The organism is Pseudooceanicola marinus (assembly GCF_020177265.1).
In the GTDB taxonomy this organism is placed as follows: Bacteria; Pseudomonadota; Alphaproteobacteria; order Rhodobacterales; family Rhodobacteraceae; genus Pseudooceanicola; species Pseudooceanicola marinus_A.
Window position 1 is genome coordinate 57,672 of the sequence record NZ_JAIVMC010000003.1, and the last position, 112,138, is coordinate 169,809.

Below are 112,138 nucleotides of genomic sequence, written 5' to 3' on the forward strand. Positions count from 1 at the left end.
ATACCGGCGCCGAGGTGATGACGCTGGAGGATGACGACGGCTATGAGGACCTGCGCCCCAATTCCGGCATCCGCGGCCTGATCGGGGCCGCGCTGGTGCGCTTCCAGCTGGAGGATCCCGATCCGGCCATCCGCGCCGAGGCGCTGGACAGCATCGACCGCAACGGCGAGGCCAGCCACCTCGACCCCCTGCGCGCCTCCATCGACAGTGAGACGGACCCGGGCCTGCGCGCCCGCAAGGAACAGCTGCTGACCCTGCTGACCATCAGCTATGCCGAGGACAAGGCCGACCGGATCGCGGCCATCGAAAGCGTCGCCGGCAACCTGGACGTGGCGGTGCGTGCGGCGCTGAACCCGCTGGTCGCCACGACCCGCAGCGCGGCGACGGATCTGCCCGAGGGCCGCAACATCGCCCGAGAGCTGCGCCCCGGCTCTGACGCCTTGCCCCGGACCGAGGCCTACCAGCTGCTGGTCGACGAGGGCCTGGCCCCGCCGCTGGTCTCCTCCGACGATCTGCGCAGCACCCTGGCGGAGCATATCGAGGATGGCGCCGTGGCGGGCGTTCCGCTCTCCGATCTCTCGGAACCCGCCGCCCGTGATCGCGCCTTCGACGCGCTGGTGGCCGAGGGGCTGGTGGAGCCGGCCGCGACCGAGGCCGACATCGACAGCGCACTGGCCGACCATGTCTTCTATGAAACCTATGCCGAAGCCGACGCTGACGTGACCGGTGCCGCCAATGCCGCGCTCGCCTCGATCTCGCGCATGGTGGCATTGAACCAGGTGCTGGACCTCGCACTTGATGCGCTGTCACTCGGTTCGATCTACTTCCTGGCGGCCATCGGCCTGGCCATCACCTTCGGCGTCATGGGGGTCATCAACATGGCCCATGGCGAGTTCATCATGATGGGCGCCTATACCGGCTACGTGCTGCAACAGGTGATCCCCGATTATACCGTCTCGATCCTTGTCGCGATCCCCACGGCCTTCGCGGTGACCTTCGCCGCCGGCGTCGCGATGGAACGGCTGGTGATCCGCTGGCTCTATTCCCGCCCGCTGGAAACCCTGCTGGCCACTTTCGGCGTCTCCATCGCGCTGCAACAACTGGCCAAGAACATCTTTGGCACCCAGGCCCGCCCGCTGACCTCGCCCGACTGGCTGAACGGGTCCTGGGTCATGAACGACATCGTCGGCATCAGCTACATCCGCATCGCCATCTTCGTTCTGGCGCTGATCTTCCTCGGTCTCTTCCTCTTCATGATGAAGAAGACGCGGCTCGGTCTGGAAACCCGCGCGGTGACCCAGAACCCGAAAATGGCCGCCTCCATGGGGATCAACCCCGACCGGGTGAACATGCTGACCTTCGGCCTGGGCTCCGGCATCGCGGGAATCGCGGGCGTGGCGATCGGGCTCTACGCCCAGGTGACCTCTGAAATCGGCCAGCAGTACATCGTGCAAAGCTTCATGACCGTGGTCGTGGGCGGGGTCGGCAACATCTGGGGCACCCTTCTGGGCGCCACGATGATCGGCTTCCTGCAGAAGGGGATCGAGTGGTTCAACCCGTCCAACACCCTGGCGGCGCAGACCTACATGATCGTCTTCATCATCATCTTCATCCAGTTCCGCCCCCGCGGCATCATCGCCCTCAAGGGCCGCGCCGCCGGAGATTGATCGCCCATGTTCTACCAGCATCCCCCCGCCAATCTCGACCGCCCGCCGCTGCCCGTCATCGACGGTGGCCGCCCGGATGCAGACGAGGAGGGCCCCAGATGATCCCGATGACCACCCCGCTCGCCGGCCTGATCTTCGCGCCATGGCCCTCTCATTTGCTGGCCGGAAATATTCTGGGGGGCGGGGCCCGCGGCCCCGGGGGAGAACGCCCCCCCGCCACCCCCGCCAAGGGAGACACGGCATGAGACAGAGCTTCATCGCCCGCAATCCCTCGGTGCTGATCTTCCTCGCACTGCTCGCGGTCTTCACCCTGGCGGTCACCCTTATGTCGCATGCCATGGGCGCCGAACTGCTCTCGACGTCCTTCATCAAGACGCTGGGACGCACTCTCTGCCTATGCCTCGTGGCCATCGCCATGGATCTGGTCTGGGGCTACTGCGGCATCCTCAGCCTCGGCCATTTCGCCTTCTTTGGTCTGGGGGGCTACATGATCGGCATGTGGCTGATGTATGCCCGGACCGAGATCATCGTGGCCGAAAGCCTGGCCAATGCCGCCATCCCGCCCACGCCGGACGAGGTGCGCGATGCCATCGGCAGCCAGATCTTCGGCGTTGTCGGCAGCTCGGACTTCCCCGCGATCTGGGCCTTCGCCCATTCCCTGCCGCTGCAACTGGCGCTGGTGGTGCTGGTGCCGGGGCTGCTGGCGCTGGTCTTCGGCTGGCTGGCCTTCCGCTCGCGCGTCACCGGCGTCTACCTGTCGATCCTGACCCAGGCGATGACGCTTGCCCTGTCGCTCTACCTCTTCCAGAACGAAAGCGGGCTGCGCGGCAACAACGGCCTGTCGGGTCTGCAGAACCTGCCGGGTGTCGAGGCGGGGCAGGACTGGATCTCCCTGTGGTTCCTCTGGGCCTCGGCCCTGGCGCTCGGCCTGGGCTATGTGCTCTGCGCCTGGGTGGTCTCGGGCAAGTTCGGATCCGTGGTGCGCGGCATCCGCGATGACGAGGCACGGGTGCGCTTCCTCGGCTACTCTGTCGAGGGCTACAAGCTCTTCATCTTTACCTTCACCGCGATCATCGCCGCCATTGCCGGCGCTCTTTACTACCCGCAGGCAGGCATCATCAACCCGGGCGAAGTGGCGCCCATTGCCTCGATCTACCTGGCGGTCTGGGTCGCCATCGGCGGGCGGGGGCGGCTCTACGGCGCGGTGATCGGTGCGGCGGTGGTCAGCCTCGTCTCCACCTGGTTCACCGGCGGCATGGTGCCCTCGATCCCGCTGGGGGTCTACACCGTCGACTGGGTGGACTGGTGGCTGGTCCTGCTGGGTCTAAGCTTCGTTCTGGTCACGCTCTTCGCGCCCAAGGGCATCGGCGGCCTGGTCGATCTGGTTTCGGCCCGCGTGGCCCCAGATCGCCACGGCGCCGACTACGGCCCCGACAAGGGCGCCCTGCGCGAAGAGGAGGGCCGGGAATGAGCGCGCTTCTGGAAGTCTCCGGCGTCTCCGTCAGCTTCGACGGGTTCAAGGCGATCAACAACCTCAGCTTCTCCATCGGAGAGGCGGAACTGCGCGCCATCATCGGCCCCAATGGCGCGGGCAAGACCACCTTCATGGATATCGTCACCGGCAAGACGAAGCCGGACGAGGGCAAGGTCCTGTGGGGGGAGCTGTCGCGCAACCTGCTGAAGATGCGGGAAGCGAAGATCGCCCAGGCCGGGCTGGGGCGAAAGTTCCAGCGTCCCACCGTCTTCGAGGACCAGTCGGTCTTCGACAACCTGCTGATGGCGCTGAAGAACCCGCGCGGCGCCTTCGCCTGTCTCTTCTATCGTCCGACCCGCGCCGACCGCGCCCGGGTGGGCGAACTGGCCGAGGAGGTAGGCTTGGCCGCCTTCCTGTCCCGCACCAGCGGAGAGCTGTCGCACGGCCAGAAGCAATGGCTGGAGATCGGCATGCTGCTGGCGCAGGAACCGCGCCTGATGCTGGTCGACGAACCCGCCGCAGGCATGACCCTGGCGGAACGTGAACACACGACCGACCTGCTGGTGTCGCTGGCCAAGACCCGCGCCGTGGTGGTGGTGGAACATGACATGGAATTCGTCCGGCGCCTGGGCTGCAAGGTGACGGTGTTGCACGAGGGATCGGTGCTGGCCGAAGGCTCTCTCGACCATGTGACCGCCGACCCGCGCGTCATCGAAGTTTACCTGGGGCGCTGAGATGCTGGATGTGAACGGACTGACCCTCCACTACGGTCAAAGCCAGATCCTGAACGGGATCGACCTCTCTGCCGCCCAGGGTCAGGTGACCTGCATCATGGGGACCAACGGCGTGGGCAAGACCTCTCTGCTGAAGGCCATTTCGGGGACGCACCCGCGCTCTGGCGGGACCATGGCGCTGGATGGCGAGGATCTGGGGAAACTGCCCGCGCATATGCTGGCGCAGAAGGGGATCGGTTACGTGCCTCAAGGGCGGATGATCTTCCCGCTGCTGACGGTGCAGGAGAACATGGAGACGGCCTATGCCTGCCTGCCGCGGTCCGAACACCACATCCCCGACGAGATCTACGAGCTGTTCCCGATCCTCAAGGATTTCCTGAACCGGCGCGGGGGCGACCTGTCGGGCGGGCAGCAGCAACAGCTGGCCATCGCGCGGGCGATGCTGACCAAGCCGAAGCTGTTGCTGCTGGACGAGCCGACCGAGGGCATTCAGCCCAACATCATCCAGCAGATCGGCCGGGTCATCGAATACCTGCGCGATCGCGGCGACATGGCGATCGTGCTGGTCGAGCAGTATTTCGAATTCGCCTATGGCCTGGCGGACAAGTTCTACGTGCTGCGCCGTGGATCGGTCACGGCGTCGGGCAGCAAGTCCGAGCTGACCAAGGACGAGCTGATGGCCGAGGTGTCGGTCTGACGTGACGCCCGGGCGCTCCGCCCTCGTCGCGCGTTGTGCGCCTTCCCCCCGGGGGGGTATGGGCCGCCAGGCCGATCCTAGACCTCCACCCAGATCGTCACCGGGCCGTCGTTGGTCAGGCTGACCTGCATGTCGGCGCCGAAACGCCCCGTTTCCACCGGGATGCTCTCCTGCTCTGCCAGGGCCGTGGCAAAATGCTCGTAAAGGGCGCGCCCCTCGTCCGGCGCGGCGGCCGCGGAGAAGCCGGGGCGGTTGCCGCGCGAGGTGTCGGCGGCCAGGGTGAACTGGCTGACCACCAGCGCGGACCCCTCGATGTCCCGGAGGGAGCGGTTCATCTTGCCCGCCTCATCCTCGAAGATGCGCAGCTTGGCGACCCGCGCCGCCAGCTTCTCCGCCTGGGCCGTCGTGTCGCCCTGCATGGCGCAGACCAGGATCATCAGGCCGCGCCCGCAGCGTCCCACCGTTTCGCCGTCGATCTCGACCTTCGCCTCGGTCACCCGTTGCAGCAACGCCCGCATCGCATCTCTCCTTCGTTTTCCAAGGCCTAGCCGATCCGCGCAGGCGGCGCGAGAGGGGGCGCCGCAGGCAAAGTGTCCGGCGTTCAAGATCGGGGAAAGGAAAGACGCCAAGGATGCTTGAATGTTGCCGTGATGAGGAGGTGTGGCATGCTCTATCGACCTGACCTGATCGACGAACTGGAAGCGGCGCGAGATGCGCTGGACCGCTGGCGCGACCTGCATCTGGAAATGGCCCTGCGCCTGCGGCGCGGACGCCGCTCCGGCCTGGCGCATCTGCGCGCACAGGATGAAAGCCAGTGCCGCCTGGGCCGATGTCTGGGGGAAATGCGGCGGCAGGCTCCGTCCGATCCCTATGTGGCCGAGCTTTGCCTGCTGCACGACGATTTCCACGCCTATGCCGGCGCGGTGCAGCACATGATCGAGCAGGGCCGGGCCGACGCGGCGATCGCGGCTCTGACGGGCATGGAATTCGAAGGGCGGCGTGGCGCGCTGACCGATCGGATCACCGAACTTCTGGCCGAAGCCGCGTGATCCTGCGCAGCCCGCAGGCCGCGGAGCCTGAGGTCAGAGCGGGCTGGCGTCCGCGGTGACCTCCGGCATCAGCTCGGCCGCGATCTGCTCGATGATCGGGTGGGCCTCGTCCAGCGACATGCCCGGGCGCAGGCGACTGTCGTAGAGGATCTGCAGCATCATCTCGTCCTGGGCCGTCAGCAAGGCGAACTCGCCATCGTCGTTGAAGATGGAGGGGCGCGCGGCGCGGCTGTCGTTGCGCAGGCCAAGGCCCTGGGCGATCTCCTCGTGGTAACAGGCGCGGCGCATCAGCTCCGGCAGCTCGGCCCGCACCAGGGCGACGGCCAGGTCATAGGTCGCCGGGTTGCCCGCCGCAGCAAAGCCCATCACCAGGCAGGGGATGTCGCGGGGCAGGGTGCGCAGGGTGTTCATCGTGCTGGCCGACAGGTTGGGCACGAGGCTGCGCAGCTCGGCGATGGCCTCTTCGCGGTCGTCTTCGCCCATCACCAGCACGTGGAAATTGCCGCCTGAACCAGTGCCCAGACCGATCGAATGGCCCGTGGCGCGGGCGAGGCGACGGGCGTAGCCGCGCAGGACCGCGCGGTCGTCGTCCCGGGTCGCTTCGTCGATGGAGGTGCCGAAGGTGACCCGCATCCGCACGGGTTGCTGCCAGCGCAGCAGCTGACCCGGCATGTCGTCCGCGGGCGCTAGCCCGGCCCCGGCCCGGTGTTCGCTGTAGAAGGCGATCCGTTCGAAGTTGCGCACCAGATCGTCGCGATCATGGGCCGCTTCAGCGCCGCCCCCGCCGTCCTGGCGCAACAGCCCGGCCGCCAGATCCCGGGTCTGGGCCTCGGCGTAGTAGGCAGCCAGCAGGCGGCTTTCGACCGAGGCGACCTCGGGTCGTGCGGCGGTTTCGCTGCGCGGAACAGGACGCAGGCTTTCCCGTGGCGGGCCCTTCGGGCCGAAGAGGTCGGCCATGTCGGCGCAGCCAGACAGCAGAAGCGGCAGGACCATGCCGAGGGCCAGCGGACGGATCCGCGTCGACCAGCGCACGGCGCCCCTCCGCCGCCCGGATGAGCGCGGATCTGCGGACCGCGAAAGACCGCCTGCGGGCGGCTCTGCCTTGTCTGTCATGACCGATCGGCCCCCACCGAGTACGATTTACACGCTTCCCCATACGACAGGACGGCCTTTGTGGAAAGGACCGCCCCCCTCGCACGGGGGGCCGCCGGCCCCTGTCTGGGCGGGGTTTCGCCGGTCCGGGAACGTATCGGGACAGGCGGGCGGGCCGGGCTCAGGATTTCGGCGGTTGGCCGCCGGCGGAGGGGTCGGCCAGCGCCTGCGCCATCTGATGCAGGGCGTCTCGCGCCATCTCCTGACGGGCCTGCCCCTGTTCGGCAAGGGCCTGTCCCTGCAGAAGGGCAGTCAGGCAATGGTCGTGCTGCGCGACCTCCTGGGGGCCGGGCGGGGTGGTTTCGGCGGCGCGGGCGCAGTCGGGCAGCGCGCGGCTCAGAAGGTCCGAGAGATGTCGCAGCAGACGTTTGTCCTCCTCCTGCGCCAGCCGCACCAGTGGCAGCGTCTGCGCCACCCGATGACGCGTGGCGGCCACAGCCTCCAGCCGCCGTTCCAGCACGTCGCAGCAGGGCGGGGGCACCGCAAGAGGGATCGGGTCCGGCCGGTGGGTCATGGCCAGCTCCAGCCGCGCCAGGCGCAGGCATTCTTGCCCGGCGGCCAGGTCCAGGGCCAGCGCGTCGTAATGGTCCAGCCCCTGTTCATAGAGCAGATCCAGACGCCGCAGGCGCGCCATCAGGTCACGGTGTCGCCGCAGCAGGTCTTCCGCCAGCCGCCCGACCTGGCGCCAGGCCTCTGCCGCCTGCCGGCCTGCACGGGGCGCGGGGCGACGGCGCAGCCTTTGCCACAGGGTGGGACGGGCTGACACGGCATCGGGCGCCGAGGCTGCCCCGGACTGGGTCGCGGCCAGGGCCCGGGCCAGGGCCGTCAGCTCCCGTGCGATATGGGTATTCTCCCCGGCGTCCAGGGCAAGCAGCATCTCGTGGCTGATCCGCCCCAGCCCGTCATCCCCGGCGCGCCCGAACCTGCGCAGGGCCCCGGCATCGGCCAGGTCCAGATCGGCCATCCGCGCACGGATCTGGTCGGCGAAGGCATCGCTGACCGCCTCCAGCGACAGGGCACTGTGCGCGGGGGAAGGTTCGGGCAATTCCAGCGCCGAGACGGTGTCGACCTCCGGTCGGGCCGCACTGGCGGCCTGGCGAAGGGCCTCCAACATCTGCTGCTCTCCTCCTGTTCATCGCGCCCGACGGGTCGCCGGACACCCGGGCCTCCGGGGCGCGCCGGATGGCCCGACACCTCTTGCGGGTGTCTCACAGCCAAAGCACCGGAATGTAACAAATCCTTGGTCGATATCCGGCGCGGCGGCATCGGAGCAGGCTAGTCCCGGACCACGGGCAGACGAAACCCCTGGCCCGCCGAAAAACGGGCCAGAGGGGGCTTACCTTGGGAATTGTCATCAAACTGTCAGAAGGGAGTCTCGGACGAGGCAGTCGTCAGCGCGATCCGCGCGGCGGCTTGCCGTTGCCGGGCCGTCCCTTGTGAGGGCCGCTGCGCGGGCCCGAAGGGCCGCCGGTGTCGCGGCGCGGGCCACCCTTGCCGCCCTGCGGTTTACTGGTGTCACCCTTGCCACCGAAGGGTCCGGCGCCACCGGGCTTGCGGCCAGAGCGTCCATCTTCCCGCGCGCTGTCCGCAGAGCGCCCATCACGAGGGCCGCCCTTGCCACCGCGCAGTTCGGCGCGACCGATCAGCCCGCCCTTGCCGCCGCGCGTTCCCTTGCCACTGCGGGCGTCCTTTCCGCCGGACCGGGGGCCCTGCCCGGCAAAGCCGCGCGTGCCGCTGTCGGCCTCCGCGCCCTTGCGGGGCAGGCGTTTCGGGCGGGGGGCAGCGTCGGGGTCGATCTCCAGCCCCAGCTGGTCACGCAGGACGCGCGGGCGCAGCTCCTCGACCTCACCGGCCTTCAGGGTGCCCAACTGGAAGGGGCCGTAGCTGACGCGGATCAGCCGGTTCACCGTCAGGCCGATGTTTTCCATGGCGCGGCGGATCTCGCGGTTGCGCCCCTCTCGCAGGCCGACGGTCAGCCAGGCATTGGCGCCCTGCTGCCGGTCCAGTGTGACCTGCATGGGCTGGAAATGCTCGCCGTCGACCACCACGCCGTCGCGCAGGGGCGCGAGGGTGGCATCGGTCGGCGCGCCCTTGACCCGGACGCGGTACTTGCGCACCCAGCCGGTCTCGGGCAGCTCCAGCCGCCGTTTCACCTCGCCGTCATTGGTCAGCAGCAGCAGCCCTTCGGAGTTGAGGTCGAGCCGGCCCACGCTCATCACCCGGGGCAGATCCTCGGGCAGGGCGTCGAAGACGGTCTCGCGGCCCTGTTCGTCCTTTGCGGTGGTCACCAGCCCCGTGGGCTTGTGGTAGAGCCAGACGCGCGGCGGGTCCGCCGGGCCGAGCGGCTTGCCGTCCACCACGATCTTGTCCTTGCCGGTGACATTCAGCGCCGGGCTGGTGATGACCTTGCCGTTCACGCTGACGCGGCCCGCTTCGATGATCTTCTCGGCATCGCGACGGCTGGCGACGCCCGCGCGTGCCATGACCTTGGCGATCCGGTCGGATCCGCTGCCTTGCGGGGCGGCGGAGACAGGCGCGCTGTCGGCGGCAGGCGCCCCTTTCGGGCCGGGGCGCCGGGGGCGGCCGGGTTTGGCAGGACGGTCAGGGCGGGGGCTGCCGGGGCGGGGGCCGCCGGGGCGCGTCGGTTTTTTCGGGCTCATGTCCCGGCTCTAGCGCAGCTTGGGCGCTTGCGAAAGCATTCATCGCGCGCCAGACAGGGGCATGAGTGTCACGCAGCCCCCCTTTACCTCTCACATGGACGCGGCCCTGGACGAGGCCCGCGCGGCTGCCGGCCGTGGCGAGGTCCCCGTAGGCGCGGTGCTGGTCGCCCCCGATGGCCGGGTCGTGGCCCGGGCCGGCAACCGCACGCGGGAGCTGTCGGATCCCACGGCCCATGCGGAGGTCCTGGCGATCCGCGCCGCCTGTGCCGCTGCCGGGTCGGAGCGTCTGCCGGGCCATGTCCTCTACGTCACGCTGGAGCCCTGTCCCTTCTGTGCTGCCATCATTTCCGCGGCCCGGATCGCGCGAGTGGTCTATGGGGCCGCGGATCCCAAGTCGGGTGGCGTGGCCCAGGGACCGCGCATCTTCGCCCACCCCCAGGCGCATCACGTGCCGGAGGTGATCGACGGGATCGCCGCCGCCGAGGCCGAAGCCCTGCTGAAGAATTTCTTCGCGGCAAAGCGGTGAGGGGAAGGGGGGCTCTGCCCCCGTCCGCTGACGCGGACCCCCCGGAGTATTTTTGACGACGTGAAGGATAAGGGGAGGTGTTTGACCGGTGCCTGTGGCGCGGGGGACGGAGGTTGCACGCTCTCCATTAAAAAAGGAGGGCGCCACTGCGGCGGCGCCCTCCTGTCTTCACCTTGTTTCAAATACTCACGGCGCGCCGGTGCGGCCTGGCTCAACGGATCTGTCCTTGGGGCAACCGTCGGGCCGGGCGATTGACGCCTCAGCCGCGGAAGAAGCCTTCGTAGATCGGCTCCAGCGTGCCCTGCTCGAAGAGCGAGGAGACGGAGGTGCCGTTCCAGATGTTCAGGATCGCCTGGGCGAACATCGGAGCCGTCGGCAGCACGCGGATCTTCTCGCAGGCGGCGACGGGTTCGGTGGCGGCGATGGAATCGGTGATCACCAGGTTCTCCATCACGGAGTTGGTGATCCGCTGCACCGCGGGGCCGGACAGGACACCGTGGGAGATATAGGCGTGCACTTCCTTCGCGCCGAAGTCGAGCAGCAGTTCCGCCGCCTTGCACAGCGTACCGGCAGTGTCGCACATGTCGTCGACGATGACGCAGATCTTGTCCTTCACGTCGCCGATGACGGTCATCTCGGCCACTTCGCCGGGCTTTTCGCGGCGCTTGTCGACGATGGACAGCGGCGCGTTGATCCGCTTCGCCAGTTCGCGGGCGCGGGCCACGCCGCCGACGTCGGGCGATACGACCATGATCTCGTCGATGCGGTCCTTGAACTTCTCCTTGATGTCCAGGGCGAAGATCGGGCTGGCGTAGAGGTTGTCGACCGGAATGTCGAAGAAGCCCTGGATCTGGGCCGCGTGCAGGTCCATCGTCAGGACCCGCTCGACGCCGGCCTCGACCAACATGTTGGCGACCAGCTTGGCCGAGATCGGCGTGCGGGCCTTGGTGCGGCGGTCCTGGCGGGCATAGCCGAAGTAGGGGATCACGGCGGTGATGCGGCTGGCCGAGGAGCGACGCAGCGCGTCGGTCATGATCAGCAGTTCCATCAGGTTGTCGTTGGCGGGGTTCGAGGTCGACTGGATCACGAACATGTCCTCGCCGCGGACGTTCTCGAAGACCTCGACGAAGATCTCGCCGTCGTTGAAGCGTTCGACCCGCGCGTCGACCAGGCCGACGTTCATGCCGCGGTGCATCGACATGCGGCGCGCGATCGAGGTCGCAAGCGGCATGTTCGAATTCCCCGCGATCAGCTTGGGTTCGATGATATTCGGCATGAGGATGTCTCCGGGAGGCAGCAGGCCCGACAGGGCAGGGGATGACAGATTCGTGACGTTGAACACGCCTTAGCACCCCGGTAACGTCTTGCCAAACCACGCTGCAGGGGAGGGGCCGCCAGGATGACGCGGATCATTGACTACTATTTCACGACGATCTCGCCCTGGGCCTATCTGGCTGGCGACGGTCTGGAACGGATCGCGGCTGAGCATGAGGCCCAGATCCGCTACAAACCCGTTGATCTGATGGCGGTTTTTGCCCGTAGCGGCGGGCAGCCCTTGGGCGAGCGGCCACCCGCGCGGCAGGCGTACCGGATGCAGGAGTTGCGCCGGGCCAAGGCGAAGACGGGGATGGACCTGGTGCTGGAGCCGGCGTTTTTCCCGACCAACCCCGCGCCGTCGTGCTACGCCATCATCGCCGCCGACCGGGCGGGCGGCGGTGACACCGGCCTGCTGGTGCGTCTTCTGATGCGCGCCTGCTGGGCGGAGGAGAAGAACATCGCCGAGGATGAAGTGATCCGTGCGGCCCTGGAGGCGGCGGGGTTCGATCCCGGCCTGGCTGACAGCGGGCTGCTGACCGGGGCCGAAACCTTCCTGCGCTACACCGAGGAGGCGGTGACGGCGGGGGTGTTCGGCTCTCCCTTCTACATCGTCGACGGGACCGAGCGGTTCTGGGGGCAGGACCGGCTGGCGGACCTGGACGCCTACCTTGCGGGGCGGCTGGGATGAGTGATGCCTTGGACGGGATCGGCCTGCGCACCTGGGGGGAGACGGGCCGCAAGCTGTTGATGATCCACTGTTCCCTGGCGCATTCGGGGGCCTGGGGCGGGGTCGCCAAGGCGATGGACGGGCTGGCGCAGATGCGCGCCTTCGATCTGCCGGGGCACGGGCGCAGTGTCGATTGGGATCCTGCGCAAAGCTTCCAGGAACAGGCCCGTGACATGGCGGTGCGGGTGATCGAGGACTGGGGCGGCGGTCCGGTGGATCTGGTCGGTCACAGTTTCGGGGCCACCGTGGCGCTTCGGCTGGCCGTGGACCGTCCGGACCTCGTTCGCTCTCTGGCGCTCTATGAACCCGTCTTCTTCACCGCGGCCTTCCGGGCCTTTCCGGGTATGGAGGCGCAGCATGACCGCGACCTGGCCGATTTCGACACCGCCTTTGCCGCCGGTGACCGGGACGGGGCCGCGCGGGCCTTCATGCGGGTCTGGGGCGATGGCCGCCCCTGGACGTCGCTGCCCGAGGCGCAGCGGGCGGGCTTCGTGTCGCGCATCCATCTGATCGACGCGATCAGGGATACGAATTACGGCGACCCGGCCGGCATGTTGTCGGAGGGCAAACTGGCTGCTTTGGATCTGCCGGTCTTGCTGATGGATGGCGCCGACAGCCCGGTCTTCGCGCCGAGGATCAACGAGGCGCTGCTGGCCGAGATCCCCGGTGCGCGGCGCCAGGTGGTGGCCGGAGCGGCGCACATGGGGGTGCTGACTGCGCCCGAGGCGGTGGCGTCGCTGCTCAAGGATTTCCTCGATCTCGAAGTCGCCGCGCCGCCGGCCCTGCCGGCGGGCGTCTGAACTGGGAAAGCAGGGCAGGACGCGCGTCTGGTGGCAGAAACCATTTCACTTTTCATACATTCCGAGCGAAAAGCGAAAACGCCTTCCTGTTGGGGCTTTGGATGAGCTCAAGGCGACAAGCGCTTTTGCTTTCAGGATGAATCTACGAAAAGGCGCGCGACCTGCTGTCGTGCGCCTTTTCAAATCTTGATCTGATGCGACGAAGCCGGTCCTCGGCAGCTCAGCCCGCGGCGATGTCGAGGAAACGGGTGATTTCCTCTTCCGTCAGGGACCAGTCGCAGACGAAACGCGCCTGCAGCATGGTGTCATCCGCGCCCTCGACCGAGCCGTCCAGATAGTAGACGGCCCCGGCTTTCTGCAGGCGGCGGTGCATCGCGCGGGGCAGGGAGGCGAAGAGGATGTTGGCCTGCGGTTCCTGCAGGAAGGAGGCGCCCAGGGCGCGCAGCCCCTCGGCCAGCAGTCCCATCCGCGCGTTGGACCGGCGGGCCAGGTCCAGCCAGAGGTCGTCAGCCAGGTAGGCCTCCATCTGCGCCGACAGGTAGCGGTGCTTGGAGAAGAGGTGGGCACCGCGCTTGCGCCGCAGTTCGAACTCCCAGGCCTTTTCGGGGTCGAAGAAGATCACCGCTTCGACGCCCACGCAGCCGTTCTTGGTGCCGCCAAAGCTGACGGCGTCGACACCGGCGCGCCAGGTCATTTCGGCCGGGGTGCAACCCAGGGCGACAAGCGCATTGGCGAACCGCGCCCCGTCGAGGTGCGTCGGCTGGCCGGCACGGGCGGCGACGCCCGCGAGCTCCGCGATCTCGGCGCAGGTGTAGATCCGCCCCTTCTCGGTCGCCTGGGTGATCGAAAGCGGCCCGGGCTGGGCGCTGTGCACGGTGATGTCCGGGGTGTCGCCCATGGCGGCAGCCAGAAGTGCCGGGTCGATCTTGTCGCTGTCACCGACGGGGCAGAGCTTGCCGGCGCCCATGTAGAACTCGGGCGCGTTGCACTCGTCCTCGTTGATATGGGCGACGGGAGAGCAGAAGACCTGCTGCCATGGCTGTGCCAGCGTGGCCAGCGCCAGGGAATTGGCAGCGGTGCCGGTGGCGACCAGGTGCACCACGGCGTCCGGCGCCTCGAAGATCTCGCGCAGACGGGTGCGCACTCGGGTCATGATCTCGTCGTTGCCGTAGGGCATGGCGAAGCCCTCGTTGGCGCGGATCATCGCCTCGGCGATCGAGGGATGGGCGGGCCCGGCGTTGTCGGATGCAAAGAACATCAGAGCGGCTCCTCTATGATGTGGTCCTCCCAGTCGTCGTCATCCACCTCGAACTCGGGCACGGTCATGTTGCGGACCGAGACCCCGGCGCGATGCACGCTTTCCGGATCGCCGGAAATCAGGGGATGCCAGTCGTATAGCGGCTGACCTTCATGTAGCAGCCGGTAGGCGCAGGTCTGCGGCATCCAGTAGAGATGGCTTTCCAGCGTCTTGGCCGTCAGGGTGATGCATTCGGGGACGAACTGGTGGCGGATCGGGTACTGCGAGCAGAGGCAGCTTTCCCCGTCCAGCAGGCGGCAGGCCACCCGGGTCAGGGCCACGTCGCCCGTTTCCTCGTCTTCCAGCTTGTTCAGGCAACACTTGCCGCAGCCGTCGCACAGCGCCTCCCATTCGCGCTGTGTCATCTTCTTCAGCGGCACGTGCTCCCAGAAGCGGTCGCGCAGGCCGGTGCGGTCGATGGCATCGCTCATAGCGCCGCCAGGATCTCGCGCGCCTGGGCGCAGTCACGGTCCATCTGTTCGATAAGCGACTGAATCCCATCGAATTTCATCTCGGGACGCAGGAACTCGACAAGGCCCACGGAAATCTCGCAGCCATAAAGATCGCCGCGGAAATCGAAGAGGTAGCTTTCCAGGTTCGGCTCTTCTCCGTCGAACATCGGGCGCATGCCAAGGTTGGCGGCGGAGAGGTAGCTGCCCTTGTGCGGGCCGGTCAGCACGTCGACCAGCGCGGCGTAGATGCCGAAGCGGGGACGGTGCAGGCCGCTGATCGCCATGTTGGCGGTCGGGAAGCCCAGGTCGCGCCCACGCTGGTCGCCGCGAATGACGGTGCCCTCGATCCGGTGCCAGTGGCCCAGCATGGCGGCGGCGTCGCGCGGGCGGCCCTCGGCCAGGGCCGTGCGGATCTCGGTGGAGGAGATCTCCCGTTCGCCGCTTTCCAAAAGCTGCGCAACGGAGACGCCGAAACCGTACTTCTTGCCGAATTCTTTCAGTATCTCCACATTCCCGGCGCGCTTGGCACCGAAGTGGAAATCAGCACCGACGACCACATGGCGCAGGCCCAAACCCTTCACGATCACCTTCTCGACGAAGTCCTGCGGGGACAATGCGGCGAGGGCGTGGGTGAAGCTGAGCTCGTAGAGCATGTCGACCCCCAGCTTTTCCAGCCGGTGCGCGCGGGACGCGGCGTTGGTCAGGCGGAAGGGGGGGCTGTTGGGGGCGAAGACCTGCCGCGGATGCGGCTCGAAGGTCATGATGCCGAGCGGCGCGCCCAGCTTGTCCGCCTCGGCCCGCGCGATGTCGATCACCGCCTGGTGGCCCAGGTGGACGCCATCGAAATTGCCGATCGCGGCAACGGCGCCCCGGTCGGCATCGGAAACGAAAATGTAATCCCGGACGGTCTTCATGCGCCTTCGCCTACCCCCGAAACCCGGACAAGGCAAGGGGCGGGCAAAGGCCCGCCCCCGTTATGCTTTGCGCAGAGGCGCACAGTGCCTCCGCAAGCCGCTCTTACATCTCGGGATAGAGCGGGAAGTTGGTGCAAAGGGCCTCGACCTCGGCCTTCACCTTGGCCTCGACCTCGGCGTTGCCGTCCTCACCGTTGGCGGCCAGCCCGTCGACCACTTCGACGATCCAGTCGGCGATCTGGCGGAACTCGGCTTCCTTGAAGCCGCGGGTGGTGCCGGCCGGGGCGCCCAGACGGATGCCGCTGGTGACAAAGGGCTTTTCCGGGTCAAACGGCACACCGTTCTTGTTGCAGGTGATGTTGGCACGGCCCAGAGCAGCCTCGGCGGCCTTGCCGGTGACGCCCTTGGGACGCAGGTCAGCCAGGCACAGGTGGTTGTCGGTGCCGCCGGAGACGATGTTGATCCCGCCTTTCATCAGCTGGTCGGCCATCGCCTGGGCGTTGGTCACGACCTGGGCCGCGTAGTCCTTGAACTCGGGGCGCAGCGCCTCGCCGAAGGCCACGGCCTTGCCGGCGATGACATGCATCAGCGGGCCACCCTGCAGGCCAGGGAAGACGGCGGAGTTGACCTTCTTGGCGATCGCCTCGTCGTTGGTCAGGATCATGCCGCCGCGCGGGCCGCGCAGGGATTTGTGGGTGGTGGTGGTGACCACATCCGCGATCCCGATGGGCGAGGGGTGCTGGCCGCCGGCCACGAGGCCCGCGATGTGGGCCATGTCGACCATCAGGTAGGCGCCGACCTCATCCGCGATTTCGCGGAAGGCCTGCCAGTCCCAGACGCGGGAATAGGCGGTGCCGCCGGCGACGATCAGCTTGGGCTTGTGTTCCCGCGCCTTGGCCCGGATGTCGTCCATGTCCAGCAGCTCGTCCTGCTGACGCACACCGTAGGAGACGACGTTGAACCACTTGCCCGACATGTTGACGGGGGAGCCGTGGGTCAGGTGACCGCCGGAGTTCAGGTCGAGACCCATGAAGGTGTCGCCCGGCTTCAGCAGCGCCAGGAAGACGGCCTGGTTCATCTGGCTCCCGGAGTTCGGCTGGACGTTGGCGAAGTTGCAGCCGAACAGCTCTTTCGCGCGCTCGATCGCCAGCTCTTCGGCGATGTCGACGAACTGGCAGCCGCCGTAGTAGCGCTTGCCCGGGTAGCCTTCGGCGTATTTGTTCGTCATCACCGAGCCCTGTGCCTGCAGCACGGCCAGGGAGACGATGTTCTCCGAGGCGATCAGCTCGATCTCATGGCGCTGGCGGCCCAGCTCCTTGGTGATGGCGCCGAAGATCTCGGGGTCGCGGGCTTCGAGGGCCTCGGTGAAAAAGCCGGTGTCCGACATGGGCGTTCTCCTTGGTCAGGTTCAGCGCTAGTTAGCGCGCAAGAGGCGCCGTCGGAAGGCCCCAAATCGTCATGATGATCATGAAAAGCGGCGTCCGGCGCAGGTTTCCCGGCGGGGCTGGTGCCTCCTGGACATTTATGCTTGTTTCGGAACCGGATGAGGGCTTTCGGAAACCGGCGTGCGCCGGGGCCCCCGGCCCGCGCTGGAGACGACGACGCATGCCCATCAAGATTGCCTTTACCGCCAGCCGGGGCCAGACCGCCCAGGCCGCGCGCAAGTTGCTGTCGGCGCGCTACGGGACGGTGCCGGAGGCCGAGGCGGACGTGATCGTGGCGCTTGGCGGCGATGGTTTCATGCTGGCCACCTTGCATCGCACCCAGGCGCTTTCGGCCCCGGTCTATGGGATGAACCGCGGCACCATCGGCTTCCTGATGAACGAGTTTTCCGAGGACGACCTGGTCGAACGCCTGTCGGGCGCTGAGGAAGAGGTGATTAACCCGCTGCTGATGCGGGCCACCCGGGCCGACGGCAAGGTGCAGGAGGCTCTGGCGATCAATGAGGTTTCGCTGCTGCGCGCCGGGCCCCAGGCGGCGAAACTGCGGATCTCGGTCGATGGCCGCGTCCGCATGGAGGAGCTGGTCTGCGACGGCGCGCTGGTGGCCACGCCCGCGGGCTCGACCGCCTACAACTATTCCGCCCACGGGCCGATCTTGCCCATCGGGTCCGACGTGCTGGCGCTGACGGCCATCGCCCCCTTCCGCCCCCGTCGCTGGCGCGGCGCCTTGCTGCCCAAGGAGGCGACGATCCGCTTCGACATCCTGGAGCCGGAAAAGCGCCCGATCATGGCGGATGCGGACAGCCGCCGCTCTGTCTCTAACGTGCTGTCGGTGGAGATCGGCTCGGAGCCGCGGGTGGAGCATCGCATTCTCTTCGACCCCGGCCACGGGTTGGAAGAACGGCTGATCCGCGAACAGTTTTCCTGACCGAGGGCTCATCGGAAGGCGGCCATTTCCGGCCGATTCCGGCGCCGCGTCATCGAACCGTCACGGAACCTGTCGGGCGGGTGTCGGGTTGATAGGGTGACGGAGGCCGGGACCTCCCGCCACAGATGACCCGAAAGGAGAATTCCGATGAATTGGGATCGTATCGAAGGCAACTGGAAACAGATCAAGGGCGAGGCCATCTCGCAGTGGGGCAAGCTGACCGACGACGACGTGGATGTCGCCAACGGCGATCGCCAGAAACTGGTGGGCCTGGTGCAGGAACGCTACGGCGTGGCCAAGGACGAGGCCGAGCGCCAGGTGGATGAATTCGCGGCCAAGCACGGCGCCTGACCGGCGCTTGAACGTAAGCTGGTGTGAGAACGGGCGGCCCCTGGGGGTCGCCCTTTTGCTGTTCGGCGTCCCGGGGCAGGGTCGTCCAGACTGGCAATGCTGCTGGTGGCCCGACCCTGACGGAAGAAGGAGGGCCCCGGTGGGCGCCCTCCTTCGCTGCCTTGGTCATGCAGGGGCGCCTCTCAGGCGTCCTGCGGTTCGGGGGCGAAGCCGATGGTCTTCAGTGCGGTGGCGATCTCATCCAGGATGGCGGGATCGTCGATGGTCGCCGGCATCTTGAAGCTTTCGCCGTCGGCGATTTTCATCATTGTGGCGCGCAGGATCTTGCCCGAGCGGGTCTTGGGCAACCTGTCGACCACGACCGCCTGCTTGAAGGCCGCGACCGGACCGATCTGATCGCGGACCATGGCCACGCATTCCTTCACGATTTCCGCGTGTTCGCGGGTCACGCCTGCGCTGAGGCAGAGGAAGCCGAGCGGCACCTGGCCCTTCAGCGCGTCCGCGGCACCGATCACTGCGCATTCGGCCACGTCGGGGTGGTTGGCCAGGACCTCTTCCATGGCGCCGGTCGACAGGCGGTGGCCTGCCACGTTGATCACGTCATCGGTGCGCGCCATGATGTAGAGATAGCCATCCTCGTCGATCATGCCCGCATCGCCGGTCTCATAATACCCGGGGAAGGTGGTCAGGTAGCTCTTCTTGAACCGGTCTTCGGCATTCCACAGCGTCGGCAAGGTGCCCGGCGGCAGCGGCAGCTTGATCGCGATGGCGCCCAGTTCGCCCGCGGGCAGGGGGCTGCCGCCCTCATCGAGGACCTGCACGTCGTAGCCCGGCATCGGCACCGAGGGGCTGCCCGGTTTCACCGGCAGCAGTTCGATCCCCAGCGGGTTGGCCGCGATGGCCCAGCCGGTTTCCGTCTGCCACCAGTGGTCGATCACCGGCACGCCGAAATGCTTCTCGGCCCATTCGATGGTGGCCGGATCGGCGCGTTCGCCCGCCAGGAAGATCGCCTGCAGATCATGTTTCGCATAGCGCCGGATCCATTCGCCGTCCGGGTCCTCGCGGCGGATGGCACGCAGCGCCGTTGGGGCGGTGAAGAAGCTCTTGATGCGGTTGTTCTGGATGATCCGCCAAAAGACACCGGGGTGGGGCGTGCCCACGGGCTTGCCCTCGAAGACCACGGTGGTGGCCCCCGCGATCAGCGGCCCGTAGCAGATGTAGCTGTGACCCACGACCCAGCCCACGTCCGAGGCAGCCCAGAAGCGGTCGCCGGCCTCGATGTTGTAGATGTTCTTCATCGACCAGTTCAGCGCGACCAGGTGGCCGGCGGTGTGGCGCACCACGCCCTTGGGCTGGCCGGTCGTACCGGAGGTATAGAGGATATAGGCCGGGTGGTTGCCCTCTACGGGCACGCACTCGGCCGGTTTCACCCCGTACTGGAAGCCGTGCCAGGAGAAGTCGCGCCCCTCGATCAGCTTGGCAACCTCCTGTTCGCGCTGGAAGATCACGCAGAACTCGGGCTTGTGCTCGGCCTGGTCTATGGCGTCGTCCAGCAGCGGCTTGTAATGCACCACCCGGTTGGGCTCCAGCCCGCAGGAGGCCGCGATGATCGCCTTGGGGGTGCAGTCGTTGATCCGCACCGCCAGTTCATGGGCGGCAAAGCCACCGAAGACCACGGAATGCACGGCGCCAAGGCGCGCGCATGCCAGCATGGCCTCCAGCGCCTCGGGGATCATCGGCATGTAGATGATGACCCGGTCGCCCTTTTCCACCCCGCGCATGCGCAGCGCGCCGGCGAGGCTCGCCACGCGTTTCTGCAGCTCGGCATAGGTGATGCCCTTGGTGGCGTGGGTGATCGGGCTTTCGTGCTGGATCGCGATCTGATCGCCGCGGCCTGCCTCGACATGGCGGTCCACCGCGTTCCAGCAGGTGTTCACCATGCCGTCGGCGAACCATTCGCCCGCCGGTCCGGCATCGGCAAAACAGGCCTTGCTGGGCGCCTGGGCCCAGTCGATGCTCTGTGCGGCGTCCATCCAGAATGCCTCGGGGTCCGCCTTCCAGGCGGCATAGACCTCGGAATAGGTCATTGGCCTCCTCCTCCTTAAACCCAATGTCCGGAAGGGTACGGGAGGAGTTCGGCGCGCGGCAAGCGTGCAGGCGCCCCCTGCGGCAACATGGTATGCAGAATTTGCAGGTCCGCCATGTTAGCGCCTGCAAATTTTTGCAAAGTCATTGGGTCTATGCAGAAATCGGCAAAGTCAGTGGGGTTTTGCAAAGTCTGCAAAGTCCCACCTGCAAATCCTGCGCGGCGAAAGGCATATCTGCCGCGCAGGGATTCGGGCCGGGACAGCCGCCGGGATCAGCCGTAGTGCGCCACCGGGGTGCCGGCGATGGCGGCCATGTTCAGCAGTCCGCGCGCGGTGATCGAGGGGCTGACGATATGGGCGCAGTTACCCATGCCCATCAGGATCGGCCCCACTTCCAGCGCGCCGCCCTTCATCTTCAGGATGTTGCGCACGCCCGAGGCCGCATCGGCCTGGCCGAAGACCAGCACGTTGGCGGGCCCCTGGATGCGCGCACCGGGCAGGACACGATCACGCAGCTCCGGATCCAGGGCCGTGTCCACGTTCATCTCGCCCTCGTAGGCGAAATCGCGGGGCTTGGCGTCCAGGATCTCCATCGCGCCGCGCAGGCGGCGTGCGGTTTCCGTGTCCTGGTTGCCGAACTGCGACCGGCCGCACAGGGCGATCTGGGGCACCAGGCCGAACCGTTTGACGTGCCGCGCGGCGCCGATGGCGGATTGCGCGATCTCTTCCGCCGTGGGGTCGGACCAGACATGGGTATCGGCCAGGAACAGCGGCCCGTCTTCCATGATCATCAGCGACAGGGCGCCGTGCGGCGTACGATCGGGCCGGCCCAGGATCTGTTCGATGTACTTCAGGTGCCAGCGGTATTCGCCGAAGGTGCCGCAGATCAGGCTGTCGGCCTCGCCGCGATGGACCATCACCGCGCCGATGGCGGTGGTGTTGGTGCGCATGATCGCTTTGGCCAGGTCCGGGGTCACGCCACGACGCGCCATGATCTTGTGATAGGTCTGCCAGTAGTCGCGATAGCGCGGGTCGTTTTCCGGGTTCACCACGTGGAAATCCTCGCCCGGGCGGACGGTCAGCCCGGCGCGTTCGCAGCGCGCGGCGATCACGTCCGGGCGGCCGATCAGGATCGGCTGCTCCGGGGTCTCTTCCAGGATGGCCTGCGCGGCGCGCAGCACGCGGTCATCTTCACCGTCGGCAAAGACGATGCGCCGCGCGGCGGTGCTGGCGGCCTCGAAGACCGGTCGCATCAGCAGGGCGGACTTGAAGACCGACGAGTTCAGCTTCGCCTTGTAGGCGCCCATGTCCTCGATCGGGCGCGTCGCCACGCCGGTTTCCATCGCGGCCTTCGCCACGGCCACCGAAACCACGCCCGAGAGGCGCGGATCAAAGGGTTTCGGGATCAGGTAGTCGGCGCCGAAGGTCAGCCGTTCCCCCTGGTAGGCGGCGGACACCTCGGCCGAGGTGGTGGCCCGGGCCAGCGCCGCGATCCCCTCGATGCAGGCGATCTGCATCTCGTCGTTGATCTCGGTCGCGCCCACGTCCAGCGCGCCCCTGAAGATGAAGGGGAAGCACAGGACGTTGTTGACCTGGTTGGGAAAATCGCTGCGGCCCGTGGCGATGATCGCATCGGGGGCGACGGCGCGGGCCTCGTCCGGCATGATCTCGGGGGTGGGGTTGGCCAGGGCGAAGATGATCGGACGCGCCGTCATCTTCTGCACCAGCTCGGGCTTCAGCACGCCGGGGCCGGAGAGGCCAAGGAACATGTCCGCGCCCTCGATCACCTCCTCCAGCGATCGCTTGTCGGAGGGCTGCGCGAAGGCGGCCTTCTGCGGGTTCATGTCCTCTTCGCGGCCCTCGTGGACCAGCCCGTGGATATCGCAGAGCCAGACGTTTTCGCGCTTCACCCCCAGCTTCAGCAGCATGTTCAGACAGGCGATGCCCGCCGCACCGCCACCCGTGGAGACGATCTTGATGTCCTCGAATTTCTTGCCGGCCACGCGCAGCGCGTTGGTGGCGGCGGCGCCGACGACGATGGCGGTGCCGTGCTGGTCGTCATGGAAGACGGGGATGTTCATCCGCTCGCGGCACAGCTTTTCCACGATGAAACAGTCGGGCGCCTTGATGTCTTCGAGGTTGATCGCGCCGAAGGTCGGCTCCAGCGCGCAGACGATTTCGGCCAGCTTCTCGGGGTCAGGCTCGTTCACTTCGATGTCGAAACAGTCGATGCCGGCGAACTTCTTGAAGAGGACGGCCTTGCCTTCCATCACCGGTTTCGACGCCAGCGCGCCGATGTTGCCCAGGCCCAGAACGGCAGAGCCGTTGGACACCACGGCCACCAGATTGCCGCGCGAGGTGTAGCGCGAGGCGGCCTGCACGTCCGCCTTGATCTCCAGGCAGGCCTCGGCCACGCCGGGGGAATAGGCCAGAGACAGGTCGCGGCCATTGGCCAGCGGCTTGGTCGCGCGCACTTCCAGTTTCCCGGGCTTGGGGTTCTCGTGGTAGCCTAGGGCGGCGGCGCGGAAGGTCGATTTGTCGGTGTTCGGGCCGGTGTCGGACATGTCGTGCCTCTCTCTCCGAAAAGTAGTTTGGCGTTAAACTATCTTGGCGCCGGGGGGAAGCCCCGCCTTTGGTCCTGCCCCTGACGCAGGGGCATTCCGCCGGTTTGTCCGGCCCGGACCTGCCCTGCCGAGGGGTCCCCCCTTGCAAACCCCGGCAGCCCCCGAAAGACTGCGCCGAACAATGCCGGCGCGCCGCTTGTCGCGTGCCGATGTTTCAGGACAGTGAAGATCACGGGAGACAGTGATGAAGGATCTGCTTACGGCGGCAACGGCCGTCTACGAAAAGGCCTATGCCCCCTATTCCCGGTTCAAGGTCGGTGCCGCCGTGCGCACGCCCTCGGGCGCGATCTATTCGGGCTGCAACGTGGAAAACGTGGCCTACCCGGAAGGCACCTGTGCGGAGGCCGGCGCCCTGGCCGCCATGGTCGCGGGCGGCGAGACGGAGATCGTCGAGGTCGCGGTCATCGCTGATGCCACCGCCCCCGTGCCCCCCTGCGGTGGCTGCCGGCAGAAGCTGGCGGAGTTCGGCAAGCCCGACATCAAGGTGACCATGTACACGCTGACCGGCGACCGGCTGGAGACGACGCTGGCCGACCTGCTGCCGGGCAAGTTCACCAAGGACCACATGAAAGACTGATCATGGACTCGCGCCACATCATCGCCACGCTGCGCGACGGCCATGTGCCGCGCGACGGCGAGATCCGCTGGTTCGCCCAAGGGCTGGCGGACGGCACCGTGACCGACGCCCAGGCGGGCGCCTTCGCCATGGCCGTGCTGCTGCGCGGGCTGGGCGAGGAGGGGCGGGTGGCCCTGACCCGGGCCATGCGCGATTCGGGCCGGGTGCTGAGCTGGGATCTGCCCGCGCCCGCGCTGGACAAGCATTCCACCGGCGGGGTGGGCGATTGCGTCTCCCTCGTTCTGGCACCGATGCTGGCGGCCTGCGGCGCCTACGTCCCGATGATCTCGGGCCGGGGGCTGGGGCATACGGGCGGCACGCTGGACAAGCTGGAGGCGATCCCGGGCCTGTCGACCGAGCTGACGGAAACAGCCTTTCGCGGCGTGACGGCGGAGGCAGGCTGCGCCATCGTTGCCGCCTCCACCGACATCGCGCCGGCTGACCGGCGGCTCTACTCGATCCGGGACGTGACCGGCACGGTCGAAAGCCTCGATCTGATCACCGCCTCGATCCTGTCGAAGAAGCTGGCGGCGGGGCTGGATGCGCTGGTGCTGGACGTGAAATGCGGCGCGGGCGCCTTCATGAAGACCGAGGAGGACGCGGCGCAGTTGGCCCGCGCCCTGGTCTCCACCGCCAATGCCGCCGGTTGCCCGACCGAGGCCCTGCTGACGGACATGAGCCAGCCCCTGGCGCCCGCCCTTGGCAATGCGCTGGAGGTGGCGGAAAGCATGGCGGTGCTCTCTGGCACGAAACGCGGGCGGCTGGCGGAGCTGTCCATCGCCCTGGGCGCGGGCCTTCTGGTGCAGGGCGGCCTGGCCGCCACGCCGGAAGAGGGTGCGGTGAAGCTGGAAGAGGCGCTGAGCAGCGGCGCGGCGATGGAGCGGTTCGGGCGCATGGTGGCCCTGATGGGCGGCCCTGTCCGCTTTGCCGAGGACTGGCAGCGCCTGCTGCCCGAAGCCAACGTGATCCTAGAGGTCACGGCTGGGGGTCCCGGTCATGTCACCGCCATGGATGGCGAGGCCCTGGGCCTGTCGGTCGTCGCCCTGGGTGGCGGGCGCCAGGTGGAAAGCGACCGGATCGAACCCTCGGTCGGGCTGTCGGACCTGGTGCGCATCGGCCAGCCGGTGGAGAAGGGACAGGTGCTGGCCCGCGTCCATGCCGCACGGATCGAGGCGGCAGAGGCCGCCGTGGCCGAGGTGCGCGCCGCCATCACCATTTCCGAGACCACCACAGCGCCCGCCCCGGCGCCGCTGGTTCTGCAAAGGATCACCGCATGACCCGCGCCTTTCTCGTCGTCATGGACAGCGTCGGCATCGGCGGTGCGCCAGATGCCGACCGCTTCTTCAACGGCTCCTCTCCCGACACCGGCGCCAACACCCTGGCCCATATCGCCGAGGCCTGTGCCTCCGGCCGCGCCGAGGAAGGGCGCAGTGGCACGCTGTCCCTGCCCAACCTGGCCGCGCTTGGCCTGGGCGAAGCCGTGAAGCTGGCCTCCGGCGCCGTGGCACCGGGTGTCGAGGCCGAGGTGACGGGGCACTACGCCGCCGCCGCCGAGGTGTCGCCCGGCAAGGATACGCCCTCGGGCCACTGGGAACTGGCGGGGGTGCCGGTGCCCTGGGACTGGCACTATTTCCCCGACACCCAGCCGGCCTTCCCGGAGGAGCTGGTGGCGAAGGTCTGCGCGTTGGCGGGCACCGACGGCATCCTGGGCAACTGCCATGCCTCGGGCACGCAGATCATCGCGGAACTGGGGGAGGAGCACATGCGGACGGGCAAACCGATTTGCTACACCTCCGCCGACAGCGTCTTCCAGATCGCCGCGCATGAGGAGAGCTTCGGCAACGACCGCCTGCAGAAGCTCTGCAAGGATCTGGCGCCGACCCTGCATGCGATGAAGGTGGGGCGCGTCATTTCCCGCCCCTTCGTCGGCACGCCCGGCCAGTTCACCCGCACCGGCAACCGCCGCGACTATGCGGTGGCCCTGCCAAGTCCGGGCCTGTGCGACTGGGCGCAGGCGGCGGGACGCAAGGTGCATGCCGTGGGCAAGATCGGCGACATCTTCTCGATGGCCGGCATCGATGACGTGGTGAAAGGCTCGGACGCCGAGCTGATGGACCACCTCGACCGGCTGCTGGGAGAGGCGCAGGACGGCTCCCTGACCTTTGCCAATTTCGTGGAATTCGACAGCCTCTATGGACATCGGCGCGATATTTCGGGATATGCCCGCGCGCTGGAATGGTTCGACGCCCGGATCGGCCAGGTGATCGCGGCGCTGCGCCCTGGCGACCTGCTGCTGGTGACCGCCGATCATGGCAACGACCCCAGCTGGACCGGATCGGACCACACCCGCGAACGCGTGCCGGTGCTGATCGCCGGTCTCGACGGGGCGGGGGAGCTTTCTCCGGGCCTGTGCCAGTTCACCGACGTGGCCGCGACCGTGGCCGCGCATCTGTCGATCCCGGCCGAGGGGCCGGGCAGGAGCCTGATATGAGCCTCGCCCAAGAGGGTGCCGATTTCGCCGCCATCCCCAAGCTGGAACTGCACCTGCACCATGAAGGCGCGGCGCCGCCTGCCTTCATCCGGGGCCTGGCCTCCGAGAAGAAGGTGAACATCGACAAGGTGTTCGACGAGAGGGGCCATTACGCCTACGACGACTTCTGGCACTTCCTTCAGGTCTACGAGGCCGCGACCTCGGTGCTGAAGACGCCGGAGGATTACGCGCGTCTGACCACTGCCGTGCTGGAGGAAAGCGCCGCCTCGGGTGTGATCTACACCGAGACCTTCCTGTCTCCCGATTTCTGCGGCGATCGGGACGTGGGGGCCTGGCGCGAATACCTGCATGCCATCCGCGAGGCCGCCGACGCAGCCGAACGCGACATGGGGATCGTCACCCGGGGCATCGTCACCTGCATCCGCCACTTCGGCCCCGACAAGGCCAAGGAAACCGCGCTCTGCGCCGCCGAGACCGCGGGCGACTGGATCGTCGGCTTCGGCATTGCCGGGGATGAGAAGGCGGGCAAGCCCCGTGACTTCGCCTACAGCTTCGACATGGCCCGCGAGGCAGAGCTGGCCCTGACTGCCCACGCGGGCGAATGGGGCGGACCGCAATCCGTGCGCGACGCGCTGGAGGCACTGCGGCCTGCGCGCATCGGCCACGGCGTGCGCGCCATCGAGGACCTGGAACTGGTCGACCGCCTGGCGGAAGAGGGCGTGGTGCTGGAGGTTTGCCCCGGTTCCAACGTCACCCTGGGGATCTACCCCGACGTTTCCCGCCACCCCATCGAGATGCTGCGCGAACGCGGCGTGAAGGTCACCGTGTCCACCGATGACCCGCCCTTCTTCCATACCACCATGGCGAAGGAATACGAAGCGTTGCATCATGCCTTCGGCTGGGAGGAGGAGGTCTTCGCCCAGATCACCCGGACCGCCCTGGATGCCGCCTTCTGCGACCAAGCCACCAAAGACACACTCGCCAAACGCCTGGAGATCTCCGCATGACCGATCATCTGACCGTCGTCACCCACCCGCTGGTGCAGCACAAGCTGACCCTGATGCGCGAGCAGGAGACCTCTACCGCGAAGTTCCGCCAGCTGCTGCGCGAGATTTCCCAGCTGCTGGCCTATGAAGTCACCCGCGAGCTGGAGATGACGACGAAGACCATCCAGACGCCGATGCAGGAAATGGATGCGCCGCTGCTGGACGGCAAGAAGCTGGCGCTGATCTCGATCCTGCGGGCTGGCAACGGTCTGCTGGACGGCATCCTGGAACTGGTGCCTGCGGCCCGCGTGGGCTTCGTCGGCCTCTACCGCGACGAGGAAACGCTGCAGCCGGTGCAATACTACTTCAAGGTGCCCGAGCACCTGGAAGACCGCCTCGTGATCGCCGTCGATCCGATGCTGGCGACCGGCAACAGCTCCGTCGCGGCGATCGACCTGCTGAAGAAGGCCGGTGCGACGAACATCCGCTTCCTCTGCCTGCTGGCGGCGCCCGAGGGCGTGGCCCGGATGAAGGAGGCGCACCCGGATGTGCCGATCGTCACCGCCGCGCTGGATGAGAAGCTGAATGAGCATGGCTATATCGTTCCGGGCCTAGGGGATGCGGGCGACCGCATGTTCGGCACAAAATAAGCCATCCCGGCTTTACTCGGGCCGTGACCTGCGGCAGAGTCGGGCGAGCATCTGTCGGGGGACACGATGAAGCTGCTGCACAAGACCTATCTGCCCTTTGCCTGCCTGGCCCTTGGCCTGCTGCTCGATCCCGTCGCGGGGTCGGCACAGAGCCTGCGTCGCGATGACGGCCCGGCGGAATATCCGCCGGCCTCCTTCCGGGGCAGTCAGTATGTGGACAGCGAGGGCTGCATCTACATCCGCGCGGGCGTCGACGGCTCGACCACCTGGGTGCCGCGCGTCAGTCGCGACCGCAAGGTGGTCTGCGGCTACCAGCCGACCCAGGTCGCCGGCACAAGCACCGCCGCGCCCGGCGGCGCCTCCGCCGATGCGGCCCCGGTGACGATCACCGCCGCCCGGCCCGAGAATACCGCGCCCGAACCGGCCCCTGCCGCCTCCGTGCAGGCGCGGGCGGAGACGGCTAAGACATCAGCGGCGCCCGCCGTGCGGACGCCGGCTGCGCAGCAGACCCGGGCCGCGACGCAAAGCGCGCAGGTGCCGCGGACGACGCGCCCGGCCAGCAGCGGCGGCGTCCGCTATGCCGCCCGTCCGGTGACCGAACGGCGCCCCGTGCTGCCCGCCGCGATCACCCCGGCACCGCGGCCCCAGGTGGTCCGCCCCGCGCCCAGCTCCGGCACGACGGCCTGCCCGAACCTGTCCGCCGTCGGACAGAAGTATGTCCGTCCCGGCCCCTACGAGATCAGCTGCGGCCCCTCGGGCTACACCCCGCCGCAGATGCAGACCACCAGCTACCGCCGCCCCTCGGGCGCTGTCGTCGTGACGCCGCCCGCGCAGGTGGTGAAACCGGGGCAGGTGCCGTCGGACACCCGGGTGGTGCCCAAGCATGTCTACGAGAACCGTTACGTGGCGCAGGGCGCCAACGCTCCGCAGGTACCCGAGGGCTACCAGCGCGTCTTCGACGACGGTCGCCTGAACCCGCATCGCGCGGAACAGACCTTTGACGGCAAGGCCCGGATGGAGCTGATCTGGACCAACACCGTGCCACGCCGCCTGGTCGAGGTCCGCACGGGGCGCGACGTGACCGCGCAGTTTCCGCACCTTCGCTCCGGGCAGACCGGGCGGGTGACGGGGCCGGTGATCTCGACCCAGACCCGTGCGCCGGCCGCGGCCCCGGCCAGGCCCGCGCAGGTACAGCGGGCGGCGGCCTATCGCTATGTTCAGGTGGGCAGCTTTGCCGAGGCCGGCAATGCCAGCAGCACGGCGCGCGCCTTCGGGGCCTATGGGGGCCGGGTCGTCAACAGCGGGCGCTACAACGTGGTGCTGCTCGGGCCCTTCGGCTCCGAGGCGGACATGGCCCATGCCCTGTCGGCGGCGCGGCGCGCGGGCTTCGACGACGCCTTCCCGCGGAACTGACGCCCGGGCTAGCAGGACGGGACCCCGACCGGAAAAACGACAAGAGGACCGCGCGCTGCACGGTCCTTTTTCTTTTGCCGAAGGGGAAGGTGCCCGTGCCTCAGCCGCCGCAGATCGCCTGCAGGCGCAGCCAGTCGCTGTCGCGCAGGACGGGTTCAGGCGCGCCGGAGGGGTAGGGGTCCGCCTCGATCAGGGGCAGGGTGCTTTCGCCGGTGATGTCCACCGCATAGCCATAGGGGCGGGTCTGGATGCCGGCAGCGGCAAAGCCTGCAATCAGGGCATCGGCGGGCAGGGCGCGTGGTTCGGCGCTGACCAGGGTGCGGGCGTGGTCGCCCAGGGTCTCCTGGGTCAGCTCGCCCGTGGTCAGCAGGCGCAGCACGGCGCCCGTACCGGCTTCGTCCAGCAGGCGGTCCACCGGATCCTGGGCGCGGGCGCGCAGGTACTCGGCCACGACGAAGCCCGCGGCGATCTCCGGATCCTCGTAATCCTCCACCACGCTGCGCGACAGCAGCAGCAGGTTGCCGGGCAGATGCAGGCTGTCCCGCAAGCCAGTGCGCATGACGTAGAGGTCGGGCGGCGTGCCGCCCTCGGGGGTGATCCGGCTGGCCAGCAGGGCCAGCGCCTCGGCGCCACCCGGGCCGGCGCAGGGCGGGCCGGTCAGGGTCTGCACCTCGTCGAAAAGCTTGCGCCCGATTTCGTCGCGCTTCACCTGCGGCAGTACTGACAGGGCATGCGATTGCAGCGCGCCGGGCAGCCAGAACAGGCCAAGCGCCAGGATGCCGGCGGCGAAGCCCCCCACGACGCCCAGGCGCACACGCCCCTTCTGGGGACGGCGGCGGGCGACGGCGCTGCGCAGCTGTTCCAGCGCGTCGATCATCTGCCCCTCGTCCTCGGCCAGCTCCAGCGTTTCGTCCGGGTCGCCGTCGGGGTGATAGATCGCGGGCAGGGCGCCAGGGTTGGCGCGGGTCAGGGCAGAGATCGACCAATGGGTCAGCGGCCGGTCCTGGCGATCGGAAATGGTGATCGTCGCCTCGCCGATCGACAGGATCACGTCGCGGCGCTGGCCGTCCGGACCTTCGCGCCACAGGGCGGCGGCCTCCAGCCGCTGATACTTCTCCAATGCCGTCATGGGCGTATTGCGTCCGGCCTGCTCATCGAGGGGGAGGGCGGTCGCGCCCCTCTGAAGGGAGCTTGCATCCAGCCTCTGGCCTCTGGTTTCGGCGGACAATAGCACGAGCCGGCGAAGACCCGCAATTGCGCAGCGTGATCGCCTTCCCCGGGGGCGCACCCTGCGCTAGCCTCCGGCCATGATCCTATCGCGCGGGCGCCGCTACATCTTCATTCACATTCCCAAGACCGGCGGCACCTCCATGGCGCTGGCACTGGAAAGCCGCGCGATGAAGGACGACGTGATGCTGGGCGATACGCCCAAGGCGCGCCGCAGACGTCACCGGGTGCGCGACGTGTCAGCGCGCGGGCGGCTGTGGAAGCACTCAACCCTGGCGGATATCGAGGGACTGGCGACGCCGGAGGAAATCGACGACTTCTTCGTCTTCACCCTGGTGCGCAACCCCTGGGACCGGGTCGCGAGTTACTACCTTTGGTTGCAGGGTAAGGGGTTTTCCCACCCCGCTGTGGAGCGCGCCAGGCGTCTGTCCTTCAGTGCCTTCATCCGCGATCCGCTGATCGCCCGAAGCTTCGAATCGTCGCCCTATGGCAGCTATGTGCGCGAATCATCGGGACGTGAGAAATGCAGTGTTTTCATTCGATTGGAACGGTTTTCCGAAGACGCTGATCCTCTTTGGCGTCATCTTGGGTTTCAATTGACGCTGCCGCGCGTCAATCAAGTTGACGTGCATGTCAAGTCGCAACTTGTATACCGCGACGAAGATCGTAAATTCATCGCCGATTTATGTGCGGAAGACATCCATCGCTTCGGATACGACCGTCTGGAAGGCGAAAAACGACCGCTTTGACCTCGCTTTGGATACAAATTTGCCAAAATTAAAGAATTGTCGCCTGAAATGGTGGATTGCCCCTTTCCTGCCTGATTTCGTCCCAAGACCCGTCTTAGTTGTATTGCGAAATGCACGTCATAAGCGAGCTGCAGAAGCGGCGAATGCGAAATCGGGAAACGACAGAATGTTTGACATAAAAACACGGCGCGACGCGTCGAGAAGATCCGAGGAGGCCGAGGTGGGATACGGCTCCGATGCGGATCTCGGGCCGGAAACGGCGTTGTCCGGGATCGTCGCGGGGACACGTGTGGCCACCGCCGTCGGCTGGCGCAATGTCGAGGAGCTGGAAGCCGGCGATGCCGTGCTGACCTTCGACAGCGGCCTGAAGACCGTTCAGAACATCAAGCGCAAGGCGCTGTGGGATGGCAACGGGGCGTGCCCGTCGCGCTTCCAGCCGCTGCACGTGCCGCGCGGGGCCATCGGCAACCGCGAAGAGATGCTGCTGTTGCCGCGCCAGGGTGTCCTGGTCGAAAGCGACATCGCCGAGGAAGAGCTGGGAGATCCCTTCGTCCTGATCCGCGCCGAGGCGCTGGACGGGGTCTGCGGCATCGCCCGCCGTCGTCCTATCTTCGCGCCCGAAGTCTTCGTGCTGGAGTTCGAGGAAGATCAGGTGATCTTCGCCAGTTCCGGCGCGCTCTGCGTTTGCCCGGCGGCCGGCGACATGCTCAGCCGCCTGTTCAGCCGCAGCCAGGAAGCCACCAGCGATTACACCATCCTCAGCCAGGAAACCTCCCGTGAGTTGATCGAGAAGATCACCTGGGAGCTGGAAGAGAAATGGGCCTTCGCCCTGGCGCGCAGTGGTCAGGCGGAAGGCGGCCGCAGCGCGGCACGTCAGCAGGAAATGCGCACGTCCCGGTAAGCCGGGACGCCATCACCGCTACGTCCGGGTCGCTGGGGCCGGGGCATACGCGACGACATCAGGCCGGGGGGCTGCCGAACGGGATCCGGAAGGGATCCAGCCGCCAGCTGCGGCGCCGGTCCCCTTGCGAATGGCGGGGCCCGGCATCTTCCCGTCAGACAAGCTCACTGTGGGCCGCATGGCCCGCATGAACCTCGCCCCGTCTGCTGACCGGGTGCCCTGCGTGACCGGATGTGTCCCCCGTCCGGTTCGTTTCCCCAACAGGGCCTCGGTTAGAACACGTGCAGTGAAAGGCCAGTGGCAGCGGAGGCGATGAGCGTGCCGGCGGTCAGTTCGACCAAGGCGAGAAGCGGAGCGGACCCTTTGTCCCAACTGTCCTGCTCCGTGGATCTGTCGAGCGCGCCGGTGCGCAGAAATACCGAGGCCAGCGCCACCGCCACGGTGACGCTGGCCACCCCCAGCCCCATGGCGAAGGCCCCGGCCACGCCGGAGGCAAAGATATCCATCCGCCAGGTCAGGATCAGCAGGAAGAGCGCGCCGGTGCAGGGCCGGATCGCCACCGCGCCGATCAGCAACAGCGCATCACGCACCGAGGTCAGCCGGGCGGCCTCTTCCACCGTTGGCCCGTGACGGTGCCCGCAGGCGCAGGTGCCGTCGGCGCCGTGGTCATGGACGTGATCGTGAGCTTGGTCCTGCCCGTGGCCCGCGGCCGCGAAGGGCGCGGTCCGATCTTGCCGCAGCCGCCGCACTGCCTGCCACAGGTGCCGCAGCCCGCGCAGCGCCAGCCACAGGCCGACCAGCCCGATCGCCGCGTAGGACAGCGGTGCCAGCCACTCCTCGGCGAGGCCTACCATATGGGCCCGGCTCCAGTCGAAGAGAAGCACGCCCGCACCCACCATGAGGACGGCGGTGGCCGATTGCGCCAGCGACGACGCCAGCGCCAGTCCCGACAGGCGCAACGCGGTGACACGCTGCGAGACGCCGTAGCCGCCGATCAGGATCTTCCCGTGGCCCGGCCCCGCCGCGTGGAAGACGCCATAGGTGAAACAGATCCCCATCAGCAGTAGCCAGGCGCCGGGCTCGCCGGCCCGCAGGGCGCGCAGGGTCCCGGCCATGGCGTTCTGCGCGTCACGCTGCCCCTCGGCGGCCCAGCCTTCCAGCGTGCGCATGCCGCCCCAGCCCCAGAGGTAGGCCGCCAGCGCGACCAACCCGGCCAGCAGCAGTGCCGGCACGGCGATCCGGGCCAGGCGCCAGAGGCGCAGCGCCAGCGGGCGGCGCGCGGAGAGGCCGGGAGAGGCGGTGTGATCGGTCATTCCGCACCTCCGCAGCGGATGCGGATCGTATCGGCAAAGGTCTCGCCCACCTCCGGGTAGCCTGTGGCATCGGGCGGCAGTTCGGCCAGCTCGGCGGCCAGCTGCTCGTAGGCGTCATCGACCTCGGGCGGGGTCACGTTCAACGCGCAGGCTGAGGCCCCCGGGCCGGTCAGCGACACGCCGCCCTGCAGGTCGTAGGCGGTGTAGAAGGTCGGGTCATAGGCCTTCACCACCAGCCCGTCCGCCTCGGGCGGGGCCTCGGGGCGGCGGCGGTGACGGCTGGCATAGACGCCCTCTTCGAAGGTGACGCCCAGCCCCTCGGGCGGCCCCAGGGCCAGATCCTGCCCGCCCGGCGCGGTCACGTAGAGATCGCCGGCGAAGCCCTCCATCCAGTTCAGGTCGTAGCCGTCCAGTTCCTCCAGTTCGGCGTCGGTCAGGATGCCATCGAAGTCGGGATCCAGCGACAGCTCGTCCAGCAGAAGCATGGAATACATCTCGTCATAGGCCCAGGTGACGTCAATTCCCGTCAACTGGCCTTCCTCGTCGATCTCCAGCACCAAGGTGGTGGAGATGAAGATATGCGGATGCGCCCGCGCCGCGGTGGCAGGCGCCAGCAGCGCCAGCGCGCCAAGCAGAAGGGCAGGGCGGGCGCCGCGCCGCCGGGGGATAAGATGCATCATGGCCGCAATCTAGACGTCTCGCCGCGGCTGGGAAAGTGGGCTCGCAAAGCTGTGTGGACCACGCGCGACGGGGTGCCGATGCCGCGCGTGGCAGAGGCGTCGCGCCCTGGTCTTCTCCGTGCCGGAAATATCCCGGCAGGGGTCTCCGCCACGGAGACGGGGGCAGAGAGAGTCGCCTTTCTAACGATCGCAAGAGAAAGGCCGCCCGGGATTTCTCCCGGACGGCCCTGTGACTTGCGCTGTGGCGCGGATCAAGCGGCCTTGGCCTCGGGGCCGAAGCGGCCGTAGAAGCTCTGGTTCTTCTCTGCCATCTCGCGCAGCAGGGCGGGGCAGGCGAAGCGCGGGCCATAGGTGGCTTCCAGGTGGTCGCACCGCTCGGCGGCATAGGCCGCGCCCAGCATGTCGAGCCAGCCGAAGGGGCCGCCGGACCAGGGGGCGAAGCCCCAGCCGAGTATCGCGCCGACGTCACCTTCGCGGATGTCCATCAGCACGTTCTCTTCCAGCGCGCGGACGGCTTCCAGAACCTGGGCGAACATCAGGCGATGCTGCACCTCGATCAGGTCGGGCTGGTCTTCGGCATGGGGGTATTGCTCCTCCAGACCTGGCCAGATGCCCGTGCGCTTGCCCTTCTCGTCGTAGTCGTAGAAGCCGGCGTTCGACTTGCGGCCCTTTCTGCCGAGATCGAACATCCAGAACATCAGGTCGTCGACGCCCTTGGCATCTGCCGGGTAGGCATCGCCCATGGCTTCCTTGGTGGCCTTGGCGATCTTGACGCCCAGATCGATCGAGGTCTCGTCGATCAGCTGCAGCGGGCCCACGGGCATCCCCAGCAGACGCGCCGCGTGATCGACCAGCACCGGGCTGACGCCCTCGCTGACCATCCGCGCGCCTTCGTTCAGGTAGGGGATGATGCAGCGGTTGGCGTAGAAGAACCGCTCGTCATTGACGACGATCGGCGTCTTGCGGATCTGGCGCACGTAATCCAGCGCCTTGGCCACCGCCCGGTCGCCCGTCTCGCGGCCCTTGATGATCTCCACCAGCAGCATCTTTTCCACCGGCGAGAAGAAGTGAATGCCGATGAACTGCTCGGGCCGCGCGCTGGCCTTGGCCAGGCCGGTGATCGGCAGGGTCGAGGTGTTCGAGGCGAAGATGCAATCCTCGGGGATCACCGCCTCGACGGCCTTGGTGATCTCGGCCTTGACCTTCGGATCCTCGAATACGGCCTCGATGATCAGGTCACAGCCCTCAAGCTGCGCGTAATCGGTCGTTGCCGTGATCTGGCCCAGCACCTTTTCCTTCTTCTCGGGCGTGGACTTGCCGCGCTTGATGCCCTTGTCCAGGTAGGCCTCGGTATAGGCCTTGCCCTTGTCCGCGGCCTCCTGGGTCTGGTCGATCAGCACGACGTCCATCCCCGCCTGGGCGGAGACCAGCGCGATGCCCGCACCCATCATGCCGGCGCCCAGCACGCCCAGCTTCTTCACCGTCTGATCCGGCGCTTCGGGGCGGTTCGCGCCCTTCTCCAGCGCTTCCTTGTTGAGGAAGAGCGAGCGGATCATGTTCCCCGAGGAGGGGTTCATGATGACATTGGTGAACCAGCGCGCCTCGATCTTCAGCGCGGTGTCGAAGGGCACCATCAGACCCTCATAGACGGCCGACAGCATCGCCTTCGGCGCGGGATAGGCGCCCCAGGTGTTGGCCATGATCATCGCGTTGGCGCCGACCATGGTCTGGAAGCCCGCCGGGTGATAGGGCGCGCCGCCCGGCACCTTGTAGCCCTTGGCGTCCCAGGGTTTAACGATGTCGGCGTCCTTGGCCGCCAGCACCCAGGCCTTGGCGGCGGCCATCGGATCCTCGGACACCTCGTCGATGATGCCGGCCTTCACGGCGCCCTTGGGGTCGCTCAGCTTGGCCTGCAGCAGGAAGGGCGAGGCGCCCATGACGCCCAGCTTGCGGACCAGCCGCGTGGTGCCGCCCGATCCGGGGAAAATGCCCACCTGAATCTCCGGCAGGCCGATCTTGGCCTTGGGGTTGTCGGCGGCGAAGACGCGGTGCGTCGACAGGGGCAGTTCAAGACCGATGCCAAGGGCGGTGCCCGGCAGAACGGTGGCAATCGGCTTGCCGCCCTTCAGGGTCTTGGGGTCCATGCCCGCCCGCTCGATCTTGCGCAGCAGGTGGTGCAGGGACATCACGCCCTCGAAGACGCCCTCGGCGCCCTGCTCCTTGAAGCCTGCCAGCACGTTCAGGTCCATACCGGCGGCGAAAGTGTCCTTGCCGGAGGTGATGACGATGCCCTTCACGGCCTCATCGGCCAGCGCATCGGTCACGGCGGCGTCCAGCTCGGCGGCGCCTGCCATGCTCAGCACGTTCATCGACTTGCCCGGCACGTCCCAGGTGATCACGGCGACGCCATCGGCGCCTTTTTCCATGGTGAATTCAGCCATTGTCCTGATCCTCCCTTACACCAGTTCGATGACGGTCGCGGCGCCCATGCCCGAGGCGACGCAAAGCGTGGCCAGGCCGGTGGACTTGCCGGTGCGTTCCAGCTCGTCCAGCAGGGTGCCGATGATGATGGCGCCCGATGCGCCCAGCGGGTGACCCATGGCGATGGCACCGCCGCAGGTGTTCAGCTTGGAATGATCCACGTCGAAGGCCTGCATGAAGCGCAGCACGACCGAGGAAAAGGCCTCGTTCACCTCGAAGAGGTCGATGTCGCCGATCTCCATCCCCGCGGCCTTCAGCACGCGTTCGGTGGCCGGCACGGGGCCGGTCAGCATGATGGTCGGATCGGTGCCGATCTTGGCTGTGGCGCGGATGCGGGCTCGGGGCTTCAGCCCGTATTTCTCGCCGAATTCCTTGGAGCCCACGAGGATGGCGGCCGAACCGTCCACGATGCCCGAGGAGTTGCCCGCGTGGTGCACGTGGTTGATCGCTTCCAGGTGCGGGTACTTCAGCATCGCCACCTTGTCGAAGCCGGGCATGGTCTCGCCCATGTCCTTGAAGGCGGGCTTCAGACCGCCGAGCGTCTGCATGTCGGTGCCCGGGCGCATGTATTCGTCATGGTCCAGGATGGGCAGGCCGTTCACGTCGCGGATGGTGATGATCGACTTGTCGAAACGCTTCTCCTCCCAGGCGACACCGGCGCGGCGCTGGCTTTCCATGGCGAAGCTGTCGACGTCATCGCGCGAGAACCCGTATTCGGTGGCGATGATGTCGGCGCTGATGCCCTGGGGAACGAAGTAGCTTTCCATCGCAACGGTCGGGTCGATGGCCACGGCGGCGCCGTCGCTGCCCATGGCCACGCGGGACATGCATTCGACGCCGCCGGCGATATAGGCCTCGCCCGCGCCGCCCTTCACCTGGTTGGCGGCCAGGTTCACGGCTTCCATGCCCGACGCGCAGAAGCGGTTGATCGACAGGCCCGGGATGCGTTCGTCCAGCTCCGAGGCCAGCACGGTGGTCCGCGCCAGGCAGCCGCCCTGCTCGAACGCCTGGGTGGCATTGCCCCAGATCACGTCCTCGACCGCGTGGCCGTCCAGGCCCGAACGATCCTTGATCGCGTTCAGCATCTGCTTGCCGAGCGCGACCGAGGTCACCTCGTGCAGGCTGCCGTCGTTGCGGCCCTTGCCGCGCGGGCTGCGCACGGCATCGTAGATATAGGCTTCGGTCATGGGATCCTCAGCTCCTTCCTTGAAATGCGGGCAGGCTCCTCCGCCTCCCGTTCGCGTGCAGTCTCGGGGCAGAGGCCGCGTATTTCCATCGCGACGTTGCGTGAGTTTGGCTGACGTGCCGCCACGTCCACGTCAACTGCGGGGCGGTGCCGGGGGGCGGTGCCGGGCAGGGGAGCCCCGCCCGGCAAAGCGCGGCTCAGCCCGCGCGGTCGGACGGGTGGCCGGGCATCAGGTCATAGGGATGCTTCCAGCCCGGCAGCGCCTCGATATTGCCCAGCCAACGGTCGATCTCCGGCCAGTCCTCGCGGACGAAGGTGAAGGGCTCGGGATAGAACAGATAGCCGCAGCAGGAGAAATCGGCATTGGTCGGCTCGTCGCCCACGAGCCAGTCGCGCCCCTCCAGCGCCTGGTTCAGCGTCCGGAAGACGGCCTTCAGCCGCGCGCCCATGAAGGCGATGACATCCGGGTTGCGCCTGTCCTCGGGCAGGAAGTTCATCTGGAAGCGCAGCATGCCGGCCTGGCTGGACAGCTTGTGATTGTCCCAGAAACACCAGCGCATCACCTCGCGCGCCTCCTCGGGTGTGCTGCCGCCGAACTTGCCGGTCTTCTCAGTGATGTACATCTGGATCACCCCCGATTGGGTCAGGGTCAGATCGCCGTCCTGCAGCACCGGCGCCTCGGCCATGATGTTCAGATCCGCATAGGTCGGGCTGCGGGTCTCTCCGCCGAAGAAATCGACCTTCACCGGCTCCCAGTCCAGGCCCGACAGCTCCAGCGGCAGGGCCGCCTTGTAGGCGTTGCCGCTTTCTCCGAAACAATGCAGCTTCATGGTCATCTGCGTCTCCTCCTTGCAGTCGTTTCGCCGCGGGGGGGTTCACACCCCCGCACCCCCGTGGAGTATTTCAGACGAGATGAAGACAGGGGGATCTCCTCCGTCTTCACTCTCTCTTAACGACGTTCGCCCAAGACTGGATCCCGCGCAACAGGCTGGAGAGCCGATGGGCGCACGAGGTGAAGCCCCGGTCCGACAGATCCGGTCACCAATCCGGTGGAGCGGGCCGGGGTGGATCACGCGCGGCGCCCGGGTGTGGTGTGGCGGACTTTGGACAGGGGGGGGGCCGGGCCGAGTTCGCGCCGCGGTGAGCCGCTTGCGCCTGCCGCCCCTGTCTTCACGTCGTCGAAAATACTCCCGCCGGAGGCGTCGATCCAGCGCCACAGGCGCGACCGTAGGGCAGTGCGGCGCCCTAGCGCTTGCGCGCCTCCAGCTCGGAGTTGAAGACCCGCAGCCGGTGGGTGAGGTTCTCCTCGTCGGTCACGCTGTCGAAATTCTCGAACAGGAACGACAGCGCCTCGCCCTCGTCCAGCCCGGCCTCGCGGGCGAAACGGCGCAGGCGGCGGTAGCCGTCCTCGGTCATGGCGGCGGGAAAGCGGCGGGTCAGGCGGAAACGCTTGGGCATGGGGCAGACCTAGCGCAGCGGGCGCGGCCTGTCTTCCCTTGATCGTCACGACCGGATCCGGGGCAGGGCTTTGTGTCGCGCGATCAATAAAATGAGGGCGCGCGGCCATCCCCGGTCGCGCGCCCTCGCCCGTGAGCGGGCTTGGTCGTGGTGGTGTGGCCCGCGCCCCCTGACGGAGGGCGCGGAGCCGGATCAGAAGGCCTCGGCGTCCAGCGACATCACCGTGTCGGCGCCAGACAGGATCCGGCTGAGGTGCATGGAGCAGGCCGGCAGGCGGCGCGCCATGTAGTAGCGGCCGGTGACCAGCTTGGTCTCGTAGAACTCGGCATTGCCTTCACCGGCGGCCAGCTTCGCCTTGGCGGCCAGCGCCATCTGGGTCCAGACGTAGCCCAGGCAGACATGGCCGAACATGTGCATGAAGTCATAGGACCCGGCCAGCGCGTTGTTCGGCGTCTTCATCGACTGCATGAAGTACATGGCCGCTTCCTGCAACTGCTTCGAGGCGGTCTTCAGGGGCTCGACGAACTCCTTGGCGATCTCCTCGTCCTGGGCTGCGGCCTCCTTGCAGAAGTCCTTGATCATCTGGAACAGCGCCATGGCGGGCTTGCCGCCGCCCGACGACAGCTTCCGGCCCACCAGATCCAGCGCCTGCACGCCGTTGGCGCCTTCGTAGATCTGGGTGATGCGCGCGTCGCGGGTGAACTGCGACATGCCCCATTCCTCGATGTAGCCATGGCCGCCGTAGACCTGCTGGGCCTGCACGGTCATGTCGAAGCCCTGGTCGGTCAGGAAGCCCTTCAGCACCGGCGTCAGCAGCGAGATCAGCCCCTCGGCCTCGTCGTCCTGGTTGCGATGCGCGCGGTCCAGCATGGTGCCGCCCCAGAGGCCGAAGGCGCGGGCGCCCTCGATGAAGCTCTTCTGGTCCATCAGCATGCGGCGCACATCGGGGTGCACGATGATCGGATCGGCGGGGCCGTCGGGGTTCTTCACCCCGGTCACATCGCGGCCCTGCAGGCGGTCCTTGGCGTAGATCACGGCGTTCTGGTAGGCGGCCACGGCCTGGCTGAGACCCTGCATGCCGACGCCCAGACGGGCCTCGTTCATCATGGTGAACATGGCGCGCATGCCCTTGTGCGCTTCGCCCAGCAGGTAGCCTTCGGCCCCGTCGTAGTTCATCACGCAGGTGGCGTTGCCGTGGATGCCCATCTTCTCCTCGACCTTGCCGACGGAGACGCCGTTGCGGGCGCCGATGGTGCCCTCGTCATCGACGAGGAACTTCGGCACGATGAAGAGCGAGACACCCTTGATGCCGTCGGGGCCGCCGGGGATCTTGGCCAGCACCAGGTGGACGATGTTGTCCGCCATGTCGTGATCGCCGGCGGAGATGAAGATCTTCTGCCCGGTTATCTTGTAGGTGCCGTTGTCCTGCGGTTCGGCCTTGGTGCGCATCAGGCCCAGATCCGTGCCGCAATGGGGCTCGGTCAGGTTCATGGTGCCGGTCCATTCGCAGCTGACCATCTTCGGCAGCCACTTCGCCTTCTGCTCATCCGTGCCATGGGCATGGATGGCGGAATAGGCGCCGTGGGTCAGGCCCGGGTACATCATGAAGGCCTGGTTGGCGGCGGAGAACATCTCGCCGGTGGCTACCTGCATCAGGTAGGGCATGCCCTGGCCGCCGTACTCGGGGTCGCAGTCGAGCCCGGTCCAGCCGCCCTCGCGCAGCTGGTCGAAGGCCTCCTTGAACCCGGTCGGCGTGCGGACCACGCCGTTCTCCATGGTCACGCCTTCCTGGTCGCCCACCGTGTTCAGCGGCGCGATCACCTCGGAGGAGATCTTGGCGGCCTCCCCGAGGATGGCGCCGGTGAACTCGGCATCAAGCTCGTCATAGCCCGGAACATCCTGTTCCGAGATCTTCAGGACCTCGTGCAGAACGAACTGCAGGTCCTCGACGGGGCCGGTATAGCTGGGCATGTTCTCTCTCCCTTCGCATTCCCACCCGGATGCAGGCGCAGTCCGGGCGTTTACTCTGCGGCGTCGCTTGCCTTCATCGAGGCAATCACGTTTGCCACCCAATCCATCTGCTCTTTCAGCTCGCCGATCGCCAGGTTCAGCTCATCCCGCTGCGCTTCCATGGAATGCAGCCGCTCGCGCGCCACTTCCAGGGTCTTGGTCAGCTGGGTCTGTTGCTGGTCGCCCATGTCGTACAGGTCGAGCAACTGCCGGATCTCCTCCAGGCTGAAGCCGAAGCGCTTGCCGCGCAGGATCAGTTTCAGCCGGGCCCGGTCACGCCGCGTGAAGAGCCGTTTCTGGCCCTCGCGGATCGGAAAGAGCAGCTCCTTCGCTTCATAGAACCGCAGCGTGCGCGGGGTTACCTCGAAGGCATCGCACATGGCGCGGATCGTCATCAGATCATCGGTGTCCGTCATCTCCACCCACTCAGAATTTTTTATCATTTGGTAGGAAATGCCGGGGCTTTCCTCTCGATACAACGCTGATCTAAGTTGACGTAAGTGATACGTCACGTCACTTGGCAAATGACGTAAGATAAGCCGCATCGGCGCTGTCGCCGCGCAATTTCCTTCCCCGGGCTATCAGCCCATGGGCGCCCAGGCACCTGTGACGTTGGCGCATCCAGCAGCCTCACGGGTGCAGTTCGATTCGAAGAAAGGGGGGCAGGGGCGGCTGGGCCGGCGGGGTCAGCCGGGGTCCAGTTCGGACTTGGTGGCGTCCCGCAGCTGGCGCAGCTCGTCCATTGCCTCGTCGATCTGGCGGCGCTGTTCGGCCAGTTCGGCCATCTGGCGGTCGGCCATCTCGATCCAGACACGCATCTGCGCCTCGGATCCCTGCTGTTCGCGCATCTCCAGCCACTGCCGGATTTCCTCCAGGCTGAACCCGAAGCGGCGACCGCGCATGATCAGGGTCATCCGCGCGATTTCCCGCGCGGTGTAGAACCGCGACCGGCCCTCGCGGTCGGGCTGCAACAACTCGATATACTCGTAGTAGCGCAGGGTACGCGGGGTCACCTCGAATTTCTCGCACATCTCCTTGAAGCTGAGACGGGCGTCGGCATCGGCGGCGGAGCTGTCGGAGGCGAACTGATGGGTCATCGGGGCCATGCGGTGTGGAATTGTCTGACTCCGAAACTATGCGTCGCCGCGGCGAAGGGCAACAGCGCGGTGCTTGCCCCCGGCGCGGATCGGAGGTTTGATGCCCGCCGTGGCCCCCGGGCGCCGTTTGCCGGCGCCATCCTTCCCCCGGGGCCAGAGGCACGAGAGGACCCCATGGACGAAACCCAGGCGCTTGAGATCGCGCGGCAATTCATTTCCAGCCTGCCCCATGCCCGGGCGCTCGGCATGTCGGTGGTGCAGATCGGGCCCGGACGGGCCAGCTTTTCCATGCCTTATGACGAGCGGCTGATCGGCGATCCGGAGACGGGGGTGATGTCGGGCGGGGCCGTTTCGGCCTTGCTGGACACGACCTGCGGCGCTGCCGTCATGAGCCATCCCGAAATGGCCGGGCTGACGGCGACCCTGGATTTGCGCATCGACTACATGCGCCCCGCGGTGCCGGGCCAGGCCCTGCGGGCCGAGGCGGAATGCACCCATGTCACACGCTCTGTGGCCTTCGTGCGCGCGCGCGCGCTGGACGACGACGACGAGAATCCGGTGGCCACCGCCGCCGGGGCCTTCACCTTCACCAAGCGGGAGGACATGGCATGAGCCCGCATCGTCCCCCCGAACCCGTCCAGGTCATCAAACAGCGGCGCGATGCCGCACTTCAGGCGTTGGTCTCCGCCGTGCCCTACATCGGCTTCCTCGGTCTGCATTTCGACCGGCGCGGGGATGAGCTGACGGCCGTCATGCCCTTCGACGAGAAGCTGATCGGCAACCCCGAGCTGCCGGCCCTGCACGGTGGCGCCACCGCCGCCTTCCTGGAGGTGACGGCGGTGATCGGCCTGGCCTGGGCGCATTACTGGCCGCAGTTCGAAAGCGGCGCGCTGGACCCCGAGGCGGTGGCCGGCGGGCAGTTGCCGCGCCTGCCGAAGACCATCGGCATCACCGTCGATTACCTGCGCTCCGGCCTGCCGCGCGATGCCTATGCCCGCGCCGAGGTGACCCGCTCGGGCCGCCGCTATGCCTCCGTCCGGGTCGAGGCCTGGCAGGACAACCGCACCCGTCCCATCGCCCAAGCCACGGCGCATTTCCGCATGCCCCTGCCGCCGCGGGATACGACCCAGGGTGAGGGCGCCGCGTGACGCCGCTGCCCGGCGTGGATGTGCTGCCGGAGGGCGAGAGCCCGCGTCGGCTGACCCATGCCCGGGTGCTGAAGATCGCCGTGCCGGTGGTGCTGTCCAATGCCACCGTGCCGATCCTGGGCGCGGTGGACACCGGCGTCATCGGCCAGATGGGGGAGGCCGCGCCCATCGGGGCCGTGGGCATCGGGGCCATCGTGCTGGCCGCGCTTTACTGGATCTTCGGCTTCCTGCGGATGGGCACCACCGGGCTGACGGCCAATGCCGCCGGAGCCGGGGACCGGGCGGAGGTCGCGGCCCTGCTGACCCGCGCCCTGATCATCGGGCTGGGCGCCGGGTTGGCGATCATCGCGCTGCAGCTGCCGTTGTTCTGGCTGGCCTTCCAGGCCTCGCCCGCCAGTGCCGAGGTCGAGGAGATGGCCCGCGCCTACATGGCGATCCGCGTGCTGTCAGCGCCTGCGGCCATCGGGATCTACGGTGTCACCGGCTGGCTGATCGCGCAGGAGCGCACTACGGGCGTCCTGGTCCTGCAGGTGGGGATGAACCTGATCAACATCACGCTCGATCTGATCTTCGTGCTGGGGCTGGACTGGGGCGTCGAAGGGGTGGCGGCGGCCACCTTCATCGCGGAATGGTCGGGGCTGGCCCTGGGGTTCTGGCTGTGCCGCGCGGCCTTCCGGGTGCCTGCCTGGCGCGACTGGGCGCGGGTCTTCGACCCGACGCGCCTGCGCCACATGGCCCTGGTCAATCGCGACATCCTGCTGCGGTCGCTGATGCTGCAGGGGATCTTTATCTCCTTCATGTTCCTGGGTGCGGATTTCGGCGACGTGCAGCTGGCGGCGAACCAGGTGCTGTTGCAGTTCCTGGAAATCACCGCCTATGCGCTGGACGGTTTCGCCTTCGCCGCCGAGGCGCTTGTGGGCCAGGCCATGGGACGGCGCGACCGCACGGGCCTGCGCCGGTCGGTCCTCCTGTCGGGCAGCTGGGGCGCGGCGATCGCGGTGCTGATGGCCCTGGCCTTCGCCCTGCTGGGCGGCGCGGTGATCGACCTGATGACCACGGCGCCGGAGGTCCGCGAGGCGGCGCGGCGTTTCCTGCCCTGGATGGTGGCCGTGCCCGTGCTGGGCTTCGCGTCCTGGATGCTCGACGGGGTCTTTATCGGGGCCACCCGCGCCCGCGATATGCGCAACATGATGGCGCTGAGCCTTCTGGTCTATATCGCCGCCGTGCTGGCGCTGGTGCCGGTGATGGGCAACCACGGTCTCTGGGCCGCCTTCCTCGTCAGCTTCGTCGCGCGGGGGATCACCTTGGGCCTGCGCTACCCGGCGCTGGAGGCGGAGGCGGCGCGGGGCTGAAACCCGGCAAGGGCCCTCGCGGTGCCCATTTGCACAGCCGCGGCAACAGGGCGCGATAGGGTGCGGCAGAGCGATGGATTGACCTCGCCCGGGGCGGCGCTAAAGCTGGGCGGGCCGCCGGCGCCGGGCCGCTTCAGCCCCGCGCCGGACGTGTATTCCAAAGCTCGAAAGGACAAGAGATGAGCCTTGCCCATGGCCGCCCCTATCTCGCCATTCCCGGCCCCTCGGTCATGCCCGATGCCGTGCTCCAGGCCATGCACCAGCCCGCGCCGAACATCTACGAGGGTGACATCGTCACCCTGGTCGAGGGCATCGTGCCCGACCTGAAGCGGGTGGCGAAAACCACAGGCGAGGCGGCGATCTACATCTGCAACGGCCATGGCGCCTGGGAAGCGGCACTGTCGAACCTGTTCCAGCCCGGCGACCGAGTGCTGATCCCGGCGACGGGGCGGTTTGCCCATGGCTGGGCCGACATGGCCGTGGGCCTGGGGATCGTGCCGCAGATCGTCGATTTCGGCACCAAGTCCACCATCGACGCCGACCGCATCGAGGAAGTGCTGCGCGCCGATACCGAACGCCAGATCAAGGCGGTGATGTTCAGCCACGTGGACACCGCCACCTCGATCCGCAACGATCCGCGCGCCCTGCGGGCCGCGCTGGATGCAGCCGATCACCCGGCGTTGCTGATGGCCGACTGCATCGCTTCCATGGCCTGTGACGAGTTTCACATGGATGCCTGGGGGGTCGATGTGTCGATCACCGGCAGCCAGAAAGGGCTGATGGTGCCGCCGGGCCTGTCCTTCGTCTTCTTCAATGACCGCGCGAAGGCGCTGCGCGCCGCCAACCCGCGTGTGTCGCGCTACTGGGACTGGGTGCCGCGCACCGAGCCGGAGGCGGTTTACCAGTATTTCGGAGGCACCTCTCCGACGCACCACCTCTTCGGTCTGCGGGCCGCGCTGGACATGCTGCACGAGGAAGGGATGGAGCGGGTCTGGGCACGCCACGCCACGTTGGCGCGGGCCATCTGGGCGGCCTGCGAACGCTGGGCCGAGGGTGGCGCGATGGTGATGAACGTCAGCGATCCGGCCCTGCGCAGCCATGCGGTGACGGCCCTGGGGCTGGGCATCGGCAATGGCCAGAAGTTGCGGATCTGGACGGCGGAGAACGCCGGGCTGACCCTGGGGATCGGCCTGGGCATGTCGACCGAGGACGATCCCGACGGCACCGGCTTCTTCCGCATCGGCCACATGGGGCACCTGAACGCCCACATGGTGCTGGGCGCCGTCGGCGTGATCGAGGCGGGGCTTCAGGCTCTGCAGATCCCGCATGGGCACGGCGCGCTGGAAAAGGCGGCCGAGGTGGTGGCCCAACCCGGTGCCGTGGCCTTCTGAGGTCAGGACGCCGTAGCGACATGAGAGGGGCGCTGCCGCGAGGTTAGCGCCCTTTTCAGGCGCGGCGGGCGCGGTGCCGCCGCAGTGCCTCGATCGCCACATGCAGGGCATAGCCGGCGGCCACCACGGCGCCGAAGCCCCAGGCGGCCCAGAGGGCGAAGAAGATCCACAGCAGGTTGACGCCCGCCATCACCAGGACGGCGGCGGTGTAGTCCGGCGCGGCCCGGCGGGCCGGCGCGGGGTGGGCGGAACCATGGACAGGGCGGGACATGGGAGAGCTCCGTTCAGACCAACCTCCCTGCCAAGGGTCTTAGGCCGCCCGTCCGGAATGTCCAGACCGGCGGGGCCATTTGTCGACTGACGGTTAACCGTGGCGGCGTCGCGAAGGGCGCGGCCGCGCGGCGCTCAGGCGGCGGCGTCGAGGCGGGCCAGCGCCCGGGGCAGGGCCGCTTCCAGCGCGTCCAACTCGGCCGAGGGGCCGCAGGAGATGCGGATGCAGCGGTCCTGGGGCGCGACGAAGGGCATGCGCACGAAGACGCCTTCCTCGGCCAGGGCCGCGACCAGGGCGCGCGCGCGTGCCCCGTCGCCGCCGCAGTCCAGCGCGACGAAATTGGTGGCCGAGGGCAGGGCGGTCAGCCCGTGGGCGGCGCCGATGCGGCCGATCTCGTCCCGGGCGCGGGCCACTTCGGCGCGCACATGCGCCAGCCAGTCCTGGTCCTGCAGCGCGGCCAGCGCCGCGGCCTGGGCGCCGCGGTTCATTCCGAAATGGTTGCGAACCTTGTCGAAGGCCGAGATCAGCTCGGGCGCGGCCAGGGCATAGCCCACGCGGGCACCGGCCAGCCCGTAGCCTTTGGAGAAGGTGCGCATGCGGATCACGCGCGGATCGTCGACGGCCAGAGGTACGCTGGCCTCCTCGGGGGCGAACTCGCCATAAGCCTCGTCGAGGATCAGCAGGCAGCCCTTGGGCAGGGCGTCCAGCGCGGCGGCCACGTCCGCGCCGCGCTGCCAACTGCCCATGGGATTGTCGGGGTTGGCGAAATAGACCAGCTTGGCGTCCACTTGGTCGGCGCGTGCCAGCAGGGCCGGCAGGTCCTCCGCGTCGTCGCGGTAGGGCACCGTCTCGATCCGGCCGCCGAAGCCTGCGACGTGGTAGTTGAAGGTCGGGTAGGCCCCCAGTGACGTGACGATCGCCTCGCCCGCCCCCACGGTCAGCCGCACCAGTTCCCCCAGCAGGCCGTCGATGCCGGTGCCGACGACGATATTCTCCGGCCCGCAGTCCCAGTGAGCCGCCAGCGCCTGGCGCAGGTCATGGCTGGCGGGATCGCCGTATTGCCACATCTCCGTCGCCGCCGCCTGCATCGCGGCGATGGCGCGGGGCGAGGGGCCGAAACCGTTTTCATTGGCGCCCAGGCGTGCCGCGAAGGGCGCGCCACGGCGGCGTTCCATCTCCTCCGGGCCGGTGAAGGGCACGGTCGAGGGCAGCGAGGCGGCAAGCGCCGTGAAGCGGGCATTCGTGGTCATGGCGCGGCTCATAATCCGCGGTTGCAGCGCGGCGCAAGAAGAATCGAACGCTGCGGAATGCGGCACCGGCGCGCGCCCTTTCAGGCCCGTGGGGAGCGGTTCGGGGCATGTCGCAATTGCGACTTTCCATGCTGTTTTTCCGACGTGGTGAGGCGGCTGCGAGGGGAGAGAGCTGAAGCCGTTGCCGCTGTCGACTTGACCGTCTCGTGATCCTCCGATCAGCGGCGGTGTAGGCGCATGGCACCCGTGACGTTGCGTAGGCAGGCGTCGCTGCCGCTGCGCCGCCCCTCGACAGGCGAAGGGCGGCACCGGATGATCCCGGCAACAGAGGAGGGAGCATCCATGAGCGCAAACCAGATGACATTCGGCGCCGAGGGCAGCCCGCGCGTCACGGTGGAGATCCGCGATCACGTGGCCCATGTGACCCTGGTGCGGTCGGACAAGATGAACGCGGTCGACACCCCCATGGCGGAGGCCCTGGTGGCGGCGGGCGAGGCCCTGATGGGGCGCGCCGAGGTGCGGGCCGTGGTGATGCGCGGCGAGGGGCGCGCCTTCTGCGCCGGGCTCGACGTGGCCAGCTTCGCCGAGTTTGCCGGCACCGACCCCGAGGCGCGGGTGATGCCGCGCACCCATGGGGACTGCAACCTCTACCAGCAGCTGTGCCTGGTCTGGCGCGCCCTGCCGGTGCCGGTGATCGCCGCGCTGCACGGGGTGGCCTTCGGCGCCGGGTTCCAGCTGGCCATCGCCGCCGATGTACGGATTGCGCATCCGGAGACGCAGCTGGCGATCATGGAGGCGAAATGGGGCCTGGTGCCCGACATGGGCGGCATGGTGATCCTGCCGCAGCTGATCCGGTCGGACGTGCTGCGCCTGATGACCTATACCGCCGAGCCGGTGGGGGCGGCGCAGGCGCTGGACTGGGGGCTGGTGACCGAGCTGGCCGAGGATCCCCTGGCGCGGGCCGAGGCGCTGGCGGCCACCATCGCCGGGCGCAGCCCTTCCGCCACCCGCGCGGCGAAGCGCCTGATCGGGCTGGCCGAAAGCGGCGCTTCGGCGGAAACGGTTCTCTATGAGGAAAGCCGGGAACAGACGGCATTGATCGGTGGCAAGGACCAGAGAGAGGTCATCGCGGCCAACATGCAGGGCCGCGCGCCGACCTTCGACTGAGGGCGGGCGCCGTCCTGCGGCAGTCGCAGTCTGCCCCATGGACGGGCGCCGCTGCCAGAGCAGGCCATCGCGCCGGGGCGATGACAATTGAAAGCCTCAGAGCAGGTCCTGCGCCTTTTCCGGCGGACGGGCGATGACGGCGCGGTCGGCGGTGATGACCACGGGGCGTTCGATCAGCTTCGGATGGGCGGCCATGGCGGCAATCAGTTGCTCCTCCGGCGTCTCCCGGGTCAGACCCAGCTCCTTGAAGAGGGTCTCCTTGGTCCGCATCATCTTGATCGCGGGCAGGCCCAGCTGGGACTGCAGGGCGCGCAACTCGGCTTCGCTGGGCGGTTCGTCCAGGTAGCGGCGGGTGGTGAAATCCGCCCCGGCCTCTTCCAGCAGGGCCAGCGCCTGGCGGGATTTCGAACAGCGGGGATTGTGCCATATGGTGATCACAGCCAGTCCTTTCGGCCCGTGCCCACGGCGTCTGCCACATTGGCGAACCCGTCCTGGGCGAGCAGTTGATGCAGGCCTTCGGCGATGCGCGGCACCAGCGACAGACCTTCGTAGACCAGCGCCGAGTAGAGCTGCACCGCCGAGGCGCCGGCGCGGATCTTCTGGTAGGCCTCTTCGGCCGAGGAGACACCGCCCACGCCGATCAGCGGCACGCGGCCTTCGGTCAGCTCCGACAGCCGCGCCAGGACGCGGGTGGATTTCTCGAACAGGGGCGCGCCGGACAGGCCGCCGGCCTCGCCCCCATGGGCGGAGCGCAGGCCCTCGCGCGCCAGCGTCGTGTTGGTGGCGATGACCCCATCGAGGGAGAGCGCGGTGGCAACCTCGGCGATGTCCGACAGGCCCTCGGCATCGAGATCCGGGGCGATCTTCAGGAATATCGGGATGCGCCGGTCGAGGCTGTCGCGGGTCGTCAGCACCCCTTCCAGCAGGGCGGTCAGCGCGGCCTTGCCCTGCAGGTCGCGCAGTTTCTCGGTGTTGGGGGAGGAGACGTTGACCGTGGCGAAATCCAAGCTGCTGCCGCAGCGCGCCAGTACGGCGGCGAAATCGCCCGCGCGGTCGGTGCTGTCCTTGTTGGCGCCCAGGTTCAGGCCGATCACCGCGTCGCGGGGGCGGGCCTCCAGCCGGGTGGCGATCGCCTCCATTCCTTCGTTGTTGAAGCCGAAGCGATTGATCACGCCGCGGTCCTCGGTCAGGCGGAAGAGGCGCGGTTTCGGGTTGCCCGGTTGAGGGCGGGGCGTGGCTGCGCCCACTTCGATGAAGCCGAAGCCCGCGCGCGACAGCGGCGCCAGCGCCTCGGCGTTCTTGTCGTAGCCGGCGGCGAGGCCCATCGGGTTGGCCAGGTTCAGCCCCGCGACCGAGGTGCGCAGCCGGTCGGAGGTGACCAGCCCGGGCAGGGGCGCCAGCCCGCTGCGCAGGGCGAAGATCGACAGCCCATGGGCGCGTTCCGGGTCCAGCCGGTGCAGGGCCATCAGGCCCAGCTTTTCCACGCCCCGTTCCCAGGCGCCGGGAATGTCGCTGCCGGTGGTGCCGGTCACGCCGCTGGATGTCATGCCATGTCCTCGGGGAATACGTGGGCGCCGTCCTGCAGGGGCAGCGGCCAGTGGGTCTGCACCTCCGACAGTTTCAGTCGCCGGTAGAGGTGCGGGAAGAGGGCGCCGCCGCGCGACACCTCCCAGGTCAGGGCCTCGCCCAGCTCGTCGGTGTCGCAGGCGGCCAGGATCAGGCCCTCGACCCCGGCGAAGTGCTTCGCCGCCGTCTCGGCGGCCTGCTCGGCGGTGGAGAAGTGGATGAACCCATCGGCCAGGTCGATGGGGGCACCGGCGGTTTCGCCCGCCGTCACCAGGTCCTGCCATTCGGCATCGCGGAAGATCTTGTAAATCAGCATGGGGTGGGGATGCCCCGAAACGCGGCGCCGGTCAACGGCGCCGCGCGATCCCGGGCAGTTCAGGCGCCCAGATCGGTCAGGATCTGCCGGATCATGGCGATGTCCTGCGGTCGCGACAGGGTGGGGGCATGGCCACAGCGGGCGATCTCGGTGGTGGCGGCACGCGGCCCTTCGGCGGCCATGCGGGCCGCGACCCCGGTCGGGAACAGGTCGCTGTCGGCGCCGCGGATGGCGTGCACCGGGATCGCGATGCGCGCCCAGCGGTCCCAGGTCGTCAGTTCGTCGGGCGAGGCGGAGAACTGAATCGTGATCCGTGGATCGTAGTGCAGGGTGAACATGCCGTTGCCCTTGCGCCGGACGGAGGTGCGGGCCATGCGCCGCCAGAAGGCATCCGAGGCCGGGCCGAAAGGCTGATAGGACTGGCGGAACCAGACCTCGGCCTCGGACATGCTGCGCCATTCGGGGGCGGAACCGGCATAGGCCAGGATGCGGTCGATGGCGGGTTGGGGGATCTCCGGTCCGATGTCGTTGACGATCAGGCACGACAGCCGCTCGGCCAGCGGCCCGGAGGCCATGCGCATGCCGATCAGCCCGCCCATCGAGGTGCCGATCCAGGCCGCCCGGGTGATGCCGTAGCGATCCAGCAGGTCGCCCGCGATCCCGGCGTAGTATTCCACCGAATATTCCGCCGCCGGGTTGGACGACCAGCTGGACAGGCCCCGCCCGATGGTGTCGGGGCAGAGGACGAAGTAGCGGTCCGACAGGGCGCGGGCCAGCTCGTCGAAGTCGCGGCCGGTGCGGGCCAGCCCGTGCCACATCACCAGCGCCGGGTTGGCCGGGTCGCCCCATTCGGTGACATGCAGCTCGTGATCCAGGACGGGGACGAAGCTGAAGCGGGGATCGGAACTCATGCGCCTTTCCCCCGGGCCGAAAGGGTGCCGGCGATCCCTTTCGGGAAGAAGTAGACCAGCAGGATGAAGACGATGCCCAGCCATAGCAGCCAGCGGTCGGGCGACAGGATGTCGGGCAGCACGGGCAGGCCCGACAACGCCTCGGAGGCGCTGCCCATCAGGTCGCGCAGGTAGTATTGCGCCAGGACCATCAGCGTGGCGCCGATCACCGCGCCCCACATGGTGCCCATTCCGCCGATCACCACCATCAGCAGGATGTCGATCATGATGTCGAAGGACAGCGCGGTTTCCGGCCCGGTGTATTTCAGCCAGACCGCATAGACCGTACCCGCAAGCGAGGCGATGACGGCCGCGATGCAGAAGACGAAGGTGCGATAGGCCACGACGCGATAGCCGATGGCCTCGGCCCGGGCCTCGTTCTCGCGGATGGCCTTCAGCACCGTCCCGATGGGGGAGGCGACGAGGCGCAGCATCGCCAGGAAGAGCACCAGCGAGCTGACGAAGACGAAGTAATAGGCCGCCAGCTTGCCGTTCAGGCGCACGCCGAACCAGCGCACCACCTTGCCTTCTTCGTCCACCAGCAGCTTCGTCGCTGGTTTGAAGAGGTCGGGCGCGCGGTAGGTGATGCCGTCTTCGCCCCCGGTCAGGCCCGACAGCTGCGAGGCCAGCACCAGCGCGACGGAGGCCGCCGCCAGGGTGATCATGGCGAAGAAGATCGCCTTCACGCGCAGCGACAGCAGGCCGACGGCCACGGCCACCACCAGCGACACGGCGACACCCGCCAGACCGCCCAGCAGGACGGGCGTCCAGCCCGCGCCCATGCGGTCCAGCGCGATGGCCGCGCCGTAGCTGCCGAAGCCGAAGAACATGGTGTGGGCAAAGCTGACGATGCCGGTATAGCCGATCAGCAGGTCATAGCTGGCCACCAGCACGATGAAGACGCAGATGCGCGCCGCCACCTGGATCGAGCGCACGTCCTGGAACAGGAACGGCCAGAACAGCAGCGCCGCGGCGATGGCCAGAACGGCCAGTTTCACGATGGGGGAGGTTTGGTTTTTCATCACAGCCTCACTTCACCGCCGGTTTCAGGCCGTTGGGCCGCCACAGCAGGATGACCATCATCAGCAGCATGTTGGACGCCAGCGACAGTTTCGGCGCCAGGAAGCCCACGTAGTTGGACATCAGCCCGACCATGATCGCGCCCAGCAGGGTGCCCTGGACGCTGCCCAGCCCGCCGATGATGACCACGATGAAGACGACGATCATCATGTCGGCGCCCAGGTGCGGGGTGATCAGCGTTTCGTACCCCGCCCACATGGCCCCGCCGAGGGCGGCCAGCGCGCTGCCCGCCATGAATACACCGATGAACAGCCGGTCGATGCGGAAGCCGAGCGCCTCCACCATCTCGCGGTTTTCCACGCCCGCGCGGATCAGCAGGCCCAGGCGGGTGCGGTTCAGCACCCAGTAGAGGCCCGCATAGACGATCAGCCCCAGCATGAAGGCGAAGAAGCGGTAGATCTCGATGGTGACGTCGCCGATGACGAAGGCCCCTTCGAGAAAGGCCGGGCGCCCGACGCTGAACGGCGTGCCGCCCCAGATCGCCAGGATCAGCTCCTCGACCACGATCAGCGCGCCCATGGTGATCAGGATCTGGCGCAGGTGGTCGGAATAGACCGGCTTGATGATCACGGTTTCAAAGAACCAGCCCGCGATCAGGCCAAAGATCATCGCCGCGCCGAAGGCCGCGACCAGGGCCGCGATGTTCAGCATCAGCGAGGGGGAGCCGAGCCAGCCGCCAAGCGAGGCCAGCACGCTGGCGGCGATGAAAGCGCCCAACGACACAAAGGCCGAGTGGCCGAAGTTCAGCACGTCCATCAGGCCGAAGACGAGGCTGAGGCCCGAGGCCATCAGGAAGATCATCATCCCCATGGCCAGCCCCGCCACGGTCAGCGTGGCCCAGGATGATGGCGCGCCGATCAGCACGAAGCAGACCGCGGCCACGGCGACCGGCAGCAGGTAGACCCCGCCCAGCCGGTCGATGGTTTCATTCAACTTGTCCATTGTCTCTCCTCGGGCCTTCTCACGCGGACAGGGACAGCAGGCGATCCTGCAGGTCCTTGTCGGCCACGAAATCCGCCATGCTGCCGGTATGGGCGACGCGGCCGTCCTCGATGACAGCCATGTCGCGGCCCAGCGAGCGGGCAAATTCAAAATTCTGTTCCACCAGCAGGATCGTCGTCTTGTCCGAGATCTCGCGGAAGGCCTCGGCCATGTTGTCCACGATGGAGGGCGCCAGCCCCTTGGTGGGTTCGTCGATCAGGATCAGCTCGCGCGGTTCGATGATGGCGCGGGCCACCGACAGCATCTGTTTCTGCCCGCCCGAAAGGGCCCCGGCGGGCTTGTCCCAGAATTTCTCGATGGCGGGGAAGAGGCCGTAGATCCATTTCAGCCGGGCCTTGTCGAAGGTCCCGTCGGCGGTGGCGAGGATCATGTTCTCCTCCACCGTCAGCCCGCCGAAAATGCCCATGTCCTCCGGCACGAAGGCGATGCCGCGGCGGGAGATGTCGGCGGTGTGCAGCCCGGTCAGATCCTCGCCCCGGAAGGTGACGGAGCCGGGGGAGGGGGACCAGAGCCCCATGATCGAGCGCAGGGTGGTGGACTTGCCCGCGCCGTTGCGGCCCAGCAGGCAGAAGACGCCGCCCTCGGGCACGTCGAAACTCACGTCGTGCAGCACGTGGTACTGCCCGATGGAGGTCTTCATGTTCTTCAGGGACAGCAGGCTCATGCGGGTTCGACCCCCTTGCCGAGGTAGACATCCTTGACCAGCTGGCTCGACATCACCTCCTCGGGGTTGCCGTCGGCCAGAAGGGTGCCGTTGTGCAGGACGATGATCCGGTCGGCCAGCGCGCGCACCACGTCCATCTTGTGTTCGACCAGCAGCACGGTCTTCGAGGTGTCGTGCTTGATCTCGGCGATCAGCTCCAGCACGTCGGGCGCGTGGTCGAGGGACATGCCGGCGGTGGGTTCGTCGAACATGTAGATGTCGGGCTCCATCGCCATCAGCAGGGCGACCTCCAGCTTGCGCTGGTCGCCGTGGCTGAGTTCCGAGGCCGCCTGATGGGCGACGCCCTGCAGCTTGGTGGCCTCCAGGTAGCGTTCGGCGCGGGCGGTCAGTTCGGTCAGCGACCGGGCGGAGCGGAACATGCGCCAGCCGTCGCCCGACCGCGCCTGTACCGCCAGGCGGATGTTTTCCAGCACCGACAGCTCGGGGAAGAGGTTGGTCAGCTGGAACGCCCGGCCGACACCGTGATGGGCGCGGGTCGAGGGCGCCATCTTCGTCAGATCGGTGCCGTCCTTCAGGACGCGGCCCGACGTGGCGCGCAGCTGGCCGGAAATCAGGTTGAAATAGGTGGTCTTGCCGGCACCGTTGGGGCCGACGATCACCGTCAGCTCGCCGGGGCGGAAGTCGCAGCTGACGGCGTTCACGGCCACGTGGCCGCCGAACCGGATCGTCAGATCCTGCGTGATGAGGGATGGTTTGGACATGGGAAACCTGGGGTCTGCCGGGGCGCGGGGATGCGTCGCGCCGGCGATCTGTCTTGGGAAAATCCCCGGGCCGGGGATGGACCGGCCCGGGGCAGTGGATCGGCGCGGTCAGTTCTCGCGGCCGATCGGGATCTCCATCTCTTCCGGCTTGATCTCGCGCACCAGTTCCGGGATCGCCCAGTCGACGTCCTCATCCACGCGGATCTTGAAGTGGTACATGGATTGCAGCGCCTGGTGATCCTCGGGGCGGAAGGTCATGGTGCCCTTGGGCGTTTCCCAGGACATGCCTTCCATCGTCTCGATCAGGGTCTCGGTGTCCCACTCCTCGGCCGTCTCCAGCGCCTTCACGACGGCCAGGGCGGCGGACATGCCACCGGCGGTGAAGAAGTCCGGGGGCGTCTCGAACCGTTCCATGTGGGTGTCGACCAGCCAGTCGTTCACCTCGTTCTGGGGCGCCTCGTAGTAGTAGTAGATGGCGCCTTCCATGCCCGGGACCCGCTTGTAGGTGGGCAGGACGGGCAGGATGTGACCGCCGGTCGAGATCTCGATGCCATAGCGTTCGGGCTGCATCGCCTGGATCTTGCCCATCGGGTCACCGCCACCGGCGACGTAGATCATGATGACCTTGCGGCCCTCGTGATCCTTCAGGGCGTTGAACATGCGTTCGGCGGAGGCGGTGAAATCGGTGGTGCCCTGGGGGATGTATTCCTCGGTCACGACCGTGGCGCCGGTGCCGTCCAGCGCGGACTTGAAGGCGGTGATGCCGTCGCGGCCAAAGGCGTAGTCCTCGGCCAGGGTGGCGACGTAGAGGTCCTCATCGGGCGCCAGTGCCAGGGCCTGGGCCTGCATGTCCATCGAGGAGTTGCGTGATGTCTTGAAGATGTAGCGGTTGCTGTCCTCGCCGGTCAGCCCGTCGGCCACCGCCGGTTCGACGATCAGGATCTTCTCGTATTCCTCGGCAATGGGCAGCATCGACAGGGTCACGCCCGACGACGTGGCGCCGACGGCCAGCAGCACCTCGTCGTCGCCATAGGCCTCTTCCAGGGCGGCGCGCGCCATGTCGGGCTTGAACTGGGTGTCCTTGTGGATGATCTCCACCGGATGGCCGTTGATCTCATTCGTGCCGCCGGTGGCATATTCGATGCCCAGCTCGAACCCGGTCTGCGACTGCTTGGAAAACGCCTCCAGCGCCGAGCCGGACATGCCGTGGATCAGGGCGATCTTCACCGGGTCCTGCGCCTGCGCAGCCCCCGTGACGCCGAGGCCGAACGCAAGCGCGCCGACCAGTGTGAACACTGATTTCATGGGTCCTCCCTCCCTTAAGTCAGGCAGACGGGCGCATTGCGCGGGGCCGTCTGTTTCAGTATCTCCTTGCGTCAGGAAGATCCCATTGCCCGGGGTCGGGAGCAATATCGTGGAACTACTTATCGACGAGGCCTACCGTTCCGGACGGTTCGAGGAGATCGCGTTCCTGCATGCGCCCGTGGGCCTGGTGGTGACCGAGGACCGGGTGATCCGCGACTGCAACATCGCCTTCGCGGAGATGTTCCGCTACGCCCGCGACCAGTTGCGCGATCAGACCTTTTCCATCCTCTACCCCTCGCGGGAGGAGTTCGTGAACATCCGCGATCGGGGCATCCGGACGCTGGCGGAAAAGAACGTCTACTGGGATGAACGGATCATGGCGCGCAGCGACAACACGCTGTTCTGGTGCCGGGTGCGCGGCCATTCCTTCACCCCCGATGAGCCGCTGGCGCGCGCCGTCTGGTCCTTCGCCGATCTGTCGTCGATCCGGCCCTACAACGAGCTGACCCGGCGAGAACGGGAAATCATTTCGTTTCTGGCCGACGGGCTGACGTCGAAGGAAATCGCGCTGAAGCTCGACATCTCGCACCGCACGGTCGAGGTCTACCGGGCGAAGCTGCTGAAGAAGTTCGGGGTGGTGAACACCTCGTCGCTGCTGCAGGCGCTTGGCCATATCGACGCCGACCACGTCGTCGACCGGGCCTAGGCCGGCAGGACAGGCTGTTGGGGCGGCTTTCCTGCCGGCGGCAGGGGATGGCGGGAATGTGGCGGCCACGCTGCGATTGATGTCTCATTGGAACCAGTCCAAGTGCTTATTCGGGGATAGTTGCCGGATCGGCCTCTAACATGCCGCACTTTCGCCACGGTTGATCGCGCTAAGGTTGTGTTCTCGAGCGGTCGTTTTGCCCATCCAGGCTGCCTGGACATCGCGAATCTTCCGCGCTGTGAAGATGTCTTCTGGACGGCTGACATAGCCGCTCTATGTCCATTCGGTAGGGTATTGCGACCAAGGTCTAAGGTCCGGTTCCGGTTTGGCTCGCCAAATCGCGCTGAACCTTGCCGGGAACATTCGTGCTGACGTTAAGGTCATCTCCGGCGTTTGACGGGAAATATTCCCGGTTTTGGCGGCATACTTCCAAGTTTGGCGTGAATTGGGCTCGAATCACCCTCTGGGATGTGCGCGTTCACGCGCCTGTTTTGGCTGCGATCCGCCGAGCCTCGAAAAACCAATAAAAACTACCAAAAATGGAGCGTTTTCGACTAAACTGGGCTCAGGATACAGCTTTGCTCCGTCACCCTGACACACACACACACCCGATGGTCATTGAGTGTATCTCGGCAGTGAGAGACCCATTCAGGGGTCTCTCACTCGCCTTTAAGGTGAAAATCTGAACAGATTCTGGTCTGCGCGACTCCTGCAGGGGCAGCGTTGCATTTTTGTGATCTCCCTATAATTGTGCCGATCCGCTTGCTCGGTCGTCACTCTACGTCTTCGGATTTTCTCAACGCATCCAATAGTTTGCCTGGCTAACCTGCTGACTGCAGACGGTTTCAAGCGCGCTGTCGTTCGTATCCACTCAACTTAAACGTAAAGCTGTCGTTGCACGTATTTCGCTTCACTGCCCTGAATTTTGCGCCAAGCTGTCCTTGTGTGTGTCAGTAGTGAGTGCGGAGTTTTAGTGTGGAACCGTTACTAGTGTCGCTCTTCGGCATGATGGCCTCGGGCTATGTCGCCGAAGACAGTACGTTGGGTAAAATCCTCGGTGTCGAGGGAGAAGCAGAGGACGGAGAGGAAGAAATCGCGGAAGAGCAGGCGCCGGCGGAAGACGGCACCAGCATTCTCGACTTCGCTTTCCCCGAGGACGCTTCCTCCGACGACGGAGGACAAGAAGAACAGGGGGAGCCGGCCGACCAGGCCGGTTCCCCGGATAACCAGGCCGCGACGGGAGAAGCCGCGGTAACCGATCCGACGCTGGGCCAGCAGGCTGCCGGCGCGGATGATGCGATCACGGCCGACGCCGTGGTCGACCAGATGGACGACACGGTGAAGTTCGATGTCGTCACGGGCCTGGCAGGGGCCGCCCCGGCGCTGATCTCGGGCTTCGACAATGCCAGCCATGATCCCAGCCTGAAATCCGACCAGGTCTATCTCTACGACAGCGAAGGCAACCTGATCCCCGAAAACGATTTCGTGGCGGGCGATCGGATCCTGTCCATCGTTGACATGGAAGATGGAAGCGGGGCTGCGCTCTATCTCGATGATGAGCTGGTGGCCGTGGTCGAGGATTACACCGCCGATGAACTGGCCGCCGATACCTCCTGGGTCGGCAACTTTACCGGCGGCGAGGGCGAGGTGGTCGAGATCACCGAGCCGGAAACCACCAACATCTTTGCCGATCTGGACGAGGACGAGGCCCCCGCAGAGGCCGAGGCGTCAGCCGCGACTCCCGAAGCGGAGCCGGAAGAAGACGCCGCGCCCGAGGAGCAGGTCGAGGAGGCGGAGCTTGCCGACGCCGAACCCGCGGCTGACGCGGCCCCGGCAGAGGAGGCCTCGGAAGAGAAGATCCCGGCAGCCGAGGCGACCGAAACGGCAGCGGCGGAGCCGGCCCCCGAGGCCGAGGACAGCCTGGCCTCCGGCGCGGGCGAGGAGAGCCTGGCCGGTGCAGCGGGCGAGGACACCCTCGACGCGGCGCAGGATGATCCGGTGGCCGAGGCCCCTGCCGAGGCGACCGAGGAGACCGTTAGCGAGGCGCCCGAGCCCACGATCTCCCTCACGGTCGAAGGCGCCACGGCAAGCGGCAACAGCGTCAACCAGGCGATGTTCGGCGGCAACGTCATGTTCGGCATCAACTCCGAAGGGGGTGCGCTGAACGACAACATCCAGGACGCGCTGGATGCCACCGACATCGAGAACATCCGCTTCCCCGCCGGCAAGGGCGATGGCATCGCCGCCGAAGAAGGCGAGAAGTGGCTGAACATCGTCGACCTGGACTACGACGAGGAGGGCAACGCCGCCCTGTCGCAGGAGGTGACCGAGCTGCTGGACTGGGCGCGTGATCCCAACGGCGATGGCGATCTGTCCGATGGCAAGCAGGTCACGCTGGTCATCCCGACCCAGCACCTGTCGCTGGAGGAATACGAGGAATTCGGCACCGACATCGAGATGTTCTCGCAGTTGGTGATGGAGCAGTACGGCGATGTCGTCGCGGGCTTCGAGGTGGGCAACGAATACTGGACCACCATCGGTGAGAGCGAATACGGCGCCAAGGCCAACATCGCGGTGAAGGCCCTGGCCGACGGGATGGAGGCTGCCGGCGTCGAGGCCGAGGACCAGCCCCACATCGTGGTGCAGATGGCCACGCCCACGGGCGCGTCGGACTTCCACGTTTCCGTCGCCGACGGTTCCTGGATCGAACGTCTGGAGGGCGCCAACGAGGCGATCATCGCCGAGCTGGACGAGGAGGCGCGCGCGGATCTGGATGGGGTGGTGGAACACTACTACTACCGCCAGGACCACGACACCTACGAGGACAGCCTGGAGGAGTTCAACTACATCGAGAAGGACTACGACGTCTGGGACGCCGCCTTCGACAAGGAGCTGGACCTTCACATCACCGAGTGGAACATCAAGACCTCCAACACCGCAGAGACCGGCATGAAGGCCGCCTCGACCATGGTCGAGCAGTTCGAGAACATGATCGAACAGGGCGTGGATCACGCCGATGCCTGGGCGGTGATGCACAACACCTCCACCGATCTGGCGGGCGACCGCGATGGCGAGGTGACGACCGACGATCAGGGCCGCGTGACCACCTCGATCAACGGCGCCACCTTCGATCTGATGTCCTCGGCGCTGCCCGGCAAGGAGTTGCTGGAGCTGGATATTCCGGGCGATGACGGCACTATCGAGGTCAACGCCTATGCCGATCAGGACGAGACGGTTGTCTACCTGTCGTCCCGCTCGCTGGAGGTGGAAACGATCGAGATCGACCTGCGCGAACTCGTGGGCGGCGATGTCGAGGGCGCGACCGGCGTCAAGATCGGCATCGACCAGAGCACCTCGAACGGCTGGCACTGGGTGTCCGGCGAGGGCCGCGTGGATGCGGACTTCGTCGAGATCGACGGCGAGAAGTACTATTACAACGAGCATGACGTCGGCGCCGAGCTGACCGACTACGCCTATGACAGCTCGGTCATCACCGTGACGCTGAAACCCTATGAGGTGCTCCAGGTGACGATCCCCGGGTCCGACCTTGCGGCCGGGGCAGGGGAGGACGATCTGGCCGGGTCTGCCGGCAGCGACGACCTTTCCGCGCCCGACGCGGGCGGTGTCACCGCCCCCGATGCGGCGACGGAGGCCCCGGTGGAAGAGCCTGCTGAACCCGAGGCGCCCGAAGATACGGTGTCCCTCGACGATCACCTCGTGGGGTCGGGTTATGCCGACTACCTCAAGGGCTTTGAGGGGGATGACACCATCGACGGCGGTCGTGGCGATGACACCCTGGCCGGGTCGGAGGGCAATGATCTGCTCGAAGGCGGCGCCGGCGAGGACCTGATGAACGGCGGGCAGCAGGATGACCGGCTGTTCGGCGGCTCCGGCGACGACGAGATGCTGGGCTGGACCGGCGAGGATTACCTCAAGGGCGGTCACGGGCATGACGTCATCGACGGTGGCGAAGGCAATGACACCTTGGCCGGATCGCAGGGCAACGACACCATGTACGGCGGCGAAGGCGCGGACGAGATGAACGGCGGCAAGGACGACGATTACATCTCGGGCGGCGAAGGCGCCGACACGCTGACCGGCTGGTCCGGCAATGACACCTTCGCCTTCGCCGAAGGCGACACGGCCGAGGGTGATGTCATCACCGACTTCCAGCCCGCCAAGGACGTGATCGAGCTGGACGTGCCCGGCCTGACCTCCATCGCCGACCTGGTCTTCACCCAGCGGGAGCAGGGCGGCGTGCTGATCGAGATCCCCGGGCAGGGCACGGTCCTGCTGGAAGGAGAGCTGACGGTGGCCGACGTGGCGATCGAAGAGAACTTCATCTTCCTGGCAGGGGCCAAGACCACGGCCACCACCACGGCGGCTGCCTGACGAAGATCCCGGGAGCGGCCTGCCGGTGGCGGGCCGTTCCCCGCAAGTCGCCTGGCCAAGGGCCCTGGGCGCAGGACGATGGACGGATGCAGACCTGACCCGAACCGGCATTGCGCCGCGCCCCGGGTTCAACCTGGAAAGGATGGAAAGGACATCTCATTTTCGGCCCGCCCGGACGGCACTCCGGGACCGGGCCTTCATACTTGCGGGAAGAGACACGGTTCCACACACCTCTTCCCGCAGGTGCGGGCGAGCCCGGCACGGCTCGCCCGCGGCTTGCGGCGGCTGACGGCACTCACACACACACCAGCCGCCGCAAGCATCCCCGCGCGCCTCGGGCCTCTGGTCCGGGGCGCGCACCCGCTTCGGGCCCGGCCACGCGCGCAGCGCGCCGTTTCCCGACGGGTATCGACCGATGCCGATCTGAATGAGTCCCAACAGGGATGACTATAGTCCAGGATGTGACGCGGAAAAGGTGCTGCATGCGCAACCGCGCGGTCCCCCCTGCGTCACGGGCCGCCCGGCCTTGCCATTTCCCCGCCTCTCCCGCAGCCTCGGGTCAAGCAAATCCAAGGACGCCTGCCATGCCCACTTCTGCCGCCCCCTCCGCCGTTGCCCGATTCCTCGCGGACCGTTTCGACGATCACCAGGCCCTGCGCCGGGATATCCACGCACACCCCGAGCTGGGGTTCGAGGAGACCCGCACCGCCGCCCTGATGGAGGAGCGGCTGCGCGCCGCAGGCTTCGAGGTGACGACCGGCATCGCCCGCACCGGCATGGTGGCGACGCTGAAACGCGGTGAGGGGCCGGCAATCGGCATCCGGGCCGACATGGATGCCCTGCCCATGGATGAACAGACCAACCTGCCGCATGCCTCCAGGGAGGCGGGCAAGATGCACGCCTGCGGCCATGACGGCCATACCGTCAGCCTGCTGGCCACGGCCGAGGCGCTGGCGGCCGAGGGTAACTTCTCCGGCACCGTGCACCTGATCTTCCAGCCCGCCGAGGAAGGGCTGGCCGGCGGTGCCAAGATGGTCGAGGAGGGGCTGTTCACGCGTTTCCCCTGTGACCGCATCTTCGGCTTTCACAATGAACCGCGCATGATGCTGGGCCAGGCGGCGACGCGCAGCGGGCCGACCATGGCCTCGGCGGATGAATTCCGCGTCACCTTCACCGGCAAGGGCGGCCATGCCGCCGTGCCGCATATGGCCAAGGACAGTGCCCTGGCCCTGTCGGAACTGGTGGTGGCCCTGCAACAGCTGGTCTCGCGCCGCATCGACCCGCTGCATTCGGCTGTCGTGTCGGTGACCCAGATCCACGTCGGATCCGCCCACAATGTGATCGCTGGGGACGGCTGGATCGGCGGCACCGTGCGCTGCCTCGTGCCTTCGGACCGCAAGGTGCTGGAGGAGGGGATCCGCAGCATCGCCCAGGGCCATGCCGATGCCGCCGGCGTCGAGATGACCTTCGAGTGGTCGGGGGGCTATCCGCCGCTGGTCAACGACACGGCGGCGGTGGCCGACGTGGCCGTGGCCCTGTCGTCCGACGCCGCGCCGGTGACCTACTCCGAGGCGACGCCGATCATGGCGGGGGAGGATTTCGCCTTCATGTTGCAGGAGGTGCCCGGCGCCTATGTCTTCTTCGGCATGTCGGAGGAGGGCGCGCCTTCGCCGATGGTCCATGACCCGGCCTATGACTTCAACGACAAGCTGATCCCCATCGTCGCCGAAAGCATGGTGGCCCTCGTCGAGGCCGAACTGCCGACGAATTGACGGCCCGCGGCGGGTCTCGCGGGGCCCGCCGTCATCCCCTCCGGGGCCTGTCCGCGAGGGGGCGCAGGACGGCTTTCAGGGTGCCCTAGGGGCAGCTCTCCCATCTTATGTGACAGTTTTGTGACTATTTTGATCGTCTGGTCAGACTCCATTGCGCGGGGCGCCGGTGTCATGGCCCTGACGCAGAGTTCGGCTTTGACAGGTGGCATGCGCCGGGGCAGCATCCCGGTATAAGAATTGACCTTAGAGGGGAGAAACCCGATGTCCGTCCGTCTGCTGACGAGCGTGGCCGCCCTGGCGCTGAGCGCCGGCACCGCCATGGCCGATTATTCGCTGACCATTCTTCACACCAATGATTTCCACGCCCGTTTCGAGCCGATCTCGAAATACGATTCCGGCTGCTCGGCCGAGGACAACGATGCCGGCGAATGCTTTGGCGGCTCCGCCCGCCTGGTGACGGCGGTGGAAGAGGCCCGTGGCCGCGCCGAGAATTCCATCCTCGTGGATGGCGGCGACCAGTTCCAGGGCACGCTCTTCTACACCTACTACAAGGGCAAGCTCGCGGCCGAGATGATGAACAAGATGGGCTACGACGCGATGACCGTGGGCAACCACGAGTTCGACGACGGCCCCGAGGTTCTGCGCGGCTTCATGGATGCGGTCGAATTCCCCGTGCTGATGTCCAACGCCGATGTCTCGGCCGAGCCGCTGCTGGCCGACACCCTGCTGAAATCCACCACGATCGAGGTGGGCGGCGAAACCATCGGCCTGATCGGCCTGACGCCGGAAGACACGGACGAACTGGCCAGCCCGGGCGACAACATCACCTTCACCGACCCCTCCGAGGCGGTGCAGGGCGAGGTCGACAAGCTGACCGCCGAGGGCGTGAACAAGATCATCGTCCTGTCCCACTCCGGCTATGGCGTCGACCAGACGGTGGCGGCCAACACCACCGGCGTCGACGTGATCGTGGGCGGTCATTCCAACACCTATCTGGCCAATGACGATGAAGACGCCGAAGGCCCGTACCCGACCATGGTCGGCGAAACCGCCATCGTTTCGGCCTATGCCTACGGCAAGTTCCTGGGCGAGCTGAACGTGACCTTCGACGACGAGGGGGCGGTGATCTCCGCCGAGGGCGCGCCGCTGATCATGGACGCGGCCGTGGCCGAGGATGACGCCACCGTCGAGCGCATCGCCGAGGCGGCCGAGCCGCTGGACGAGATCCGCAATACCGTGGTCGCCGAGGCCTCGGAGGAGATCATCGGGTCGCGCGACGTCTGCCGCGCCATGGAATGCTCCATGGGCAACCTGATCGCCGACGCCATGCTGGAGCGGGTCGCCGACCAGGGCATCGAGATCGCCATCGAGAACGGCGGCGGCATCCGCGCCTCCATCGACGCGGGCGAGGTGACCATGGGCGAGGTGCTGACCGTGCTGCCCTTCCAGAACACCCTGTCGACCTTCCAGGTGACCGGCGCGACCTTCGTCGAGGCGCTGGAAAACGGCGCAAGCCAGATGGAAGAGGGCGCAGGCCGCTTCCCGCAGGTGGCCGGCGTGACCTTCACCGTCGATCCGGCGGCCGAGCCCGGTTCGCGCATCTCCGAGGTCATGGTGGGCGGTGAGCCGATCGATCCGGAAAAGGTCTATGGCGTCGTGTCCAACAACTACGTCCGTAATGGTGGGGACGGCTACGCGATGTTCAAGGACGCCATGAACGCCTACGACTACGGCCCCGACCTGGCCGACGTGACGGCGGAATACCTGGCCGAGAACGCGCCCTACACGCCCTACACCGATGGCCGCATCACCGTGAAGTGACGCAGCCCGGCCCGCCTTGGTGCGGGTCCACCTGGTGCAAAACGCAAGACGCCCGCCGGTTGACCGGCGGGCGTTCGCATGTGGTCCGGCCTTTGCCGGATCAGCCGGGCTGCTGCTGGCCCTGATCGATCGGCGGCGGCGGCGGGGCCGAGGGATCGTCATCCTCGGTATCTGCCGCGCCGAGCGACAGGCCGGCGTCGAAGCCGCCACCGTTCAGTTTCACGCCCAGATCAGCCCCGATGTAGGAGCCATCCATCAGCTGCGCCACGCCCGCGGTGGCGCGCCAGCTTTGCGAGGTGAAGAGATAGTCCATGCCGACCGAGGCAACGGTGCTGTCTTCCTCGTCGTCCGAAAAGACCCGCAGGCCGAGGCCGACATCGGTGCCGCCATTGCCGAAGGCGAAGCTGACGCCGAAGCCGATCAGCGGGTCGGCGCTCGCCGGGCCGGTCAGGCCAAGGGCCAGGGCAGCGGCAGTCAAGGCTTTGTATTTCATGAGATCCTCGTCCTCTTCGTGTTTGCCCAAGAGCAAAGCCGCTTCCGGCGGAACCGGCAACTCCCCTAACTAGGGGGGCTGGCTGTCTGGGCGTGAAGGCGAGGGAGGGGGCAAGACGCCCACCGGGATCCGGCGGGCGTCAGGGCGCGCGCCATGGCACCCGTGTTTCGTGTCAGTCTATGCCGATCAGAACCGGCGGTGTTTCGGTTTCGGGCGGGACGTATCCGCCATCCCCGCCGTCACCGCTGTCGTCGTCGGTGTCGACCGCCCCAGTGGACAGGCCGAAATCGAACCCGCCGCCGGTCAGACGCCAGCCGACATCGGCGCCGATGTAGATGTCATCCATCAGCTGTGCGACGCCTGCCGTGGCGCGCCAGCTTTGCGAGGTGAACAGGTAGTCCATGCCGATGGAGGCAACGGTGCTGTCTTCCTCGTCGTCCGAAAAGACCCGCAGACCGAGGCCCACATCGGTGGCCGTCTGTCCACCGAAGGCAAAGGTCAGGCCGAAACCGACGGTCGGGTCTGCGGCGGCGGGAGAGGCAAGGCCCAGAACAAGGGCGGCAATGGGGGCTAGTCTGTATGTCATGAAAACCTCAAAGTAAAAATTTGAATGGTGAGTAAATATCACAACCCATAGTGTTTCCGGAAAGGGATCTGTCGCGCGGTGAGGAAGTTCGCCGATCGGGAGGCGCTTTCGGCGGCGGGTTGCCGATCGGGACCGTCAGCGCCCGCAGACGTGGCGGTCCAGATGGTAAGGATGCCCAAAAGCAGGGCATTGGGGGGATGTGCCGCGGAGGTGGCGCCAGGCGGATCTGGCAGATGTCGCAGGCGTCGCGCACCCGCAGCAGCCCTGCCCGCCTCTTGCCTCGCCCGGGGGGCAGGACCTATCTTCGGGGAAAGGAGCGCGCCATGGATCATCCCCTGATCGACCTCATCAACAGCCGCATCTCCGAGGCCGAGGCCAGAGGGGATTTCAAGGATCTGCCGGGGGCAGGCAAACCGCTGCCTGCGGTTGATGACCCGGAGAACGCGCTTTTGAACCGGATGGTGAAGGAGGCCGGGGGCGAGCCGGAGTTCGTCACCCTGTCGCGCCAGCTGCGTGCCCTGCGCGCGGAGCTGAGGGAGACCGGGGACCGGACCCGGCGCCAGGAGATCCTGAAGGAGATCTCGATGATGGACGCCCGGATCGACATCGCCCGCAAGGCCTTCTCGCGCTAGCCATGTGCGGGCGCATCGCCAATACGCTGCCCCATGATGCCATGGCCCGGCTGTTCGGCGCCCGGCCGGACAACGATCTGCCGGAGGTGCCGCAGTACAACCTGTGTCCGACGCAACCGCTGGCCGTCGTCCGCTCGGATGGCGGGGCGGAAGCGCGCCGGTTCGTCGCCATGCGGTGGGGGTTCCTGCCCCGGTGGTATCAGTCTCCGACCGACGGCCCGCTGCTGATCAATGCCCGGGCGGAAACCATCGCCGATAAGCCGGCCTTTCGCGAGGCTTGCCGGCAACGCCGCTGTCTGCTGCCGGTGACCGGGTTCTACGAATGGCATCGGACCGGGGATCGCAAGCTACCCTGGTTCTTTTCCCGTACGGACGGGGCGCCTCTGGTAATGGCCGGCATCTGGCAGGCCTGGGGGGAAGGACCCGACAGCCTGCAGACGGTTGCCGTGGTCACCACCTCCGCCAATGCCCTGATGGCGCCGGTGCATCACCGCATGCCGGTGGTGATCGAGGAACCGGACTGGCCGCTCTGGCTGGGCGAGGCGGGCCATGGGGCCGCACCGCTGATGCGTCCGGCGGACGAAGGCGTGCTGCAGGGCTGGCGCGTGGGGGCAGAGGTCAACTCGAACCGCGCCAGCGGGCCCGAACTGATAGAGCCCCTGGTCGAGGATGACGCCGAGCCGATCTGAGGGGCGCAGGGCCGGAAGGATCAGCCGCCCGGCGGAGCGTTCAGGATATTGCCCTGCGTGTCGACGGTATAGACGTGCTGACGGGTCGTCTCGATCCGGCGCACGGCTTCGGTGACGTTGAACCGCTCCGCCAGGCTGGTGGCGACATAGGGGTAGACCTGCGGATCCGTTTCATCGTCGTTGCTGGTTTCCAGTGCGCGCCCATCGAAGTTGGTCTCGTAGGTGCCCCAATAGCTGTAGCTGTACGTCGTGCCGGTGAAATCCCAGTCCGTGTCGTGGTCCAGCATGATGGGGTAGCTATTGCGGTAGCCCAGCGTCCCGGAGGCCCAGCTGCCGTCGTTCGCCTCGATCAGCTGGTTGCTGTTGGTCAGGTTCACGAACATAAGGGTGTCCCCAAGCTGGGCGTGCACCTCTTCAGGGAAAAAGTCGCTGCCGATCAGGTAGATCACATGGGTGATGCCGGTCGGCTCGACGGGCTCCGGCTCTGGTTCTGGCTCGGGGTCCTCCCAATCGCCGCCGCCGCCACCCCAGCCACCGCCGCCCCAACGACCGCCAGAGCCATGCCCCTGGGCCTCTGTGGGCGAGGGCGCAAGGCTCAGACCGGCAAAGGCCGACAGCATGAGGCCCGCCAGCAGGGGGCGGGTCGGGAAGGAGCGGAGGAAGGCACAGAACGACATGGCTCTCACGGGTAAACGGAATCAGGTCTTCAGTATCCATACGGTCAGAATGCGGCTGTTTTTTGGCCGTCCTCCCGCGGTTTTCACATGGAATTTCATCCCGATTTCCATGGAACCGGGCGGCGGCGTCGTGGGTTGATACCCAGAGAATTCCCGTCGATTCATCGCAAGGAGATCCGACATGGCGACCGCAAAATCCTCCACCGGCAGCAGCGCGAGCACCGAAAGCACGGCCAGCACCACCAAGCCGACCGATCCGTCGGATCCGGCGGCCATCCAGGCGCAGCTGGATGCGGTGCGCGCCGATATTGCCGAGCTGACGCGCACCCTTGGTGCCTACGGTCAGGCCCAGAAGGATCAGATGACCGCCTCCGCCCGCGCCCGTGCCGAGAAGCTGAAGCATGACGCCCAGGCCGGCCTGACGGAGGCTGAGGCGCGCGCCCGCGGTGCCTACGACCAGGCCGAAAGCGCCGTGCGCGAGAACCCCGCCTCGGCCATGGCCATTGCGGGTGGCGTCGGCTTCCTGCTGGGTCTGGTCCTGTCGCGCCGCTGAGGGGGCGCCGATGCTGACCTGGTTTTCCTTTGCCCTGCGCCGGATGGCGCTACGCGCTGGCGCGTCGATCGTCGGTGCGATCCTCATGCTCGTGGGGCTGGGCTTCTTCACCGTGGCGCTGTGGATCCTGTTGGTCGAGATGCGGGACCCGCTGTTCGCGGCCACCGTTCTGGGCGGCATCTACCTTGGCGTCGGCCTGATCGTGCTGGCCCTTGCCATGCGGCATCCGCGGCGCAAGCTGCCCTATGGCTACCCGCCCGCAGCGCCCGCGCCGCCCGCAGGCGTCGGCGCAGCCGGGGTGCCCGGTGCCACCATGCCGGGCCTCATGGGCGCGCTGATGCAGGGTGTCGGCGCCGGCATGGCCGCCGGGGCCGCACGCAGGCAGCCGCCGCCGGAGTGATACGCCTCTGACAGGCCGGGCCGGGGCCCACCGGGGACCCGGCCCAGTCGTTCCCGCGCTTTTGCGTGACGGCTTTCGTCAGCCGTTCATTTGATCGTTCAAAAGGGCGGTTTGGAATAAATATTTGCTCTGATTTGATTATTTCCGCGACTCGAGATGCCTGACGCGCGCGGCATTCCGTCCCGTGGCGCGGCCTGACCCCTTCCATCCGTATCCGTTCTGAGCTTTGGTGCCCTCCAGCTACCTGCAGATGCGGGGCATCGGGAAGGGACAGACAGCGCCATGCGTATCGCCATCATCGGGGCCGGGGTCGTCGGGCTGAGCAGCGCGCTGGCGCTCATCGCGCGCGGGGCCGACGTGACGGTCTTTGACCGCGAGGGGGTGGCCGCCGGCGCCTCTCGCGGAAACGCGGGGATCTTCGCTGATTACGCGGTGCTGCCCGAAAGCACTCCGGATATGCTGCGCCAGGTGCCGCGGATGCTGCTGCAACCCGACGGGCCGCTGTCGCTGCGCTGGCGCTACCTGCCGCGCATCGCGCCCTGGCTGCTGCGGTTTCTAAGGGCCGGGCGCCCCGTGCAGGTGCGTCACGGCACCCTCGCCATGGCGGCGCTGATGGCGCATGTGCGCGGCGACTGGGATCAACTGCTGTCGCAGATCGGCGCCGAGGATCTGCGCGTGACGCGCGGCGCCCTGCTGGCCTACACCAGCCGCCGCGCCTTCGACGCGGATCGCGCTGGCTGGCAGGCCAAGGCCGAACATGGCGCCTGCGACGTGGAGCCGGTGATGGGCGAACGCCTGCACGAAATGGAGCCGTCGCTGACCCGCGATCTGCATTACGCCATCCACCTTCCCAACCTCAGCCACTGCCTGAACCCCCACGGTCTGGTCGAGCGTCTGGCCCGCGCCGTGCAGCAGCGGGGCGGAGAGCTGCGCCTGCGCGAGGTGGCGGGCGTGACCCCGACCGAGACCGGCGTGCGCCTGCGCCTGCCGGAAGGGGGCGCGGTGGACTTTGACCGCGTCGTGCTTTGCGCCGGGGCCCATTCCACGGCGCTGACCCGGTCCCTGGGGCTGAAGATCCCGCTGGAAACGGAACGGGGTTACAACGTCACCCTGCCGGATCCGGGCGTGACGCTGTCGCGGCCCGTGTCGATCCCGGAGAAGGGCTATTACATGACGCCTATGTCGGTGGGCCTGCGGATCGGCGGCGGGGTGGAACTGGCCGGGCTGAAGGCGCCGCCGCGCTGGTCGCGGGTCGAGGTCATGGCCCGCCACGCCGAAACCATGCTGCCGGGGCTGAACCGGGCAGGAGAGGCGCGCTGGATGGGATTCCGCCCGGCGATGCCCGACACGCTGCCGGTGATCGGCCCGGTGCCCGGCGCCGAACGGGTCGTGCTGGCCTTTGGCCACGGCCACCTGGGCCTGACCCTGGGCGCTACCACCGGCCAGATGGTGGCCGGCCACATCTATGGCAGCAACAACCGGATTGATCCGATCCCCTACCTGCCGACCCGCTTCGCCTGACTGACCGGCGGGTCCAGTGACGCGCGCCCCGATGCAGAAACCGCGCGTCCCCCGCTCGCCAGAGCATTCAGTGCTGCGCTTGGCCCGATCCGTGGAAACCGATTGCAGGTCTGGGCCACGTCCTTCCCCAATTTGGAACCGGCTTGCGGGCCTAGGCTGGTAGATTTGCGGCGACGCCACCGCGGCGGCGCTTCCTCTCCCCAATCCCGGACCTCAGCCATGACCCCTTCCGATCCCGCCTCCCTCCTGTCCGCCTTCCGCGCCGCCCTGCCGCCGGTGACCGCGCTTGCCAAGGACCTGGTGGGCAAGGACGCGATGGTCGAGGGCCCGTTCGGGCCGAAGCCCCTGGTCTATGCGGATTATGTCGCCTCCGGCCGGGCGCTGCGCACGCTGGAGATGTTCATGCTGGAGCGGGTGCTGCCCTTCTACGCCAACAGCCACACCGAGGCGTCCTACTGCGGTGGCGTCATGACCCGGCTGCGCAATGCCGCCCGGGCCACCATCGGCGCCCATTGCGGGGCGACGCAGGACCATGCGGTCATCTTCGCCGGCAGCGGCGCCACGGCTGGCCTCAATCGTCTGGTCAGCCTGCTGGGCGCGGACCGGGGCCGGGTGAAGGTCATCATCGGCCCCTACGAACATCATTCCAACATCCTGCCCTGGCGCGAATGCGGCGCCGAGGTCGTCGAACTGCCCGAGGCCGCCGACGGCGGGCCGGATCGCGCGGCGCTGGCCACCGCCCTGGCCGATGCGGGGACCTATGATCGGGTGATCTGCGCCTTCTCGGCGGCCTCCAATGTCTCCGGCCTCATCGCCGACGTGGCCGGGCTGACACGCCAGGCGAAGGCGGCAGGGGCGCTGATGGTCTGGGACTACGCCGGGGGCGGCCCCTACCTGCCGATGGACATGCAGCCCGCCGAGGGCGCGGGCATCGACGCGCTGGTCTTCTCGCCACACAAGTTCATCGGCGGCCCGGGCGCCTCGGGCGTGCTGGTGCTGCGCCGCGATGCCGTGGTCTCCGACCGGCCCACCTGGGTCGGCGGCGGCACCGTGCGTTTCGTTTCCTCCGAGGGTCACGACTATTCCGATGCGCTGGAGGCGCGCGAGGAGGCCGGGACGCCCAACGTCGTCGGGGACATCCGCGCGGCCCTGGCGGTGATCGTGAAGGAGCATATCGGTGAGGCCTTCATGACGGCGCGCAACGCCACGCTGTCGGCGCGGGCCATTGCCGCCTGGAATGCCGAACCGGGGGTCGAGCTTCTGGGGCTGACCGGCCCCGCGCGCCTGCCGATCCTGTCCTTCCGGATCCGCAACCCGCGCGGCGGCTATATCCACCAGCAGCTGGCGACCCGGATGCTCAGCGACCGCTACGGCATTCAGGCGCGCGGCGGTTGCGCCTGCGCGGGGCCCTATGTCCTCGACCTGCTGGGCCATGACGCCGAGGCTGTCGCACGCATTCGCGGCGACATCCTGTCGGGCAAGGAGTTGGAGAAGCCCGGCTTCGTACGCCTGAACCTGTCGGTCCTGATGTCGGACGCCGAGGTGGAGTTCATACTGCAAAGCGTCGCGGCGCTCTCGCGCGAGGCGCATGAGCTGGTCGATCTCTACGAGGCCGATCCCGCGCGCGCGGTCTTTCGCAGCACGGCCGCCTGAGGCTCCGGTCCCTGTCCCCGGCGCGGCGCCGTGCCGGGGTCAGATATAGTCGAGGGGCAGTTCGGTGCTGGACCGGATGGTTTCCATGGCGAACATCGAGGAGACGTCCTGGATCTCGACCTTCTCGATCAGCCGCTGATAGACCTTGTCGTAGGTGGCGATGTCCGGCACCACGACGCGCAGCATGTAGTCGACATCGCCGGCCAGGCGGAAGACATCCACGATCTCGGGAATGTCGCGGGTCGCCCTGACGAAGGCGCTGGACCATTCGCGGCTGTGCTGGTTGGTGCGGATCGCCATGAAGACGGACACGCCCACATTCAGCTTCTCCTCGTCCAGCAGGGCGACGCGCCGCTTGAAATAGCCCTGCTCCTCCAGCTTGCGGATGCGGCGCCAGCAGGGGGTCGTGGTCAGGCCGATCTCCGCCGCGATCTCGGCAATTGGCATCTCGGCGTTCTTCTGGAGCAATCCGAGGATTTTCTTGTCGAAGGAATCTAGCATGAGCCTGACCTGATTGGTGTCGGAGGGGAATGATATTCCCATCTCTCCGGGAAGTGTAGGTGTCTCATGCTCCGGCAGGACCCTGGGCTGCGGCCAGATGCTCCGGCGCGGGCGCGGGTTCCAGGCGCACACGGGCGCCGCCCGCGCTGGCGCCCTGGGACAACTCCGAGCTGCCCGTATCGCGGGTCAGGGTGTTGGGGTTGCCACCGCAGTCGATCCAGCGCCCGTCGATCCGGCGCGGGGCGTACCAGCCGCCCGTGGGCAGCGCCACATGGCCCGGGGCGAGGCGCTCGTCCGCCTCGATCACCACCAGAACGGCACCGCGATCATTGCTCAGAAGCGCGGGCGCTCCGGCGGTCAGGCCGGCGGCGCGGATCTCGTCGGGGTGCGCACGGGCAACCTCCAGCCCGTCGCGCCGCGCTTCTTCGGCAATCGGGGCGCCATCGAGCTGGCTGTGCAGCCGTTGCGCCGGTTGCGGCGACAGCAGGCGCAGGGGCAGGGCGGGATCTTCGCCCGCATCGCTGGGGGCCACGCGGGTCAGGGGCGCGCCCAGGCGGCTGTCGACGGAGCGCAGCAGGGCGGGCATCAGCTCGATCCGTCCGCTGGGCGTGGCCAGGGGGGAGGCCTGCGGGTCGGCGCGGAAGACCTCCAGCGGCTGGCTCACCGCCTCGGGCGCGGGATCGGACAGACGGGCGTGGCCGGTGGCGCAGAAGGTGTCCCAGTCCGGCAGCTCGGGGAAGGCGGCGCGGTAGCCCGCGTAGAGGTGCCTGATCCACTCGGCCTCGCTGCGCCCCTCGTGGAAGGCCTCGGCCAAGCCAAGGTGCCCGGCGATCCGGGACAGCACGGCATGGTCGGTTTCGACGCCCGCAGGCGGCTCGGTCACCTTGCTGGACCGGATGATCCAGTCATCGCGGGATGAGGCGGCGATATCGTCGCGTTCGCTCGGCAGGGCGGAGGGGAAGACCAGATCGGCGTGCTGCGCGGTGGCGGTCCAGACGCTTTCCTGCACGATGACCGTCTCGGGGCGCCGCCAGGCGCGGGCCAGGCGGTTCAGGTCCTGGTGATGGTGGAAGGGGTTGCCGCCGGCCCACCAGATCAGCCGGATGTCGGGCAGGGTCAGCGACGCACCGTTGTAGGCGATCGTCTCGCCCGGGCGTTCCAGCATCTCGGTGATGCGGGCCACGGGGATGAAGTCGGTCACCGGGTTCGCGCCCTGCTCGAATGCCGGGCCGCGCAACCGGCGCAGCGGGTTGCCGACGGAGGAGACAGCCGAAAGGCCACAGGCCAGGCCGCAGCCGGGCTGCCCGATCTGGCCCGACAGCACCGCCAGGACCAGCGCGGCCCAATAGGGCTGTTCACCGGCCACGGCGCGTTGCAGCGACCAGGCGAGGTTGATCAGCGCGGGGCCCGCGACCAGCTTGCGCGCCAGCTGCGTCAGGGTTGTGGCAGGGATCCCGGTTAGCGGCGCGGCCCAGTCGGGCGTGCGGGCCAACCCGTCGGCCTGACCCAGGATCAGCGCCTTCAGCGCGTCATAGCCCGTGGTCAGGCGGCGCAGGGTATTTTCATCCACCAGGCCCTCGTGGATCAGCACATGGGCCATGGCCAGCATGGCGCAGGCATCGCTGCCCGCGTGGATCGCCAGGTGATCGCCCTGCGGCGCGTCGCGACGATCGGGCGACAGGGTCAGCATCTCACCGCCCGCTTGCGCGAAGGCCGCCAGCCAGCCGCGCGTGCGATGCGCGCCGGTGCCGCCGGCCTCGACCTGGGCGTTCGACAGGCGCATGCCGCCGAAGGACAGGATAAAGGGACGTTCGGCCACGATCCGGTCCCAGGTCGGGTTGAACGCGCCCGGGTCGGAATAGGCCGGCCCCACCAGATGCGGGATCAGCACCTTGGCGGTGCCGTAACTGTAGGTATTACGGGCCGAAACGAAGCCGCCCGCGAGGCTGAGGAAGCGTTTCAGCTGGCTTTGCGGATGATGGAACCGCCCCGCGGAACCCCAGCCGTAGGAGCCGCCGAAGATCGCGCCGTTGCCGTGGATCCGGCGCACCCGGTCCAGCTCGGCCGCGGCCAGTTCGCTGGCCCGTTCGATGGAAAGCGGGACGAAGCTGTCCGCGCCGCGCGCCGCGCCGCCATCCCCGTCCAGCCAGCCGCGGCGCGCCATGGGCTGTCGGATCCGCGTGGGGTGATCGGAAAGGGCCAGGAACCCTTCGCCAAGCGGTGACGGGGCAGGGTCATGACGGAAGGGGCGCAGGCGGGGTGCGTCGCCCCTGCGGTCGATCTCGTAGGTCCCGAAATGGCTGGCGAACAGCTCCATCCTGCGCTCCTGGGGAATAAAAAGACGGGCGAGCAGCCGAAGCTGCCCGCCCGCAGTCGGGGAGGTATCAGTCCGCCGGGGACATATCGAAGGCGCGCAGCCAGTCGTCGCCGCGGCCCTCGTAGGTGACACGGGTCGAGGCGCCGAAGGTGGCGGGCTGGGCGTAGAGGAAGACCACGGGGGCCTCTTCGCACATGATCTCGGTCGCCTTCTTGTAGGCGGCCTCGCGCTCTTCGGGGTCGGTGGTGGCGATGCCGGCGACCAGCTGTTCGTCGAAGGCCTCGTCGTTCCAGTAGGAATACTGGTTGCCCGGCTTGAACAGGGTCAGCAGGCCGTCGGCGTCGATGGTGGCCCAGGCCTGGCCCAGCAGGGACAGGCGGCCCAGGTCATGGGCGGCGCGGTACTTGTCGAGGTAGGCGCCGAATTCCATGGTCTGGATCTCGGTCTTCACGCCCACGTCGCCGAACATCTGCGCCACGGCCTGGGTGACTTCCTCGCCCTGCAGGTAGGTGGCGGCGGGCAGTTCGAACTCGATGGTCTGGCTCAGGTCGACGCCGGATTCCTCCAGCAGCTCGCGCGCGCGCTCGGGGTCGTAGGGGTAGGCTTCCAGGTCGGGGTTGTAGCCGAAGTAGTCGGGCGTCATCACCTGGCAGTTCGACACGGTGGCCAGCCCGTCGAAGAGGGCGTCGGCGATCAACTCCTTGTCGACGGCGTAGTTCAGCGCCTGGCGGAAGGCCTTGTTGTCCAGCGGGGCCTTCTCGGTGTTGAACTTGATGAAGACGGACCGGGTGCTGTCCACGGCGCCGGCGGTGGCGTTCGGGCTTTCCTCGATGCGGGCGATCTCGGAGGCGGGGACCTTGTTGATCAGGTCGACCTCACCGGCCATCAGCGCGGCGACGCGGCTGGCGGTTTCGGGGATCACGCGGAAGGTGACGCTGTCGAACTGCGCGGCCTCGCCCCAGAAGTCGGGGTTGGGCGACAGGGTGATGTGATCGCCGGGCACGTATTCGGTCATCTGGTACTTGAAGCCCGACATCGTCTCGGTCACCGGGTCATGCTCGGAGGCCCATTCGGGGGGCAGCAGCATGAACATCGACAGCTGCGCGGGCAGCGCGGGGTAGGGCGAGGAGGTGGTGATCTCGAACTCGGTGGGGGAGATCACGTTTACGCCGTCGATCTGCGAGAACCAGGAGGAGATCCGCTTGGGGTTCTCGGCGTCGGTCACGCGGGCGATGTTCCAGGCCACGGTTTCCGCGTCCAGCGGCTCGCCGTTGGCGAAGGTGGCGCCCTCGGTCAGGGTGAATTTCCAGGTGTTGTCGTCCACCGCTTCCCAGTCGGTCGCCAGCGAGGGCTGCAGCGAGTAGTCGGGCGCGCGCAGGATTAGCGTCGGGTAGATGTGCGACAGCACCGACAGGTCGAGGCCCACCGAGGCGGAGCCGTGCGGGTCCAGCGTGTTGACGGCGGAGGTTTGCGCGATGGTCACGTCCATCGCGAAGGCCGGCAGGGCCATCATCGTGGCCGCGGCGGTGGTCGTCAGGAGTTTGGAGAGCGTCATGGTGATCTTCCCTGTGGTGATGGTCATGGCCGTTCGGGCCTCATTGAACCTGGTGATCGAGGACGAAGTGGTCGGGGGAGACCTCGATCAGAGGTGCTTCGCGTGGCGGCACGTTGGCGGCCACGTCGAAGGGCGGGCGGTCCGGACGCACGCGGTCCGGATCGGGGACGGGGATCGCTGCCAGCAGCGAGCGGGTGTAGGGGTGGCGCGGATCGGCGAAGATCTGCTCCGTCGGGGCCATCTCGACGATGCGCCCGCGCAGCATTACGGCGACGCGCTGGCACAGGTAGCGCACCATCGACAGGTCGTGGGCGATGAACAGGTAGGCCAGGCCCAGCTGGTCCTGAAGGTCCTGGAACAGGTTCACGATCTGCGCCTGGATCGACACGTCGAGCGCGGTGATCGGTTCGTCCGCGACGATGAAACCCGGCTGCAGCGCGATGGCGCGGGCGATGTTGATCCGCTGCCGCTGGCCGCCGGAGAACTCGTGCGGGTAGCGGCTCATGAAGCTGGGATCGAGGCCGACCAGCTTGAACAGCTCCGCCACCCGGTCCTGCAGGGAGGAGCCGCTGTCGACCCCATGCACCACCAGCGGCTCACCGACGAAGCGGCCGACCTTCATGCGCGGGTTCAGCGCCGAGTAGGGATCCTGGAAGATCATCTGCATGTGCTTGCGGTAGGGCTTCAGCCCCTGTTGCCCGAGGGTCGAAAGCTCGGTCCCGCGGAACCGGACGGAGCCCGCGTCGGGCCGTTCCAGATGCAGCACGGCGCGGCCCGTGGTGGATTTGCCCGAGCCGCTTTCGCCGACCAGGCCCAGCGTCTCGCCCTCGGCGATCTGGAAGGAGACGTCGTTGATCGCGTGGATCACCGGCTTCTCGCGGCCCAGCAGGGTGCGGCCGCCGCCGTAGCTGCGCATCAGGCCGTTCACTTCGATGACGGGGGGCTGCGTCATGGCGTCTGCTCCTTCTCGGACTGGGCGGCCAGCAGGGCGGGCAGATCGTACCAGGCGGCGACCTTGTGGCCGGGCATGTTGCCCACGTCACGCAGCGGCGGCACCTCGCGGTGGCAGCGTTCGGTCGCGAAGGGATTGCGCGGCGCGAAGGGGTCGCCCGGGGGCGGGTTGGCCATGTCGGGCGGGCTGCCGGGGATCTGGTAGAGGCGCCGCTGCGTCCGCGCGCCCTCGTCGGGCAGGGAGTTCAGCAGCCCCCAGGTATAGGCCGAGCGGGGGTCGTGGAAGACCGGGCGCACGGGGCCGCGTTCCATGATGCGCCCGCCGTACATGACCTGGATCGTGTCGGCGAGTTCGGCCACCACGCCCATGTCATGGGTGATCCAGATGACGGTGGTGCCGAAGTCGTGCTTCAGCTGGCGAACGAGATCCAGGATTTGCGCCTGCACGGTCACGTCCAGCGCCGTCGTCGCCTCGTCCGCGATCAGCAGGCGCGGGTTGCAGGCCATGCCGATGGCGATCATCACCCGCTGACGCATGCCGCCCGAGAACTCGTGCGGGTACTGCGACAGCCGTGCCTCGGGGTGGGGGATGCCGACGATGTCCAGCAATTCGACCATGCGGGCCTTCAGGGCGCGCCCCGTCAGGTTGGTGTGACGGGTCAGCACCTCCTTCAGCTGGCGCCCGACGGTCAGCACCGGGTTCAGCGAGGACATCGGATCCTGGAAGACCATGCCGATCTCACCGCCGCGAATGCTGCGCAGGTCGCTGTCGGACAGGGCCATCAGGTTGCGGCCGTCGAACCAGGCCTCGCCCGACACGATGCGCCCGGGCGGGCAGGGCAGCAGGCCCAGCAGGGCCAGGATATGCACGGATTTCCCCGAGCCGCTTTCCCCCACGATGCCCAGCGTCTCACCGGCCTCGACACTGTAGTTCAGGTCGTTGACCGCGTGGACGACCCCGCCCGGGGTGTCGAACTCGACCGTGAGGTTCTTGATCTCGAGAAGTGCCACGTCAGACCTCGATGTAGCCGCCGCGCGATTTCGTCAGGAACTCGTGGCCGTCGTCGGTGATCAGGATGGTATCGCTGATCTGGGTGGCCACGCCCTGATCGGGGACGCGCAGGTTGGGTTCCAGGGTGAACAGCATGCCCGGCTCCAGCACCACGTCGGTCTTGCCGTCGAGCGAGAAGTGCTCATGCGCGCCGATGCCGATGGTGTGGCCGATGCGGCCGGGGATGTTGGCGTCGTAGCCGGCCTTTATCAGGCCGGCCTTGGTGATGTCGTAAAGCTCGGCCAGTGGCGTGCCGGGTTTCATCACCGGGGTGATCTGCTCGCGGATGTCCAGGATGGTGTCCAGCGCGCGGCGGCGCTTTTCGGGCAGGGGGCCCATGGCGACGGTGCGCTCGTTCTCCGCATGGATGCCGTTGGCCACGGCCCAGATGAAGATCGCCACGGTTTCGCCCGGCAGCGGTGTGCGGGAGATCGAGTTGTCGCAGTTGCGGAACATCCGGTCGCCGGACAGGACCCAGGTGGCCAGGCCGTTGACCATGCCGCCTTCCAGCCCGCCGAAATCGGCGACCTCGATGTCGTCGGGCAGGGCGTTGGTCCAGTGCTTGTTCATCGCGATCAGGGACGCGGTATGCGCCTCCCGCTCGGTCCCGCCGTCGGCCAGGGCGGCAATGGCCGCATCCATGCCGCGGTCCGCCAGGTCGGCGGCCACGCGGGCCATGGCAATCTCGTCGCTGTCCTTGATCAGGCGGCAGCGGTCGATCAGTTTCGAGCTGTCCTCGAACTTTGCCTCCGGGACCAGCGCCTGCACCTGGCTCCAGCGGGCCATGGGGGTGCTGTCGGCCTCCATGCCGATCACGGCGTTGGCCAGGCCTTTCTCGGTCAGGATCTTCTGCAGGGCCTCAGGCCAGGTCGGGCCCATGGTCTTCGTCGTCGACCAGACGCCATAGGCGCGGGTGTCCTCGACGAAGCCCTCGTCGCGCCCGTGGGCATCGCGCAGGGCGTGCACCAGCATGGTCGGCGCGCCCTCGGCGGGCAGGATCATGACCACCGGATGCGAGTAGAGCACCGGGTTGAAGCCCGACATGTAGAAGGTGTGTTCCGGCTTGAACGTGACCAGAGCGTCGATGCCCTTCTCGGCCATCGCGGCCTTCAGGCGGGCGATGCGGGGGCGGGGGCTGTTGGTGTCGAGGCTCATTTGGCGCTCCGTGTCTTGGGGTCGAAGTAGTCGCGCAGCCAGTCACCGAAGAGGTTCACCGACAGCACGGTCAGCACGATGGCGAGACCGGGGAAGGTCACGGTCCACCAGGCGGAGGAGAGGTAGACGCGACCGTCGGCCAGCATCCGGCCCCAGGACGGGGTCGGGGGCTGCACGCCCAGGCCGAGGAAGGACAGCGCGGCGTCCATGATGATGACGCGGGCCAATTCCAGGGTGCCGACCACCAGGGCGGGGGTCAGCACGTTGGGCAGGATGTGCAGGAACATGATGCGCGCCGTCGAGGCGCCGATGGCGCGGGCGGACTGGACGAACTCGCGTTCGCGCAGGGACAGCACCTGGGCGCGGATGATCCGGGCGTAGCGGATCCAGGACGTCAGGGCGAGGACTAGCACCACGTTGCGGATTGACGGGCCGAGGGCCGCCACCACCAGCAGCGCCAGCAGCATCAGCGGGATCGCCAGCTGGATGTCGACCAGGCGCATCAGAAGCCGGTCGATGAAGCCGCCCTTGTAGCCGGCCAGGATGCCCAGCACCGTGCCCACGATGCCGCCCAGCACCACGGCGGTGGAGGCCACCATCAGCGTCATGCGGGAGCCGTGGATCAGCCGCGAGAGGATGTCGCGGCCCACCTCGTCAGTGCCCAGGGGGTGCGCCCCGGGGGAGAAGAGCCCCTGCCAAGTCGGCCCGGCGAGCCGCGCGCGCAGATCGCCACGCGTCGGGTCGGGCAGGTCCAGCAGCGGCGCCAGCAGCGCCAGGGCGACGATCACGACCAGCAGGACGAAGCCGAACAGGCCGGCCCTGGAGCGCGAGAGATCCTTGAGGAAATGTGTCATCTGTCCGTCTCCTCAGCGGTTCGCGCGGATGCGGGGATCGAGCACGCCGTAGAGCAGGTCGACCAGGAAGTTGATGAGGACGAAGATCGCGGCGATCAGGGTGATACCGGCCTGGATGACGGGGAAATCCTTGGCTTCGATCGCTTGGATGATCAGCCGCCCGATGCCCGGCCAGGAGAAGACCGTTTCGGTCACCACCGAGCCGCCCAGCAATTCGCCGGTCAGGATCGCCGTCATGGTCACCACCGGGATCAGCGCGTTGCGCGCCACGTGCCAGAAGAAGACCGTGTGGCGCAGCAGGCCCTTGGCCTTCGCGGTGCGGATGTAATCCTCCTTCAGGATCTCCAGCATCGACGACCGCAGCAGCCGCGCGATGGAGGCGGAGACGAAGACTGCCAGGGTGAAGGCCGGCAGCACCAGGTGCGCCAGGGTGCCGTAACCGCCCGTGGGCAGCCAGCCCAGGTTCACCGCGAAGAAGAGGATCAGCATGATCCCCAGCCAGAAGACTGGCGTTGCCTGGCCCAGCAGGGCCACGGCCATCACCACCAGCTCGATGGCCTTGCCGCGCTTCAGCGCCGCGATGGAACCGGCGACGGTGCCGATGACCAGGCCCATGGCGATGGCCGTCAGCGCCAGCTGCGCGGTGGCGGGCAGCCGTTCCAGCACCACCTGCATGGCGTCGCGGCCATGCTGGAAGGAGACGCCGAAATCGCCCTGCACGGCGTTCAGAAGGAACTGGCCGTATTGCACCAGCATCGGTTGATCGAGGCCCAGTTGCGCGCGCAGGGCCTGGATGTCGGCATCCGAGGCGCCGATGGGCAGCAGCAGGGCCGCCGGGTCACCCAGGATGCGGGTGACGAAGAAGACGATCGTCACCACGCCCCAGATGGCCAGAAGGGATTCGCCCAGGCGGCGAAGGATGAAGCCGGTCATGGCGCCTCGCCTTCCAGGAAGGCCCGGATGCGTTCCAGCACCAAGGCGTTCTGCTCATGATGGCAGGAATGGTTGGCCTCCGGCACTTCCCAGCCGGTGGCATTGGGGCAGAGCTCGGCGATCAGCCGGGTCTGGCTGGGCGGGCAGATCCAGTCCTTCTCGCCGCAGAAGGCGAAGGTGGGCACTGTCATGGTCTTCAGCGCGTCCCGCAGGTCATGTTCCTTCTCGCGGAACATCTCGTTGTGGGTTTCCGCATGCAGGTGCATCGTGCGCGTGCGTTCCAGCGCCGCGTTCGGGTCGAAGACCTCGTAGTAGAGCGGCTGCAGCGCGAACCAGATCAGCCGGAACTCGGTATCGTCGGTGATCGTCGTGCCGAACAGCTTGTCGATCATCTCCGGGCTGGCCGAGGGCACCTTGTCGATGCGCGCCTTGAAGGTCTCGATCGCCTCCGCCTCGTGGTGGTGGCTGGGGGCGGTGCCGCGCAGGATCAGGTGGGTCAGATGCTGCTGATAGTGCACCGCATAGGTCAGCGCGATCATCCCGCCAAAGCTGCCGCCCTGCAGGATGATCTTGCCATCCACGCCGCAGAAGTGGCGGCGGAAGGCGTCCACGTCATCGGCATACTGGCGGAAGTTCATCGGGTAGGCGATTTCCGACAGGCCGCAGCCGCGCTGGTCGAAGGCGATGACGCGGTAACGGTCGGCCAGAGCCGCGTAGGCGGTCCATTCGCCGATGTGGTCACCGGCGCCGCGCCCGCCGTGCAGCAGGATGATCGTCTCGGCGTTCTCCTCGCCCGCGATGCGGTAGCGGAAGCGGCAGCCGTTCAGGGTGATGTAGTCTTCGCGACCCGAGAGGCTCATTTCGCGGTCTCCATGAGGGTAGGGGTGCTGTCGACCCATTCGTCGCCCTGCAGTTCGGGCACGTTGTAGGCCTGCAGCCCCTGATAATGGGTTTCGACATCGGCGCTGAACATCTCGGCCACGATGCCGCGCATCAGCCGGTCGGCGCCGGCCGAGATCGCGGGGATGTCGCCCGACAGCTTGCCGTGGCTCAGCATGGCCGCGTCGTTGAAGCAGTGGATGCGCGCCAGCATCGGGCAGCTGCCCGGCTCCTTCTCGAGGAACTCGTAGGCGTCGCCGAGGTAGGGCGCATCGGTCATGAAGGGAATGGGCTTGCCCATCGAGGCGTCATAGACGCCGTCCTTCCAGGTCTTGATGTAGGGGGCGAAGGCGCTGAACTCATTCCGGCCGGTGAAATCGTTGCGGAAGCCGGTGGCGGCGATGACGAAATCACTCTCGAAATCGGCATAGGGGGTCTTCACCACGATGTGGTCGCCGGCCTCCTGCACGTCCTCGACCGGGCAGCCGAGGAAAGTGCGGGCGTTCGGGTGTTCCGTGACCCGCAGGGTGGAGCTGCGCGGCGGCGGCACCTGCTGGCTGTTGACGTAGTCGTTGAACCGGTACTTCCAGGCGTCGGGCAGGTAGCGCATGCCATGCACGACGCCCTGGCTGCCGATGCCGGTCATCTTGTTGACCCGCGGCATCTCCTTGCGCCGGATCAGCATGTCGAGCTGGGCCGCGCCCGCCTCCAGCGCGGTGGCGGCATTGTCCATGGCCGAGGCGCCGGCGCCGATCACGATGACCCGCTTGTCCTTCAACGCGGCAAAGTCGATGTCATCGGCGCTGTGGGCCCAGAACCGGCGATCCACGTCGGACAGGAAGCCGGGCACGGCGCCGCCGCCCAGGCCCGAGCGGCCGGTGGCGAGCACCAGGTGGCGGCAGTATTCGGTGCGCGTGCCCGCGGCGTCGGTCAGGGTCACGGCGATCAGGTTCCCGCCCGCGTCCTGCACGTCACTGACGCGGGTTTCATTGATCACCGGCAGGTCCAGCACGTCGCGGTACCAGCGCAGGTAGTCCATCCACATGCCCTTCGGGATCTTGCCGAGCGCGTCGAAGGCGTCTTCGCCCCACTGCGCCTCGTACCAAGCGCGGAAGGTCAGGGCGGGCAGGCCCAGGCAGGGCCCCGCCAGCGTCTTGGGCGAGCGCAGGGTCTTCATCCGGGCAAAGGTGTCCCAGGGGCCTTCGAGGCCCTTCGGCGCGGCATCGTAGAGCACGATGTTGTCCACGCCCGACAGCTTCAGCCGGGCGGCGCCCGCCAGCCCGCACATGCCCGCGCCCACGAAGATCACGTCGCGCACGCGCTGGCCGTCATGGTCCTGCGCCGGCACCCAGGACTTCGAGGGCAGTTCCAGCAGGGTAAGATCCTTGGCAAGTCGGGCTTCGAGGGCCGAAAGGCCGCTGCGGGTGTCAGTCATGGTCAGTCTCTGATTTGGGAGAGGGCGTGCCGTCGATGCGGCGGACCTGGGGGATCAGGTCGAACAGGGCCGCTTCGCACAGGTCGAAGAAGTCCTGCGTCGCCCGGGCGGTGTTGCCCCCGGCGGCGACGAAGAAGCCGAAGGTGAAATCCACCTGTTCGACCAGCGGGCGCAGGATGACCCCGCTGGGGCAGGTGCCGTAGGCGGTCACCGGCTCGACGATGGCGGTGGCGCCGGTCAGCCGCGCAAACTGCAGCGCGGAGACCGAGGAATTGGCCCGCATGGCCCGGGCCGGGTGCACGTTCGCGGTTTCCAGCGCCTGACGGATGCGGCCCTGCAGGCGGGTCTGGTCCAGCATGGTCACCACGGTGTCGGTGGCGACCTGTGCCAGGGACACCGGCTGGCCTTCGGGAAATTCGGCGGCGCGGCTTTCGGGCAGGGCGGCGACCAGGGGCGCGGCATAGACACGTTCGGCGGTGATGCCCGGCACGTCCAGCGGCAGGGAGGCAAAGCCGATCCGGGCGTTGCCGCTCAGCAGGTCCTGGGCGACCGCATTGGGCGCGGCCTGCATCAGGCGCACCTCCGTCGGGCGGTCGCTTTCCGGCCAGCGGGCCAGCGCGTGAGGCACCAATCCGGTGCCAAGCGCATAGGTGGCCGAGATCGCCAGCGGCTGTTCCGTGCCCGCGGCCCGCGCCAGGGTGCGGGCGCGCAGATCCTCGAAGAGCGACAGCAGGCGGCGCGCCTCTTCCTCGAAGGCCACACCCTCGGCGGTCAGCTGGATCCGGCGGCCGGCCCGTTCGACCAGCGGAAACCCGAGGCTCTCTTCGAGGTCCTTCAGGCAGCGGGTGACCGAGGGTTGCGAGCGACCGAGCATGTCGGCCGCCAGGGTGACGGAGCCGGTTTCGGCGACTTTGAGGAAGGTGGCGAGGTCTTTGCGGTTCATGAGTCGAAGATTCGTGAATTAATCGGGTCAATCAATTCAAAAATGACATGAATCAAGTGCCGGCCCCTGATTCCGCAGAAAATGCCGTCTTAGGATGCTGATATGGGCATCATGAAGGTCGCATTATTCACGTATTGGGGGTCTGTCGCCGGCCTGATTCCCGAGAGGGTAGCGTCGTCTTCGCTGGCTTCGGTCCCGGTCCCACCCCGGCAAAAGACAACGCGCGCCCCCGGAGGAGGCGCGCGGTTCGTCGGTGTCAGTGGGCCATTGGCCCGAGGGGGCGCTCAGTCCGAATGGCCCAGAGGGTGCATCAGCCGGTTCGCCCAGCCGAAGATCGCGATGGAATGGATCAGGTCCTGGATCTCCGCATCCTCCATGCCCTGCGCGCGCAGCGCCTCGACATGGCTCTGGTCCGCCGTCGGCGGCGTGGCGGTCAGGGCCTCGGCGAAATCCATGATCGCCGCGTCGCGCGGGTTCAGCGCATCGCGGCGCCCGGCAAAAAGGGCCGAGGTCGTGGCAGTGCCGGTCAGCCGGGCGTGCTGGCGGGCATGCACGTTGGCGCAGTACTTGCAGCCATTGATCAGCGAGGCACCAAGCGCCCCCAGCTCGCGGTCGGCGCGGTTCAGCCCACCCTCGGCATACATGATGGCGTTGAACAGCACGGTGCGGGCCACATAGCTGTCCGGGTCATGGGCCAGGGTGCGCACATAGGGCGACACCTTCTTCGCCGAGGGCGTGACTTTCATCGCCTCCAGCTGCCGGGGCGTGGCGTCCTCGATCTCCACCGGGGGCAGATGCGGCGTCCATGTCAGGGGCTTCAGGGTGACCTGGGGGATGGTATCGGTCATGCGCGGGTTTCCTTCAGCAGGCCGAGGCCGTGGACGACGCGGATCTGGTAGCAGGCGAAGGCCAGCAGTTCCGACAGGGCGATGATCTGCGGCACGCTGAACCCCGCCTCCTGCAGGGCGCTCAGATGCTCGGGCCCGGCCTTGGCCGGGGTTGCGGCGATCAGGTCGGCGTGGCGCGCCAGGGCCGCCAGGGCGGGATCCTCGGGCATCTCGCCATCCGCCAGCGCGGCCAGGGCCGGATCGGCGGGGCGGGGGTAGCCGTCGGTCAGGCGATCATGGCCGGCCCAGGCGACGACGCGGCGGGCAAGCGCCCTGCGCAGCTCGGGCGACAGGTCCAGCGTCTCTTCGGGGTGCAGCACCGCGGCGCGGCAAGCCTCGGCGCCGGAAACGAACTCGGGGCGCAGGGCCCGCAGGGCGTGCAGGGGAGAGCCGGGCGCGATGCCGAGGGCCTGGTCGATTGCGTCGGGAACAGCGGTCATGAGGGGTCTTTCTGCATGGCTCGATCCATGGGAGCGTGTTAACTATGCTGAAAACGCATGGTGCGCCTCGCATCATATGCAAATCAGATCATTCGGGGGTGAGTATGTCAAACGGAAATAGTGGCGCCCTTGGTATGCGCGAGCTGGAGGTCTTCGCCTCGGTGATGGCCACCGGATCGATGACCGGGGCGGCGCGCAAGCTGGGGATCGGCCAACCGGCGGTGACGCGGATGATCCGTGACCTGGAGCAGCTGATCGGATTTGCGCTATTCCAGCGCAACGGGCCACGGATCACCCCCACCGAAAAGGGGCTGGCCTTCTTCGAGGAGGCGCGCCGGTTGCTGGACTCCTACGACGCGGTGGTGCAGCGGGCGGCCGGGCTGCGCGAGGGGCGGGTGCAATCCCTGTCGCTGGTGGCGACGCCGGCGATGGCCGCCGGATTGGTCCCTGACGTGTTGGCCCGGATGGGTGATCTGCTGCCCGCGACGCTCAACCTGCAGACCATGGATGCCGAGCATGTGGCGCGGGCGCTGCATTCCGGGGCGGCCGCCTATGGCTTCAGCGCCCTGCCACTGGCCCATGCGGATGTCGACTGTCTGGCCTCGGCCCGTTCCAGCCTGGTTGCGGTCCTGCCCGAAGGGGTGACCGAGGGTCCGATCCCCCTCGACATCTTCGCGCAGCAGCGGTTGCTGACGGTCGGCAACAACTACCGCATTCGCCATGCCATCGACGCGGCGCTGGAGGCGGCCGGGGTCACACCGGCGGCGGTGTTGAACACCAACAGTTCCCTGAACGCGGTCCAGGCCGCGGTGGCGGGGCTGGGCATCGCCCTGGTGGACTGCGTGACCGCCCGCGGCATTGCCGTCCAGGGCGCGCGCGTCGTTCCGTTGCAAACGGAGATCCCCTACGAATGGGGCCTTTTCCGACGCGGCGGCGGCGGTGTCCCCGAGATCGAGGCGCCGCTGGTCGAGGCCTTCGAGGCGGTCTCGAAAACCCGCTAGGGCGGTGCTGCGGCGCCTAGCTTTCCGATGGTTTCCCAGTCTGGTCCTCCGCCTGCGCCTCTTCAGCGCCGGGCTGACGGGCGCATTCCCGGAAGATCCGCGCCTGGCAGGTGCGGCAGATTTCGGGATCGAGGTCGGGGATGATTTCCGCGATGGCATCGCGTTTTGACAGGTGCACGCGGCTGCGCCCCAGGGTCTTCACCACGTGGAAGCGGGCCAGCTTGTTCAGCGCCCGGAGGCTGCCGATCTTGAGGTGCAGCGACCCGCCTGCCTCTTCGCGCTTGCGGGCTTCCTCGACCAGCAACTGCGCGGCAGGCAGGTCCATCTCGCTGCTGGAGGGGGTCATGAACAGGATGTGCTTCTGCGACGGTCTTTCGGTGCGGAAACGATGGAAGTCGCGCCGGGTCGCCTCGACCGTCCCGAAGTAGAGCGGCCCGTGCATGGCGGTGATCATCAGCTGCGGGCATTCCTGCAGATCGAACAGCCGGGCGCTGCGCATGTGGCGGCTCGGGGCCGTGGGGTCGGGCGCGACCACGGCGATGACCGGCTGGGCGATGCGCGCGAGGAACAGCAGCAGCGACAGGATCACGCCGGTGTAGATCGCGAATTCCAGGCTGATGAAGACCGTGCTGAAGAAGGTCGCGCCGGCGATCACCGTCTCGACCGCGGAGGACTGCCAGATGTGGCGAATCTCGCGGAAGTCGACCAGGCGCCAGGCCACCAGCAGGATGACCCCGGCCAGCCCGGCGATCGGCACGTAGGAAAAGAGCGGCGCGATCAGCAGCAGGATCGCCACCAGCAGCAACGCGGAGAAGATCGCCGCCAGCGGCGTGCGCGCGCCGCTGTCATAGTTGACCGCAGAGCGGGTGAAGGAGGCGGAAACGGGATAGGCCTGGAAGAAGCTGCCGACGAGGTTGGCGGCGCCCTGGCCGATGAACTCGCGATTGCCATCCAGCATCTGGCCCGACTTGCCCGCCATGGCCCGCGCGATGGAGACCGCCTCCAGCAGGCCGACGAAGGCGACGGCGAAGGAGCCCGACACGATGTCGCGCAGCAGGCCCGGCGACAGGTCCGGCATCTTCGGCACCGGCAGGACGGAGGAGATGGAGCCCACGGTGTCCAGCTGGGCCCCCTCGTGGCTGAGCCAGCGGCCGAGCAGGGTCGCGGCCAGCAGGGCCACCAGGTAGTGCGGCAGGCGTCTGTCGATCCGCTTCACCAGCAGGCCGACGACGATGGCCGTCACGCTGAGGGCGACGGCGGCCAGGTCGGCCTGGGGCAGGCCAAGGGTCAGGCCCCGGACGAAGGCCAGGGGGTCCTCGGGGCGCGGCAGGTCGAGGTTCAGCACGTGGCGCAGCTGGCTGGTGGCGATCAGCAGGGCCGCCCCGGTGACGAATCCGGTCATCACGGAATGGGATACGAAGTCGACCAGCGTGCCCATGCGCAGCAGGCCCAGCAGAAGCTGGAAGAGCCCCACCAGGAAGGCCATGGAAATCGCGGCGGCGATGAACTCGGGCGAGCCGGGGACGAAACCGCCGGCCAGCGCGCCGAAGACCAGCGCCGATAGCGCCGTGGTCGCGCCGGTCACCGCGTGCCAGCTGGACCCGAACAGCGCCGCGATGATCGTCGGAACGATCGAGGCGTAGAAGCCGTATTCGGGCGGCAGCCCCGCGATGGCGGCAAAGGCGATGCCCTGGGGCAGCACCAGAGAGGCCCCCGTCAGCCCCGACAGCAGGTCGGCCCGCAGAGTCTGGGCATTGACCAGACGAACCCAGTCGGGGCGGGAGAACAGCTCCTTGCGGGTCTGGCGCAGGGCCCTGCGGACCTGGGCCCCGGGTGTCAGGGTCTCCTCGCCCAGTTCCGCCCGCTGCCGCGACTCGATTTCCGATCCGGTGGCGTGCCAGTGTTCCATCTGCAAGGTCCTGTCGACGTAGGGCCGCCGGTCGGACCGGCGGAGATGTGGGGCGCAATGCCAGAGACCCCGGCCGGGATGGTCGGGGGTATGGGGGAGGTTCTAGCGGTCCAGCCCGTCTCGGCAAGGTGATCTGCGGTTACATATTTGGGGATGGGCGCCCCGGATCGGCGGCGCCGTGGCGCGGCCCATCGGCGCCAGTGGTCCCATAAGGCTTTCCAACGGGGGCTGGGCGGGGTAAGCAGCCCGGTCCTTGGAAGGGGTGGAAAGATCATGGCGCAGAACGCCACCATATACAAAGTCGAGCTGTCGGTCTCCGACATGGATCGCCACTACTATGAAACGCACAAGCTGACCGTGGCCAAGCATCCCTCGGAGACGGATGAGCGGTTGATGGTGCGCCTGCTTGCCTTCGCCCTGAATGCCCACGAGCAGCTGGAACTAACCAGGGGGCTGTCGACGGATGACGAACCCGACATCTGGCAGAAAAGCCTCAGCGGCGAGATCGATCTCTGGGTCACGCTCGGGCAGCCCAGCGAGAAAATCATCCGTCAGTCCTGCAACAAGGCCGCGCAGGTCCTCGTCTATGCCTATGGCGGTCGCACCGCCGAGGCTTGGTGGGACAAGGTCGGAAGCGGGACGACCCGTTTCGACAATCTGCAGGTGATCCGTTTCGCGGAGCCGGAGACCGCCGCCCTGGCCGGGCTGGCAAGCCGCGCCATGAAGCTTCAGGTCAATATCCAGGACGGCGAGGTGATGGTCAGCGCCGATGACAGCATGGTCTATCTCACGCCAGTGACCTGGAAAGGCGCGGCCTAGTCTGCGCGCGTCAGTCGGCCAGGTCAGACAGGTTGGCGTCAAGCAGGGGCTGCTGTTCGGACAGCGGGAGGGCCTCTTCTAGGATGTCGCAGAGAACCTCGAAGACCGCCGCGGCCTGTCCGTCCGAGGTGGTCTGCCAGATGCGTTCCGACCCGGCCATGGCCACATCCAGCAGGTCGCCTCGCGCGGCTTCCAGATCTTCATCCGGCAGGTCCAGCGCGATCCGGATCCCTTTGTCGCCTTGTACCGGGAGCGTCTCGTCGTTCCGGTAACGCTCGAAGTTGGCGAAGAATTCCTGCTGCACCCCGGTCGACAGGGCGCGCTTCACGATCTCCAGGATGGGTTGCAGCACGGCCCTTGTCGGTTCGCTGGCCTGCACGGCATCCAGTGCCTCCAGCATCGCGGTTTGCCCACCAAGGCTCTTCGGGACGGTCAGTTCGAGTCTCACTCCGCAGCAGGCCTTTCCAGTAAAGTTCACACCTAAGCAGCTATAGTGTCGGACGGAAATGGCAAGCCGTCTCTGCGGGAAAGGACCTCGAAGGAAGGGGGCTGCGCGAAGGGGGCCGCCTCGCGGATGCGGGCGAGAGCTGCGGCGCCTCGTTGCGAGCCTCACCAAAGCGAAAGCCCAGCCAGGGGTCTGGACCGGGCCCCTACCGCTGAAGGAGAACGTTGCGCGTGCCGCCGGCGCTGTTGGCCATGTACCCGGTGGCGGCATCCTTGCCGTAGAACAACAAGGCCCCCCAACTGCGACGCGTGCCGCTGCCGAACTGCCAGAAATAGCGCGTGGGCGTGGTGCAGGCGGTCAGGACCTGCACGTCGCGTTCTGTCAGCCCTGAAGGTGTCATCGCCTCTGTCGAGACATCGACGGGCGCCTCGCCAGCGCCGGTGACAAGGTGCAGGGCAACGCTGGGGCCGCCGCCGCCCTCCATGTAGAGCTGTCCGCCCGCATCGGCGCGCAAGGTCACGCCCATGACGTTGGTGCCCAGGGTCAGGCCGGTGCCGGTTGCGCTCATCGACCAGGAGCCTGCCAGCAGCTGGGCCAGGCCGGCCTCCATGTCATCGGCCGAGATCGCGGGGCCATCCTGACAGACCGACAGGGCCAAAGACTGCTGGGCTGCGGCTGCGCGGGGCAGGGCGCCGCAGGCAAGGCCGAGCGCCAGCAGGGCGGCGGGAAGCATGAGGGTTTTCATCGGGACCTCTCCTTGATGGGAACGGGTCCGGTCTATGCGTGGGGTCCGGGCGCGCGCCTCTCTCATATGGGTGAGGCGCGGCGGCGGGAACGGGGGCAGACCGAGGGCAGATGTACCAACGGAGGGTCCCATGCTGTCACGACGTCATTTCTGCCGCACCGCCGCCACAGCGCTTTTCGGGGCCGCGGCCCTGGGGGCGCCGGAGGGACTGCGGGCCGAAGACACCCGCGCCCTGGCGCTGGTACTGCGCGATTCCGAAAAGCTGCGCGGCCTCGCTGGTCCGGAGATCCACGCGGCCCTGACGCGGCACCTGTCGGTCAAGGTGGCCAGCCCCGAGGTCCTGGGCGTCGGCCTGGCCTTCGCCCGGGTCGAGGATGGCGCGGTCGAGGGGCTGTATCTCTCCGATCCCTTCCGGGTGAAGGGGGACGACGTCTGGTTTCCCGGTGACAGCTTCCTGCCCGCGCCGGGGTTCTTCTCCAAGAGGATGCCGCTGACCGGCAAGGTCGCCTTTCCCGGCGACAGCTTCTTCCCCGGCGACAATTTCTTTCCCGGGGACAGCTTTTCGCCGACGCGGGAACTGCGGGCCGCGGTGACCGAGATGGCGCAGGCGCCGGCGCTGCGGGACGGCTACTTCGCGGTGGCCCTGCCACAGGCGCGCGGGGCGCAGGTGGCGCCGCTGATGCTGCAGGCCGAGGCCCGGTGATGGCGCGGGGACCGAAGGGGAGGCGCCGATGATCGTCACCATCCTGCTGATCGCCGTCGGGATCGTTGCCGCGATCCTGATGCAGAACCGCCTGGTACAGGCCCGCGCCGCCGTCGACGCGGGGTTCCACGGCATCGAGGTACAGCTGAAGCGCCGGCATGACCTGGTGCCCTCGCTGGTTGCTGCGGTGAAGGGGGCCATGGCCCATGAAACCGCCCTGATCGACCGTCTGATGGCCGCGCGAGAGGCTGCCATGGCCGCGCCGCCGGAGCCGGAGGCCGCCGCCGAGGCCGAAGAGGCGCTGACCCGTTCCCTGCGGGATTTCGTCGCCTATGCGGAGGACACGCCCGAGGTCACCGCCACCGCCAATATCCGCGATTTCCAGCGCAGCCTGGAGGAGACTGAGGATCAGATCAGCGCCGCACGGCGGCTCTACAATGGCAACGTGCAGCGGTTCAACACGCTGCTCGACGCGATCCCCTTCTGCTGGCTGGCCCGCGCGATGAAGCTGCAGCCGGCCCGCTATTTCACCCTTTCCGAGACCGAGGCGCGGGCCGTTCAGGCCGTGCCCGACACCCGCCTGACATAGGTGCCCGATGAGCCAGCGACGCTACTGGGATCCCTTCGACGGGACGATCACGATCACCCCCATAGAGACGGCCAAGGGCGGTGGCATCCGCCTGCCTGTCTGGCTGAAACGGCTGCCGCCATTGGCCATCGTCGGCACCATGCTCTGGGTGCTGATCGCCGCCGTCTGGGCCGACAGCTTTCCGGTGCTGCCGACGATCTGCGCCACCTTGGCCTTCGCCTCCCTCTTCCTCTTCGAGAAGCTGGAGAACACCGAAGGGCGGCGGCAGGCGCGCTATGTCCGGCTGGCGCAGGACAACGGCTGGGGTTTCACCGACAAGCTGCTGGAACGACAGGTGGAGTTCGGCCGGGCCATCGACGGCGACGGGGATTGGGAGCGCCGCACCCGGCTGCAGAAATCCGAGCGGATGCTGAAGATCGAGGCGCAGCTGCCGGAGCTGACGACGCTGCAGGTCGGCGCTTTCATGGGCGCGCTGCTGGACAGCGAGTTCTGGGGCCCGCTGCCCGGTCAGCCGGATCAGCCGATGTGGATGGCTGTCGGCACAACCCAGATGGAGGCCGGGATGGGCAGCGCCCGCACCCGGCGCGACGGTCGCGGCGGGCAGGGGGGCTATGGCCAGCTCTACACCGTCGTGGGCGCCTTCCAGCTGGGGCGCGACACCGGGGTCCGCGCGGCCATCGCGCCGGAAAGCCTGTTCCGCAAGGGGCCGCTGGACCGCGACCTGAAGACGGAATCGGCCGAGTTCAACGCCGCCTTCCGCATCGCCGGGCGCGCCATCTCCGGCGGTCGGTCAGAGCGGGAGGTCGAACAGGAGGTGCTGCGCATCCTGACGCCCGCCACCCAGACCAGCCTGCTGGATCTGAAGGCCGCCCATCACAAGGTTGGCTGCGTGGTCGAGGCGGAGGTCCTCTATTTCATGGTGCAGGACTGGCTGTCGGGCGACAACGCCACGGAGGCGGCGCTGGACCGGCTGCTGCCGGAGATCCTTGGCCAGTTCCAGGTCGCGCAGCAATCCTTCCGCACCTACGTGGAATGACAGATGTCCCCCGTTCGGAGGAGGCCAGCGGCGGGCCCCATTGCTAAGTTTCTGTCATGGAGACACGTTTTCTGATTGGTGAAGAGGGCCAGCCGATCCTGATGCGGCGTTGGCGTGGGGATCCCGGGCGCCGGCGCGGCCCCCGTCGCGCGGTATTCCTGGGCCATAGCCAGCCGACCCATTCGGGAATGCTGGCCGATCTGGCCTGTGCCTTTCGCGACCGCGGGTGGGAGGCCGCCTCGGGCGACATCCGGGGCCACGGCCAGAGCACCGGGCGGCGCTGTCCGCTGGGCCATCTGCCGCTGGAGGGCGGCTGGGACCAGGCGGTGGCGGACCTGCGCCTGCTCCTGCGGGAGACCTTCGAGGGCGTGCCCTGGGAAGATCGCCTGGTGGTCGTGCCCAATATCACCGCCCTGATGACGCTGGAGGTGCTGAAGACCTGGCCGGACCTGGCGCGCCACATCGCCTTCATCTCACCGCCGCCCAACCAGCGCTCCATCGCGCTCTTCGGCAAGGCCTTTTCGGCGGTGCGCGTCCGAATGGGCTATGCCGAGGCACCGGATGAGCAGTCGCTGCATCACCTCTATGCCTTTCTTGGCGCGCATCTGGCTGATCGCAAGCATCCGGCGGATGTCATCAGCAACGACCGCGCCGTGGTCGAGGCGGTGCTGGAAGACCCGCAGGGTTGGCCGATGCCGACCTCGGCCTATTGGTCCAACATCTTCACCGGCATCCTGTCGGCCTGGAAATGGCCGCGCGACGCCCGTGTGCGGGAGGGGACCCGCTGCGCGATCCTCTATGGCGCCGACGATCCGATGACCCGCGACGGGGGCTTCCTGCCGCCGATGGAGCGGCTGCTGACTCGCATCGGCATGGCCGAGATCACCCCCGCCCGCATCGATGGCGCCCGCACGGGCCTGTTCCTTGAGGAACGCCGCCTCGGCGTCGCGGCGCGGATCACCGACTGGGTGAACCACGACTGGCAACCCGCCCCGGACCACCGCGAAACCACCCTGACGGATGTGCTGGGCCAGGTCCTCAGGGGCGGGACGGACGCCGGCGCGGCGAAGAGCCCGGCCGAGCTGGTGGAGATGTGCTATCACGCCATCGACGACGAGACCTACTGGACTGAGCTGATGTACCGCATCATGCAGGAGGCCGAGGCGGAGGAAGAGGCCGACGAGGCCGCGATGATCGAGCGCGTGTCGCGGCTGATGCCGCATTGGGAACGGTCCTTCGAGCTGAACCGCCAGGTGATGATGAGCGCGACCCTAGGCGTGCTGTTGCAGTCGGTGGTGGAACGGCTGGGCATCGGCGTGGCCATCCTCTCCACGGAAGGGACGCTGCTGCATTGCAACGATACCTATGCGGTGACGCTGAAGGACCTCTTCGCGGGCGGCGGGGAGCCCAAGGCGCTGACGGGGCGGTTGCTGGGGGCCACGCCTGCGCGGGCCGGGGGCGAGGCGGCGGTGCTGCACGATGGGCAGCCCGTTGGCTATCACTTCAGCCCGGCGGCGCTGCGCCAGACGCGGCTGCAACGGCGCGGCCCGGCCTCGGTGCTGGTCCTGCGTGTGCCGGGTCAGGGCGACATCACCGCTGACAGCCGGGTCGCCCTGGCCGGGCTGGCCTACGGGCTGACCGGCAAGGAGGCGGAGGTGGCCCTGATGGTGGCCGATGGCCACTCGCCCGGTGAGGCGGCCGAGGTTCTGGGCATTGGCACCGGCACGGTGCGCGGTCACCTGAAGAAGGCCTTCCAGAAGATCGAGGTGCATTCGCAATCGGAACTGTCCGCGCGGCTGCTGTCGGGCCCCCTCGGCTGGGTGCGGGGGGGCGACAGCGCGCCGGCCCCCGCAACCGAGGCCACGGAAACCGCGGCGGTCAGTCCCGTGTCGTCTCTATGGTGAAACGGTCGAAAATGATGTGGCTTTCCCCCGGCGCGCCCTTGGCCGCCTGGGCTGCCAGCAGGCTGGGCTGGCCCGCCGCGCGCAGCAGGGTCAGCGCCTCGGTTTCCAACGCGATCTCCTTCCGGGTGCCGCCCGGGGCGTCGTAGGCCAGGTCCAGGGCCGCGGTCATTGCCCGGCCGCGCCGCTTCAGCCGCAGGGTGGCGCCCTCGTCTTCCAGGGCTGCGAGGATGGCATCGGCCTCCGCGCGACCAGCCTCGTTGCAGGTCGACTTGACCACGCCATCGTTGAACAGAGGGATGTCGAAGGCCGTCGCCTCGGGCTTGCTGCCCGCCGAACCGGCGTAGCGGATCAGCGACAGGCCAAGCTGCGTGCCGCAGCCGTTGACCTGCTGCATCAGGCGGGCGCCGACTTGGTTCGTCGCGTCCTGATAGAGCGACAGCCAGGCCGCTTCGTGCCGGGTCTGCGACCGCAGGCGCAGCGCGACGGCCAGGTCGAAATCGCCCTCTGGCAGGGGCTGGTCCAGCACCAGCCGGTTCGTTGCCTCGGGGTCGGTGGTGCGCTGCCGCTTGCCCGCGGCGACCATGTAGAGTTCCCCTTCGGGCCAGAAGGCCATCCGTTCGGGGGCCTCCGCCTCGATCCGCCAGGCCGGATCCAGGGCGGGGCCGTCGAAGGTCTCCTCGAACAGCGGGGCGGCAGGGGGCTCAGGCTTTGGTGCCGGGGCGGGCGGAGGCGTGGGCGTGGGCGCCGGCGGCGCGGCGACCTGCGCCGTGGCCTGCACTAGCGCCTCGGCGAAACCGGCGGCGTTGTCGGCGGCGTAGTAGCTGCCGCGCCCCTCTTCGGCGATGCATTGCAGCTGCGCGTGTTCCTCGGCCGACAGGTCGAAGCCAACGACGTGGACGCGGGTGTCGATGCCCTGGGCCGCCAGCGCGGCGGCCGCGGCGCAGGGATCGCCGCCGCAGGTTTCCAGCCCGTCGGAGATCAGCAGCACGTTTCGCGCGCGATCCTCCCCGGGGCCGAAGGCGCGGGCGGCCTGGTCCAGGCTGGCGGAGATCGGCGTCTTGCCGAGGGGCCGCAACGCCTCCACCGCGCCGATCACCTGAGGCGCGGCGGCGGCGCCGACGGGGGCCAGCAGCTCGGTGTCGGTGCAGTCGCCCTCGCGCCGGTGACCATAGGCCATCAGCCCCAGCCGGGTGGTGGCGGGCAGGTCGCCCAGAAGCCCGGCCAGCGCCTGCTGCGCGGTGGTCATCTTCGCCACCCCGTCGATCTGACCCCACATGGAGCCGGAGGCGTCGAGGATGATCAGCAGGTCGCGCCCGCCCGGGGCGGCGGGCCCGTTGCCGATGTCGTTGCCCATATGGGCGGGCAGGTCGCCTTCCTCCATGCCCGGCGTGACGGCGGGTTCGAGAACGGGCGCGGTTGTCGCCTGCAAGGTCCGCTCCGGTCCCATGGGCACCGTCAGATCGACGCCGGCCCGGCGCGCCAGATCCTGCAGGGACCAGCCGCTCTGGACCGAATAGATGTCGGAGATCTGCCAGTGCCCATGCTCCGGCGTGGTGACCAGCGTGTAGGCCATTTCCTGCACCTGTCCGAAGTTCTCGAAGGCGACCCAGACCTGGGCCGCGCCCTGCAGGATCGGCGCCTCGGGATCGGTGAAGACCCGCAGCCCGGTGATCTGGATGTCCTGGGCGTTGTAGACCGGATCGAAGCCCAGGCGTCCCTGAAGACCCTCCCGGGCCAGGCTGTCCACGAGGTAGAGCGCGCTCGCCTCGGCGTCGTTCAGCAGCGGCGGGCGGCCCTGCGTCACGCGGGCGCCGTGGTCAGCCAGGAAGGCCTCGACCAGCGCGGTCGGGGCCATCGTCTGGGCGGTGGCAGGAAAGGGCAGCGCGATGACGGGCAGCAGCAGGGCGGAAAGGGAGAAGCGGGGCATGGCAGGGTCCTTCGACATGCGGCGGATCACGACGCCGGGGCGGTGATCGAGAAACGGGTGAACTGGGCAGTGCTTTCGCCCGATCCGGCGCGGCTGGTCTGGCCCAGGGTGAAGGCGGGGCGGCCGGGCGCGGTCAGGCGCAAGACCTCGGCGCTGCGCAGGTCGATCGATGCGCCGCCTGCCGGGTCGGCCATCTGCAACCGCGCGGCGTAAAGGGGGCCGCGCCGTTCCAGCGTCAGGGTGAAGCCCTGCGTCGCCAGGGCGGTGATCAGCGCATCCCCCTGCGCGCGGCCTTCGTCGTTGCAGACGCTGCGGACCAGGGGCCCGTCATCGAACAGGTCGTCGGAGAACTGTGTTGTCGCGACCTCTTCCTGCAGGGCCAGTGATTGCTGGTTCACCACGGAAAGCGACAGCAGGCTGCCACAACCCTTGGTGTTGACCGACAGGTGCGCCGCGACGAAGGCATCGGCCCCGTCGTAGAGGCCCAGCCAGACCCCCTCATGGCCCGTCTTGGCCTCTAGTCGGGCGGAAAGCTGCATGTCGAAATCCCCGTCCGGGGTCACCACCATCTGGTGGATGTTGGCCGCGCCGTCCCGCAGGAAGCTGGCCTTGCCGCCACTGGCGATCTGGTAAATCTCGCTTGCGTCACGGACATAGCTCATCGCGTCTTCGTTCAGCACCTGCCAGGGGCCCGGCGCGGCGGGGCTGTCGAAGTCTGTCACATAGGGCAGGGACAGCAGTTCGGCCTGTTGTGCCGGTGCCGTACCCGGAGGCAGCAGCATGGCAAGGGCTAGCGCCAAGCCGAGGCGTGAGAGAGGGGAGGGGCGCAAGAGGAGGGGGGGCATGGCTGCTTCACCGTGTTGGAGGTCACGGGGCGCAGGCAAGCATGCGGTCGCGGCCTGACAATCTCCCAAATGGGAGGGCTGCCGGGCGATTGTGTTTTCCTACCGCAATGGCCTGCGGTCAGGGCGAATTCTCTACCGGATCCGTGTCGCTCATGAGGATCGCACTGACAGCGATCATGCCGATCCCGAGGGCCTCCCGGAACGTGGGCACCTCTGCGAAGAGGAGGGCGCCCCAGAGGGCGGCGAAGCCCAGGTAGGCGGTGTCGAAGACCCCCACGACGGGCGTCGGGGCCAGGCGATAGGCCGCGGCAACGACCGTGGCGATGACCGCCAGGAGGACCCCGAGCAGCAGCACGAGGCGCCACCGTGCAGGGCTCAGCGGTGGCCAGACGGCGAGGACGAAACCGTCGCCGGAGGGGCCCATGACCGACAGCAGGCACAGTCCGGCGGCGGCCACGCCGACGAGACAGAGGTTGAGCGTGAAGGCCATCGCGCCCGGGCTCTCCGCCTGGCAGTGGCGCCAGGTGATGATCCCGGCCAGCGCGTAGAAACCGCCGGCGGCAAGCGGAAGCAAAATGACGGGCGTGAAGGTGTCGGGCGCCGGGGAAACGGCCAGCACCACGCCCACGAGCGACAGCGCCACGGCGGCCCATCCGCGTCCGCCGATCCGCATCCCCAACAGGCAGCGCCCCAACACGGCCATCCAGGCGGGTGAGGTGTAGTAGCAGGCGGCGGCGAGCGCGAAGGACATGGCCGGCAGGGCAGCATAATAGCACAGCCACATCGCGGCCAGGCAGAGGCTGCGCGCCCAGACCCAGCCGCCGCGGACCAGATGCAGACCCGCCGCGCCTCTGCCGATCAGAAGCCATGTCGCAAGCAGCGACGCGGCGACGACGGAGCGCAGCAGGACAAGCTGCGCCAGTCCGAAGCCATCCCCGCTCCGCTTCACCAGCGCGTCCGAGGCCGACAGCAGGGCCACCCCCGTGAGGATCGCCAGGATGCCGCGCGCGCGTCCGCCGCGCGGAGGGGAGTGTCCGATTGTCCATGCCATGTCGGGTGAAGATCATGGATAGTATCCCTGATAAAATGAGAAGTGATCGAATACACATGAGGATATGGAATGGATCGTCGCCCGCTGCCGCCCCTGTCACGCCTGCCTGCCTTCGAAGCGGCGGCGCGGCATGAGAGCTTCACCGCCGCCGCCGGGGAGCTTGGCCTGAGCCAGACCGCGGTGACCAAGCAGATCGCCGCCCTGGAGGCCGATCTCGGGGTGCGGCTTTTCGAACGGCGCAACCGGGCGGTGTTCCTGACCGAAGCCGGGCGTGCCTTCGGCCGCGTCATCGGCGCGGCCCTGGCCGACATCTCCGCCGAAACCGTCCGCCTGCGGGGCGGGCGGGCTGCGGGCGGACTGGTCCTGCACTGTCAGCTTTGCGAGGCCTTCTACTGGCTGATGCCGCGCCTGTCGCGCTTCCACGAGCGGCACCCGGGGGTGGAGGTTCGGGTCGTCAGTGCGCTCAGCCCTCTCACGGAGGCGCCCGAGCCCTTCGACGTGGCGATGCAGACCACCGGGCGACCGTCGGGGTCGGCCCGCCTGGTGTTCACCGCCTCGGATGAGGTCTTTCCCGTGGCCGCGCCGGGCCTGTTGTCGCCCGCGTCGCTGCCTCTGTCGGTCGGGGAGATGGCACGGCAGCCGCTGCTGTCGCACCAGGTTCTGCCCCAGGACTGGATGGATTGGCCGGACTGGTTCGCGGCCGTCGGACAGGCCTTGCCGCGGGGTGCGCGGATCACCGGGTTCGACAGCTTCCCGCTGGTCCTTCAGGCGGCGGTCGCGGGGCAGGGGGTCGCGCTTGGGTGGCGCAACACCGTGAGCGGGCTCGTCAGCGAAGGAAAGCTCGTGAAGGTCTGCGCGGAATCCGTCTTCCGGCCCGCCGAGATTTCGGTCTTTCGCGGCACCCGGCGGGGCAATCACGCGGAAACGGACGCTCTGCTGTCGTGGCTTCGGGAGGAATTGACCGGGCCAGAACCCGGGTGATCGGCGCCACTTGGGGCCGGCCGGTCGGACGTCCCGTTGGCGCAGACGCTGCTGTATCCGCCGGCTGACAATGGCGCCTCAGGCGGCTGCGACCCGCCTCCCTCAGTCACCCGCGGTGTCGTCGAGACTGGTCGGCCCGATCGGCAGGCCGGGGCCGGCTTCGCGGTGCCAGGGGCCCGGGGTCAGGCCCAGGCTGACCTTGACCATTTCGCCGTGCTCGCGGAACAGCGCCTCGGCGCGGGCACCATCCCGATCGCGGATGGCGGCAACGATGTAGTGATGCTGCAGGTGGGCGTGATGCAGATGCAGCCGCCGTTCCGCCGGGTCCATGCGGTGAAAGCGGATGGCCGAGGGGGCGCCGAAGGGCACACGGTCTAGCACCGCGCGGACCTCGCCGAAGAGGGACCCGCCGGCGGCCTTGGCTATCGCCTCGTGGAAGGCCGCGTTCATCTGCGAATAGCGGGCCTCGTCCACCGGGCCGGTTTCGCCGGGGGCGAAGAGCGCATCGCCCTCGGCCAGGCAGGCGTCCAGGGTGGCAGCCGTCTCGGGCGTCAGCCCGATGCGGGCAACCGTCCGCGCCGCCAGCCCTTCGACGGCGGAGCGGATTTCCAGGGCCACGGCCACGTCGCTGGCCTCGTAGCGGCGGACGACATAGCCGCGTCCGCCGGCCCGCCGCATGACGCCTTCCTCCACCAGCACCGCAAGGGCGTGGCGCACGGGTGTGCGCGACACGCCCAGGCGCTTGGCCAGCGCCGCCTCGGAGTGCTTGCAGTCCGGGTCGAGCTGCCCGGTGACGATCAGGTCCCGCAGCGTGTCGGCAACCTGCTGCTGGCGCGTGCCGGTCGCGACCTCGCCGGTCTCGGGCCTCGACGTCTCGGAGGGCTGGCTCATGCGGCGGGGGCTCCTCAGACCTGCTGGCGGTAGTGGGTGCGGGAGGCCTCGTGGATCGGCCAGGGGTGGATCCTCGCCCGGACCTTCACCTGGCGGTGCGCCTCGACGTTGGGCTTGTCGGTGCCGCCGTCCGGCTCGCCCCAGATCACCGTCACCTCGGTGCCGACCTCGGCCACCTCCGGATCGAGGATCGCCAGCGAAATCCAGGCGCGTTCATTGGACGAGAAGACCGGGCTGATCGAGACACCCACGTCGCCGCCGTCGGACAGCACGCGGTCATAGGGATGCGTCGCGTAGTGCGCCGAGGGCATCTCCATGTATTTCGCGGGCAGGCCGCCGTCGTCCATCATGCCGCCGAATACCTCCAGCACGTCCTCGCGGTTCCAGACCAGGGTCACCTTGCGGCGGTGCGGGCCGTCCTTCATCCGCTCCAGCGCGGCGCGGCCCAGGAAGTCGTGGTCGAACTTCACCACCCGGCCATAGTCCAGGTCCCATGGGGTCAGGTAGTAGTCCGTCACGTCATCCGAGTCGAGGCTGCCGCCGATGGTGCTGACCCCTTCGAAGCTCTGCTCGTCCAGCCATTCGCGGTAAGGGCGCATCGCCGCGCCGTCGTAGATCGCGGGCAGCGGGGAGGGCACCCAGCCCGACTCTGCCGCCGCCGAGGAATAGGCCCGCGCGCCCACCTGGCGCAGGCCGTGGGCCTCGCCCGCCCTCAGCAGCGCCGCCTTGACCCGTTCGCCTTCCTCGAACGGCCCCCAAAGCTCCAGCCCCTCGGCGCCGCCCATGCCGTGGCTCAGGGTGCGCGCGGTGCAGCCGTCGATGGTGATCTCGCCCATGTTGAAGAACTTGGTGGTCAGCGGGCCGCCCTCGTTCACCGCGTTCAGGATCGCCAGGGCATTCGGGCCCTGCACCTCGTAGCGGTAGATCTTGCGCGGCTTGTCGGGGTCGTCGAGGGAGCGCTGATCGCGCTCGACGGTGACGTCGTAATCGCCCGTCTCGGCGTGGTACTGGATCCAGTTCGGCAGCACTGGGCGGCCGACGATGTTCACCTCGTCATCCTCCAGCCCGAAGCAGATGGAATCGCCGATGACATAGCCGTCCTCGTTCACGCAGACGATCTGCTTGGCCTTGTTCTTGCCGAACTTGGCGAAGCTGTTGACGCAGAGATCGCTCAGCAGGCGGATCGTGTCGGGGCCGCGGACGTAGAGGTCGGTCATGTGGAACGACTGGTCCATCAGGGCCGCGCTGTTGCGCCAGGCCTGCTGTTCCTCGATCCAGTTGGTGAACTGCGGCGGGATCGGAAATTCGTACCGTCCGGTCTGCAGGTTCCGCATCATTTGGGCGGGGTTGGGATACCGTCCGATCTTCTCTTCCAGCGATGCCATCGTCTTTTCTCCTCCTTTGGCGTCCACTGTCGTCGTTGACAGCTTATTTGGGACTCTAATAGAACTTAAGGACGGAGGAGATGAGGTTTCAAGTTAAATTTGGGATCCCAAAATGACGAAGGGCCTCGGGGCGCCCGCGTCGGCGGCGCGTCAGATCATACCCAAGGGAGGACTGCATGAGACATTTCGCAAACCTGGTGGCGTCGGGCGCCATCCTCGCGGCCAGCACCGTTGCGCTGGCGGCGGAAACCCTGAACCTGGCGCATTTCGTGCCGCCGCAGCATGTGGTGACGCGCTCGACCATCGAGCCGCTGCAGGCCGGAGTGGCGGAGGCCGCGCCGGACCTGACGATCCAGGTCTACCCGGGCGGGGAACTGGGCTCCGGCCCGCTGGAGCAATACGTGCGCGTGGTCCAGGGCACCGCCGACATCGCCTGGGGCCTGCCGGGCTATACCTCGACGCAGTTCGCCCGCACCATGATCGCGGAGCTGCCCGGCGCCATCCCTGATGGCATGACCGGCTATGATGCGCTGTGGAATGCCTACGAGGCGGGATTGCTGCAGGATGAGTTTCCCCGCACCGTGCCGCTGGCGCTGTATCTGTCCGAACCCAACATCTTCATCATGAAGGACCACGAGGTGCGGACGCCCGAGGACGTGGCGGGGCTGAAGCTGCGCGTGTCCGGTTCGGCCGCGGCCTCGGTGGTGAAGGCCCTGGGCGCGGTGCCGGTGCAGATGCCGGCGGGCGAGATCTACAACGCGCTGCAGACCGGGCTGGTCGACGGCGTGGTGACCGGCGCCTCTGCCGTCGGCGACTTCAAGCTGGACGAGGTGGCCAACAGCTACACCTACGGGCCGAATCTGGGGCATATCACCTTCTACCTGGTGATGAACGAGGCGCGCTACGAGGGTCTGTCGGAGGCGCACCGCGCGGCCATCGACGGCATCGCCGGGCGCCGGCTGTCGCAGTTCGCCGAAGCAGGCTGGCTGGAAAGCGCCAATGCGGTGACCGGGCAGATCAAGGCGGCCGGCGACAATACGGTGATCGAACTGTCGGAGGAGGAGGCGGCTGCCTTCAATGCGCTGACAGAGCCGGTGACGCAGCAGATCGTCGGCGACCTCGGGGCCGAGGACGTTCTGTCGGCGATGCGCGGCGAGTGATTTCCGCCGTTCCGTCATCGCGATGACGCCTGCCGGTCCACAGCTCACGAAGATCAACAGGGCGCCCGATGGGGCGCCCTGTCTTGCGGTCTGCCGGAGGGCGACGGGGCTCAGCCCTGCCCGTCAGGGGTGCCGGGCTCAGCGGTGCCGGGCGCGGGGGCAAGGCGGCGTGCCTCCTCGACGGCCAGGGCGGCCATCTGCAGGATGGCCTCTCGGCTGGTGGCCGCGGCGATGAACAGGGCCTTGTGACAGAAGGTGGCGCCGGGCACACCGCTGACCGCCTCCAGCTCGGCGCCCGACAGGCCACCCCAGGCAGCCGGCAGGTCGGCCCGCTGTTCAAAGCCTTCATCGTGCTTGCGGATGCCGCCCAGGGTCCAGTCGCCGCCAGGGCGCGGGGTCACCACGAACAGCAGGTGATCGGCGCCGGCCTCGATGACAGCAGGGCGGAAGGGCATGCCCATGGGCAGTTCCAGGATCGGGCTGTCTCCGGCGGCGCGCACGGCCTCTGCCGCCAGCAGCTCGGCGCGGCGCTTGGCGGCGCTGCGGGCCACGCGGGCCTCGACGAACTGTCGCGCGATTTCGACCGCGGCATGGAAGCCGCGGGTTTCGCCCTCGGGGTCGGTGTCGTCGAACACCGGCTTCAGCGTCTCGATCAGCCCGGGCAGGGTCAGCGACGACAGCGGCCCGGCCTCGGACACGCTGACGGTGCCATTGTCGACCTGGTCGACCGGCAGCACGAACCCGCGGTCGAAGCTGCCGTGGATCTTCTCCAGGTCCGCCTCGGGGATATCGAAGCTTTTCAGGTAGTCCATGCCGAAGTGTTTCCAGATCAGCCCGAAGGAACTGTAGGGGGTTTCGTCCTCGCGCAGCGGGCTTTCCCGCTGGTGGTGGTCGAAGATCCGCGCCTCGGGGTCATAGGTGCCGCCGACATCGTAGATCACGCGGTCCGCGGCCGGGGTGATCTCTTCCCGCGCGCGGGTGCGCAGGACGCGGGCGTCGGGGTAAAGACGCGTCAGGATGACGGTCGACAGGACTTCGTCGGCATGGAAGCCCCCAGAATGGGTGACGAGGGTGGTGATGGTCATGGGGCGCGTCCTGCTGTCTGTCTTGGCTGTGCTCCCAATGGCAGGGCTGGCGACGATTTCCCAGTGGGAAGTTGCGATTTCCGCGGCGCGCTTTGCCTCCGACGCGGGACGGCCCCGTGGGCCGGGGGCCCTAGTGCAGGGCGTAGCGACTGGGCGGCAGGCCGTAGCGGGCGGCGAAGGCCCGGCTGAAATAGGCCATGTCGTTGAAGCCCAGGGTCATCGCCAGCCCGGTGATCCCGACGCGTCCGGGGCTGTCGGCCAGAATGCGGGCCGCGCGCGCCAGGCGCTGATCCAGGATCGTGCCCTGAACCGTGGCGCCCCGCGCGCGGAAGGCCCGTTGCAGGCGCCGTGGTCCGACGCCTAGGGCGCGGGCGACGGCACCTGCGGACAGGTCCGGATCGCCCAGGTGGCGGGTGATATGCAGCAGGGCCTGACGATGCAGCGACAGTTCGGCCCGGGGGGCGGGGGGCGTGCCGCCCAGACGGGACAGGTCCGATCCGGCCAGCAGCATCTCCAGGGCCTCCAGTACGCTGCGCGACAGCGCCTGGCGCTGCGCCTCCGGCGGGGCGGTGCGCAGCAGCGCCGCCGCTGCCCGCAGGATCGCGGCGACGCAAGCCACCTCCGGCTGACGGCCGTCGAAGCGATGTCCGGTCAGGGCCGCCGGATCGCCGAAGCGATCCAGGTAGGCGTGATAGGGCAGGCGCAGGGTGATCAGGGCGCTGTCGCCAGTCGTTGCCGCCGACCAGGGCCGCGTCAGGTCGCGCAGGTAGATGTCGCCGCAGCCCACCTCGACCGCCGCGACGCCGTCGCTGGCATAGGCGAACCTTCCCTGCTCCGGCAGGCTGAGGACGATGGCGTCATCGACCTCGGGCGCGCTTTCGTCGGGCAGGCAGTTGACGGCCTGCGCCGGGCTGAAGGTCATCGTCGACAGCACCCCGGGGCCGAATGACATCCGCGTGGCTTGTCCGGCAAAGGCCGCCGGGTCGCTGGGCCGCACCTGAAGCCCCGCGAACTCGCGCTGTCCCCACTCGGTCCATCGGCGCAGCCCGTCGCGCGGGCGATACCCGGCTGTGGTCACGCTGTCCCAGCCGGGTGTGATGACCCCGTCCTTCATGCGATCCTCCCTGCGGCCCGGTTGTCCGGCGGTCTGACGTCCGTGTCCAAACCGCTGTCGCCTTCCTCCAAGGCGGGCCGCTCGGGAAAGCCTAGGCTCGGACCCAGTGAGATGACAAGAGGAGGAGACTTGCCATGACATCGCTTCAGCAGAAACTCGACCAATTCGCATCCCCGCTGGAGATGCTGCGCAGCTCGCAGATGGGGCCCTACCAGTTCCCGATTCCGGCGGAATTTTCCAACTGGCGGGAGGAGCAGCGCGCCTGGCGCGAAGGCGTGGCCCTGATGGACCAGTCCTTCCACATGACCGACCTGTATGTCGAAGGGCCCGACGTGGTGGCCTTCGTCGCCAGCCTGGCGATCAACGGGTTCACCGGCTTCGGCGAGGGCAAGGCCAAGCAGCTGATCTGCTGCGCGCCCAATGGCTACGTGATCGGCGACATGGTGATCACCGCGCTCAGCGACACGCTGGTCAACATCATCGGCCGACCCACCGTGGCCAGCTGGGTGCAGTACAACGCCTCGCTGGGCAAATACGACGTCACCTGCGACCGGGATGAACGCAAGCTGGACAGCGACAAGCCGAAGAAGACCTTCCGCTTCGAGGTGCAGGGCCCTGACGCCTGGGCGCTGCTGGAAGAGCTGAACGGCGCCCCGCTGGACAGCACCGGGTTCTTCCGCATGGGTCATATCACCGTGGGGGGTGAGACCTACCGCACCCTGCGCCACGGCATGGGCGGCGCGCCCGGGCTGGAGTTCTGGGGGCCGGTCGAGCACTACGATCAGGTGAAGGGCCTGTTGCTGGAGGCGGGGGCGAAATACGGCATCCGCCAGGTGGGTGCGCGTGCCTATGGCTCGGCCACCGTGGAAAGCGGCTGGTGGGGCTGCGTCTTCCCCGCGATCTATTCCGACGAGGCGATGCGCCCCTACCGCGAATGGCTGCCGGCGCTCAGCTATGACGGCATGGCGTCGCTGGGCGGCAGCTTCACCTCCGACCGGATAGAGGACTATTACTTCACCCCCTGGGATCTGGACTACGGGCGGCTGATCCGCTTCGACCATGATTTTATCGGCCGCGAGGCGCTGGAGAAGATGGCCGATGGCCCGCATCGTCGCAAGGTGTCGCTGGTGATCGATCCCGAAGATGCCCTTGCAGTCTATCGCAGCCAGATGGGCGAGGGGCCCAAGGGCAAGGCGATGGAAGAGCCCTCCGCGCATTACGCCGCCTATCCCTTCGATACGGTCAGCACGGCGGACGGGCGCGCGGTCGGCGTGTCCTCCTACCTGAACTTCATCGCCCCCGATCGGACCTGGGTGGCGCTGGCCTGTGTCGAGGAGAGCGTGGCCGCCGAGGGCACGCCGCTGACCCTGACCTGGGGAGAGCCGAACGGCGGGTCGAACCGCCCCACGGTCGAACGTCACGTGCAGATGCCGCTGCGCGGGGAGGTGACCGGCTGGCCCTTCTCGAAAAGCGCCCGGGCAAGCTATCGCGCCGCCTGAGCCCCTCCCGTCAGGCGCGCTGCCCGTCCGCCGCCTCTCGCGGCGGGCGGAATCAGCCTTCCGCGGCGCGGGGCGCGGCCTCTGGGCAATCTGTCTTGCCGGAGGGGCCGAAACTGCCGCGCAGCCACAGGGCCATCAGCTCGGACCGGCTGCGCACGCCGTACTTGCGGAAGATCCGCTTTACATGGCCGTGGGTCGTGTGGCGGCTCTGGTTGACGACCTCGGCGATGGCCTTCTCGCTCAGCCCGTCCAGCAAACCGCGCAGCACCATGCGCTCGGCCTCCGTCAGAGGGGCCTGGACGACGCCGATCCCCTCGTTCAGCATCTGCTGGCGATAGAACCAGCGCAGGCCCCGCAGGCAGAAGCGCAGGATGGATCGTTCCGCCTCGCCGAAAGCCGGGCGCTCGGGGCCGCGATGCAGGCCCAGATGGACCTCGGCCCGGTCACAGACGGGAATGCAGATCCACAGGGACGAGGCACGACCGATGTCGGCATAGTATTCGCGGAAACCGCGGCTTTCGAACCAGGTGGGCTCGACCATTTCATCCAGCGATTCGATGCGGAACTGGCCTGTGCGTTGCGCCGCGCGGATGGCCGTCTGGTCCGGTTTACCCCGTTCCATTTCGCGAATGGCCTGACGGATCCGTTCGCTTGCCACCGGGTCATTGGGGCAATTCTGCACGAGGCGCGGCCGCCATCCCAGCATCGGGTCCCCCTCGGGAGCCTCATCAAGCTTCATGAAACCGATCCACTCGGCATTCGTGGCCCCCACCAGGTCGCTGAGGACCTGCAGCAGGTGATTGCGGGCGATATGCCCGCGACTGGCCTCGAAGTCGGCAAGTTCATCCCAGAGCGTGAAGACGCGCTCTTTCCAGCGGTCATCTCCGTGGCTTGGATCGTGAATGGGGTGTGTCAGACTGTCGTGTAGCATGGCCTCCCCTCCTTGCTCTGGAGTACAAATTTAACAGGTCGTTTCATCTAAATCAGCACGAAAGCGTATGGGGTGATGCACGCATGGGGAGAAAAATGTCTTAGATGCGGGGCCCGCCGGTTGTCCGGCGAACCCCCATAGTTTTTGCTGATGCGGCGATTAGTTGGTCGGATCGCCGAAGACAGCGCCGGTGATGGCGGCGGTCACGGTGCTGGTGTTGATCGCGCCAGCTGCGGTGGTGCCGACTTCGCCGATCGAGCCGTTGCCGGAGAAGTTGATCGAGGCGGTGCCGGTGATCTCGCCGTTGTTGGCGGCGATCTGCTCGACGCTGATGCCGGTGCCGGCTGCCAGGGCGTAGTTGGCCGCGGAGTCGGTGGAGCTGGTGGCGGCCGAAGAGCTGCTGTCGATCGAGCCAGCCGTTTCGGTCAGGTCCACGGTGCCGTTGTTGACAGCGCCCAGAGCGGTTGCCGAAACGTCACCAAGTGCAACGGTGGTTGCGCCGATTTCACCTGCGAAAGCACCTTCGGTGATGGTCGAGTTGTCTTCGTACCAGTCAACCGCCAGCGAGCCGGCGAAGGTCTCTGCGCCGCCCACACCATCGGCCGTGGTGCCTTCGACAGCGGCATTGCCAGCGGCATCCAGGATGTCGTTGGTGGTGTCGCTGAAATTGCCAGAGAGCGCGCCGCCGGCGGAGCCGTCAACGGTGATGTCGATGGAGCCGTCGATGGCTGCGTCATTGCCAGCGATCGAGCTGATCAGCGCCGAAACTTCTTCGTCGGTGTCTGCAATCAGGGTGTTGATGCTGGGGATCACCTGGGCGGAGCCCATGGTCGGCAGCATGGCGGTGGCGCCGAAGACGGCGGCAACAGCAAGTTTCTTGTGAAGCATAATTGTCTTCCTCCAGAGTTGTTGGCCCTGCCACCTGAGGGCCTGAAATCAATTTCGGTGGCTTCCCCCGTCCCGTACCAGGCGTGGAAATCTGTCTGCCGATCAGGCGTCTGAAAGCGTGGCGCTGTCGGCCGGCGTGGTGCCGAGCGCCTCTTCCGCGTCCTCCGTGGGCTTCAGTTTGCGATCGACGGCCCCGTGAACGGGGGCATTGCTGTGGACAACGGCCCGGGCGGGCAGTGCCTCGATGTCAGTGGTTGCCGCGGGCCGGGGGACGGGCGCCGGATGCGGTGCGCGGGCCTCCTCTACGGTGTCCTCGGCGGGCGCCGGGTCTGCCTGGGGCAGGGGCGCTGCAACGGCGGCCGTCTCGGGCGTCGCCTCGGCGGTCGGGACCTCCGCAGGTGTGGCGCTGGCCGCGGTCCTCGGGGCCTCCGTGGCCGGGGCTGCCGCCGCCGGCGCGGCGGCCGCAACCTGCGCTTGGGCCTCCGTCTTGGCCTCTGCCGCGTTTGCATCGCCCGCCGGAGCGTCGGCGCCGGTCGCGGAGGCGGCCGCTTCCTCTGCGGCGGCGCGTTCCTCTGCGGCGGCGCGTTCCGCTTCGGCGGCGGCCTCTGCTTCTGCGGCGGCGGCATCGGCTGCGGCCTGGGCCGCCTCCATCTCCGCGTCGCGGGCATCCTGCAGCATGGCCAGTTGTTCGCCCGAGGTCTTGGCGCCACTCACGGCGCCCACGTCCTCGGCGATCAGGGCGCTGCATTCCTCGTATTTCTCCGGCGGCATCAGCTGCGTCAGCAGTTCGTAGGTCGCCAGGTACAGCATCTGTCGCAGCGCCATGTTCAGCGCCTCGCGGCGCTGCACGCCCGCGTCCATGTTGACCAGGGTGGTGCCGAAGAAACGGTGCGTGAAGGCGCCCGTCTCATCCGAGAAGATCTGCTTCTGCAGCGGGATGTTGGCGACGACCTGGCCGTTGGCGGCGTTGGTCACCGCCAGGTCCATGCCGACCAGGATCCGGTTCTGCCGATACTGCGGCCCGACCCCGCGCACGCCCAGGGACATGCCGCCCCCGGGAATGAAATCCAGCGTGTTGACGCTGCCGCTGATGAACAGGTTCACCGGCATCTGCCCCTTGATGTCGCGCAGACCCCAGCGGGCCTCGGTCTGGGGGATGCCCATGGAGCGGCGGTTGACGATGGTCACACCGGATTTGAACAGGGCCGATTGCACGATGTCGGCCGCGCCCTGGCTGACGTACTTTCCGGCGCCGCCGTCGTTGTAGCTTTCACGCCCCGTCAGATCGGGGATCGGCCCGACACTGAAGGCCAGCTTGTTGGAAATCCGGTTGTCCAGGCAATGCAGGGCCTGGTCGATCGGGGTGACGACATCCTCGATCGGGGGGCCTTCGAGCAGGTCCAGGTTCTTGCTGGGCGGGGTGCAGGCGGCCAGGGCTACCAGCGCCGCAGCACCCGCGAGTTTCGAGAAGGGCAGGGCGGTCACAGTCAGCACCCCGACGCACCGCCAACGGAAGAATTCCCGCTGGAGATGTCGAACCCGCTGGAGCTTCCGACGTTAATGCTGCCGTTCTGGCAGCCCTCGGAGGAGGAGGAGTTGTTGATATCGACGGAGTTGTTGCTTCCGTCAACATTCACCTCTGTGGTGGAATTGTTCACCGAGCCGACCGTGTAGGATTCGTTGCCGGAATTCTCCCCCGTTCGATAATCGATATCGGCATTGCTGCCGTCGCCGACGTAAACGTCACCGACGGAACGATCATAGACCGTGGTGTTATTGTAGATATCCCCTCCGAAGGTCTCGTAATAGCCGGATTCCGCCCGCTTTATCAGGTCTGCCTGGCTGGTATTCGCCAGATTGCTGTTGGGCGTGGCGAAATTGTAGGAGCCGGTCCAGGAGGAGCCGGGGCTGGTCTGCGCCAGGCCTGTCTGGGGGATGCTCAGCAGCGCGAGCGTAATGGCGTGGGAGAGACGCATGGAAAACTCCGGAATTGAAAGTGCACTGGTTGAACTGTGCGTCAGCCGGACGGATCAATCCGTGCCGGATGTCTCGTCACCCTCCGTCGCACCCGTCCCGCCGTTGCCCGCGGAAGAGGACTGATCCGCGGCGGAGGCGCCGGCCGAGGCGCCGCCCGGGCCTGCACTCGCGGTGCTGGACTCCCCGGTCCCGGTGTCGGAGGCACCGGCCTGGGCTCCACCGCTGCCGGCGCTGGCATTGCTTTGCTGCGTGTCGCCGGGATCCTGCGGATCGGGGTCCTGGGGATCGGGATCTTGCGGATCAGGATCCTGAGGATCCGGGTCCTGCGGGTCCGGGTCTTGCGGGCCAGGGCCTTGCGGGTCGTCATCGGAGCCTTCGATCAGCACGGCGCTGGCCCCTGCCACCTCGCAGGTATCGCCCGCGATGAGCGGCTCCGCCAGGATCGGAGTCCCGGATTTGGTATACATCACGGCTTGCGCGCGTTCGTCACAAGACATGCCTTTGGGCGCGCAGGCAGCCAGGGACAACCCGGCTCCCACCAGAAACAGGACTCTCATAAATTCCCCCAATTCAATAGTAGACAGCCCGTCTCCCGACGCACCGCCGATCCGGCAGAGCTCCGTTCGGCAGATCGTGGAGCTTCACGCCATCTGCGGAATTCATACGCTTGCACGCTGAATTCCAACAACACCCCTAATAAGGGGTATTTGCACTTTTCGACGGTGGGCGATTTACCCGCTATTCATCTTCAGGGCGAGTTGTGTGCCGGGAATGTCGTCGTGGTCAGGCGCTCGTGAGGCGGACGCGACGAAAGCTCGTCTCATTCCTATTCTGGATGTTTGAATACAGGTATACAGTGATTTTCATAGAGAATGTTGTTGGACGTGACCGGTTTCTGCGTTTGAAAATGATGCGAGATTTTCTCGTTTAAGTTGTGTGGCGTAGGGTGGCGCAAAGTTCGAAACGAAATCATTGCGATCAGCGCGGAGTGAAAGAATGAATCATCGGAAAGATGAGTGGTCCTGTCGGGAATATTCCGCCTGTATCGGTTAATAGAACCTGGGATCCACTGCCCGGT

105 protein-coding genes (1 of these 105 running past the window's edge) are annotated in these 112,138 nt (G+C 67.6%); 42 read left to right on the forward strand and 63 right to left on the reverse strand.

Annotation, left to right across the window (positions count from 1 at the left end):
* The 4 genes from urtB to urtE form a co-directional block, all read left to right on the forward strand.
* On the forward strand, positions 1-1,667 hold the 3' portion of the coding sequence (gene urtB, locus LC066_RS04955) for an urea ABC transporter permease subunit UrtB (protein WP_224896899.1). The gene continues 331 nt to the left of window position 1, outside the view; the window shows 1,667 of its 1,998 coding nt (coding positions 332-1,998); its start codon lies beyond the left edge, outside the window; the stop codon is at positions 1,665-1,667.
* A gap of 241 nt (positions 1,668-1,908) precedes the next feature.
* Positions 1,909-3,138 carry an urea ABC transporter permease subunit UrtC gene (gene urtC / locus LC066_RS04960; RefSeq protein ID WP_222476474.1) on the forward strand — a complete coding sequence of 410 codons (1,230 nt, stop codon included), beginning with the start codon at positions 1,909-1,911 and terminating at the stop codon, positions 3,136-3,138.
* Positions 3,135-3,875 (forward strand): urea ABC transporter ATP-binding protein UrtD, encoded by a 741-nt coding sequence (urtD, locus tag LC066_RS04965; RefSeq protein ID WP_222476479.1) that lies wholly within the window; start codon positions 3,135-3,137, stop codon positions 3,873-3,875. Before urtC ends, urtD begins: the two co-directional genes overlap by 4 nt.
* A 1-nt stretch (position 3,876) precedes the next feature.
* Positions 3,877-4,572: an urea ABC transporter ATP-binding subunit UrtE gene (gene urtE / locus LC066_RS04970; protein WP_222476483.1), complete on the forward strand. Its 696-nt coding sequence runs from the start codon at positions 3,877-3,879 to the stop codon at positions 4,570-4,572.
* Between the two features lie 77 nt (positions 4,573-4,649).
* Here the strand turns inward: urtE and dtd are convergent, their stop codons facing one another.
* Positions 4,650-5,090 (reverse strand): D-aminoacyl-tRNA deacylase, encoded by a 441-nt coding sequence (dtd, locus tag LC066_RS04975; protein ID WP_224896900.1) that lies wholly within the window; start codon positions 5,088-5,090, stop codon positions 4,650-4,652.
* Positions 5,091-5,237: 147 nt separating this feature from the next.
* Between dtd and LC066_RS04980 the strand changes: the two genes are divergently transcribed.
* On the forward strand, positions 5,238-5,621 hold the full coding sequence (locus LC066_RS04980; protein ID WP_224896902.1) for a hypothetical protein: 384 nt from the start codon (positions 5,238-5,240) through the stop codon (positions 5,619-5,621).
* A 33-nt stretch (positions 5,622-5,654) separates the two neighbouring features.
* Here LC066_RS04980 and LC066_RS04985 read toward each other — a convergent pair whose 3' ends face one another.
* From LC066_RS04985 to LC066_RS04995, 3 genes are all read right to left on the reverse strand, one after another.
* Entirely contained in the window at positions 5,655-6,653 is a 999-nt protein-coding gene (locus tag LC066_RS04985) for a DUF2927 domain-containing protein (protein WP_224896904.1), read from the reverse strand.
* Between the two features lie 241 nt (positions 6,654-6,894).
* Complete coding sequence (locus LC066_RS04990; RefSeq protein ID WP_224896906.1) at positions 6,895-7,887, reverse strand: toxic anion resistance protein; 993 nt, start codon at positions 7,885-7,887, stop codon at positions 6,895-6,897.
* 277 nt (positions 7,888-8,164) lie between these two features.
* Entirely contained in the window at positions 8,165-9,433 is a 1,269-nt protein-coding gene (locus tag LC066_RS04995; RefSeq protein ID WP_263625000.1) for a pseudouridine synthase, read from the reverse strand.
* Between the two features lie 61 nt (positions 9,434-9,494).
* Here LC066_RS04995 and LC066_RS05000 point away from each other — a divergent pair, with 61 nt between their 5' ends.
* Positions 9,495-9,959, forward strand: coding sequence for a nucleoside deaminase (locus tag LC066_RS05000; RefSeq protein ID WP_224896908.1), 465 nt, complete (start codon positions 9,495-9,497; stop codon positions 9,957-9,959).
* A 259-nt stretch (positions 9,960-10,218) separates the two neighbouring features.
* Here LC066_RS05000 and LC066_RS05005 read toward each other — a convergent pair whose 3' ends face one another.
* A complete protein-coding gene (locus LC066_RS05005) occupies positions 10,219-11,235 on the reverse strand; it encodes a ribose-phosphate pyrophosphokinase (RefSeq protein ID WP_085886629.1) in 1,017 nt (338 codons plus the stop codon).
* Between the two features lie 123 nt (positions 11,236-11,358).
* Here LC066_RS05005 and LC066_RS05010 point away from each other — a divergent pair, with 123 nt between their 5' ends.
* Both LC066_RS05010 and LC066_RS05015 read left to right on the forward strand, forming a co-directional pair.
* Positions 11,359-11,964 (forward strand): 2-hydroxychromene-2-carboxylate isomerase, encoded by a 606-nt coding sequence (locus LC066_RS05010; RefSeq protein ID WP_224896910.1) that lies wholly within the window; start codon positions 11,359-11,361, stop codon positions 11,962-11,964.
* On the forward strand, positions 11,961-12,803 hold the full coding sequence (locus tag LC066_RS05015) for an alpha/beta fold hydrolase (protein ID WP_224896912.1): 843 nt from the start codon (positions 11,961-11,963) through the stop codon (positions 12,801-12,803). The genes LC066_RS05010 and LC066_RS05015 overlap by 4 nt, the downstream gene beginning before the upstream one ends.
* Positions 12,804-13,023: 220 nt before the next feature.
* On the opposite strand, the gene LC066_RS05020 is transcribed toward LC066_RS05015, so the two are convergent.
* The 4 genes from LC066_RS05020 to glyA all read right to left on the reverse strand — a co-directional run bounded on the left by LC066_RS05020 (position 13,024) and on the right by glyA (position 16,853).
* A complete protein-coding gene (locus LC066_RS05020) occupies positions 13,024-14,061 on the reverse strand; it encodes a threonine aldolase family protein (protein WP_224896914.1) in 1,038 nt (345 codons plus the stop codon).
* On the reverse strand, positions 14,061-14,531 hold the full coding sequence (locus LC066_RS05025; protein ID WP_224896916.1) for a YcgN family cysteine cluster protein: 471 nt from the start codon (positions 14,529-14,531) through the stop codon (positions 14,061-14,063). Before LC066_RS05025 ends, LC066_RS05020 begins: the two co-directional genes overlap by 1 nt.
* Positions 14,528-15,466, reverse strand: a complete 939-nt coding sequence (locus LC066_RS05030) for a bifunctional riboflavin kinase/FAD synthetase (protein WP_224896918.1) — start codon at positions 15,464-15,466, stop codon at positions 14,528-14,530. Before LC066_RS05030 ends, LC066_RS05025 begins: the two co-directional genes overlap by 4 nt.
* Before the next feature lie 103 nt (positions 15,467-15,569).
* On the reverse strand, positions 15,570-16,853 hold the full coding sequence (glyA, locus tag LC066_RS05035) for a serine hydroxymethyltransferase (RefSeq protein ID WP_224896920.1): 1,284 nt from the start codon (positions 16,851-16,853) through the stop codon (positions 15,570-15,572).
* A 218-nt stretch (positions 16,854-17,071) separates the two neighbouring features.
* On the opposite strand from glyA, the gene LC066_RS05040 reads away from it, so the two are divergent.
* Both LC066_RS05040 and LC066_RS05045 read left to right on the forward strand, forming a co-directional pair.
* On the forward strand, positions 17,072-17,836 hold the full coding sequence (locus LC066_RS05040; protein WP_222476514.1) for an NAD kinase: 765 nt from the start codon (positions 17,072-17,074) through the stop codon (positions 17,834-17,836).
* Between the two features lie 147 nt (positions 17,837-17,983).
* Positions 17,984-18,187, forward strand: coding sequence for a CsbD family protein (locus tag LC066_RS05045; RefSeq protein ID WP_085886261.1), 204 nt, complete (start codon positions 17,984-17,986; stop codon positions 18,185-18,187).
* A 182-nt stretch (positions 18,188-18,369) separates the two neighbouring features.
* On the opposite strand, the gene LC066_RS05050 is transcribed toward LC066_RS05045, so the two are convergent.
* Positions 18,370-20,274, reverse strand: coding sequence for a propionyl-CoA synthetase (locus tag LC066_RS05050; protein WP_224896922.1), 1,905 nt, complete (start codon positions 20,272-20,274; stop codon positions 18,370-18,372).
* A 272-nt stretch (positions 20,275-20,546) separates the two neighbouring features.
* Complete coding sequence (locus LC066_RS05055) at positions 20,547-22,838, reverse strand: NADP-dependent malic enzyme (RefSeq protein WP_224896924.1); 2,292 nt, start codon at positions 22,836-22,838, stop codon at positions 20,547-20,549.
* 244 nt (positions 22,839-23,082) lie between these two features.
* On the opposite strand from LC066_RS05055, the gene LC066_RS05060 reads away from it, so the two are divergent.
* The 6 genes from LC066_RS05060 (at position 23,083) to LC066_RS05085 (ending at position 29,054) form a co-directional block, all read left to right on the forward strand.
* Positions 23,083-23,475 (forward strand): cytidine deaminase, encoded by a 393-nt coding sequence (locus tag LC066_RS05060; protein WP_085886258.1) that lies wholly within the window; start codon positions 23,083-23,085, stop codon positions 23,473-23,475.
* 2 nt (positions 23,476-23,477) lie between these two features.
* The gene (locus LC066_RS05065) at positions 23,478-24,791 is read left to right on the forward strand and encodes a thymidine phosphorylase (protein WP_224896927.1); all 1,314 of its coding nucleotides are present in this window, start codon (positions 23,478-23,480) and stop codon (positions 24,789-24,791) included.
* Positions 24,788-26,005, forward strand: a complete 1,218-nt coding sequence (locus LC066_RS05070) for a phosphopentomutase (RefSeq protein WP_224896929.1) — start codon at positions 24,788-24,790, stop codon at positions 26,003-26,005. Before LC066_RS05065 ends, LC066_RS05070 begins: the two co-directional genes overlap by 4 nt.
* A complete protein-coding gene (locus tag LC066_RS05075) occupies positions 26,002-27,012 on the forward strand; it encodes an adenosine deaminase (protein WP_224896931.1) in 1,011 nt (336 codons plus the stop codon). The genes LC066_RS05070 and LC066_RS05075 overlap by 4 nt, the downstream gene beginning before the upstream one ends.
* Positions 27,009-27,641, forward strand: coding sequence for a uracil phosphoribosyltransferase (gene upp, locus LC066_RS05080; protein ID WP_085886254.1), 633 nt, complete (start codon positions 27,009-27,011; stop codon positions 27,639-27,641). The genes LC066_RS05075 and upp overlap by 4 nt, the downstream gene beginning before the upstream one ends.
* A gap of 66 nt (positions 27,642-27,707) precedes the next feature.
* Positions 27,708-29,054: an SPOR domain-containing protein gene (locus tag LC066_RS05085; protein ID WP_224896933.1), complete on the forward strand. Its 1,347-nt coding sequence runs from the start codon at positions 27,708-27,710 to the stop codon at positions 29,052-29,054.
* 100 nt (positions 29,055-29,154) lie between these two features.
* Here LC066_RS05085 and LC066_RS05090 read toward each other — a convergent pair whose 3' ends face one another.
* On the reverse strand, positions 29,155-30,183 hold the full coding sequence (locus LC066_RS05090; RefSeq protein ID WP_224896934.1) for a hypothetical protein: 1,029 nt from the start codon (positions 30,181-30,183) through the stop codon (positions 29,155-29,157).
* Positions 30,184-30,361: 178 nt separating this feature from the next.
* Here LC066_RS05090 and LC066_RS05095 point away from each other — a divergent pair, with 178 nt between their 5' ends.
* Both LC066_RS05095 and LC066_RS05100 read left to right on the forward strand, forming a co-directional pair.
* Positions 30,362-31,030 carry a sulfotransferase family 2 domain-containing protein gene (locus LC066_RS05095; RefSeq protein WP_224896936.1) on the forward strand — a complete coding sequence of 223 codons (669 nt, stop codon included), beginning with the start codon at positions 30,362-30,364 and terminating at the stop codon, positions 31,028-31,030.
* A gap of 166 nt (positions 31,031-31,196) precedes the next feature.
* Positions 31,197-31,931: a Hint domain-containing protein gene (locus LC066_RS05100; RefSeq protein WP_222476546.1), complete on the forward strand. Its 735-nt coding sequence runs from the start codon at positions 31,197-31,199 to the stop codon at positions 31,929-31,931.
* Between the two features lie 272 nt (positions 31,932-32,203).
* Here LC066_RS05100 and LC066_RS05105 read toward each other — a convergent pair whose 3' ends face one another.
* The 9 genes from LC066_RS05105 to LC066_RS05145 form a co-directional block, all read right to left on the reverse strand.
* Positions 32,204-33,244 carry a nickel/cobalt transporter gene (locus tag LC066_RS05105; RefSeq protein WP_224896938.1) on the reverse strand — a complete coding sequence of 347 codons (1,041 nt, stop codon included), beginning with the start codon at positions 33,242-33,244 and terminating at the stop codon, positions 32,204-32,206.
* Positions 33,241-33,924, reverse strand: a complete 684-nt coding sequence (locus LC066_RS05110; RefSeq protein WP_224896940.1) for a DUF1007 family protein — start codon at positions 33,922-33,924, stop codon at positions 33,241-33,243. The genes LC066_RS05105 and LC066_RS05110 overlap by 4 nt, the downstream gene beginning before the upstream one ends.
* 251 nt (positions 33,925-34,175) lie before the next feature.
* Positions 34,176-36,365 carry a 3-hydroxyacyl-CoA dehydrogenase NAD-binding domain-containing protein gene (locus LC066_RS05115; RefSeq protein ID WP_224896942.1) on the reverse strand — a complete coding sequence of 730 codons (2,190 nt, stop codon included), beginning with the start codon at positions 36,363-36,365 and terminating at the stop codon, positions 34,176-34,178.
* 15 nt (positions 36,366-36,380) lie between these two features.
* Entirely contained in the window at positions 36,381-37,592 is a 1,212-nt protein-coding gene (locus LC066_RS05120) for an acetyl-CoA C-acetyltransferase (RefSeq protein ID WP_224896944.1), read from the reverse strand.
* Between the two features lie 196 nt (positions 37,593-37,788).
* On the reverse strand, positions 37,789-38,427 hold the full coding sequence (locus LC066_RS05125; RefSeq protein WP_224896946.1) for a glutathione S-transferase family protein: 639 nt from the start codon (positions 38,425-38,427) through the stop codon (positions 37,789-37,791).
* A gap of 409 nt (positions 38,428-38,836) precedes the next feature.
* Positions 38,837-39,049, reverse strand: a complete 213-nt coding sequence (locus LC066_RS05130; RefSeq protein ID WP_224896948.1) for a hypothetical protein — start codon at positions 39,047-39,049, stop codon at positions 38,837-38,839.
* A gap of 192 nt (positions 39,050-39,241) precedes the next feature.
* Positions 39,242-41,020 (reverse strand): acyl-CoA dehydrogenase C-terminal domain-containing protein, encoded by a 1,779-nt coding sequence (locus tag LC066_RS05135; RefSeq protein ID WP_224896950.1) that lies wholly within the window; start codon positions 41,018-41,020, stop codon positions 39,242-39,244.
* A 50-nt stretch (positions 41,021-41,070) separates the two neighbouring features.
* Positions 41,071-41,475 (reverse strand): MerR family transcriptional regulator, encoded by a 405-nt coding sequence (locus LC066_RS05140; protein ID WP_085886243.1) that lies wholly within the window; start codon positions 41,473-41,475, stop codon positions 41,071-41,073.
* 270 nt (positions 41,476-41,745) lie between these two features.
* On the reverse strand, positions 41,746-42,165 hold the full coding sequence (locus tag LC066_RS05145) for a MerR family transcriptional regulator (protein WP_224896952.1): 420 nt from the start codon (positions 42,163-42,165) through the stop codon (positions 41,746-41,748).
* Positions 42,166-42,330: 165 nt separating this feature from the next.
* Between LC066_RS05145 and LC066_RS05150 the strand changes: the two genes are divergently transcribed.
* The 4 genes from LC066_RS05150 (at position 42,331) to LC066_RS05165 (ending at position 46,047) form a co-directional block, all read left to right on the forward strand.
* Positions 42,331-42,768, forward strand: coding sequence for a PaaI family thioesterase (locus tag LC066_RS05150; RefSeq protein ID WP_222476560.1), 438 nt, complete (start codon positions 42,331-42,333; stop codon positions 42,766-42,768).
* Positions 42,765-43,304 carry a PaaI family thioesterase gene (locus tag LC066_RS05155; protein WP_224896954.1) on the forward strand — a complete coding sequence of 180 codons (540 nt, stop codon included), beginning with the start codon at positions 42,765-42,767 and terminating at the stop codon, positions 43,302-43,304. Before LC066_RS05150 ends, LC066_RS05155 begins: the two co-directional genes overlap by 4 nt.
* Positions 43,301-44,656, forward strand: coding sequence for an MATE family efflux transporter (locus tag LC066_RS05160; RefSeq protein ID WP_224896956.1), 1,356 nt, complete (start codon positions 43,301-43,303; stop codon positions 44,654-44,656). Before LC066_RS05155 ends, LC066_RS05160 begins: the two co-directional genes overlap by 4 nt.
* Before the next feature lie 179 nt (positions 44,657-44,835).
* Positions 44,836-46,047 (forward strand): pyridoxal-phosphate-dependent aminotransferase family protein, encoded by a 1,212-nt coding sequence (locus LC066_RS05165; RefSeq protein ID WP_222476565.1) that lies wholly within the window; start codon positions 44,836-44,838, stop codon positions 46,045-46,047.
* 55 nt (positions 46,048-46,102) lie between these two features.
* Here LC066_RS05165 and LC066_RS05170 read toward each other — a convergent pair whose 3' ends face one another.
* Both LC066_RS05170 and LC066_RS05175 read right to left on the reverse strand, forming a co-directional pair.
* Positions 46,103-46,318: a hypothetical protein gene (locus LC066_RS05170; protein ID WP_222476567.1), complete on the reverse strand. Its 216-nt coding sequence runs from the start codon at positions 46,316-46,318 to the stop codon at positions 46,103-46,105.
* A gap of 134 nt (positions 46,319-46,452) precedes the next feature.
* Positions 46,453-47,568 carry a pyridoxal phosphate-dependent aminotransferase gene (locus tag LC066_RS05175; protein WP_224896958.1) on the reverse strand — a complete coding sequence of 372 codons (1,116 nt, stop codon included), beginning with the start codon at positions 47,566-47,568 and terminating at the stop codon, positions 46,453-46,455.
* 342 nt (positions 47,569-47,910) lie between these two features.
* Here LC066_RS05175 and LC066_RS05180 point away from each other — a divergent pair, with 342 nt between their 5' ends.
* A complete protein-coding gene (locus LC066_RS05180; protein WP_224896960.1) occupies positions 47,911-48,735 on the forward strand; it encodes a crotonase/enoyl-CoA hydratase family protein in 825 nt (274 codons plus the stop codon).
* Between the two features lie 96 nt (positions 48,736-48,831).
* Here the strand turns inward: LC066_RS05180 and arsC are convergent, their stop codons facing one another.
* The 9 genes from arsC to LC066_RS05225 all read right to left on the reverse strand — a co-directional run bounded on the left by arsC (position 48,832) and on the right by LC066_RS05225 (position 56,379).
* Complete coding sequence (arsC, locus tag LC066_RS05185; RefSeq protein ID WP_224896961.1) at positions 48,832-49,173, reverse strand: arsenate reductase (glutaredoxin); 342 nt, start codon at positions 49,171-49,173, stop codon at positions 48,832-48,834.
* The gene (locus LC066_RS05190; protein WP_263625009.1) at positions 49,170-50,201 is read right to left on the reverse strand and encodes a quinone-dependent dihydroorotate dehydrogenase; all 1,032 of its coding nucleotides are present in this window, start codon (positions 50,199-50,201) and stop codon (positions 49,170-49,172) included. The genes arsC and LC066_RS05190 overlap by 4 nt, the downstream gene beginning before the upstream one ends.
* Before the next feature lie 77 nt (positions 50,202-50,278).
* Entirely contained in the window at positions 50,279-50,617 is a 339-nt protein-coding gene (locus tag LC066_RS05195) for a DUF952 domain-containing protein (protein WP_224896965.1), read from the reverse strand.
* 59 nt (positions 50,618-50,676) lie between these two features.
* Positions 50,677-51,528, reverse strand: coding sequence for an alpha/beta fold hydrolase (locus LC066_RS05200; RefSeq protein ID WP_224896966.1), 852 nt, complete (start codon positions 51,526-51,528; stop codon positions 50,677-50,679).
* A complete protein-coding gene (locus LC066_RS05205) occupies positions 51,525-52,589 on the reverse strand; it encodes a branched-chain amino acid ABC transporter permease (protein WP_222476580.1) in 1,065 nt (354 codons plus the stop codon). The genes LC066_RS05200 and LC066_RS05205 overlap by 4 nt, the downstream gene beginning before the upstream one ends.
* A 7-nt stretch (positions 52,590-52,596) precedes the next feature.
* Positions 52,597-53,589, reverse strand: coding sequence for a branched-chain amino acid ABC transporter permease (locus LC066_RS05210; RefSeq protein ID WP_224896968.1), 993 nt, complete (start codon positions 53,587-53,589; stop codon positions 52,597-52,599).
* A 19-nt stretch (positions 53,590-53,608) separates the two neighbouring features.
* Positions 53,609-54,313: an ABC transporter ATP-binding protein gene (locus tag LC066_RS05215; protein ID WP_224896969.1), complete on the reverse strand. Its 705-nt coding sequence runs from the start codon at positions 54,311-54,313 to the stop codon at positions 53,609-53,611.
* Positions 54,310-55,074, reverse strand: coding sequence for an ABC transporter ATP-binding protein (locus LC066_RS05220; protein ID WP_224896971.1), 765 nt, complete (start codon positions 55,072-55,074; stop codon positions 54,310-54,312). The genes LC066_RS05215 and LC066_RS05220 overlap by 4 nt, the downstream gene beginning before the upstream one ends.
* A gap of 108 nt (positions 55,075-55,182) precedes the next feature.
* Positions 55,183-56,379, reverse strand: coding sequence for a substrate-binding domain-containing protein (locus LC066_RS05225; protein WP_222476583.1), 1,197 nt, complete (start codon positions 56,377-56,379; stop codon positions 55,183-55,185).
* Between the two features lie 109 nt (positions 56,380-56,488).
* Between LC066_RS05225 and LC066_RS05230 the strand changes: the two genes are divergently transcribed.
* From LC066_RS05230 to LC066_RS05245, 4 genes are all read left to right on the forward strand, one after another.
* The gene (locus LC066_RS05230) at positions 56,489-57,085 is read left to right on the forward strand and encodes a helix-turn-helix transcriptional regulator (protein ID WP_222476585.1); all 597 of its coding nucleotides are present in this window, start codon (positions 56,489-56,491) and stop codon (positions 57,083-57,085) included.
* Between the two features lie 975 nt (positions 57,086-58,060).
* Positions 58,061-61,477, forward strand: a complete 3,417-nt coding sequence (locus LC066_RS21510) for a calcium-binding protein (protein ID WP_224896973.1) — start codon at positions 58,061-58,063, stop codon at positions 61,475-61,477.
* Positions 61,478-62,061: 584 nt separating this feature from the next.
* A complete protein-coding gene (locus LC066_RS05240; RefSeq protein ID WP_224896975.1) occupies positions 62,062-63,249 on the forward strand; it encodes an amidohydrolase in 1,188 nt (395 codons plus the stop codon).
* 261 nt (positions 63,250-63,510) lie between these two features.
* On the forward strand, positions 63,511-65,070 hold the full coding sequence (locus LC066_RS05245; protein ID WP_224896977.1) for a bifunctional metallophosphatase/5'-nucleotidase: 1,560 nt from the start codon (positions 63,511-63,513) through the stop codon (positions 65,068-65,070).
* Between the two features lie 100 nt (positions 65,071-65,170).
* On the opposite strand, the gene LC066_RS05250 is transcribed toward LC066_RS05245, so the two are convergent.
* Together LC066_RS05250 and LC066_RS05255 are read right to left on the reverse strand one after the other, a co-directional pair.
* Positions 65,171-65,563, reverse strand: a complete 393-nt coding sequence (locus LC066_RS05250) for a hypothetical protein (RefSeq protein ID WP_224896979.1) — start codon at positions 65,561-65,563, stop codon at positions 65,171-65,173.
* 172 nt (positions 65,564-65,735) lie between these two features.
* Entirely contained in the window at positions 65,736-66,149 is a 414-nt protein-coding gene (locus LC066_RS05255) for a hypothetical protein (RefSeq protein WP_224896981.1), read from the reverse strand.
* A gap of 323 nt (positions 66,150-66,472) precedes the next feature.
* Here LC066_RS05255 and LC066_RS05260 point away from each other — a divergent pair, with 323 nt between their 5' ends.
* Positions 66,473-66,781, forward strand: a complete 309-nt coding sequence (locus LC066_RS05260; protein ID WP_224896983.1) for a DUF1992 domain-containing protein — start codon at positions 66,473-66,475, stop codon at positions 66,779-66,781.
* A gap of 2 nt (positions 66,782-66,783) precedes the next feature.
* Entirely contained in the window at positions 66,784-67,470 is a 687-nt protein-coding gene (locus LC066_RS05265) for an SOS response-associated peptidase (RefSeq protein WP_224896985.1), read from the forward strand.
* A 20-nt stretch (positions 67,471-67,490) separates the two neighbouring features.
* Here the strand turns inward: LC066_RS05265 and LC066_RS05270 are convergent, their stop codons facing one another.
* Positions 67,491-68,147: a hypothetical protein gene (locus LC066_RS05270; protein WP_224896987.1), complete on the reverse strand. Its 657-nt coding sequence runs from the start codon at positions 68,145-68,147 to the stop codon at positions 67,491-67,493.
* A 181-nt stretch (positions 68,148-68,328) separates the two neighbouring features.
* Between LC066_RS05270 and LC066_RS05275 the strand changes: the two genes are divergently transcribed.
* From LC066_RS05275 to LC066_RS05290, 4 genes are all read left to right on the forward strand, one after another.
* Entirely contained in the window at positions 68,329-68,700 is a 372-nt protein-coding gene (locus LC066_RS05275) for a DUF883 family protein (protein ID WP_222476603.1), read from the forward strand.
* Between the two features lie 10 nt (positions 68,701-68,710).
* Positions 68,711-69,100 (forward strand): phage holin family protein, encoded by a 390-nt coding sequence (locus LC066_RS05280; RefSeq protein WP_222476605.1) that lies wholly within the window; start codon positions 68,711-68,713, stop codon positions 69,098-69,100.
* Between the two features lie 282 nt (positions 69,101-69,382).
* A complete protein-coding gene (locus LC066_RS05285; protein WP_224896989.1) occupies positions 69,383-70,621 on the forward strand; it encodes an NAD(P)/FAD-dependent oxidoreductase in 1,239 nt (412 codons plus the stop codon).
* 219 nt (positions 70,622-70,840) lie between these two features.
* Entirely contained in the window at positions 70,841-72,274 is a 1,434-nt protein-coding gene (locus LC066_RS05290; protein ID WP_224896991.1) for an aminotransferase class V-fold PLP-dependent enzyme, read from the forward strand.
* Positions 72,275-72,313: 39 nt separating this feature from the next.
* On the opposite strand, the gene LC066_RS05295 is transcribed toward LC066_RS05290, so the two are convergent.
* The 13 genes from LC066_RS05295 to LC066_RS05355 all read right to left on the reverse strand — a co-directional run bounded on the left by LC066_RS05295 (position 72,314) and on the right by LC066_RS05355 (position 86,175).
* Positions 72,314-72,775, reverse strand: a complete 462-nt coding sequence (locus LC066_RS05295) for an Lrp/AsnC family transcriptional regulator (RefSeq protein WP_222476615.1) — start codon at positions 72,773-72,775, stop codon at positions 72,314-72,316.
* 64 nt (positions 72,776-72,839) lie between these two features.
* Positions 72,840-75,092 (reverse strand): molybdopterin-dependent oxidoreductase, encoded by a 2,253-nt coding sequence (locus LC066_RS05300; protein WP_224896993.1) that lies wholly within the window; start codon positions 75,090-75,092, stop codon positions 72,840-72,842.
* Positions 75,093-75,159: 67 nt separating this feature from the next.
* A complete protein-coding gene (locus LC066_RS05305; protein WP_085886214.1) occupies positions 75,160-76,674 on the reverse strand; it encodes an ABC transporter substrate-binding protein in 1,515 nt (504 codons plus the stop codon).
* 13 nt (positions 76,675-76,687) lie between these two features.
* Entirely contained in the window at positions 76,688-77,599 is a 912-nt protein-coding gene (locus LC066_RS05310) for an ABC transporter ATP-binding protein (RefSeq protein WP_222476626.1), read from the reverse strand.
* A complete protein-coding gene (locus LC066_RS05315; protein ID WP_224896995.1) occupies positions 77,596-78,609 on the reverse strand; it encodes an ABC transporter ATP-binding protein in 1,014 nt (337 codons plus the stop codon). The genes LC066_RS05310 and LC066_RS05315 overlap by 4 nt, the downstream gene beginning before the upstream one ends.
* Before the next feature lies 1 nt (position 78,610).
* Positions 78,611-79,804 carry a M24 family metallopeptidase gene (locus LC066_RS05320; RefSeq protein WP_224896997.1) on the reverse strand — a complete coding sequence of 398 codons (1,194 nt, stop codon included), beginning with the start codon at positions 79,802-79,804 and terminating at the stop codon, positions 78,611-78,613.
* Entirely contained in the window at positions 79,801-80,658 is an 858-nt protein-coding gene (locus tag LC066_RS05325) for an ABC transporter permease (protein WP_224896999.1), read from the reverse strand. The genes LC066_RS05320 and LC066_RS05325 overlap by 4 nt, the downstream gene beginning before the upstream one ends.
* A gap of 12 nt (positions 80,659-80,670) precedes the next feature.
* Positions 80,671-81,591 carry an ABC transporter permease gene (locus LC066_RS05330; protein ID WP_222476635.1) on the reverse strand — a complete coding sequence of 307 codons (921 nt, stop codon included), beginning with the start codon at positions 81,589-81,591 and terminating at the stop codon, positions 80,671-80,673.
* Positions 81,588-82,451 carry an alpha/beta fold hydrolase gene (locus LC066_RS05335; protein WP_224897001.1) on the reverse strand — a complete coding sequence of 288 codons (864 nt, stop codon included), beginning with the start codon at positions 82,449-82,451 and terminating at the stop codon, positions 81,588-81,590. The genes LC066_RS05330 and LC066_RS05335 overlap by 4 nt, the downstream gene beginning before the upstream one ends.
* On the reverse strand, positions 82,448-83,905 hold the full coding sequence (locus tag LC066_RS05340; protein ID WP_224897003.1) for a flavin-containing monooxygenase: 1,458 nt from the start codon (positions 83,903-83,905) through the stop codon (positions 82,448-82,450). The genes LC066_RS05335 and LC066_RS05340 overlap by 4 nt, the downstream gene beginning before the upstream one ends.
* Positions 83,898-84,848, reverse strand: coding sequence for a LysR family transcriptional regulator (locus tag LC066_RS05345; protein ID WP_222476642.1), 951 nt, complete (start codon positions 84,846-84,848; stop codon positions 83,898-83,900). Before LC066_RS05345 ends, LC066_RS05340 begins: the two co-directional genes overlap by 8 nt.
* Positions 84,849-85,132: 284 nt before the next feature.
* Positions 85,133-85,696 (reverse strand): peroxidase-related enzyme, encoded by a 564-nt coding sequence (locus LC066_RS05350; protein WP_224897005.1) that lies wholly within the window; start codon positions 85,694-85,696, stop codon positions 85,133-85,135.
* Entirely contained in the window at positions 85,693-86,175 is a 483-nt protein-coding gene (locus LC066_RS05355; protein WP_224897007.1) for a CMD domain-containing protein, read from the reverse strand. Before LC066_RS05355 ends, LC066_RS05350 begins: the two co-directional genes overlap by 4 nt.
* A gap of 134 nt (positions 86,176-86,309) precedes the next feature.
* On the opposite strand from LC066_RS05355, the gene LC066_RS05360 reads away from it, so the two are divergent.
* Positions 86,310-87,176: a LysR family transcriptional regulator gene (locus LC066_RS05360; protein ID WP_224897009.1), complete on the forward strand. Its 867-nt coding sequence runs from the start codon at positions 86,310-86,312 to the stop codon at positions 87,174-87,176.
* 16 nt (positions 87,177-87,192) lie between these two features.
* Here LC066_RS05360 and LC066_RS05365 read toward each other — a convergent pair whose 3' ends face one another.
* The gene (locus LC066_RS05365) at positions 87,193-89,085 is read right to left on the reverse strand and encodes a SulP family inorganic anion transporter (RefSeq protein ID WP_224897011.1); all 1,893 of its coding nucleotides are present in this window, start codon (positions 89,083-89,085) and stop codon (positions 87,193-87,195) included.
* A gap of 273 nt (positions 89,086-89,358) precedes the next feature.
* On the opposite strand from LC066_RS05365, the gene LC066_RS05370 reads away from it, so the two are divergent.
* Complete coding sequence (locus LC066_RS05370; protein ID WP_224897013.1) at positions 89,359-89,904, forward strand: YaeQ family protein; 546 nt, start codon at positions 89,359-89,361, stop codon at positions 89,902-89,904.
* A gap of 10 nt (positions 89,905-89,914) precedes the next feature.
* On the opposite strand, the gene LC066_RS05375 is transcribed toward LC066_RS05370, so the two are convergent.
* Both LC066_RS05375 and LC066_RS05380 read right to left on the reverse strand, forming a co-directional pair.
* Positions 89,915-90,352 (reverse strand): hypothetical protein, encoded by a 438-nt coding sequence (locus LC066_RS05375; protein ID WP_224897015.1) that lies wholly within the window; start codon positions 90,350-90,352, stop codon positions 89,915-89,917.
* Positions 90,353-90,554: 202 nt separating this feature from the next.
* Positions 90,555-91,094, reverse strand: a complete 540-nt coding sequence (locus LC066_RS05380; RefSeq protein ID WP_224897017.1) for a hypothetical protein — start codon at positions 91,092-91,094, stop codon at positions 90,555-90,557.
* A 130-nt stretch (positions 91,095-91,224) separates the two neighbouring features.
* Between LC066_RS05380 and LC066_RS05385 the strand changes: the two genes are divergently transcribed.
* Genes LC066_RS05385 through LC066_RS05400 form a run of 4 tightly spaced genes read left to right on the forward strand, consistent with a single transcriptional unit; the run spans position 91,225 to position 95,326 of the window.
* Positions 91,225-91,797: a hypothetical protein gene (locus tag LC066_RS05385; RefSeq protein ID WP_224897019.1), complete on the forward strand. Its 573-nt coding sequence runs from the start codon at positions 91,225-91,227 to the stop codon at positions 91,795-91,797.
* A 28-nt stretch (positions 91,798-91,825) separates the two neighbouring features.
* The gene (locus LC066_RS05390) at positions 91,826-92,386 is read left to right on the forward strand and encodes a LemA family protein (RefSeq protein WP_224897020.1); all 561 of its coding nucleotides are present in this window, start codon (positions 91,826-91,828) and stop codon (positions 92,384-92,386) included.
* A gap of 7 nt (positions 92,387-92,393) precedes the next feature.
* The gene (locus tag LC066_RS05395) at positions 92,394-93,422 is read left to right on the forward strand and encodes a hypothetical protein (RefSeq protein ID WP_224897022.1); all 1,029 of its coding nucleotides are present in this window, start codon (positions 92,394-92,396) and stop codon (positions 93,420-93,422) included.
* A gap of 56 nt (positions 93,423-93,478) precedes the next feature.
* A complete protein-coding gene (locus LC066_RS05400; RefSeq protein ID WP_224897024.1) occupies positions 93,479-95,326 on the forward strand; it encodes a serine aminopeptidase domain-containing protein in 1,848 nt (615 codons plus the stop codon).
* Here LC066_RS05400 and LC066_RS05405 read toward each other — a convergent pair.
* The 3 genes from LC066_RS05405 to LC066_RS05415 form a co-directional block, all read right to left on the reverse strand.
* Positions 95,301-97,253, reverse strand: coding sequence for a vWA domain-containing protein (locus LC066_RS05405; protein WP_224897026.1), 1,953 nt, complete (start codon positions 97,251-97,253; stop codon positions 95,301-95,303). The genes LC066_RS05400 and LC066_RS05405 overlap by 26 nt on opposite strands.
* 26 nt (positions 97,254-97,279) lie before the next feature.
* Entirely contained in the window at positions 97,280-98,035 is a 756-nt protein-coding gene (locus LC066_RS05410; RefSeq protein WP_224897027.1) for a hypothetical protein, read from the reverse strand.
* Between the two features lie 181 nt (positions 98,036-98,216).
* Positions 98,217-99,149: a DMT family transporter gene (locus LC066_RS05415; RefSeq protein WP_224897029.1), complete on the reverse strand. Its 933-nt coding sequence runs from the start codon at positions 99,147-99,149 to the stop codon at positions 98,217-98,219.
* Positions 99,150-99,218: 69 nt separating this feature from the next.
* Here LC066_RS05415 and LC066_RS05420 point away from each other — a divergent pair, with 69 nt between their 5' ends.
* Positions 99,219-100,130 (forward strand): LysR family transcriptional regulator, encoded by a 912-nt coding sequence (locus LC066_RS05420; protein WP_224897031.1) that lies wholly within the window; start codon positions 99,219-99,221, stop codon positions 100,128-100,130.
* Positions 100,131-100,232: 102 nt separating this feature from the next.
* Here the strand turns inward: LC066_RS05420 and LC066_RS05425 are convergent, their stop codons facing one another.
* Positions 100,233-101,021 (reverse strand): GntR family transcriptional regulator, encoded by a 789-nt coding sequence (locus LC066_RS05425; RefSeq protein WP_224897033.1) that lies wholly within the window; start codon positions 101,019-101,021, stop codon positions 100,233-100,235.
* A gap of 14 nt (positions 101,022-101,035) precedes the next feature.
* Positions 101,036-102,406 (reverse strand): aminomethyl transferase family protein, encoded by a 1,371-nt coding sequence (locus LC066_RS05430; protein ID WP_224897035.1) that lies wholly within the window; start codon positions 102,404-102,406, stop codon positions 101,036-101,038.
* 176 nt (positions 102,407-102,582) lie between these two features.
* On the opposite strand from LC066_RS05430, the gene LC066_RS05435 reads away from it, so the two are divergent.
* A complete protein-coding gene (locus LC066_RS05435) occupies positions 102,583-103,566 on the forward strand; it encodes a TRAP transporter substrate-binding protein (RefSeq protein ID WP_224897037.1) in 984 nt (327 codons plus the stop codon).
* A gap of 110 nt (positions 103,567-103,676) precedes the next feature.
* Here the strand turns inward: LC066_RS05435 and LC066_RS05440 are convergent, their stop codons facing one another.
* Together LC066_RS05440 and LC066_RS05445 are read right to left on the reverse strand one after the other, a co-directional pair.
* Positions 103,677-104,651 (reverse strand): MYG1 family protein, encoded by a 975-nt coding sequence (locus tag LC066_RS05440; protein WP_224897039.1) that lies wholly within the window; start codon positions 104,649-104,651, stop codon positions 103,677-103,679.
* Between the two features lie 130 nt (positions 104,652-104,781).
* Positions 104,782-105,765, reverse strand: a complete 984-nt coding sequence (locus tag LC066_RS05445) for an AraC family transcriptional regulator (protein ID WP_224897041.1) — start codon at positions 105,763-105,765, stop codon at positions 104,782-104,784.
* 134 nt (positions 105,766-105,899) lie between these two features.
* On the opposite strand from LC066_RS05445, the gene LC066_RS05450 reads away from it, so the two are divergent.
* Positions 105,900-107,264, forward strand: coding sequence for an aminomethyl transferase family protein (locus LC066_RS05450; protein ID WP_224897043.1), 1,365 nt, complete (start codon positions 105,900-105,902; stop codon positions 107,262-107,264).
* A gap of 52 nt (positions 107,265-107,316) precedes the next feature.
* Here the strand turns inward: LC066_RS05450 and LC066_RS05455 are convergent, their stop codons facing one another.
* The 5 genes from LC066_RS05455 to LC066_RS05475 form a co-directional block, all read right to left on the reverse strand.
* The gene (locus tag LC066_RS05455) at positions 107,317-108,195 is read right to left on the reverse strand and encodes a helix-turn-helix transcriptional regulator (RefSeq protein WP_224897045.1); all 879 of its coding nucleotides are present in this window, start codon (positions 108,193-108,195) and stop codon (positions 107,317-107,319) included.
* A gap of 159 nt (positions 108,196-108,354) precedes the next feature.
* Positions 108,355-109,083 (reverse strand): hypothetical protein, encoded by a 729-nt coding sequence (locus tag LC066_RS05460; protein WP_224897046.1) that lies wholly within the window; start codon positions 109,081-109,083, stop codon positions 108,355-108,357.
* 102 nt (positions 109,084-109,185) lie between these two features.
* Positions 109,186-110,577: a CsgG/HfaB family protein gene (locus LC066_RS05465; protein WP_224897048.1), complete on the reverse strand. Its 1,392-nt coding sequence runs from the start codon at positions 110,575-110,577 to the stop codon at positions 109,186-109,188.
* Positions 110,571-111,059 carry a hypothetical protein gene (locus LC066_RS05470; protein ID WP_224897050.1) on the reverse strand — a complete coding sequence of 163 codons (489 nt, stop codon included), beginning with the start codon at positions 111,057-111,059 and terminating at the stop codon, positions 110,571-110,573. The genes LC066_RS05465 and LC066_RS05470 overlap by 7 nt, the downstream gene beginning before the upstream one ends.
* Before the next feature lie 54 nt (positions 111,060-111,113).
* A complete protein-coding gene (locus tag LC066_RS05475) occupies positions 111,114-111,617 on the reverse strand; it encodes a hypothetical protein (RefSeq protein WP_224897051.1) in 504 nt (167 codons plus the stop codon).
* Positions 111,618-112,138 lie beyond the last annotated feature (521 nt).

Excerpts from the sequence above, each read along its gene's own strand:
- urtC (WP_222476474.1), top strand. The coding sequence starts at position 1,909 with ATGAGACAGAGCTTCATCGCCCGCAATCCCTCGGTGCTGATCTTCCTC.
- urtD (WP_222476479.1), top strand. The coding sequence starts at position 3,135 with ATGAGCGCGCTTCTGGAAGTCTCCGGCGTCTCCGTCAGCTTCGACGGG.
- urtE (WP_222476483.1), top strand. The coding sequence starts at position 3,877 with ATGCTGGATGTGAACGGACTGACCCTCCACTACGGTCAAAGCCAGATC.
- dtd (WP_224896900.1), bottom strand. The coding sequence starts at position 5,090 with ATGCGGGCGTTGCTGCAACGGGTGACCGAGGCGAAGGTCGAGATCGAC.
- LC066_RS04980 (WP_224896902.1), top strand. The coding sequence starts at position 5,238 with ATGCTCTATCGACCTGACCTGATCGACGAACTGGAAGCGGCGCGAGAT.
- LC066_RS04990 (WP_224896906.1), bottom strand. The coding sequence starts at position 7,887 with ATGTTGGAGGCCCTTCGCCAGGCCGCCAGTGCGGCCCGACCGGAGGTC.
- LC066_RS04995 (WP_263625000.1), bottom strand. The coding sequence starts at position 9,433 with ATGAGCCCGAAAAAACCGACGCGCCCCGGCGGCCCCCGCCCCGGCAGC.
- LC066_RS05000 (WP_224896908.1), top strand. The coding sequence starts at position 9,495 with ATGAGTGTCACGCAGCCCCCCTTTACCTCTCACATGGACGCGGCCCTG.
- LC066_RS05005 (WP_085886629.1), bottom strand. The coding sequence starts at position 11,235 with ATGCCGAATATCATCGAACCCAAGCTGATCGCGGGGAATTCGAACATG.
- LC066_RS05010 (WP_224896910.1), top strand. The coding sequence starts at position 11,359 with ATGACGCGGATCATTGACTACTATTTCACGACGATCTCGCCCTGGGCC.
- LC066_RS05015 (WP_224896912.1), top strand. The coding sequence starts at position 11,961 with ATGAGTGATGCCTTGGACGGGATCGGCCTGCGCACCTGGGGGGAGACG.
- LC066_RS05020 (WP_224896914.1), bottom strand. The coding sequence starts at position 14,061 with ATGTTCTTTGCATCCGACAACGCCGGGCCCGCCCATCCCTCGATCGCC.
- LC066_RS05025 (WP_224896916.1), bottom strand. The coding sequence starts at position 14,531 with ATGAGCGATGCCATCGACCGCACCGGCCTGCGCGACCGCTTCTGGGAG.
- LC066_RS05030 (WP_224896918.1), bottom strand. The coding sequence starts at position 15,466 with ATGAAGACCGTCCGGGATTACATTTTCGTTTCCGATGCCGACCGGGGC.
- glyA (WP_224896920.1), bottom strand. The coding sequence starts at position 16,853 with ATGTCGGACACCGGCTTTTTCACCGAGGCCCTCGAAGCCCGCGACCCC.
- LC066_RS05040 (WP_222476514.1), top strand. The coding sequence starts at position 17,072 with ATGCCCATCAAGATTGCCTTTACCGCCAGCCGGGGCCAGACCGCCCAG.
- LC066_RS05045 (WP_085886261.1), top strand. The coding sequence starts at position 17,984 with ATGAATTGGGATCGTATCGAAGGCAACTGGAAACAGATCAAGGGCGAG.
- LC066_RS05050 (WP_224896922.1), bottom strand. The coding sequence starts at position 20,274 with ATGACCTATTCCGAGGTCTATGCCGCCTGGAAGGCGGACCCCGAGGCA.
- LC066_RS05055 (WP_224896924.1), bottom strand. The coding sequence starts at position 22,838 with ATGTCCGACACCGGCCCGAACACCGACAAATCGACCTTCCGCGCCGCC.
- LC066_RS05060 (WP_085886258.1), top strand. The coding sequence starts at position 23,083 with ATGAAGGATCTGCTTACGGCGGCAACGGCCGTCTACGAAAAGGCCTAT.
- LC066_RS05065 (WP_224896927.1), top strand. The coding sequence starts at position 23,478 with ATGGACTCGCGCCACATCATCGCCACGCTGCGCGACGGCCATGTGCCG.
- LC066_RS05070 (WP_224896929.1), top strand. The coding sequence starts at position 24,788 with ATGACCCGCGCCTTTCTCGTCGTCATGGACAGCGTCGGCATCGGCGGT.
- LC066_RS05075 (WP_224896931.1), top strand. The coding sequence starts at position 26,002 with ATGAGCCTCGCCCAAGAGGGTGCCGATTTCGCCGCCATCCCCAAGCTG.
- upp (WP_085886254.1), top strand. The coding sequence starts at position 27,009 with ATGACCGATCATCTGACCGTCGTCACCCACCCGCTGGTGCAGCACAAG.
- LC066_RS05085 (WP_224896933.1), top strand. The coding sequence starts at position 27,708 with ATGAAGCTGCTGCACAAGACCTATCTGCCCTTTGCCTGCCTGGCCCTT.
- LC066_RS05090 (WP_224896934.1), bottom strand. The coding sequence starts at position 30,183 with ATGACGGCATTGGAGAAGTATCAGCGGCTGGAGGCCGCCGCCCTGTGG.
- LC066_RS05095 (WP_224896936.1), top strand. The coding sequence starts at position 30,362 with ATGATCCTATCGCGCGGGCGCCGCTACATCTTCATTCACATTCCCAAG.
- LC066_RS05100 (WP_222476546.1), top strand. The coding sequence starts at position 31,197 with ATGTTTGACATAAAAACACGGCGCGACGCGTCGAGAAGATCCGAGGAG.
- LC066_RS05105 (WP_224896938.1), bottom strand. The coding sequence starts at position 33,244 with ATGACCGATCACACCGCCTCTCCCGGCCTCTCCGCGCGCCGCCCGCTG.
- LC066_RS05110 (WP_224896940.1), bottom strand. The coding sequence starts at position 33,924 with ATGATGCATCTTATCCCCCGGCGGCGCGGCGCCCGCCCTGCCCTTCTG.
- LC066_RS05115 (WP_224896942.1), bottom strand. The coding sequence starts at position 36,365 with ATGGCTGAATTCACCATGGAAAAAGGCGCCGATGGCGTCGCCGTGATC.
- LC066_RS05120 (WP_224896944.1), bottom strand. The coding sequence starts at position 37,592 with ATGACCGAAGCCTATATCTACGATGCCGTGCGCAGCCCGCGCGGCAAG.
- LC066_RS05125 (WP_224896946.1), bottom strand. The coding sequence starts at position 38,427 with ATGACCATGAAGCTGCATTGTTTCGGAGAAAGCGGCAACGCCTACAAG.
- LC066_RS05130 (WP_224896948.1), bottom strand. The coding sequence starts at position 39,049 with ATGCCCAAGCGTTTCCGCCTGACCCGCCGCTTTCCCGCCGCCATGACC.
- LC066_RS05135 (WP_224896950.1), bottom strand. The coding sequence starts at position 41,020 with ATGCCCAGCTATACCGGCCCCGTCGAGGACCTGCAGTTCGTTCTGCAC.
- LC066_RS05140 (WP_085886243.1), bottom strand. The coding sequence starts at position 41,475 with ATGACGGACACCGATGATCTGATGACGATCCGCGCCATGTGCGATGCC.
- LC066_RS05145 (WP_224896952.1), bottom strand. The coding sequence starts at position 42,165 with ATGGCCCCGATGACCCATCAGTTCGCCTCCGACAGCTCCGCCGCCGAT.
- LC066_RS05150 (WP_222476560.1), top strand. The coding sequence starts at position 42,331 with ATGGACGAAACCCAGGCGCTTGAGATCGCGCGGCAATTCATTTCCAGC.
- LC066_RS05155 (WP_224896954.1), top strand. The coding sequence starts at position 42,765 with ATGAGCCCGCATCGTCCCCCCGAACCCGTCCAGGTCATCAAACAGCGG.
- LC066_RS05165 (WP_222476565.1), top strand. The coding sequence starts at position 44,836 with ATGAGCCTTGCCCATGGCCGCCCCTATCTCGCCATTCCCGGCCCCTCG.
- LC066_RS05170 (WP_222476567.1), bottom strand. The coding sequence starts at position 46,318 with ATGTCCCGCCCTGTCCATGGTTCCGCCCACCCCGCGCCGGCCCGCCGG.
- LC066_RS05175 (WP_224896958.1), bottom strand. The coding sequence starts at position 47,568 with ATGACCACGAATGCCCGCTTCACGGCGCTTGCCGCCTCGCTGCCCTCG.
- LC066_RS05180 (WP_224896960.1), top strand. The coding sequence starts at position 47,911 with ATGAGCGCAAACCAGATGACATTCGGCGCCGAGGGCAGCCCGCGCGTC.
- LC066_RS05190 (WP_263625009.1), bottom strand. The coding sequence starts at position 50,201 with ATGGCCCTGCACCGGCTGGACCCGGAACGCGCCCATGGGCTGTCGATC.
- LC066_RS05195 (WP_224896965.1), bottom strand. The coding sequence starts at position 50,617 with ATGCTGATTTACAAGATCTTCCGCGATGCCGAATGGCAGGACCTGGTG.
- LC066_RS05200 (WP_224896966.1), bottom strand. The coding sequence starts at position 51,528 with ATGAGTTCCGATCCCCGCTTCAGCTTCGTCCCCGTCCTGGATCACGAG.
- LC066_RS05205 (WP_222476580.1), bottom strand. The coding sequence starts at position 52,589 with ATGAAAAACCAAACCTCCCCCATCGTGAAACTGGCCGTTCTGGCCATC.
- LC066_RS05210 (WP_224896968.1), bottom strand. The coding sequence starts at position 53,589 with ATGGACAAGTTGAATGAAACCATCGACCGGCTGGGCGGGGTCTACCTG.
- LC066_RS05215 (WP_224896969.1), bottom strand. The coding sequence starts at position 54,313 with ATGAGCCTGCTGTCCCTGAAGAACATGAAGACCTCCATCGGGCAGTAC.
- LC066_RS05220 (WP_224896971.1), bottom strand. The coding sequence starts at position 55,074 with ATGTCCAAACCATCCCTCATCACGCAGGATCTGACGATCCGGTTCGGC.
- LC066_RS05225 (WP_222476583.1), bottom strand. The coding sequence starts at position 56,379 with ATGAAATCAGTGTTCACACTGGTCGGCGCGCTTGCGTTCGGCCTCGGC.
- LC066_RS05240 (WP_224896975.1), top strand. The coding sequence starts at position 62,062 with ATGCCCACTTCTGCCGCCCCCTCCGCCGTTGCCCGATTCCTCGCGGAC.
- LC066_RS05245 (WP_224896977.1), top strand. The coding sequence starts at position 63,511 with ATGTCCGTCCGTCTGCTGACGAGCGTGGCCGCCCTGGCGCTGAGCGCC.
- LC066_RS05250 (WP_224896979.1), bottom strand. The coding sequence starts at position 65,563 with ATGAAATACAAAGCCTTGACTGCCGCTGCCCTGGCCCTTGGCCTGACC.
- LC066_RS05255 (WP_224896981.1), bottom strand. The coding sequence starts at position 66,149 with ATGACATACAGACTAGCCCCCATTGCCGCCCTTGTTCTGGGCCTTGCC.
- LC066_RS05260 (WP_224896983.1), top strand. The coding sequence starts at position 66,473 with ATGGATCATCCCCTGATCGACCTCATCAACAGCCGCATCTCCGAGGCC.
- LC066_RS05265 (WP_224896985.1), top strand. The coding sequence starts at position 66,784 with ATGTGCGGGCGCATCGCCAATACGCTGCCCCATGATGCCATGGCCCGG.
- LC066_RS05270 (WP_224896987.1), bottom strand. The coding sequence starts at position 68,147 with ATGTCGTTCTGTGCCTTCCTCCGCTCCTTCCCGACCCGCCCCCTGCTG.
- LC066_RS05275 (WP_222476603.1), top strand. The coding sequence starts at position 68,329 with ATGGCGACCGCAAAATCCTCCACCGGCAGCAGCGCGAGCACCGAAAGC.
- LC066_RS05280 (WP_222476605.1), top strand. The coding sequence starts at position 68,711 with ATGCTGACCTGGTTTTCCTTTGCCCTGCGCCGGATGGCGCTACGCGCT.
- LC066_RS05285 (WP_224896989.1), top strand. The coding sequence starts at position 69,383 with ATGCGTATCGCCATCATCGGGGCCGGGGTCGTCGGGCTGAGCAGCGCG.
- LC066_RS05290 (WP_224896991.1), top strand. The coding sequence starts at position 70,841 with ATGACCCCTTCCGATCCCGCCTCCCTCCTGTCCGCCTTCCGCGCCGCC.
- LC066_RS05295 (WP_222476615.1), bottom strand. The coding sequence starts at position 72,775 with ATGCTAGATTCCTTCGACAAGAAAATCCTCGGATTGCTCCAGAAGAAC.
- LC066_RS05300 (WP_224896993.1), bottom strand. The coding sequence starts at position 75,092 with ATGGAGCTGTTCGCCAGCCATTTCGGGACCTACGAGATCGACCGCAGG.
- LC066_RS05305 (WP_085886214.1), bottom strand. The coding sequence starts at position 76,674 with ATGACCATCACCACAGGGAAGATCACCATGACGCTCTCCAAACTCCTG.
- LC066_RS05310 (WP_222476626.1), bottom strand. The coding sequence starts at position 77,599 with ATGACGCAGCCCCCCGTCATCGAAGTGAACGGCCTGATGCGCAGCTAC.
- LC066_RS05320 (WP_224896997.1), bottom strand. The coding sequence starts at position 79,804 with ATGAGCCTCGACACCAACAGCCCCCGCCCCCGCATCGCCCGCCTGAAG.
- LC066_RS05325 (WP_224896999.1), bottom strand. The coding sequence starts at position 80,658 with ATGACACATTTCCTCAAGGATCTCTCGCGCTCCAGGGCCGGCCTGTTC.
- LC066_RS05330 (WP_222476635.1), bottom strand. The coding sequence starts at position 81,591 with ATGACCGGCTTCATCCTTCGCCGCCTGGGCGAATCCCTTCTGGCCATC.
- LC066_RS05335 (WP_224897001.1), bottom strand. The coding sequence starts at position 82,451 with ATGAGCCTCTCGGGTCGCGAAGACTACATCACCCTGAACGGCTGCCGC.
- LC066_RS05340 (WP_224897003.1), bottom strand. The coding sequence starts at position 83,905 with ATGACTGACACCCGCAGCGGCCTTTCGGCCCTCGAAGCCCGACTTGCC.
- LC066_RS05345 (WP_222476642.1), bottom strand. The coding sequence starts at position 84,848 with ATGAACCGCAAAGACCTCGCCACCTTCCTCAAAGTCGCCGAAACCGGC.
- LC066_RS05350 (WP_224897005.1), bottom strand. The coding sequence starts at position 85,696 with ATGACCGATACCATCCCCCAGGTCACCCTGAAGCCCCTGACATGGACG.
- LC066_RS05355 (WP_224897007.1), bottom strand. The coding sequence starts at position 86,175 with ATGACCGCTGTTCCCGACGCAATCGACCAGGCCCTCGGCATCGCGCCC.
- LC066_RS05360 (WP_224897009.1), top strand. The coding sequence starts at position 86,310 with ATGCGCGAGCTGGAGGTCTTCGCCTCGGTGATGGCCACCGGATCGATG.
- LC066_RS05365 (WP_224897011.1), bottom strand. The coding sequence starts at position 89,085 with ATGGAACACTGGCACGCCACCGGATCGGAAATCGAGTCGCGGCAGCGG.
- LC066_RS05370 (WP_224897013.1), top strand. The coding sequence starts at position 89,359 with ATGGCGCAGAACGCCACCATATACAAAGTCGAGCTGTCGGTCTCCGAC.
- LC066_RS05380 (WP_224897017.1), bottom strand. The coding sequence starts at position 91,094 with ATGAAAACCCTCATGCTTCCCGCCGCCCTGCTGGCGCTCGGCCTTGCC.
- LC066_RS05385 (WP_224897019.1), top strand. The coding sequence starts at position 91,225 with ATGCTGTCACGACGTCATTTCTGCCGCACCGCCGCCACAGCGCTTTTC.
- LC066_RS05390 (WP_224897020.1), top strand. The coding sequence starts at position 91,826 with ATGATCGTCACCATCCTGCTGATCGCCGTCGGGATCGTTGCCGCGATC.
- LC066_RS05395 (WP_224897022.1), top strand. The coding sequence starts at position 92,394 with ATGAGCCAGCGACGCTACTGGGATCCCTTCGACGGGACGATCACGATC.
- LC066_RS05400 (WP_224897024.1), top strand. The coding sequence starts at position 93,479 with ATGGAGACACGTTTTCTGATTGGTGAAGAGGGCCAGCCGATCCTGATG.
- LC066_RS05405 (WP_224897026.1), bottom strand. The coding sequence starts at position 97,253 with ATGCCCCGCTTCTCCCTTTCCGCCCTGCTGCTGCCCGTCATCGCGCTG.
- LC066_RS05410 (WP_224897027.1), bottom strand. The coding sequence starts at position 98,035 with ATGCTGCTGCCTCCGGGTACGGCACCGGCACAACAGGCCGAACTGCTG.
- LC066_RS05415 (WP_224897029.1), bottom strand. The coding sequence starts at position 99,149 with ATGGCATGGACAATCGGACACTCCCCTCCGCGCGGCGGACGCGCGCGC.
- LC066_RS05420 (WP_224897031.1), top strand. The coding sequence starts at position 99,219 with ATGGATCGTCGCCCGCTGCCGCCCCTGTCACGCCTGCCTGCCTTCGAA.
- LC066_RS05425 (WP_224897033.1), bottom strand. The coding sequence starts at position 101,021 with ATGAGCCAGCCCTCCGAGACGTCGAGGCCCGAGACCGGCGAGGTCGCG.
- LC066_RS05430 (WP_224897035.1), bottom strand. The coding sequence starts at position 102,406 with ATGGCATCGCTGGAAGAGAAGATCGGACGGTATCCCAACCCCGCCCAA.
- LC066_RS05435 (WP_224897037.1), top strand. The coding sequence starts at position 102,583 with ATGAGACATTTCGCAAACCTGGTGGCGTCGGGCGCCATCCTCGCGGCC.
- LC066_RS05440 (WP_224897039.1), bottom strand. The coding sequence starts at position 104,651 with ATGACCATCACCACCCTCGTCACCCATTCTGGGGGCTTCCATGCCGAC.
- LC066_RS05445 (WP_224897041.1), bottom strand. The coding sequence starts at position 105,765 with ATGAAGGACGGGGTCATCACACCCGGCTGGGACAGCGTGACCACAGCC.
- LC066_RS05450 (WP_224897043.1), top strand. The coding sequence starts at position 105,900 with ATGACATCGCTTCAGCAGAAACTCGACCAATTCGCATCCCCGCTGGAG.
- LC066_RS05455 (WP_224897045.1), bottom strand. The coding sequence starts at position 108,195 with ATGCTACACGACAGTCTGACACACCCCATTCACGATCCAAGCCACGGA.
- LC066_RS05460 (WP_224897046.1), bottom strand. The coding sequence starts at position 109,083 with ATGCTTCACAAGAAACTTGCTGTTGCCGCCGTCTTCGGCGCCACCGCC.
- LC066_RS05470 (WP_224897050.1), bottom strand. The coding sequence starts at position 111,059 with ATGCGTCTCTCCCACGCCATTACGCTCGCGCTGCTGAGCATCCCCCAG.
- LC066_RS05475 (WP_224897051.1), bottom strand. The coding sequence starts at position 111,617 with ATGAGAGTCCTGTTTCTGGTGGGAGCCGGGTTGTCCCTGGCTGCCTGC.